We start from the raw sequence: 111,531 nt of genomic DNA, 5'->3' as shown, positions 1-111,531 counted from the left end.
TGGCTTCGTTGTTCACGAAGTCGAACAGGACTCTGGCGACCTGAAGGCCACCGACTTGAACGCGCTCAGTCATTGCTTGCCTCACTCTGCTCAATATCCGCTCGGACCGGGGGGCTCCCTTCTTGTAGTCCGAAGCGCGGCATACTACATGAAGCCGTCGTGAAAATCAGTGGGGCCGCGTCGCTATGCGACTAAAAGCTGGTTTACGGTCACAACGGCGGGCAGAATGTTCGCAGAAAACAGGCACATTGTTCCAGTTAAATCTGAAAAATGTACACGATTTATTTTTCAGGGAAACTGCGACAGGCCGTCGCACGCGATTCTGCACGGGTTTCCGGGGTCTTTCCTATACTCCAGCGAATTCGCCCAGGGAGTTGTCACATGCCTGTACACGCCGTCACATTCAGCGATCTCGATGAGCTGTCCCAGCTTTTCGCCGGCTACCTGGAGTTCTATCAGGTCCCCCGGCCCCTGGCGGAAATCCGTTCCTTCCTCCAGCAGCGCCTGGATCGCGGCGACTCGACCCTGTTCATCGCCCGTGACAGCGACGGCATGGCCTTGGGCTTCACCCAGCTCTATCCCTTTCTCTCGTCGCTGGCGCTGGCACCAGCCTGGTTGTTGAGCGATCTTTATGTAGTGCCTGCCGCCCGGCGCCAGGGCGTCGGCGAAGACCTGATGAACGCCGCCCGCGCCCACGCCGAACGCACCGGCGCATGCGGCATCCAGCTGGAAACCGCGAAGACCAACCTTGCCGGCCAGGCGTTGTACGAGCGACTGGGCTATGTGCGGGATGAGGTTTTCTTCACCTACTGGCTGAGCCTGGCCTGACGCCCGGCGCCGGTTGTCTACAGAGAAGGAGTCGAGCGTGGATCATCTGGTACTTACCGTCATCGCGGCGGACCAGCCCGGTCTGGTGGAACGCGTCGCACAGTGCATCGCCGCCCACGGCGGCAACTGGCTGGAAAGCCGCATGTCACGCATGGCCGGGCAGTTCGCCGGCATCCTGCGGGTCGCGGTCCCGGCCGAGGGCTATGACGAACTGGTCGAGGGGCTGCAGGGGCTCAGCGCCCACGGCATCCGCGTGATGCTGGCGCAGAGCGGGATCGAGCCGGCCTGCACCTGGAAGCCTATTCTGCTGGATCTGGTGGGTAACGATCGACCGGGCATCGTCCGGGACATCACGCGCCTGCTGGCGGAGCTCGGCGTGAATCTGGAAAGCCTGGTCACCGAGGTGATGCCGGCGCCCATGAGCAGCGAGCCGCTGTTCCATGCCGAAGCGGTGCTGGCAGTGCCGCTGACCCTGTCGCTGGATGTGTTGCAGGCCAGATTGGAAGGGTTGGCGGACGAGCTGATGGTGGAGCTGAACCTGCATCAGGAGAAGTGAGCCAACGCGCAGTTGCGCAGGTTGGTGCAGAGCGATGCCCAACGCGACGGCCTTGACCTTGGTACGTTGGGCTTCGAGAAGGCGTCAGGCATTGCGCCGCAGGGTGAGCCAGGCGTCGACGCTGTAGATGGCCAGGCCCGCCCAGATGGAGGCGAAGGCCAGCAGCTTGCTCGGGTCGAAATGCTCGTCGAAGAGGAAGATCGCCTGCAGCAGCACCAGGGTCGGCGCCAGATACTGCAGGAAGCCGAGGGTGGCGTAAGGCAGGTTGCGTGCGGCGGCGTTGAAGCACACCAGCGGCACGAGGGTGATCGGGCCGGCGGCCATCAGCCAGAGGGCTTCGGTGCTGCTCCAGAAACTGGCCTGCGCCGATGCGGCGCCTGGGTTCATCAGGAGCCAGCCGCTGGCCAGCGGCAGGAGCAACCAGGTTTCCACCACCAGGCCGGGCAGGACCGCCACTGGCGCCTGCTTGCGGATCAGCCCGTAGAACCCGAAAGTCAGCGCCAGGGCGAGGGACACCCAGGGCAGCGCGCCCACCTGCCAGATCTGCTGGGCCACGCCCACAGCCGCCAATAGCACCGCCAGCCACTGCAGCCGGCGCAGGCGTTCGCCGAGGATCAGCATCCCCAGCAGTACATTCACCAGCGGGTTGATGTAGTAGCCCAGGCTCGCTTCCAGCATCCGCCCGTTGTTCACCGCCCAGACATAGACCAGCCAGTTGCAGGCGATGAGCATGCCGCTGGCGGTCAGCACGCCGAAGCGCCTGGGATTCTCCCGCAGTTCACGGAACCAGCCGGGGTGTTTCCACACCAGCAGCAGGGCCGCACCGAACAGGGCGGACCAGATGGCCCGGTGAACGATGATTTCCAGCGCCGGAACGCTCTGGATGGCTTTGAAGTAGAGCGGAAAGAGTCCCCAGATGGTGTAGGCGGAGAGCCCCAGGATGTACCCGCGACGCGGGTCGGCGGTGGCCATGAAGATTCCTTGCTTAGGCAGCTAACGAGTGGTGCGCCATTCTAGTTGGCCGCATCAAGGCTTGTCTGGGCGCTCAGGTTTTTCCACGGGGCTTTGTGAGCGAAAAGCGTAAGGGGTTCTTTACGCCTGCTCGCGAGGCGTGCGCTCCGCGCTCTTGTGGGGGGGCGATTTCAATCGCTGGGCGGACAGCAGGTTCGCCATGCGAGGTTTTGGGGCTGCTGCGCAGCCTGGAGCGAATGAGTTTGCCCCCACAGCGGCCCCGACCATTCAGAACAGCTTCAAGGGTTCTTCATCCAGTGCCGCCAGCTGTTCGCGCAGGGTGAGGATCTGGTCGCCCCAGTAGCGTTCGCTGCCGAACCAGGAAAAGTGCATGGGGAAGGCGGGGTCGTCCCAGCGGCGGGCGATCCAGGCGCTGTGGTGCATGAGGCGCAGGGCGCGCAGGCCTTCGATCAGCGGCAACTCGCGCGGATCGAAGTCGTGGAATTCCTGGTAGCCGTCCACCAGTTCGGCGAGTTGCCCCAGGCGTTCATGGCGCTCGCCGGCAAGCATCATCCACAGATCCTGCACCGCCGGGCCCATGCGGCAGTCGTCAAGATCCACCACATGGAAGACTTCGTCCCGGCACAGCAGGTTGCCGGGGTGGCAGTCGCCGTGCAGGCGGATCGGCTGGCAGCGCACTTGTGCGAACAGGCTATCCAGGCGCTTGAGCAGGTCGCGGGCGACCGACTCATAGGCCGGCAGCAGGCTGCGGGGAATGAAGTCGCCTTCCAGCAGGGTGGCCAGGGACTGGTGGCCGAAGTTGTCCACCGCCAGGGTTTCCCGATGTTCGAAGGAGCGGGTCGCGCCCACCGAGTGGAGGCGGCCGAGGAGCTGGCCGAGGCGGAAAAGCTGGTCCAGGTTGCCCGGCTCGGGGGCGCGGCCGCCACGGCGGGGGAACAGGGCGAAGCGGAAGCCGGCGTGCTCGAACAGGCTTTCACCATCACGCAGCAGCGGCGCCACCACGGGCACTTCACATTCCGCCAGTTCGGCGCTGAAACTGTGTTCCTCACGGATCGCCGCGTCGCTCCAGCGTTGCGGGCGATAGAACTTGGCGATCAGCGGCTCGGCGTCTTCGATGCCCACCTGGTAGACGCGGTTCTCGTAGCTGTTCAGCGCGAGGATGCGTGCGTCGCTGAGAAAGCCGAGGCTTTCCACGGCATCCAGTACCAGGTCGGGGGTGAGGTCATCGAAGGGGTGGGACATGGGGGGGCTCCGGCAGTCAGGCGCCCAGTCTATCCCTGCTAGCGATTTGCTGCGCGTCGGAATAACTGCGTTGCAAACGGCTTCGGACTGCTCATTTACAACTCGTAAACTCCGCGTCCTCAGCCGTGACTCGCGTTGCTCGCCCTACGGGCCAGCCTTTGGCTGTTACTCCGCTTCGCTGCGTTGTGCGCCTTGTTCTTCTCTAGCTCGCGAAATCGCTCTATGAGCACTCAGAGTGCGGTGCCGAGCAGTACCTGGTCAGGGGCGAACTGCGCGCGGACCCCATCCCCCGGCTTGAGGCCGAGCTGGACCAGGCGCTCGGGTTCGACCAGGGCGCAGAGGGTCTGGCTGCTGGCCAGGGCGATGCGCACTTCGCTGGGGCCGTCGGCGGCATCGAGGATTTCCTCGATCCGGCCCTGCAACTGGTTCAGCGATTCGTCGGCCGGCTCGGAAAGCGCTTGCAGGCGCAGCCAGCCGGCCTTGATCAGGGCCACCACACCGCGGCCCGGTGCCAGTTCCAGCCGCTCGGTGCTGTCGCGGGTGATCTGCGCCAGCAGGCGGGCGCCCCCGGCCAGTTCCACCTTCACCAGGTCATTACGGCCCTTGGACTGGATATCGAGCACCCGGCCGCTCAGCTGGTTGCGGGCGCTGGTGCGCAGCATGAGGCGGCCCAGCAGCTCGAGGTCCTGTTCGCTTTCTGCGCTTTCCAGCAGGCGCGCCTGCAGGCTTTCCAGGCGCTTGTAGAGCGCCAGCAAGCGCTCGCCCTCGGCGGACAGCCGCGCGCCGCCACCGCCCTTGCCTCCCACCGAGCGTTCCACCAGGGGACGTTCGGCGAGGTTGTTCAGCTCGTCGATGGCGTCCCAGGCGGCCTTGTAGCTCAGCCCGGCGGCCTTGGCGGCACGGGTGATGGAACCTTGCACGGCGATCTGCTCCAGCAGCGCCAGACGCTGCGGGCGGCGGGTGAGTTGCTGGGTGAGGGCGCTGGTCAGGCTCATGGCAGGCGGATCGTCAGGGGGGCTGGCGCGCAGGCTGCGCCCGCGGACCCATCGCGTCAAGCCTTCAGCGCTCGCCAGGGCGGGGCGTGCGCGCCAGGCAGTAGACGTCCACCCGCGTCGCGCCCGAGCGCCTGAGCAAGCGAGCGAGGACATGCGCGGTGGTGCCTGTCGTCAGCACATCGTCCACCAGCGCCAGGTGCAGGCCCCTCACCCCGGTGCGCGGCGCCAGGGCGAAGGCGTGGCGCAGGTTTCGGCGCCGTGCGGCGGCATCCAGGCCCTGTTGCGAGGGGCCGTCCTCGACCCGCTGCAGCCAGTCATCGCGCAACGCGATGTCCAGTTCCTTGCCCAGCCAGCGCGCCAGCATCTGCGCCTGATTGAAGCCCCGCATGCGCAGCCGGGGAGGGGCCAGCGGAACCGGCAGAAGCGCGTCGGGGCGCGGCAATCCTTCGTTGTAGGCATGCTCCAGATGGCGCGCGAGCAGGTCCCCGAGGAGACGGCCGTGGGGCCAGTTGCCCTGGTGCTTGAAGCGGGTGATCAGGCTGTCCACCGGGAAGCCGTAGCGCCAGACGGCTTCCACCCGGGTGAAGGGCGGTGGCCGTTTCAGGCACTCGCCGCAGGGCAGGCCGTGGGTGGGCAGGGGCAGGGCGCACACCGAGCAATGACCGGCGAGCCAGGGGAGATCGGCCTCGCAACCGCTGCAGATGGGTAGGCTGCCGCCCGGCGCGCGGCAGAGCAGGCAGGTGGGCGTGTGACGAAGCCAGTCCGGCCGCAGCCGGGCGAGCAGAGCGAACATGGTCCCCTCCGTGGGACATGGGGTTCAGACGATCAGCCAGCTCATCACCACCAGGCCGAGGAAGGTGAGGACCAGGCCGCCGATGATGGATTTGCGAATGAAGGCGCGGATGCCGCTGTAGAGCAGGAGCAGGCCGATGACCAGGAGGAACAGGCTGAAGAAGGACACGTTCATGCCGATGGCCCGCGCCAGGCCGTTGAAAAAGTCGTCGATGGCCTGGCCGATGCCGCCCAGCACGCCAGAGAGCAGGTCGACGATGAAACGGATCACGGTGCCGATCATCCGGCCGAGCCACTCGAAAAATCCTTCGGTACGCATCGCGGTGTGGTGCTCCTTCAGCGGCGGGCTGCCCAGGATTGGAGCCGCGCCGGGAAATCTGGTTCAGTGAAGTGAATGATTAAAAAGTGATCAGATGTCGACCTGTGCCGTAATCCTGGTTGACAGCGTCACAGCTCAACTTATGATGCCCTAAGCCTGAATTCCCGGAATTATGTTCCGGGTATCCCCGATAAGAGACGTCCTACAGCGTCGAAGGAAACCTCCATGAGTGCAACCGCATCCATCGCTACCCGTCACGACTGGTCCCTCGCCGAGGTGAAGGCTCTGTTCGAGCAGCCGTTCAACGACCTGCTGTTCCAGGCCCAGACCGTCCACCGCGCGAACTTCGACCCGAACCGGGTACAGGTTTCCACCCTGCTGTCGATCAAGACCGGCGCCTGCCCGGAAGACTGCAAGTACTGCCCACAGTCCGGCCACTACAACACCGGCCTGGACAAGGAAAAGCTGATGGAAGTGCAGAAGGTCCTCGAAGCCGCTGCCGAAGCCAAGGCCATCGGCTCCACCCGCTTCTGCATGGGCGCAGCCTGGAAGCATCCGTCCGCCAAGGACATGCCCTACGTGCTGGAAATGGTCAAAGGCGTGAAGAAACTCGGCCTGGAAACCTGCATGACCCTCGGCAAGCTGACCCAGGAGCAGACTCAGGCGCTGGCCGAGGCCGGCCTGGACTACTACAACCACAACCTGGACACCTCGCCGGAGTTCTACGGCAACATCATCACCACCCGCACCTACAGCGAGCGCCTGCAGACCCTGGCGTACGTGCGCGAGGCGGGGATGAAGATCTGCTCCGGCGGCATCCTCGGCATGGGCGAGTCGGTGGACGACCGCGCCGGCCTGCTGATCCAGTTGGCCAACCTGCCGGAGCACCCGGAATCGGTGCCGATCAACATGCTGGTGAAGGTCAAGGGCACTCCGCTGGCCGAGGAGAAGGACGTCGATCCGTTCGACTTCATCCGCACCCTGGCGGTGGCCCGCATCATGATGCCGAAGTCCCATGTGCGCCTGTCCGCCGGCCGCGAACAGATGAACGAGCAGATGCAGGCCCTGGCCTTCATGGCCGGCGCCAACTCGATCTTCTACGGCGAGAAGCTGCTGACCACCAAGAACCCGCAGGCCGAGAAGGACATGCAGCTGTTCGCCCGTCTCGGCATCAAGCCGGAAGAGCGCGAAGAGCACGCCGACGAAGTGCACCAGGCCGCCATCGAGCAGGCCCTGGTGGAGCAGCGCGACTCGCAGCTGTTCTACAACGCCGCTTCCGCCTGATCCGCCCCATCGACCCCTGCAGGAGCGAGCTAGCTCGCAAGGGCGGCTCCTGCAGGTTTGCCAGCCAGCTGGCTCTTACGAAAAGCCGAACCGCCCATGCCTTTTGATCTCGCCTCGCGCCTTGCCGCCCGCCATGCGGAAAACCTCTATCGCCAGCGCCCGTTGCTGGAAAGCCCCCAGGGACCCGAGGTGGTGGTGGACGGCCGACCCATGCTGGCCTTCTGTTCCAACGACTACCTGGGCCTGGCCGACCACCCCGAAGTGAAGGCGGCCCTGCAGCGTGGCGTGGAGCGCTGGGGCGCCGGAGGTGGCGCTTCGCACCTGGTGATCGGCCACAGCGGCCCGCACCACGATCTGGAACTGGCCCTCGCCGAGTTCACCGGTCGGCCCCGCGCTCTGCTGTTCTCCACTGGCTACATGGCCAACCTGGGGGCAGTCACCGCGCTGCTGGGCAAGGGCGATAGCGTGCTGGAAGATCGCCTCAATCATGCGTCGCTGCTGGACGCCGGGCTGCTCTGTGGCGCGCGCTTCTCGCGCTACCTGCATAACGATGTCGACAGCCTCGCCGGCCGCCTGGAAAAGGCCGAAGGCAACACCCTGGTGGTCACCGACGGCGTGTTCAGCATGGATGGCGACCTCGCCGAGCTGCCCGCCATCTGCGCCGCCGCGAAGGCCCGTGGCGCCTGGGTGATGGTGGATGACGCCCACGGCTTCGGTCCGCTGGGCGCGAGCGGCGGCGGCATCGTCGAACACTTCGGTTTGGGCCTGGATGATGTGCCCGTGCTGGTGGGCACCCTGGGCAAGGCCTTCGGGACTGCCGGCGCCTTCGTCGCTGGTAGCGAAGAGCTGATCGAAACGCTGATCCAGTTCGCCCGTCCCTACATCTACACCACCAGCCAGCCCCCGGCCGTGGCCTGCGCCACCTTGAAGAGCCTGGAGCTGCTGCAGCGCGAAAGCTGGCGTCGCGAGCATCTGAACAAGCTGATCCGGCGCTTCCGCGAGGGAGCGGCCGAAATCGGCCTGACCCTGATGGACAGCCCGACGCCGATCCAGCCGATCCTGATCGGCGACAGTGCCCGCGCCCTGAAGCTATCCGCGCTCCTGCGCGATCGCGGCATCCTGGTCGGCGCGATCCGTCCGCCCACCGTGCCGGCCGGCAGTGCGCGGTTGCGCGTCACGTTCTCCGCCGCGCACAGCGAAGAGCAGCTTGAATCCTTGCTGAGTGCCCTGGCCGAGTGCTGGGAGACCCTGGCGAAGGAGGAAGTCATCGATGCGTGAGCGCTTGATAGTGCTGCCGGGCTGGGCCATTGGCCCGGCCGCCCTCGAACCCTTGCGCGAAGCCTTGCTGGAGCGCGCGCCGCATCTGGCGGTGGAGATCGAACCCTTGCCCGCCTTGGACCAGGCCGGTGCCTGGCTCGACGAACTGGACGCCCGCCTGCCCCAGGACAGCTGGCTGGCCGGCTGGTCCCTCGGCGGCATGCTCGCCGCGCAACTGGCCGCGCGCCGTGGCGATGCCTGCCGTGGCCTGATCGGCTTGTGCAGCAACATGAGTTTCCGCGAGCGCGACGACTGGCCCTGCGCCATGTCCCAGGAAATCTTCGCGGCCTTCCACGAGGCCTGCCGCCTCGACCCGGCACTGACCCTGAAGCGCTTCACCATGCTGGTGGCCCAAGGCGCGCGGGATGCCCGAACCCTGGCGCGGCAACTCCAGGTCACCCAGCTACCCACCGAGCCCAAGGTGCTGGATGCCGGCCTGCGCCTGCTCGACGTGCTGGACAGCCGCGCGGCGATCCAGGGCTTCGCTGGCCCGCAGCTGAACCTGTTCGCCGGTCGTGACGCGCTGGTGCCGGCCTCTGCCGCCGATGCACTGCTGGAATGGTTGCCGGATGTGGAAGTGCAGGTCTTCGCCGACGCCAGCCACGGCCTGCCACTGGAGCGGCCGGACGAGGTGGCCGCGGCCATCCTCGCTTTCATGCGCGAGGGTGACGATGTCTGATCCACGGATCGCCGCCGAGGCCGAGGGCCATCTGCCGGACAAGCGCCAGGTGGCGGCGTCCTTTTCCCGCGCGGCGAACAGCTACGACAGCGTCGCCGCCCTGCAGCGGGCGGTGGGTCATGAACTGCTGGGCCGGCTGCCGCAAGGCTTCCGGCCGCAGCACTGGCTCGACCTGGGGTGCGGCACCGGCTACTTCTCCCGTGCCCTGGCCGAGCGCTTTCCCGCCAGCGACGGCATCGCCCTGGACATCGCCGAAGGCATGCTGCGCCATGCGCGTCCGCTGGGCGGTGCGCGGCGCTTCATCGCCGGGGATGCCGAGCACCTGCCCCTGGCCAGCGGCACCCAGCAACTGATCTTCTCCAGCCTCGCCGTGCAGTGGTGCGCCGACTTCGCCGCCGTGCTCGCCGAGGCCCGCCGCGTCCTGCAGCCGGGTGGCGTGTTCGCCTTCAGCAGCCTCTGCGTCGGCACCCTGCAGGAGTTGCGCGACAGTTGGCAGGCGGTGGATGGCTTCGTCCACGTCAACCGCTTCCGCCGCCTGGAGGACTACCAGGACCTGTGCGCCGCCAGCGGCCTGCTGCCGCTGGACCTGGGCAGCGAACCCCAGGTACTGCACTACGCCAACCTGCGTACCCTGACCCACGAGCTCAAGGCCCTTGGCGCCCACAACCTCAACCCCGGCCGCCCCGGCGGGCTGACCGGGCGCGCGCGCATCCTGGCGCTGATGGAGGCCTACGAGCGCTTCCGCCAGCCACAGGGCCTGCCGGCCACCTATCAGGTGGTCTACGGCGTACTGAAGAAGGAAGACTGACATGGCGGCCGCCTACTTCGTGACCGGCACCGACACCGAGATCGGCAAGACCACCATCGCCGCCGGGCTGTTGCATGCCGCCCGGACGCAGGGGCTGTCTACCGCGGCGGCCAAGCCGGTGGCGTCCGGCTGCGAGGCGACCGTCGACGGCCTGCGCAACGGCGACGCCCTGGCGCTGCTGGGCGAGTGCACGCTGTCGCTGACCTATGAGGAGGTCAATCCGCTGGCCTTCGCCCCGGCCATCGCGCCGCACCTCGCCGCACGCGAGGCCGGCATCCGTCTGGATGTGGAGGCCCTTGCCGCTCCGGTCCGCCGGGTCCTGGCCATGGGCGCCGATTTCAGCCTGGTGGAAGGAGCGGGCGGCTGGCGCGTGCCCCTGGCCGGCTCCGCCACCCTGTCCGACCTGCCCATCGCCCTTGGCCTGCCGGTGATCCTGGTGGTCGGCGTGCGGCTGGGCTGCATCAACCATGCACTGCTGACCGCCGAGGCGATCCAGCGCGATGGACTGACCCTCGCCGGCTGGGTCGCCAATGTGGTCGACCCGCAGACTTCGCGCCTGGAGGACAACCTCACCACCCTGGCCGAGCGCCTGCCAGCGCCCTGCCTGGGACGAGTGCCACGCCTGGACGAGGCAAGCCCCGCGGCGGTGGCGCGCCATCTCGACCTGGCGCCGCTGGGCAGCTTCGCCCGGCGCTGACTCCTCGCCTTTACCTGATCCCTCCAGGGGCCGCTTCTCGCGGCCCTTTTCGCATCTGCCCTGCCGCCTCGTTCTGGCGCTGTCGCGCTGATTCTTGATCTTTACTGTCTTTAGGCAGGGCGTTTCGCTGCCTGCCAGGGACGTGACCGGTCGGTCGGGCAGGGCGCTTGACAGGCAATTGGCGTAAACGTATGTTTCAAACGCCTGTTTGATTGTTCCGGCAATCGCCAACCGGATGCCCAAGCGACCGACCCCGGTCAGCTGAACTAGGAACCCACCGCAGAGGTTTACCGCTATGCCTGATTACAAGGCCCCCTTGCGTGATATCCGCTTCGTTCGTGACGAGCTGCTCGGCTACGAAGCGCACTATCAGAGCCTGCCTGGCTGCCAGGACGCCACCCCGGACATGGTCAACGCCATCCTTGAGGAAGGCGCCAAGTTCTGCGAGCAGGTGATCGCTCCGCTGAACCGCGTGGGTGACACCGAGGGCTGCACCTGGAGCGAGTCCGGCGTCAAGACTCCGACCGGCTTCAAGGAAGCCTACAAGCAGTTCGTCGAAGGCGGCTGGCCGAGCCTGGCCCACGACGTCGAGCACGGCGGCCAGGGCCTGCCGGAATCCCTGGGTCTTGCCATCAGCGAGATGATCGGCGAGGCCAACTGGTCCTGGGGCATGTACCCCGGCCTGTCCCATGGCGCGATGAACACCCTGTCCGCCCATGGCACCGACGAGCAGAAGCACACCTACCTGACCAAGCTGGTCACCGGCGAGTGGACCGGCACCATGTGCCTGACCGAGCCGCATTGTGGTACCGACCTGGGCATGCTGCGCACCAAGGCCGAGCCCCAGGCCGATGGTTCCTACAAGGTTACCGGCACCAAGATCTTCATCTCCGCCGGTGAGCACGACATGGCCGACAACATCGTCCATATCGTCCTGGCCCGCCTGCCCGATGCCCCGGCTGGCACCAAGGGTATTTCCCTGTTCATCGTTCCGAAGTTCCTGCCGAACGCCGATGGTTCGGTCGGCGAGCGCAACGCGGTTTCCTGCGGTTCCATCGAGCACAAGATGGGCATCCACGGCAACGCCACCTGTGTGATGAACTTCGACGGCGCTACCGGCTTCCTGATCGGCCCGGCGAACAAGGGCCTGAACTGCATGTTCACCTTCATGAACACCGCTCGCCTGGGTACCGCGCTGCAAGGCCTGGCCCACGCCGAGATTGGCTTCCAGGGTGGCATCAAGTACGCCCGCGAACGCCTGCAGATGCGCTCCCTGACCGGCCCGAAAGCGCCGGACAAGCCGGCTGACCCGATCATCGTCCACCCGGACGTGCGCCGTATGCTGCTGACCATGAAGGCCTTCGCCGAAGGCAACCGCGCCATGGTCTACTTCACCGCCAAGCAGGTGGACATCGTCAAGTACAGCCAGGACGAAGAGCAGAAGAAAGCGGCCGACAGCCTGCTGGCCTTCCTGACCCCCATCGCCAAGGCCTTCATGACCGAAGTGGGCTTCGAGTCCGCGTCCCACGGCATGCAGATTTACGGTGGCCACGGCTTCATCAGCGAGTGGGGCATGGAGCAGAACCTGCGTGACTGCCGCATCTCCATGATGTACGAAGGCACCACCGGCGTTCAGGCCCTCGACCTGCTGGGCCGCAAGGTCCTGATGACCCAGGGCGAGGCGCTCAAGGGCTTCACCAAGATCGTGCACAAGTTCTGCCAGGCCAACGAAGCCAACGAAGCCGTCAAGGAATTCGTCGAGCCGCTGGCCAAGCTGAACAAGGAGTGGGGCGAGCTGACCATGAAGATCGGCATGGCCGCCATGAAGGACCGCGAGGAAGTGGGCGCCGCTTCGGTGGACTACCTGATGTACTCCGGTTACGCCTGCCTGGCCTACTTCTGGGCCGACATGGCTCGCCTGGCTGCCGAGAAACTGGCCGCCGGCGAAGGCGATGCCGCCTTCTACAAGGCCAAGCTGCAGACTGCGCGCTTCTACTACAAGCGCATCCTGCCGCGTACCCGTACCCACGTGGAAGCCATGCTGTCCGGTGCGAGCAACCTGATGGACCTGGCCGAAGAAGATTTCGCCCTGGGTTACTAAGGTTCAGCGCTGCACGAAGAGCCCGCCATCCGGCGGGCTTTTTCGTTTCCGTGGCAGCCGGACATCGGCTCGTGCGCACGTTCGCAACGCCGCCCTGTGCGTGTCCTTCGTGCCTGTGCAATCATATCGCCACCTCGTTTTCCATCCCTCGAATCCCAGGACCAGACCCCGTGCGGCCTCGTGCGCCCTATCGCGTCAGCCATTTCCTGTACCCATTGCTGCTGGTAGTCGGGGGCGGGGTGGTGGGCTCGCTGTCGTGGATGAACGAGTTCTTCACCTCGCTGTTCAACGTACTACCCACCTTGCTCCTGCTGCTGGGCGGCGCCTTCTGCTCGGCCTATGGGCGGGTGCGCCAGGTGGCGCTGCTGGTGGTGGTCTACCTGGCCTACTACCAGTTCGATACCCAGGTCGATTACTACCAGGCCGAGCGAGTGCTGCGAGAGGACTCCGGACTGGTCTTCCACCTCACCTGCCTGCTGCTGCCCATGCTCTATGGCCTGTACGGTTGCTGGGAGGAACGCACTCACCTGCTGCAGGATTTCGTCGCCCGTGGCGCGGTGCTGACGGCGGTGCTCGGCGTGACGGTGGCGCTGGGCAGCCAATACCCGGATGTGCTGCTGGGGGTTATCGGCCAGACCTACTGGCCTCTGTTCCACGGAAGCGGGATGTCCCTCGCGCAGCTGGTCTACCTGGCGTTCGGCGTTGCTCTGGTAGCGTTGCTGGCCACCTACCTGCGCCAGCCGCGGCCGCAGCATGCGGCTCAGTTGCTCGGACTGGCCGGTCTTCTCTGGATGCTCCCCAAGACCTTCATGCTGCCCCACGCGCTGCACGTGATGAGCAGCGTGGTGATGTTGATACTCACCGCGTCCGTGGCCCACGAGGCCTACCAGATGGCGTTCCGCGACGATCTTACCGGTCTCCCCGGCCGCCGCGCACTGAACGAGCGCCTGCAGCGCCTTGGGCGCAACTACGTGCTGGCGATGATCGACGTCGACCACTTCAAGAAATTCAACGACACCTACGGCCACGACGTGGGCGACCAGGTGCTGCGCCTGGTGGCCAGCCGCCTGCGCAAGGTGGGCGGCGGTGGCAAGGCCTATCGCTATGGTGGCGAGGAATTCACCATCCTCTTCCCCGGCAAGTCGGCGGAGGAGTGCATGCATCACCTGGAAGCCGTGCGCCAGGCCATCGAGCAGTACCAGATGCATCTGCGCGACCCGGACAATCGGCCGAACAGTGATGACGCCGGTCGGGCCAGACGCGGGGCCGCCGGAGGGCAGAGCGTGTCGGTGACCATCAGTATCGGGGTGGCCGAACGGGATGCCGAACAGCGCACCCCGGAAGAAGTCATCAAGGCTGCCGACCAGGCGCTCTACAGCGCCAAGAGCGCCGGGCGCAACCGGGTCTTCCGGCATGGCGAGAATCGTCGCGGTGCGGTGCGGGTGAAGAAGGCCGTCGGCAGCTGACGCGGGCAGCGATTGCCTGATGCAGTTGCCCGCGGGCAACTTCGTGCTCTTATCCGCCGATGGACGGTCGAAGGCCCGCCTGGAGCCGGCCTTTCCTTGTTCATCAGACGTCGTGACCGGCTGTGAATATGTGGTCACTAAATGACACTATGTCTCCAAAAAGTTGTTCATGTACACTCCGCGCCTATTCGTGAAACCGGCCCACCGGCCACCTGTGAGTGATTACGAGGTTTGCACATGGCTGACTACAAAGCGCCCCTGCGCGATATGCGCTTCGTCCTCAATGAAGTCTTCGAAGTCGCCAGGCTCTGGGCTGAACTGCCTGCCCTGGCCGAAGTGGTCGACGCCGACACCGCCTCCGCCATCCTGGAAGAAGCCGGTAAGGTTACCGGTGGCGTGATCGCCCCGCTGAACCGCAGTGGCGACGAAGAAGGCTGCCAGTGGAAGGACGGTGCCGTGAGCACACCGGCGGGCTTCCGCGAGGCCTACAAGACCTACGCTGAAGGTGGCTGGGTCGGCGTGGGTGGTGACCCCGTCTTCGGCGGCATGGGCATGCCCAAGGTGATCTCCGCCCAGGTGGAAGAAATGGTCAACGCGGCCAACCTGTCCTTCGGCCTGTACCCGATGCTGACCGCCGGCGCCTGCCTGTCGATCAACGCCCACGCCAGCGACGAGCTGAAGGAAAAGTACCTGCCGAACATGTATGCGGGTATCTGGTCCGGCTCCATGTGCCTGACCGAACCGCACGCCGGTACCGACCTCGGGATTATCCGCACCAAGGCCGAACCCCAGGCCGACGGCAGCTACAAGATCACTGGCACCAAGATCTTCATCACCGGCGGCGAGCACGACTTGACCGAGAACATCATTCACCTGGTGCTGGCCAAGCTGCCCGACGCCCCGGCTGGTCCCAAGGGCATTTCGCTGTTCCTGGTGCCCAAGGTCCTGGTCAACGACGACGGCTCCCTGGGCGAGCGGAACGCGGTGTCCTGCGGCTCCATCGAACACAAGATGGGCATCAAGGCTTCGGCCACCTGCGTGATGAACTTCGACGGCGCCACCGGCTACATCGTCGACGCCCCGAACAAGGGCCTGGCGGCTATGTTCACCATGATGAACTACGAGCGCCTTGGCGTCGGCATCCAGGGCCTGGCCTCCGGCGAGCGTTCCTACCAGAGCGCCGTGGAATACGCCCGCGAGCGTATCCAGAGCCGTGCACCGACCGGCCCGGTGGCCAAGGACAAGGCTGCCGACCCGATCATCGTGCACCCCGACGTGCGCCGCATGCTGCTGACCATGAAGGCAGCCAACGAAGGCGGCCGCGCCTTCTCCAGCTACGTGGCCATGCAGCTGGACACCGCCAAGTACAGCGAAGATCCCGTCGTGCGCAAGCGCGCCGAAGAACTGGTCGCCCTGCTGACCCCGGTGGCCAAGGCCTTCCTCACCGACCTCGGTCTGGAAACCACCGTCCACGGCCAGCAGATCTTCGGTGGCCACGGCTTCATCCGCGAGTGGGGCCAGGAGCAACTGGTGCGTGATGTGCGCATCACCCAGATCTACGAAGGCACCAACGGCATTCAGGCCCTCGACCTTGTGGGCCGCAAGGTGGTCGGCTGCGGCGGCGCGTTCTACAAGCACTTCTCCGACGAGATCAAGGCCTTCGTGGGCGGCGCTTCCGCCGAGCTGGCCGAGTTCGTCGAACCGCTGAAGGCTGCCATCGCCAACCTCGACGAGCTGACCGCCTGGATCCTGGACCGCGCGAAGAACAACCCCAACGAGATCGGTGCCGCCTCCGTGGAATACCTCCACGTGTTCGGCTACACCGCCTACGCCTACATGTGGGCGCTGATGGCCCGGGCTGCCCTGGGCAAGGAAGGTCAGGACGACTTCTACGCCAGCAAGCTCGGCACCGCGCGCTTCTTCTTCGCCCGCCTGCTGCCGCGCATCCACTCCCTCACAGCCGCGGTGAAGGCCGGCAGCGAGTCGCTTTACCTGCTGGACGCCGAGCAGTTCTAAGCGGCACCCCGCAATGACAAGGCCCCGCACTCGCGGGGCTTTGTTTTTTCCGGGGATGCCCTGGACGCCCCTGGGCTACGGAACTGTGGGGGCGAATTCATCCGCGAACGAGTTCGCTCACACAAGGGACCATCACGGCTGCAACGAATCTGCCAGCGAAGGATCGTCGATGTAGCGGTTGCGGTTGCCCTGGAGGGCCTCGATGCGGTTGTTGCGGGCGCGTTCCTCGTCATCTACGGGGTCTAGGCGGTTCCACTGCTGGAACATCTGCAACTGCCCGACGATGGGCAGGCCGTATTCCGTGTGCATGTAGAAGATCGCCCGTGCCACGTTGCCCTTGGCGGCGTCGCGGGGTTCTACCAGCTGGTACGCGGATTTGAAGTCGCAGTCGGCCAGCGGGCTCTGGCCACCATCGTCCACTTCGCCGAACAGGGCGTTGCGCCGCGCCAGTTCCACGCGGGACTGGTCCGGGTAGAGGTTGTGCAGGTCGGCGAGCATGTAGGGGTATTGCGGGTTGGCCACCTGGCACTGGCTGTCGGTGATGCAGCGCAGCGCGCTCTTGATCTGCCTGGTGCTGTACACCGGGCTGGCGCTCAGCGGGCCGCCGGGGCTGCTGAAGGCCTTGCCGCAATAGAGGGTGGTGCCGCCGTTGGCGTAGAGCTGTTGCCAGAAGGCCTGTTCGACGGCGGCCCTGGGATCGACCAGGCGATCCTGGCCACCGGCGGATGCGAAACCGGCGGCGACGGCCGCCAGGCAGGAGAGGGCAGTAACGACTGGGCGCATGGTCTTGTCCCCCGGGACCGCCTTGTCGGGGTCTGTTGTTCTTGTAGGACAAAATGAGTCTAACAAGGGCTCAGGACTCTAACCAGGAACAACCGGTCGCTTGCTTGGCTGCACCTTCGGTTGCTAAGCCCCCTGGATTAATCGCGAAATCGTGTAAGCATTGGCTTACAAGCTATGGTGGCTATAGCTCATTTCCTACGAATACGTCGGGGGTTAACCTTCACTTCATTGGACGTCGCGCAGGAAGCGCACTGCAGAACAGGGATACGCCGGATTTCCGCCAGGATGGCGGTCAGATCAGGGATGTCGGGACAAGTCTGCAAAACCTCGCTCAGGCGAGGTTTTTCTTTTTCTGCGTCGCGGAAACTCTCTAGATCAGCGGTTCCTTCGGCCCGATCACGCCTTCCAGCATCGAGCGCAGCAGTTCCAGGGTTGCCTGCTGGCGCTGCGCATCGCGAAACACCAAGCCCACCTTCAACGGCACCCGCGGCTCGCTCAGGGGCTTCCACAGCAGGCCCTGGTTGGCGTGCATCTGTCGTGCGCGGCCGGGCAGGACGGTGGCCAGCATGGTGTGCGGCAGACTGTCGAGGATGCCGGCCATATGGTTCAGCTCCGCCTGCACATGGGGGCGCCGGCCGAGCAGCGCGAGCTGTTCCTGCCAGATCTGCCGCACGCGGAATTCCTCCCCCAGCAGCAGCATCGGCAACTCGGCCGCCTGGCTCAGCGACACCTTCTTGAACTCCTTCAGCGGGTGTTCGTTGGGAATCACCAGCTGCAATTCGTCCTCGTACAGCATCAGGCTGTGCAGCCCCGGCTGGCGTGGCGGCAGGAAGCCGATGCCGATGTCCAGGTTGCCGGTCAGCAGGCGCCGCTCGATATCCAGGCCCGACAATTCGTAGATCTGCACCACCAGCTGCGGCTGCGCCTCGCGCAGGCGTTCCAGCAGCATCGGCACCAGCGATGCGTTGACCGTCTGCAACACGCCGATGGCCAGGCTGCGCGGCGACTGGCCACGGAAGCTGCGCAGGGCCTCGCGAGCGCGTTCCAGGCCGTCCAGCAGGGGCAGGGCGTGGCTGTACAGGGTGTGTGCGGCGAGCGTCGGCAGCAGACGCTTGCCGCTGCGCTGGAACAGGCTGACGTCCAGGCCCTGTTCCAGTTGGCGGATCTGCTGCGAAAGCGCCGGTTGCGACAGGCTCAGGCGCTCGGCGGCACGGCCCACATGGCCTTCCTCGTAGAGCGCTACGAAGTAGCGAAGCTGGCGAAAATCCATAAGTTTCTCTTATCGATAAAGCTGGAAAATCGAAATGGCTCCGGACTTCCCAAGACCATAGCCTATGCCGCGTAGAGACTGTTTCTCGCGCTGGAGAGGGCGAATGTCTACGTTAGTCGTCAATGGAGTTTTCATAGGTAAAGCCGAAGATATAGGTGGCGGTTTGTCCAGTGCAATCGACAAGCAGCCGATCGACCATCGCCTCTGGCTCTGGCCCCAGGGGCTGGGCAGCGATGAGCAGGGGGATCCGCGCTTCCATGGCGGCCCTGAACGCGCCCTGCATCATTACCCCGCCGAACACTACCGCTACTGGCGCAAGCATTACCGTCACCTCGAGTGGAAGGCCCCCAGCTTCGGCGAGAACCTGTCCACCTACGGCCTCACCGAAGACCAGGTGTGCATCGGCGATATCTTCCGCTGGGGCCAGGCATTCATCCAGGTCAGCCAGCCACGTTCGCCCTGCTATCGCCTGAGCCGCCGCTGGGGCATTCCCAGGCTGCCCGAGCAGGTGCAGGAAAGCGGCCGCTGCGGCTGGTTCTACCGCGTCCTGCGGCCGGGCTTCGTCAGCCGTGAAGACACCCCGGAACTGATCCAGCGCAGCTACCCCGGCCTGACCGTCGCCCTCGCCATCCGGAGCTTCTTCCATTACCCGCTGGAACACGCCGGCCTGCAGCAGCTGCAGCAGTGCGAGGCACTCTCCAGCCGTTGGCGCGACACCGCCGCGCGCCGCCTGAGCAGCGGCCTCGTCGAAGACTGGAGCGCCCGCCTGCTGGGGCTGCCGCTGGAGGGGATGCGCGCATGAGCGATTACCGCATCAGCCTGCAGCGCGAAGACGTGTTGCTGGCCGAACTCAGTGTCAGCCAAGCGCGCTACGTCGAGCTGACCCGCGAGCTGCGCAAGCGATTCCCCCGTGAAGACGGTTTCAGCCTGCGCATCGAACGACGTCGCGAAGTGCGCCGGATTCTCGAACAGGGCCCGGACGGCCTGCGCCTGCTGGGCGTCGAATACCGCCATGAAAAGGTCCCCGAACATGCGTGACCCACTCGCCAGCCTGCGTCTGATGAAGACCGTGGAACGTCCGGCGCAGCTCTTCGTGCGCGGCCAGGGCTCCTGGCTCTGGGACTCCGAAAGCCGCGCCTACCTGGACTTCACCCAGGGCTGGGCGGTCAACAGCCTGGGCCACAGCCCGAGCGTGGTGGTGGATGCACTCAAGCGCCAGGCGGAAAACGTGATCAACCCCGGCCCGGCCTACTACAACCGCGGCATGCTGAAGCTGGCCTCGCGCCTGTGCCAGGCCAGCGGCAGCGACCAGGTCTACTTCCTCAACAGCGGCGCCGAGGCCAACGAAGGCGCCATCAAGCTGGCGCGCAAATGGGGCCAGCTGCATCGCGGTGGTGCCTATCGCATCGTTACCGCCTGCAACAGCTTCCACGGCCGCACCCTGGCGACCATGTCGGCGTCCGGCAAGCCGGCCTTCGAGGCGCTGTTCGAGCCCAAGGTGCCCGGCTTCACCAAGGTTCCCTACAACGACCTCGAAGCCCTGGCCGAAGCGGTGGATGAGCAGACGGTCGCGGTGATGCTGGAGCCGGTGCAGGGCGAGGCCGGCGTGATACCGGCCACGCTGGACTACCTGCAGGGCGCCGAGCGCCTGTGCCGCGAGCGGGGTGTGTTGCTGATCCTCGACGAGGTGCAGACCGGCATCGGCCGCTGCGGCACCCTGCTGGCCGAGGAACTCTATGGCATCCGCGCCGACATCATCACCCTCGGCAAGGGCCTGGGTGGTGGCGTGCCCCTGGCGGCGCTGCTGGCTCGGGGCAACGCCTGCTGCTTCGAGGCGGGCGAACAGGGCGGCACCTACCACGGCAACGCCCTGATGACCGCCGCCGGCCTGGCGGTGCTGGACACCGTGCTGGAGCCGGGCTTCCTGGAACAGGTGCGCGACGTGGCCCAGCATATGCGCGAAGGGCTGGCGCGGGTGTCCCGTCTCCACGGTCATGGTCCCCTGCGTGGCCATGGGTTGATGGTCGGCCTGCCGCTGATCCATCAGTCCGCGCCGCTGGTGGCCCGCCATGCCCTCGATGAAGGGTTGCTGATCAACGCGCCGCAGCCCAGCTGTCTGCGCTTCACCCCGGCGCTCACCGTAAGCCGGGCCAATGTCGATGAAATGCTCAAACGCCTGAACCGCGCTTTCGCCCTGGCCAAGAACACCCCCCTGGAGATCGCCTGACATGCGCGTCGCCATCCTGCAGCATGCCCCTTTCGAAGGTCCCGGCCGCATCAATCAATGGCTCGACCTGCGCGCCGCCAGGGTGCGGGTGTTCAATCTCTATGCCGACGTGCGCCTGCCGAAGCCGGACGACTTCGACCTGCTGATCGTCCTCGGCGGTCCCATGAGCGTGCATGACGAGGGCGAATTGCCCTGGCTCAAGGCCGAGAAGCAACTGATCCGCAAGTCGCTGGATGCCGGCAAGCGGATACTCGGCATCTGCCTCGGCGGCCAGCTCCTGGCTCAGGCCATGGGGGCCGAGGTGCGCAGGAGCGAGACGGAGATCGGCTGGTGGCCCATGGAAAAACGCCCGGAAGCGGATCGCTCGCCGGTGGGCCGCATGCTGCCGCAGCGCCTGCTGGCGATGCATTGGCACGGCGAGAGCTTCGACCTGCCGGCGGAGGCGATCCCGCTCTATGGCTCGGCCACCTGCGCCAACCAGGGCTTCGTCTGGAAAGAGCGCGCCATCGGCCTGCAATGCCATCTGGAGAGCACCCCGGACAGCATCGAGGCGATGCTGCAGGCCTGCGCGGCGGACCTGGAACTGCCCGGCTCGGTAGAGGATGCGGTGGCCATCCGCGACGGCTTCCCCCACTGCAGCGCCCTGGCGCCGACCCTGTTCCGCCTGCTCGACTACCTCACCGGCCCGCATGCTTCACTGACCTGATCTTCGCGGGCCTGATTCGCTTTTCCTGTGGGGGCGAATGAATTCGCCCCCACAGGTTCAGCCCGGCTACAGCAAGGGGCGATACAACTCCGCCCGGCGATCCCTGAGGTAGGTGAGGCCGGCTCGCGAGGCTTCCAGCTTGTCCCGCTCAAGGTCAGCGAAGGCCAGGGTCTCCTCGCGGCCGCAGATGGCGGCCCTGCTGCCATCCGGGGCGGAAACGCTGGACAGGCCGCAGTAGCGGATTTCCCCTTCGGCGCCGCAGTAATTGGCGTAGGCCAGGTAGCACTGGCTCTCGAAGGCACGGGCACGCACCAGCACGTCGCAGACGAAATCGTACGGCTCCATGTTGGCGGTCGGCACCAGGATCGCGTCGGCGCCGGCCAGGGCCAGGCGCCGCACGTTTTCCGGGAACTCCACGTCGTAGCAGATCAGCATCCCCAGCTTCCAGCCGTTCAGTTCCAGCAGCGGATAGTCGTCGCCGCCGGCGCTGAACATGCTCCGGTCCAGCTCGCCGAAGAGATGGGTCTTGCGGTAATTGCCAAGGCGCTGGCCCTGCGCGTCGATCAGCTGCACCGAATTGAAGATGTTTCCCTCGGCGTCGCGCTCCGGGTAGCCGTAGAGCAGGGCGATGCCATGCTCGCGGGCGATTCCGGCCAGCTGCCCGGCCCAGTCGCCGTCGGCGGCCTGTGCCAGGCTGCCGACCGCTTCCAGGCCGATGTTGTAACCGCTGAGGTACATCTCCGGCGTCACCAGTAGTTCTGCGCCACCTCGCGCCGCCTCGGCCGCCCGCTGGCGCAGGCGGTCGAGGTTGGCCGCAGGCTCCAGCGGGAGGGGCGGGCACTGATAGAGGGCGATGCGCATGGACGTCTCCTGGCTCAGTCCGGCAGGGCGATGGGGCCGAGTTCGGCGAACAGGTCACCGGGGCCGGGGTTCTCCGCCGGGGTGCTGCCGCCGAAGTGCTTCATGATGCCCCAGACCGCGTTGAGCGAGGTCTGCACCGCGCCTTCCACCCAGGCCGGGGTCCAGGACACGTCGTCACCGGCGATGAAGATGCCGCGCTGCTCGGCGGGCATGTCGTCCTGCATGAAGTGCGCGTACATGCGCTGGTTGTAGCGGTAGTGACCCGGCAGCGCACCCTTGAAGGCACCGAGGAAGTGCGGGTCGGACTCCCAGGAAATGGTGATCGGGTCGCCGATGATGTGGCTGGCGATGTCCACGTCCGGGTAGATCTTCTTCAGCGCGTCCAGAGCCAGCTTCACGCGTTTCTCCACCGGGTGCGGGAGCATCTTCAGCGCGTCGCTCATCCAGGAATAGGACAGGCAGATCACACCGGGCTTGTCGTCGCCGTTGTCGAACAGGTAGGTGCCGCGGGTGAGACGGTCGGTGAGCGTCATGCTCAGGGTGTCGCGGCCGGTTTCCGGATTCTTGTCCTTCCAGAAGGGGCGGTCGACCATCACGAAGGTCTTGGACGACTGCATGTAGCGGGTGCGGTCCAGGGCCATCCACATCTTCTGCGAGAACAGCGATTCCTCGCACTCGATCTGGGTGGTCAGCAGCCAGCTCTGGCAGGTGGCGAGCACCGCCGCGTAGTGGCGGGTGTCACCCCAGTTGTCGGTCACGGCGATGCGGCCATCGGCGGCGCGGGCGATGCGTTTCACGCCGGGGCGGGCGGCGCCGTTGTGCAGGGACGCCAGGCTGGTGCCCGCCGGCCAGTGCGCGCATTTCTCGGGAGCGTGGCGCCAGATGCCCATGGGCACCTGCTGCACGCCGCCGACGATCAGGTGCTGGTTGTCGTCGCAGGCGGTCATCACCACGCGGAAGATTTCCAGCATCGAGTTGGGGAAGTCCGAGTCCCAGCCGCCGGTGCCGAAGCCCACCTGGCCGAACACTTCGCGGTGGTGGAAGGACAGCTTGGCGAAGGCCTTGGAGCTGGCCACGAAGTCGTAGAAGGTGCGGTCATCCCACAGCGGAACCAGGGTGTTCCACAGGTCTTTCAGGCGCTTCACGTCGCGGTCGCGGATGGCCTGCTGGATGTCGCCGAAGTGGGCACCGTCTTCCAGCGCATCGGCCCAGGCATCGGCCACTTCCTGGAACAGCGCCGGCAGGTCGGCCATCTTCTCGGCGTAGTAGGTCTTGCCTTCGATATCGATGACCGTGCTGCCCGAGGCCGGCGTCAGCGGGTTGGGGAAGGGGCGGGTCTCGAGGCCGAGCATGTCCACGTAGTGGTAGAAGGCGGTGGAGGAGGCCGGGAAGCGCATGCCGCCCAGCTCGGCGATGATGCCGTCGGTGCCTTCGAAGGTCTGCGAGCGCAGACGCCCGCCCATCTTGGAGGCTTCGTACACCACGGGTTTGAGGCCCAGCTTCATCAGCTCGTAGGCCGCTACCAGGCCGGCGATACCGGCCCCGACTATGGCCACCTCGGCGCCATGATGCTCGGCGGGAATGCTGCCCAGGCCGGCCGGATGCTGGATCCAGTCATCGAAGGCGAAGGGGAAGTCCGGGCCAAAAATGGTGATGGGTTTCTTGCCGTCGGCGGGGTGGCGATTGTTGTTGTTCATGCTGGACCTTGAAGGCTTGTGGGAGAGCGGCCGGTTGGCCGCGGTGGAGCCATTCTAGGGAGCGTCGTTTTCGTCCATAAGACCAATAGTGTCGTCGTTTGGCAGTCATATGCTGCTTAACGACGAGAATTGACATCATTTTGACGAACTCGACACAAGCCGATTCCTTCAAGGTTAGTCGTCGGAAGGATTTGCAGGAGCGAGCTCTGCTCGCGAAGGATTCGCAGCCTGGATGAAATCCGGGAGCGCCGGCGGCGTCAGGCGGAAGGCGGCGTCAACGGCTGGCCGCGGTCGATCTTGCAGCTGAGGATGATGGAGGTGGTAGTTTTCTCCACTCCGTCCACGCTGCCGATCAGGTCCAGCAGTTCGTCGAGGCGTTCGGGGGAGTCGGCGCGCAGCCAGGCGACGTAGTCGAACTCGCCACTCACCGCGCAAAGCACCTGCACTTCCGCCATGCCGGTCAGGCGCCGCAGCACCTCCCTGCCGCTGCGCGGTTTCACTGTGATCCCCACATAGGCCTGCAGGCCGCCATCGGCCACGCGCCGGCCCAGACGCACGCCGTAGCCGGTGATGACCTGCGTCTTTTCCAGACGTGCCAGGCGCGAGGTCACCGTGGTGCGTGCGATGCCCAGGTGTCGGGCCAGCGTCGCCACGCTCTCGCGGGCGTTGATCTGCAGGGCGGCGATCAGCTGGCGGTCGATTTCATCGAGTGGCAGGTCGGACATGGGTTGGCTCGGTGCGCTTGGCTGCGTAGAGGTTAGCGGGTGCGCAAGGCTACCTGAAGCCGACCGGCCGTGCCCATTGGTCGGAGCCGCCGTCACGCTGCCCGGAGCCGAACCAGACTGAACTCCACATGGCTAGAGACACGTTGGCCCCCTCCACTTCACTCGAGAGCCTCATTTACATGATCCCCTTCGCCCCCTGCCGCTGGACCCTGCTTGCCTCGCTCATCTGCCTGCCCGCCTTCGCCGAAACCGTGGTGCCGCTGCAGGGCCAGACCCAGCAACAGATCCAGCAGGACATCGCCAACTGCCAGGCCCAGGCCGGCAGCACCACCAGCTCCACCACTTCCACTCCGAGCGGCGGCCGCGTTCGCGGGGCTGCCACCGGCGCCGTGGCGGGTGCCGCCGTTGCCCAGGCGCGCAGCAACGACTACGACCGTGTCGGCAGCGACCTGCAGGAGGAATACCGGCAGGAACGCGCCAAGGACGCCGCGGTGGCCGGCATGGTGGTCGGCGGCTCGCGCCAGCGCCAGGAACGCCGGCAAGACCGCCGCAACAATGAACAGGCCAGCAGCAACGCCTCGTCGGCCTACATGAGTTGCCTGCAGCAGCGCGGTTACCAGGTGAACCCCTAGGCGGTTCCCGCAGCCTGCTGCTCCAGCTGCGACTGCAGCTCGGGGGCGAGCCTGAGCTGATAGGCCAGCTCATCCAGGTAGGTGCGTTCGGCGGCTTGCTGCTTGTCCACCAGCATCACGCTGGCCAGATACATCTCGGCGGCCATGGCCGGGTCCCGGGCGGATTTTGCGACCTCGGCGGCATCCAGCGGCCGGCGCACCTCCTGGTCCAGCCATTGCTGCAATTGCGGGTCGTCGGTGTGGCGGGAGATTTCTGCGTAGATGACCTGTTTTTCCTGTTCGTCGATACGTCCGTCTGCCTTGGCGGCAGCGATCAGCGCACGGAGGATGGCCAGGCTGTGGTCATCGGCCTCAGCCCCGGAGAGCTGGTCCACGGTGCGCAGCGCCTGTTGCGGCGCAGAGGCCTGCTGGCGCTGCCAGGCCTGGTACGCCTGGAAGGCCATCATGCCGAGGGAGGCCAGCGCCGCGTAGTTCATCCCGCCGGAGCGCCCGCCCCCCGTGGGGCTGCCTCCCAGAGGGTTGCCGCCACCGAGAATGCCGCCGAGCAGTCCGCCCAGCCCTGCATTGGGGCCACCGCCGCCCATCAGCCCGCCCAGCAGGCCGCCGAGCCCTCCCAGAGGGTCCTGCGACGCCATGTCGGCGCCACCGCGTTGCGCCGCTGAAGCCTGTCCGGCCCGCAGCAGTTGTTCGAGCAGATCACTGCTATTCATGGCTGCATCCTCGCCTGGTGGCAGTTCCCGGTCAGGCAACGATAGACCTGGCCAGGCAGCCTGGCATGACCGTCGGGCGGCGTGGATTGTTACGCGCAACGGAAAAGCGCTTTCAGCAAAGTCGTCTTTTTCAGGCGCCGTGAGTGGAGTGGAATTGTCACATGGGCCGAGAACGCATCGCCTGGCGATGCCGGGGCCCGCCAAGGCAAATCAGGAGTTCCATCATGAACCGCGCAACCTCCATCAGTACCAGTCTGCTGCTCGCCCTTCTGGCCAGCGGCAGCGCCTTCGCCGCCAAGTCCGCCGACGCCGTGCCCTACAGCTACGGCATGCCGCTGGACGTCGCCCGTGTAATCTCCATCGACGAACCGAACTCGCTGACCTGCGAAACTGTCCAGGCGACGATGACGTACGTCGACTCCCAGGGCAAAGAGAAGTCCGTGACCTACCTGAAAGAGTCCAGCGCCTGCGCCAACAGCTGACGCCGGTGCGGGGCTCAGGTCAGGCCCCTTGTGTTTCACCTCCCGACGCAGCGCGCCTGCGCTCACCCTCCAGGCATGCAGCGACTCGCACCACTTGATGCAGACATAGCCCATGAAATCGCCCCTTCTACAGGGAGGTGGTCAGGTATGCACTGCGCGTGAGCCGGGAGTCTACTGCTCAACCCCGGCAGAAATTTTTATCGGAAACCCAATCATTTACATTTGATTTACAAATGCAAATTGTTACCATTTGCTGCCTTTAACAATTCCAAGGAGCTCGTGGTGGCAAAGAAGTGTCTTGCCCAGGCATCGCTGCCGATGCTGGGTCTGCTGGCAATTCCCGCAGTTCAGGCTGAAACCGCTGAAGCACTGGCCATTCCGGCTACTTCGGTGACTGGTACCTATGAACAACAGAGCTACCAGGCCACCGAGAGCCGTAGCGCCTTGAAGATCGATGCGCCGCTGCGCGACATCCCCCAGACTGTCAACGTCGTGCCCGAAAGCGTGATCAAGGACAAGGGGGCCCAGTCCCTGGAAGACGTGCTGAAGAACGTCCCCGGCGTCGGCCTCTCCAACGGCGATGGCCAGCGCGACCAAGTCACCATTCGCGGCTTCAGCGCCATCGGCGACATGTTCATCGACGGCATGCGTGACGACGCCCTCTACTTCCGCGACCTCTCCAACATCGAGCGCGTCGAAGTGATCAAGGGCCCGGCCGCCGTGCTCTATGGCCGCGGCTCCTCCGGCGGCCTGATCAACAGCGTGAGCAAGAAGCCCGGCTTCGATCCCAGGCAGGAAGTCGGTGTCACCTTCGACAGCGAAGGCAAGCGCCGCACCCAGTTCGATGCCGGCTGGGCCGACCAGCAGCAACGCGACAAGGCCTTCCGTGTCACTGGCGCCTATGAAGACAGCGACACCTTTCGCGACGACGGCTATATCGACCGCAAGGCCATCGCGCCTTCGGCCTACTTCAGGCTGTCCGACGACCTGGAGCTGAACCTCGGCGCCACCTACCTCTACGACAAGCGCCTGATCGATTTCGGTATCCCCGCCCTCGGCAATCGACCGGTGGACGTCGACCGTGACAAGCGCTTCGGCTCCGGCGACCCGGACCAGGACTACGCTCGCAGCGAGGTGTTCTCCTTCACCGCCAGCGTGGACTACCGGATCAACGACGACCTGACCCTGACCAACGCCACGCGCTACTACCACTACGACCTGGACCGCAACAACACGCTTGCCGACAGCAGCGCGAACCGCTTCGTCACCGCGCCCAACGGCGAACTGCTGGTGAAGCTGAACCGTGGCAACGTCGCCCGCGACGAGTACGGTGTATTCAACCAGACCGACCTGAAGCAGCAACTCCAGCTGGCCGGCATGCAGCACAGCCTGCTCTATGGCGTGGAAGTGGGTTACCAGGACAAGTACCAGCGGAACTTCAGCCAGAACAACGTGGCCCAGGTGCCGGTGTTCCGCGATGCCCTGGTGCCGGTACCGGAGCACGCCAGCAACCTGGCTGCCAAGGGTACCAACTACCAGGAAACCGCCGGTTTCTACGTGCAGGACATGATCGAGCTGACTTCTCAGTGGAAGGCGCTGCTCGGCGTGCGCTACGACATCTTCGGCCAGGAGTTCGACGACAAGCGCGTGCAGAACGTCGACCTCGACCGCACCGACAAGACCTGGAGTCCGCGCGCCGGCCTGGTGTACCAGCCGGACCAGATCCAGTCCTACTACGTTTCCGTCAGCCGCAGCTACCAGCCCTCGGCCGAGGTGTTCCAGCTCAGTCCTGCGACCGAGAACCTGGAGCCGGAAAAGACCACCAACTATGAGCTGGGCGCCAAGTGGGACCTGCTGGACAATCGCCTCTCGGTGACCGCGGCGGTGTTCCGTCTGGAACGCACCAACATGAAGACCACCGACCCGGCGAACCCCGCCCTCACCATCCTCGCGGGCGAGCAGCGCACCGATGGTTTCGAAGCCACCTTCAGCGGCCAGATCACCGACAAGTGGAACATTTACGGCGGCTACGCCTACCTGGACGCGGAAATCACCAAGTCCAACAGTAAGACCAACGGCGTAGCCAACGAAGGGCAGACCCCCACCCTGACCCCGCGCAACAGCGCCAACCTCTGGGTGGTCCGTTCCCTGACTCCGGAGTGGCGGATCGGTGCAGGCGTCAACTATGTGGATGATCAGTACACCTCCCTCGATAACAACGTGGTGATGCCCAGCTACACCACCTACGATGCGGCGCTGTTCTACAACGTGCCGCAATGGGACATGGCCCTGCGTCTGAAGAACGTCTTCGACAAGGACTACTACGCCTCGGCCCACGGGTCGGTTGACCTGATCACCCCCGGTGCGCCGCGCACCCTGGAGCTCAGCGCCAACTACCGGTTCTGACCGACGTGCGAACGAAAACGCCCGACTCCTGCCGGGCGTTCTTGTTGGCGGGTTGCGAACCCCTTCGCGAATGAATTCGCACAGGACGGGCCCTTGCAGGGTGCGCCGCGCGCACCGGGTACGTCCTGCCGAATCTCCCATGCGCACGGCGCACTCGGCGAAAGCGATCCTGTCCGGAAGATCAGTTCATCTGCAGCGTCTTCAACGCCTCGCAACTCGGCGCGTACTGCTTGTCGCAGGCGCTCTGGAACAGCGCGCGGGCCTGGTAGGGGTCGCGTTTCAGGCCTTCGGCGCCCTGGGCGTACATCTTGCCGAGCACATGCTGGGCCATGGCGTTGCCGGCGGCGGCAGCCTGGTTGAGGTACTTGTGCATGGCGCGCTGGTCGGCTAGGGCCGGGTCGGCGCGGCCGGTGTAGAGAAAGGCGAGGCTGACGGCCGATTGGGAATGCCCCCGGTCGGCGGCCTGCTTCCACCAGTACTCGGCCTGCTTGAGGTCCTTCTGCGGCTTGCCGACGAAGTAGTGGTTGCCGAGCTGGTACTGGCTGTCGAGGTCGCCGCGCATGGCCTGCTGGCGAATGCGCTCGAATTCGGCGGCCTGCGGGTCTTGCGGCGCGCTGGCCGGGGCCGGCGTCTGGGGCTGGTCGGCGGGCGGTGTGGCGGGTTGTTGTTGCTGCGGTTGCTGGACGCAGGCCCCGAGCAGGGCCAGCGCGGCGATGCAGGCGAATCGCGGCAGGGCGCGTTGGGTGGACATGGGCTGATCTCTCCCTGGCAGAACAGGGAGGAGGGTAGTTGCATCCGCCGGCGCCGTCACTCGGTGCCTCCGCTGCGTACAAGGGTGGAGGCCGCTCTTTGCGCATGAGCCTCGCCACTCGACTCATGAGGAAAACCCGGCTATCAAGGGCAGGATATTTGCTCGGAAGTCACGAATGAAAACCACCCTGGACGAACTGCAAGCCTTCACCGCCGTGGTCGACACGGGTTCCATCACCGCCGCCGCCGAGCAGCTGGCGCAGACCGCCTCCGGCGTCAGCCGCGCCCTCAGCCGCCTGGAAGACAAGCTCGATGTCACCCTGCTGCGGCGCACCACCCGCCGTCTGGAACTGACCGAAGAGGGCGAGGCGTTCCTCGCCCAGGCGCGGCGCATCCTGGCGCAGGTGGAGGAGGCGGAAGAGCAGATGGCCTTGCGCCGCCAGAAACCGGCCGGGCGCCTGCGGGTCAACGCCGCCTCGCCCTTCATGCTGCATGTGCTGGTGCCGCTGGTGGCGGGGTTTCGCCAGCGTTACCCGGAGATCGAACTGGAACTGCACAGCAGCGACCAGATCATCGACCTGATCGAGCACCGCACCGACATCGCAATCCGTATCGGCACCCTGCGTGATTCCACCCTGCATGCCCGCCCCCTGGGCAGCAGTCGCATCCGCGTCCTGGCCAGCCCCGCGTACCTCGACGCCAACGGTACACCGGAAACGGTGGAGGCATTGCAGGGCCGCAATCTGCTCGGTTTCACCCAGCCGGAAAGCCTCAACCAGTGGCCGCTGCGCCATGCCCAGGGCGACAGCCTGCAGATCGAGCCGTCGATCAAGGTTTCCAGCGGCGAAACCCTGCGCCATCTCGCCCTGGCCGGGGCCGGCATCGTCTGCCTGTCGGACTTCATGACCCAGGTCGACCGGGCCAGCGGCAGCCTGGTACAGGTGCTGGCCGGCGACACCCTAGAAGTCCGTCAGCCGATCAATGCCGTGTACTACCGCAATACCGCCCTGGCTTCGCGCATCGCCTGCTTCCTCGATTACGTCGCCGCGAATCTCAAGCAGCAGGCCTGGGCGCAGCGCACGAGCTGATCCGTAGCACGGGACTTCACGGACTCCGCGCCAGTCGAAACCACCCTCTCCCCCGGCCCCTCTCCCTAAAGAGGAGAGGGGTGACTCTCGGCTCATCTTTGGCACAGCCCTGCAGGGGCTAATTCATTCGCCAAGCAGCCCGCAGGGCTGCCCATCTGTACGTAATTTCAATCACGCACTTGCGCTGACTACCTTGTGTTCTGCGGCTTTCGGCTGTTCTTCCTGCCTGTTTGTTCTGAATATCAAACATTCTGCTTGGCGTCGTGAATTATTTTGTGTAGATTTTCATGAAATCCTTACAACAAAATTTCACGAGGCTCCCATGTTCAAGCAGTCCGCCCAGCATGTCGGCACCTACTACGCCCGCACCTATCCCGGCAGCATTCCCCTGCGCCCGATCCAGGCCGGCAGCGAGGAGACCGATGTCCTGATCATCGGCGCCGGCTTCAGCGGGCTGCACACCGGCCTGCGCCTGGCCGAAGCCGGCAAGCGCGTGACCCTGCTGGAAGCCAGTCGCGTGGCCTGGGCTGCCTCCGGGCGCAATGGCGGGCAGGCGCTGCTGGGCTGGTCCTGCGATATGCCGCCGCTGGAAAAGGCGCTGGGCCTGGAGCGCGCCCGCCGGCTGTGGGACAGCATGCGCTGGGCCGCCGATGAAATGCGCGAGCTGCCCGGGCGCCACGGCTTCGATGTGGACTACCGCATCGGCAGCCTGTGGACCGCTGTGCTGGAGCGCCGGGTGAAGCTGCTTGAAGAAGCCCAGCACGACGCCATCCACAAATGGGGTTACGACGGGATGCGTCTGATCCGCCGCGACGAACTGTCCGAGTGGATCGACAGCCCGCGTTACCAGGCCGCGCTGTACGACCCGGAAGCCGCCCACCTCAACCCGCTCAAGCTGGCCCAGGGCCTGGCCGCCGCCATCGAAGCCCGTGGCGGCCGCATCTACGAACAGAGCCAGGTGCTGGAATACCGCGAAACGCCCTCCGGTTATGTGGCGCGCACCGCCCAGGGCGAAGTGCGCGGCGCCATCCTGGTGCTGGCCTGCAATGCCTATGTCGACCGCCTCGACCGGCAACTCTCCAGCCGCCTGCTGCCGGTAGGCTCCTACCAGGTGGCCACCGCGCAGCTGGACCCGGAGCTGGCGCGCTCGCTGCTGCCGAAGAACAGCTGTGTGATCGACAACCAGTTCGTGCCCGACTACTTCCGCCTCACCCCCGACCACCGCCTGCTGTTCGGCGGCGGCTGCACCTACCTGGGCGGCCTGCCCAAGGATGTGCCGGCGGCCACGCGCCCCTACCTGGAGCGCGTCTTCCCGCAGCTCAAGGGCGTGGAGATCGAATTCGGCTGGGGCGGGCATATCGACGTCAGCATGAAGCGCACCCCGGATATCGGCCGCGAAGGCTCGCGCTACTGGCTGCAGGGCTTCTCCGGCCACGGCGTGCTGCCCACCCTGGCCGGGGCCAGGGCAGTGAGCGATGCGATTCTCGGTAACCACGACCTGCTGGATCTCTACCAGGCCATCGGCAATCCGCGCTTCCCGGGCGGCTCGCTGCTGGCGGCGCCGCTGGAGGCTGCGGGCAAGGCCTATTACCGCTTGCGGGATGTGATTTAAGGTCGCGCCTTTCGAGTCTGGCAGCCGGAGTTCCCACATGGACAAGCACGACGAAATCGAAGGCCTCGCGATCCTCATCCGCGACCTGCGCAAGCACAAGAACGTGACCCTGGGCGAGCTTGCCACGCGCATCGACCGCTCGGTGGGCTTCCTCTCCCAGGTGGAGCGCGGGCTGTCCCGCCCGACCGTGGCCGACCTCACCGCCATCAGCGAAGCCCTCGGCGTGCCCACCACCTACTTCTACAGCCTGCAGAAGCCCCGCGAGCTGCGCTGGGTGACCCGCCCCGGCGAGCGCCGCACCCTCTACTACGCCGGCGGCATCACCGACGTGCTGGCCTCGCCGACCATGTCCGGCGGCTTCTCCATGCTGGAAAGTCACCTGGAGCCCGGCGCCACCAGCGGCGAAGGGCACCTGGACGACAGCTCGGAGCAGGGCGGCTTCGTCCTCGAAGGCGAGCTGACCGTCTGGTACGGCGACGATGCCCAGCCGGTCACGCTCTACCCCAACGACAGCTTCCAGCTGCCGGCCCACGCCCAGTTCCGCTACGCCAATCTTTCCGACAAACCAACGCGAGTCCTTTGGGTATTCACCTAGAGCCTGTCTGCGGTTTGCCGTGCGGCGGCGATGCTGCGTCAAAAGCGACGCCTCGCCCTCGACGCCAAACCGTGGGCAGGCTCTGAACCCAGAACTCGCAGGACAGCAGTGATGACAACAACAAACCTGTACCCCGACCTGCTCAGCGAAGTGCGCGCCTTCCGTGGCAAGTACCCGGAAATCCGCTATGTCGACCTGATCTGCCTGGATATTCCCGGCCATTTCTACGGCAAGCGTTATCCCATCGAGATGGTGGAAAAGGTGGCCGCCGGCAGCCCGCTTAAAGTGCCGCAGAACTGCGTGCTGCTGGGCACCCAGGGCGGGCTCTACCCCATAGGTGATTACTGCTTCGCCGACGGCGACCCGGATGCACCGCGCCGCCTGGTGCCCGGCACCCTGGTACCGGTGCGTTGGGAGAAGGAGCCCCTGGGGCAGATGCTCATCACCTCCGACGGGACCGCAGCCCCCATCGAATTCGAGCCCCGCGAGGTGCTGGCGCGGGTCATCCAGCGTCTGGAAAAGCGCGGCATCCGCCCGGTGGTGGCCTTCGAACTGGAGTTCTATCTGTTCGACCGCAAGCTCAAGGACGGCCTGCCGCAGTTCCCCCGCGACCCGCTCTGCGAGGACGAGGATGACCAGCCGAACATGCACATCGAGCGCTTGTCGCGCTTCTCCAGTGTGCTGCACGAGATGGTCGAGGCCGCCAACGAGCAGGGCGTGGCCGCCAACGTCATCACCGCTGAACTCGGCCCGGGCCAGTTCGAGATCAACTTCGGCCACTGCGACGATGGCCTCAAGGCCGCCGACTGGGCCGCCCTGTTCTGCCGCAGCACCCGTGGCGTGGCGATGAAGCACGGCCATCGCGCCAGCTTCATGAGCAAGCCTTACCTGAACGCACCGGGCAGCGGCATGCATGTGCACGTCAGCCTCTACGACCGTGACGGCAACAACCTGCTGGCCGCCGACGACCAGCGCCCGTTGCGCCATGCCGTGGCCGGCTGCCTGGACCTGCTGCCCCACTGCATGCCGATCTTCGCCGCCAACCACAACGCCTTCCGCCGCTACGGCGCCATGGTCAACGCCGCCAGCCGCGCGAGCTGGGGCTTCGAGGACCGCGATGCGTGCATCCGCATCCCCGAATCCGACGGCCGCAACCTGCGTATCGAGCACCGCCTGGCCGGCGCCGACGCCAACCCCTACCTGGTGCTGGCCGCCATCCTCACCGGCATGGAACACGGCCTGGACGCCGCCCGCGAACCCATCGCCCCGCTCAACGAAGACCGCGAAAGCGGCATCGACTTCCCCAAGGACATGCTCACCGCCGTCACCGCCATGCGTAGCCACCCCGTGGTGAACGCAGGCCTGGGCAGCGAGTTCGTGATGGTCTATTGCGAGAACAAGCGCCAGGAATTCCTCGACTTCATGAACGAAGTCAGCGCGCGGGAATATCGCTGGTACATGTAAAGGGCGGCAGGCGGCAGGCTGAATGCCAGAAGCCGGCCGTAGGGTGGAAATCGCTTTTCATTTCCACCGTTCGACGCTCCACCCTACGGAAGGGCGTCTGCAAACGCCCCAAGCAGATCCTCCACGAACGCCACCTGCGCCTCGCTCGGCTGCCGTCCGCGATGGCGGCTGAGGTGGAACTGCACGCGGTAGCCGGTTTCCTCCGGCAGCAGGGCGCGCAGTTGCCCGCTGGCTTCCCAGGGCGCGGCGATGTGTTCCGGCAGGTAGCCGATATGTGCCCCGGAGAGGATGAGCGCCAGGCTGCATTCCACCTGTTCCGTGCGGGCGCTGCTGGGGCCGCTCGGGAAAGGTTGCCGGGCCTCCTCGAAGCGGTAGGGGTGCTGCACCAGGTCACAGGCGGCGAGGTCGTCGAGGCTGACATCACGACGGCTGAACAGCGGGTGGCCGATCCCGCAGAACAGGCGCTGCTGCTCGCTGAACAGCGGCTGGAGATCCAGCGCCGCCTGGCTGCCGGAGAAATAGCCGATGGCCAGGTGCAGCTGGTCCTGAAGCAGGCGCCGCTCCAGCTCGGCGGGCATGGCGCTGATCAGCTCGAACTGCACGGCCTGCTTGCGCTGGCGGAAGCGCCCGATGGCCGCGCCCAGGCGCTGCAGCACCTGGTTGTCGAGGGATTCGGACAGGCCGATACGCAGCTCGCCCAGGAGCATGTCGGCCATGCCCTGCGCCTCGCCCTTGAAGGTCTCGATGGCGCCGAACAGCCTGCGGGTGGCGGCCAGCACCTGTTCGCCCTTGGGCGTCAGGCGGAACCCCGCCTTGCCGCGCTCGCACAGGCGAAAGCCCAGCCGTGTTTCCAGCTTGGCCATCTGCGTGCTGATGGTGGACTGGCCGATACCCAGCTCGCCCTGGGCCGCGCTGAAGCCGCCGCTCTCCACCACCGTGACGAAGATGCGCAGCAGTTGCAGGTCGAGGTCGTGGAGCTGGCTGAGCATGGCGGCACCAAACATTGATAGCTGTAGATGCCAAAGTAGAACACTTCATATTTATCCGAAGCAAAGCCCGGCGCAGCATGGCCCCACCTGCAATTTCCCAGGAGCCCATCATGCGTTGTCCCTTGTTGCTTGTTGCCCTGTTCGCCTGCGCCTTGCCGCTGCATGCCGAAGACAGGGCGCTGAACCTTTACAGCTGGTCGGCCTATATCCCGGAAAAGGCCCTGCAAGGCTTCAAGGAGGAAAGCGGCGTCGAGGTGAAGTACGACATCTTCGATAGCGCCGAAGCCCTCGACGCCAAGCTGCTTACCGGTGGCAGCGGCTACGACGTCGTCTTTCCCGCCAGCAGCGGCCTGGCTCGCGCTATCCAGGCCAAGGCGGTGCAGCCGTTGCAGCGCGAGCACCTGAAGAACTTCGCCAACCTCGACCCGGAGCTGCTGGCCAAGCTGGCCACCGTCGACCCCGGTAACCGCTTCGGCGTGCCCTATACCTGGGGCACCGTGGGCCTGGGGATCAACAGGCAGGCTGTTACCAAGCGCATTCCCGACACACCGCTGGACAGCCTCGATCTGCTGTTCAAACCCGAGTACGCCAGCCGCCTGAAGGATTGCGGCATCGCCGTGATCGACTCGCCGCAGGAAGTGATCAGCGTCGCCCTGCATTACTTGGGCAAGCCCCCCTACAGCACCGAACAGGCCGATCTGAAAGCCGTGCAGGCACTGTTCGCGCAGTTGCAGCCCAACGTGCGCTATGTCGGCGCCGGCAGGCACATCAACGATCTGGCCAAGGGCGAAATCTGCCTGGCCCTGACCTACAACGGCGATGCCGCCATCGCCGCCGACCAGGCCCGCCAGGCGAAGATGCCCTTCGAGGTGATCTACCGCATTCCCCGCGAGGGCACGCTGATCTGGTTCGACACCATGGTCATTCCCGCCGATGCGCCGCACCCCCAGGCCGCCCACGCCTTCATCGACTACATGCTGCGTCCCGAGGCCATTGCCGAGCTGACCAACAGCCAGTTCTTCGCCAACGCCAACAAGGCCGCCACGCCGCTGTTGGTGCCGGAGGTGGCGGGCGACCCGGATATCTACCCGAGCAAGGACGTGCGTGACCGCCTGTTCGGCGAGCAGATCCAGTCGCTCAAGGACCAGCGCGCCCGCACCCGCCTGTGGACCCGTTTCCGTACCCAGTACTGATTGCCCTCTCCCCTCGCCCCGAAGGGGAGCCAGACCGATGGAGCCCGATATGGACCACGCCTTCGACAACGACCAGGCCATCACCCGCGACAGCCTCTATGGCACCGCCGCCGAATCCACCTACGCCGGTATCACTAGCTTCATGCGCCGCCGCTACAGCCGCGACCTGCGCGGTGTGGACCTGGTGGTGAGCGGCGTGCCCTTCGACACCGCCACCACCAACCGCCCCGGCAGCCGTTTCGGGCCGCGCGCCATTCGCGCCGCCTCGGTGCAGATGGCTTGGGCCCGGCATTACCCCTGGGAATTCGACCCCTTCGACCACCTGGCGGTGATCGACTACGGCGACTGCGCCTTCGACCACGGAACCCCGCAGGCCACCCCGGAAGCCATCCAGGCCCATGCGGCGCGCATCCTCGAATCCGGCGCCGGCATGCTCACCCTGGGCGGTGACCACTTCATCAGCTACCCGCTGCTCAAGGCTCACGCGGCGAAACACGGCCCGCTGTCGCTGATCCACTTCGATGCCCACAGCGACACCTGGCCGGACGAAGAGGTGCAGCGCATCGACCACGGCACCATGTTCTATCACGCCGCCCGCGAAGGCCTGGTAGACCCGGCGCGCTCGGTGCAAGTGGGCCTGCGCACCACCAACGACGACGTGATGGGCTTCCAGATGCTGGACGCCCGCGAAGTGCACCGCCACACCCCGGAGCAGATCGCCGAACGCATCCGCGCGCGGGTGGGCGACAACCCGGTGTACCTGACCTTCGACATCGACTGCCTCGACCCGGCTTTCGCACCCGGCACCGGCACGCCGGTCTGCGGCGGGCTGTCCAGCCACCAGGCACTGGAAATCCTCCGTGGCCTGCGCGGCATCAACCTGGTGGGCATGGATGTGGTGGAGGTGGCACCGCCCTACGACAACGCCGAGGTCACCGCCCTGGCCGGCGCCACGCTGGCGATGGAGATGGTTTGCCTGTATGCGGCGCGGCATAAGTTGGGGATGAAGTAAGCGACCTGCGTAGGGTGGAAATCGCCTTTCATTTCCACCCTTGGGTGCTCGGCCGGCTCCGCGGCGGCGCGATCTGGATGAACGCCTGGTCTGTACTAAGGTCGGTATCCAGGCGAACGGCCTTTTTCACAAGGAGCAACAACATGGACCTTATCCGCATCCTCATCGCCATCCTCCTGCCGCCGCTGGGCGTGTTCCTGCAGGTGGGCTTCGCGGGCGCCTTCTGGCTGAACATCCTGCTGACCCTCCTGGGCTACATCCCCGGCATCGTCCACGCGGTGTACATCATCGCCAAGCGGTAGAGCCCATCGATCCCGCGCCTCAATCCACCATCTTGATCAGCAGGATGCCGGCGGTGACCACGCAGGCGGCGAGGATGCGGCGGATGCCGAAGGGCTCCTTGAACACCAGGCTGGCGATGATGGCGGCGATGATCACGCTGCTTTCGCGCAGGGCGGCGACCTTGGCCACGTTGTCCAGGGTCATGGCGAACAGCACCAGGCCATAGGCCACGCAATAGTTGAAACCGCCGAACAGGCCGATGCGCCAGTGGTCGCGGGCAAAGCGCAGGACCAGCGGGCCACGGCGCAGCCAGGCGACCACGGGAATGGTCATGCTCTGCATCAGCGTCAGGTACACCACGAACTGCAGCACGCTGTCGGCACGGCGCACCCCCTGGGCGTCGATCAGGGTGTAGAGCGCCACCCCGGCGCCGGCCAGGGCCGCGCAGCCCAGGGCCTTGAGTGCGCCGGATTCGAGGCGGGTGGAGAGCAGGCTGAGGATACCGACGGAAATCAGCACGATGCCCAGCAGTATCGCGCCCGACAGCTGCTCGCCGAACACCAGCCCCGCACAGAGCGCCACCAGCAGTGGCGGCAGGCCGCGCACCACCGGGTAGACCTGGCCGAAGTCGCCGTAGTGATAGGCACGGATCAGCAGCAACCGGTAGAGGGTGTTCACCACCACCGACAGGCCGATCAGCCCCCAGACCAACAGCGACGGCGGGCTCACCAGGGGGAGCAGGGCGATGCTGAAGCAGAAGGCCACGCCATCCACCAGCGCCATGGACGACAGCCGGTCGCTGCCGGCCTTGATCACCGCGTTCCAGCTCGCATGCATCAGCGCTGAAAGCAGCACCACCAGCGTGGCGAGATCGTGAGTGGCGAGCACGGAATAACTCCAGGGGCGAGATGAACGGGGGATGCGGCGTAGCGTGCGGGTTCATCGATCCATCATTCAAATCGTTTATCGTTATCCGTCGAATAAGTCTTGCTGATGGAGTGGCCATGAACCTGTTCCAGCTCCGCGCCTTCGATGCGGTGGTCCGCGAAGGCAGCTTCACCCGCGCCGCCGAGCGCCTGTGCATCAGCCAGCCGGCGGTGACCGGGCACGTGAAGGCACTGGAGGAGTACTACCAGGTGCAGCTCCTGCGCCGCACCGCGCGGCAGGTGGAACCCACCGAACTGGGCCGGCGCCTGGCCGCCATCAGCCATCAGTTGTTCACCCTGGCCGACCGTGCCGAAGACCTGCTGGACAGCAGCCAGGCGCTGACTTCGGGGCGCCTGGAACTGGCGGCCGACAGCCCGCACCTGGTCATGCCGCTGCTGGCGCGGATGCGCGAACGCTACCCCGGCGTGCGCATCAACCTGCGCCTGGGCAACACCCAGGAAACCCTGACGGCGCTGCATGGCGAGCGGGTGGACCTGGCCCTGGTCAGTGACATCGCCCCGCGCGCCGGCCTGCACCTGCTGCCGCTGGGGGAAGCGCGCCTGTGCCTGCTGCTGCCGGCGGCGCATCCCTGGGTCGGCAGCCGTGAGGAGGTGGCCCTGCACGAGCTGCGGGGTGAAGTGCTGCTGCAACGGGAACCTGGCTCCCTGACCCGCCGCACTTTCGAGCGGGCCTGCGCCAGCCAGGAGCTGGAGCTGCCGGCGGAACTGGAACTGAACAGCCGCGAGGCGGTGATCGAGGCGGTGGCGGCGGGAATCGGCGTGAGCATCATCTACGCCCAGGAGGCGCCGAAGGACCCGCGCGTGAAGGTGCTTCCGCTCAAGGGCCAAGGGCTGGTGAGCCGGCACTTCCTCGCCTGCCAGCAACGCCATGCGGAGCTGCGGGTGGTGAAGGCGTTCTTCGAGGTAGCCGGGGATGTGGGGTATCCGAGCCTGTAGGCTCGGCTTTTCGTTGTGGGGGCGAATTCATTCGCGAAAGGCCGCGCAGCGGCCCCGTAGGTTGGTCCGAGCCCGCGAGGCCTAACGTGGCCAGGCACAGGCGCCGCAGCGTTGGGCTTCGCTTCGCTCTGACCAACCTACAAAAGCCTCACTGAATCAGCTTGCTGACCTCGCCCTGGGGAAAGTAACTGTCGTAGATCTTCTGGTAGGCGCCGTCGCGGCCGATGTTGACCAGGGACTGGTTGAAGCGGTCGCGCAGGGCCTCGTTGCCTTTGCGCAAGGCAATGCCGGCGCCCTTGCCGAAATATTCCTCCTCGTCGTAGCTCGGGCCGTTGAAGGCGAAGCCCTTGCCGCCTTCGCTCTGCAGGAAGTTCTCCTTGAGGTTGATGGCGTCGGCCATCATCGCGTCGACGCGACCGGAGATCAGGTCCAGGTCGGCTTCCTGTTGCGAGCCGTACTGCACCATCTGCACGCCGCGCGGCACGAGTTTGTCCTGCACGTAGCGGGCGTGGACGCTGCCGCGCAGCACGGCCACGCGCAGGCCGTCCAGGCGGCCTTCGGCGGTGATCTCGGGGCGGTCCTTGCGGGTGACGAAGCGGGCCGGGGTCTTGTAGTAGCTCTGGCTGAAATCCACCACTTTCAGGCGGGCTTCGGTGACGGTCATCGACGACATGATGGCGTCGATCTTCTTCACCCGCAGCGCCGGGATCAGGCCGTCGAAGGGTTGCTCGACCCAGGTGCAGGTGACTTTCATCTCGGCGCAGAGCGCGTTGCCGACGTCGATCTCGAAGCCGGCCAGGCTGCCATCGGCCTTCTTGTAGGAGAAGGGCGGGTAGCTGGCTTCGACGCCGATGCGCAGGCTGTCCTGGGCCATGGCCTGGGTACCGGCGAACAGGGCGAGGACGCCGACTAGAAGGTGCTTTTTCATCTTGGATAATCTCGGGTGGGTAGGTTCAGTGGGCGAGGAAGTGACCGTTGCGGGCGACCAGTCGCCCCTTGCTGATCACGCTGCGGCGGTGGGGTCGGGACACCACGGCTTCGGCGACATTGCGCACCGGCAGCAGGACGCCGCTGGCGTGGCAGCCCGGTTCCAGTCCGTAGTGGGCAAGCCCCAGGGCGCGGGCGCCGTTGACCGTGGCCGCGCGCAGGCAGGCGGCGATTTCTTCGTCGCGACGCAGGTTGAAGCGGAAGGCCAGGAGCATGGCGCGTTCGAGCATGTCGCCGTTGCCCATGGGGGACCAGGCATCGCGAATGCCATCCGAGCCGAGGCAGAGGTTCACCCCGCGTGCGTCCAACTCCAGGTACGGCGGCACTTCGATATCCGCCGGCGCGGTGCTGACGATGGAGATGCGCTGCGCCGCCAGGCGTTCGGCAATGGCGTCCAGACGCGCCGGACGGGCCTGGCCCAGGCAGAAGGCGTGGCTGACGGCGACCCGGCCCTGCAACTGGTGGCGCTCGGTGAATTCGATGATGCGCTCGATCTGCCAGAGGCCCAGTTCACCTTCGTCGTGCAGGTGAATGTCGATGCCGCGCCGGTGCGCGCTGGCCAGTTCGAACACCCGGGTGAGGTGCGTGATGGGGTCGTTGTCGATGCCGCAGGGGTCGAGTCCGCCGACGTTTTCCGCGCCCATGAGCAGGGCCTGCTGCACAGCGTCCACGGTGCCCGGATCGCGCAACAGCCCGGTTTGCGGGAAGGCCACGAACTCCATGTCGATCAGGTCGCCGAAGTTTTCCCGTACCCGCTGCATGGCTTCCAGGTGACGGCTGCCGAGCTGGGCGTCGACGTCCACATGGCAGCGGAAATGCAGCGAGCCGTGGGCGATGCATTCGCGGATCAGCGCACTGGCGCGTTCCTCGATCGGCGTGTCGATGCTGCGCAACAGGCTGCGTTCATTGGCGATGCGCTGGCTCAGGCTGTCGCCGGCGGTGTGGCTGTGCCAGTTCTCGCCCCATAGGGTCTTGTCGAAGTGGGCATGGGCCTCCACCAGCGGCGGCAGCATGATCTGGCCGTTGCCTTCCAGCAGCACCGACTCCGGGGCGCGGGGCGCCGGTGGGCTGAGTTCGGCGATGCGGCCGTTTTCCACGGCGATATCCACCGCTGCGCCGCCCCAGGGGCGGACCTGGGTAATCCATTGGGTCATCTGAAGGTTCTCGGGCAAAAAGGGTCAGCGGGCGGGCGGCCACTGGCGCTCGCCGCCGTGGGGATCGTCGCGCCAGGCCTGCAGGGAGCGGGTCGGCAGGTCGAAATACTCCCGTGTCCGCGAGTAGCCGTGGCCGCCCATGCGGCCGATGGCGTCCAGGCCTAGCTGGTCGATGTAGAGGGTGGCGGGGTCGATCAGGTCGTCGCGCACGTGAACCATCAGCACTTCGCCGAGGATGATTTCCCGCGACTGGCCGATGGACAGGCCCATCATCCGCCGGCACTCCAGGGCGACCGGGGCTTCTGCAATGTAGGGGCAGCCGACGCGGCTGCCGGGCCGTGCGCTGAGCCCCGCCGCCACCAGTTCGTCGAAGCCCGGCTCGAAGGGCACGGCGCAGACGTTCATGGCTTCCACCAGGGCATCGTTGACGATGTTCACGGTGAATTCCTGGTTCATCTGGGCATTGCGCGTGGTGTCCTTGGGGCTGAGGTCGGCGTGGTTTTCCACCCCCAGGGCGAGGATCGGTGGGTCGGCGGAAAGGGCGTTGAAGAAGCTGAAGGGCGCGGCATTGGCGCGGCCTTCGGCGTCCACCGTGGTGACCAGGGCGATGGGCCGGGGCACCACGCTGCCGATGAGGATCTTGTATTTCTCGCGGGGGCTCAGTTGGGCGAAGTCGAAGCTCAGCATGGCGTCATCTCTTGTCGTCGTTCGGGCTGGCGAGGGTGCACAGCGGGCGTTCCGCGCTCCAGGCGTCGGCGTAAGGAATTGCCGGCTGGAACAGGGAGCGCCAGTCGGGTTGGCCGAATGCCCGGTTGGCATGGCTTTGCATCAGCCTGTGGAACTGGCGCTGGGCTTGCTGCTGGAGGCTGGCGTAGTCGACGCCCTTGACCTGGCCGTCCTGCATCACGCAGCGGCCGTCGATCCAGCTGGCGATGCAGTCGTCGCCGCGGCCGGCGAGGATCAGGTTCTTCAGCGGGTCGAACAGCGGACCCAGGTGCAGGCCGTCGAGGCTGAACACCGTGATGTCGGCCTTGGCGCCGGGTGCCAGGCGGCCGAGGTCGTCCCGCCCCAGGGCCTTGGCGCCACCGAGGGTGGCGGCGTTGTAGAGGTCGAGGGCGCTGGTCTGCGTGTTACCGCCTTCCTTCAGCCGCGCGATGTTCAGGCCCTGGCGCATGTTGTCCAGCAGGTCCGCCGGCCAGGTATCGGTGCCGAGGGCGAAGTTGACGCCGTGGGCGCGGTAGCGGCCGAAGGAGTCGAGGGCTTCGCCGTCGCGGGCGAACACCACTGGGCAGTGGACCAGGCTGGCGCCGCTGTTCGCCAGGCGCGCGAGGTCGTCGTCGCCTTCGATGTAGATGCCGTGGGGCAGCACGGCGCGTGGGCCGAGCAGGTCCAGTTCCTCCAGCCAGGCCAGCGGCGCTTTGCCGCGCAGCGCCTTGACCAGCGCCACTTCGCCGGGGCCCTGGCAGCAGTGCAGGCGCACCGGTGCGGACAGCTCGCGGCTGAGGGCGGCAGTGCGTTGCAGCAGCGCCGGGGTGCAGGTCTGGATGCGGTCGGGCAGCAGGGCGCCACGGATCAGCCCGCCCTGGCTGCCATCGAAATCGCGGAAGAAACGCTCGGCGGCGTCCAGCCCGGCCAGGCCGCGCGCTTCGTCCCAGTGTTCGGCGCGGCTGCCGTCTGCCTGCAGGTACTGCATGCCGCTCATGTAGCAGGGACCGAGGTAGGTACGCAGGCCCAGTTCGGCGGCGACGCCGGCCACGGCGGCGAATTCGTCGTAGGTTTCCGCCCACTCCCGGTAGTACATGGAGGTGATCGGCATGGCGGTGGTGATGCCGTTGCGGATCAGCTGGGTGAAGGCGTAGCGGTATTTGAAGACTTCCTCGTCGAAGTTGTAGCTCTCCTTCGGCCCGCGGGCGAGGTACTCCGCCGACCACATGCGGCCCATGGCGTTCTCGTCGCCGTTGTCCAGGCAGAGCACGGTGGAGTCGAGGTCGCCGAGGGCGTCAAGGTCGATGAAGCCGGGACCGAGCAGGGCGTTGCCGTAGTCGATCCACTGGTCCACCGGGCCGGGAAAGCCCCGGCCGACGAAGAGCACGCGCGAGCCTTCGATCACCACTTCGCCGTCGCGCCAGAGCAAATGGCGCGTACCGTCGAAGCCGACCACACAGCTGGCTTTCAGGCCGATGCGCGGTGCGTTCACAGACGGCTCTCCAGCAGGCGGCCCTGGGCGGCGATCAGCTTGCCGGCGCGATAGACCTGGCGTTGCGGGCGCGCCACCACCGCTTCGCCCAGGGTTTGCGCGTCCATCAGCAGAAAGTCTGCGCGGGCTCCGAGGGTAAGGCCGTGTTCCGCGAGGCCGAGGGCCTTGGCGCCGTGCTGGCTGGCGGCGTCGAAGGCGGTGGCCAGTTCTTCGTCCTTGGCGAGGTCGAAGCGGAAGGCCAGGAGCATGGCGCGTTCGAGCATGTCACCGTTGCCCATGGGGGACCAGGCGTCGCGGATGCCGTCGGAGCCCAGGCAGAGGTTCACGCCGGCCTCATGCAGGGCGAGGAAGGGCGGCACGGAGCAGTCGGCGGGCGCCGAACTCATCAGCGAGATGTTCAGCGCGGCGAGGCGCTCGGCCAGCGGTTTCACCTGGCTCCAGGGCGCCATGCCCAGGCAGTAGGCGTGGCTGATCATCACCCGGCCCTGGCGGTTGAAGCGCTCGGTGTAGTCGGCGATGCGGGCGATCTGCCAGAGGCCGAGTTCACCCTTGTCGTGCAGGTGGATGTCGACGCCCCGGTCGAACTCGGCGGCCAGGCCGAAGACGATGTCGAGCTGGGCGATGGGGTCGTTGTCGATGCCGCAGGGGTCGAGGCCGCCGACGTTCTCGACGCCAAGGCCCATGGCCTCGCGCATCAGCTCGGCGGTGCCGGGGCGGCTGACCAGCCCGGTCTGCGGGAACACCACCAGTTCCAGGTCGATCAGGTCGCGGTAGCGCTCGCGCAGGGCCTGCATGGCCTGCACATGGCGCAGGCCGAATTCGGGGTCGATGTCCACGTGGCAGCGCATGGTCAGCGAGCCACGGGCGATGCAGTTTTCCAGCAGCGCACCGGCGCGTTCGGCGATGGGCGCGGTGACTTCGCGCAGCACGCGGCGCTCGTTGGCGATGTAGTCCTTCAGCGTGGGGCCGGCGCTGTTGGGACGCCACGGCTGGCCCCAGAGTGTCTTGTCCAGGTGGATGTGGCTTTCTACCAGGGCGCAGGTCATCAGCTGGCCGGCGCCGTCGATATCGCCGGCAACCAACGGCGCTGCGCTGGCGGGGCGGCGTTCGGCGAAGCGGCCGTTATGGATGAGGAAGTCTTCAGCCGCGCCGCCGAAGGGGCGGACATTGCGCAGCCAATAGGTGTCGGTCATGGGGACCTCAAAGGCAGTTCGAAAGGTGGAATTCCCGTAGGAGCGAGCTTGCTCGCGAAGCGTCGGCTCTGTTCGCGAGCAAGCTCGCTCCTACAGGGGGGGGCAGGGACGATGTATTCGATATCAGCCCTTGAGCCTGGACCAGATGCGGTCCTGCAGCTCGCGGGCCTGGTTGCTGCATTCCTTCTCCGGGCGCAGGCGTTCGGCGAACTCGTCGGGCATGTTGATGGCGTCCATCACCTTCCACTTCTTGTCCAGCAGCGCATCGCTGTCGATGCCGTTGGCGTAGGCGATGGCGTTGGACACGGCGGCGGCGTTCTCGGGCTTCATCATCCAGTCGATGAACACCTTGGCGTTGCCCGGGTGCGGCGCACTCCTGGGCACGGCGAAGTTGTCCTGGAACATGGCCACGCCTTCACGCGGGTAGACGTACCTGATGGTGTTCTTCTGCAGGGTGGCGCGGGCGGTGGAGCCGTTCCAGTTCTGCATCAGGATCACTTCGCCCGAGGCCATGCGGTCCACGGTGTTGTCGGAGCTGTACATCTTCAGGAAGGGCTTCTGCTTTTGCAGCAGTTCGAGGATGCGCTTGGCGTCCTGCGGGTTTTCGCTGCACTCGTCCACGCCCAGGTAGTGACTGGCGGCGTTGATCACGCTGCTCGGGGTGTCCAGCGCGGCCACCTGGCCCTGCAGCTCCGGACGCGGTTCGAAGAACTCCTTCCAGGAGTCCTCCAGCTTGCCGCCCGGCACCCGCGCACTGTCGTAGGAGAAGCCGGTGGTGCCCCAGAGGTAGGGCGCCGAGTACTTGCGGCCGGGGTCGAAGTCCGGGTTGCGGAAGGCCGGCTTCACGTGGGCGAAGTTCGGCAGGCTGGGGGCGTCGATTTCCTGCAGCAGGTCCTGCTCGATCAGGGTGCGCATGATCGAGTGGGACGGCACGATGACGTCGTAGCTGGCGCCGCCGGCCTGCAGCTTGGCCAGCAGGGTTTCGTTGCTGTCGTAGCCATCCATGGTGACCTTGATGCCGGTTTCCTTCTCGAACTTGGCCAGCAGTTCCACCGGGTAGTAGTCGGTCCAGTTGTAGAAGAACAGCTCCTTGGGCTCGTCCGCCTGGGCGGCGGTGGCGGCGAAGCAGCTGAGGGCGAATCCGGCTACCCCATGACGCAATGCTTTCAACTTCATTGTTTTTCTCCGGGTTGAAGAACAGGTTGGGCAGAGGTGGAGCAAGCTTCAGGCATCTGGTTTGCCCCGCTGGCCGAGCCAGTACGAGAGCACCACCAGGACGATGGAGATCACCAGCATCAGGGTGGAGATAGCGTTGATCTCCGGGGTTACCCCGGCCTTGATGGCCGAGAAGATGTAGACCGGCAGCGTCGTCGAGCCGGGGCCGGCGACGAAGAAGGTCATGATGAAGTCGTCCAGGCTGACCACGAACGCCAGCACCGCGCCGGACAGCACCGCCGGGAACAGCAGCGGCAGGGTGACGCGGCGGAAGGTGTGGAAGGGGTTGGCGTAGAGGTCGTTGGCCGCTTCCAGCAGGCTCTTGTCGAGGTCGTTCAGGCGAGCGCGGATCGGCAGGTAGGCAAAGGGAATGCAGAAGCCGATGTGGGCGATGATCACCGTCAAGAGACCCAGCTTGATGCCGAGCGCCATGAACAGCAGAAGGGTGGCCACGGCGGTGACGATCTCCGGCAGGATCAGCGGCAGGTTGATCCCGCCTTCCACCATCTTCTGCCCGTAGAACGGCTTGTAGGTGGCCAGCGCCGCCAGCAGCGCGATGGCGGTGGCGCAGACGGTGGCAATGCCGGCGACTATCACCGAGTTCAGCGCGGCGGCCTGGATCGACGGGTTGGCGAGGATGCGCCCGTACCAGGCGAAGGAGAACTCGGTCCATACCGTGGCGGTGCGGTTGGCGTTGAAGCTGTAGGCGATCAGCACCAGGATCGGCAGGTACAGGTAGGCCAGTACCAGCAGGCTGGTTTCGCGGGTCAGCGGCAGTTTCTTCAGGTGCGAGGCGATCATCAGCGGGCTCCCTGGCGGACGGCCTTGGCGGCCTTTTTGGCGTAGAGGGCGTAGAGCACCAGGGCCAGCAGCATCAGCCCGAGCAGGAGGAAGGACAGTGAGCTGCCCAGCGGCCAGTTGCGCGCGGTGCCGAACTGCTGCTGGATCAGGTTGCCGATCATCAGGGTCTTGCCGCCGCCGAGGATGGCGGGGGTGATGAAGGCGCCGAGGCTGGGCACGAACACCAGCAGCGAACCAGCCACCACGCCCGGCATGGACAGCGGCAGGATCACCCGGCGCAGGGCTTTGGCGCGGTTGGCGCCGAGGTCATAGGCGGCTTCCACCAGGCGCCAGTCGAGCTTCTCCAGGGTGGAGTAGATCGGCAGGATCATGAACGGCAGGAAGCTGTAGACCAGCCCGACCACCACGGCGAAATCGTTGTACAGCAGGGTGATGCCGCCGGCCTGCGGGAACAGCGCGTTGAGGCCCTGGGCCAGCCAGCCGTGCTCGCGCAGGATGATCAGCCAGGCGTAGTTGCGGATCAGCAGGTTGGTCCAGAACGGGATGGTGATCAGCAGCACCATGATGTTGCGCGAGCGCTCGCTGAGGCTGCTCATCCACAGGGCCACCGGGAAGCCGAAGAGGAAGCACAGCAAGGTCGTGCCGCCGGCCTGCAGCACCGAGCGCAGCAGGGCCTGGGCGTAGACCCAGTTGAGCTCCAGATTGCCGTCGAAATCTTCCTGGAAGAACAACTGGATGTAGCTCTGCCATTGCCAGTCGGCGCTCCAGTCGACGCCGCCATAGAGGTTGCGCGGCAGCAGGCTGATGTAGCCCATGATGCCCAGCGGAATGGCGATCAGGCAGAGCAGGGTGAGCAGCACCGGCGACAGCAGCAACAGCCGGTTGAGGCTGGGGGAAGTGGCGCTGACGCTCATCTCAGGCCTCCATCAGCAGGCAGGCGTGGGGCGGCAGGTGCACCGCGACCGGCGACCCCACGGGACGGGCGCTGGTGGCGCCTTCATTGCTCTCGCGCAGCATCACCTTGAGGTCGTTGGCCAGGCGGCACTGGTAGAGCGTGGCGGTGCCGACGTAGAGCACGGCTTCCACCACGCCGCGCAGGTGGTGCGGCTCGGACGGTTCCACCAGCTTCGAGCGTTCCGGGCGGAAGGCCAGTTGGGCAACGCCGGGGCGGGCGTTGGCATCGTTGGAGCAGGGAATCTCCACCGGAATGCCGTCGGGGCGGAACAGGTGGCCGTTCTGCGGGCACTGGCGCAGTTGGCCGGGAAGGAAGTTGATGTCGCCGATGAAGTGGGCGACGAAGCGGTGCTGCGGGCGTTCGTAGATCTCGTTGGGGGTGCCGATCTGCAGGATCTTGCCGGTGGACATCACGGCGATGCGGTCGGAGAGGGTCAGCGCTTCTTCCTGGTCGTGGGTGACGAAGATGAAGGTGATGCCGGCTTCCTGCTGCACGCGCTTGAGCTCGACTTGCATCTCCTTGCGCAGCTTCAGGTCCAGCGCCGACAACGGTTCGTCCAGCAGCAGCACGTCCGGGCGCGGCGCCAGGGCGCGGGCCAGGGCCACCCGTTGCTGCTGGCCGCCGGAGAGTTCGGCGGGACGGCGGCGGGCCAGGTGTTCCATCTGCACCAGGGCCAGCATCTCCTTGACCCGGCCAGGGATGGCGTTGCGCTCCAGTCCCTGCATCTCCAGGCCGAAGGCGATATTCTCGGTCACGCTCATGTGCGGGAAGAGCGCATAGTTCTGGAACACGGTATTGACCCGGCGCTTGTAGGGCGGGAGCTGGTCCACGCGCTGGCCGCCGATCTGGATGGAGCCGGAGGTGACCTGCTCGAAGCCGGCGATGGAACGCAGCAGGGTGGTCTTGCCGCAGCCCGAAGGGCCAAGGAGGGTGAAGAACTCGTTGTGGCGGATGCTGACCGAGACATCGTCCAGCGCCGGAGCCACTTCGGGATCATCGGTATAGCGCTTGCTGACGCGTTGCACCTCGATGGAGGATGTGTGCTTCATGATGGTGCATTCCTCTTGTTTTTGTATGCAAAAATTGAATGCAATCTAGAAATACTCGGATTATGCTGACAACGCAACCGGGTTTTTCCGGCCATTTGTTTCCGGCGGAAAGCAGATTGCGAAGCGAATTTGGGAGTTACGAATGGCAGACAAGAAGCTGGAAACCACGGTCGATCGCGTCTACCAGGGGGTGTACCAGGCCATCAGCAACCGCTCGCTGCGGCCCGGCATGAAACTGGGGGAAGCCTCCCTGGCGGAGCTGTTCAGCGTCAGCCGCACATCGGTGCGGGCGGCGCTCAAGCAACTGGAGGCCGATGGCCTGGTGACCTCCGAACCGAACAAGGGCTGCTGGGTGTCGCTGCCCAGCGACGAGGAAATCCGCTCGTTGTTCGAGTCGCGGCGGCTGATCGAGATCGGTATCGTCACCGAGTTGTGCCGGCGTCGCGACAGCGCGGCCATGCTCGACCTGCGCGAGCACCTGCTGCTGGAAGAAGAAGCCCGGCGCAAACATGACCACGAGCGACTGATCCACTTGCTTGGCGAGTTCCACATCAAGCTGGCCGAGGCGCTGAACAATCCGGTGCTGCTGGACTGGTTCCGCAAGCTGATCTCACGCGCTTCGCTCTACGCCGCCGCCCTGGACGACGAACGCCACGACGCCTGCCGCGACGACGAGCACCTGCGCCTGATCGAGTTCATCGAGGCCGGCAACCAGAACGCCGCCATCGAACTGACCTGCTTCCACCTGGCGGCCATCGAAACCGCCATTGTCGAGTCGGCCGGCAAGCTCAAGGCCAACTACCACCCGCTGAAGCACCTGATCGAGACCTGACCTCGGCCATGAAAATCCAGCTGATCAACCCGAACACCAGCGCGGCGATGACCGCCGGCATCGCCGAAGCCGCCGGCCATCTGCTGCGTCCAGGCAACCAGTTGCTGGCCGTGACCAACGGCGCAGGTCCGGCCTCCATCGAGGGGCATTACGACGAAGCGCTGGCCGTGCCCGGGTTGCTCCAGGCTATCCGCGACGGCGAGCGGGACGGCGCCGAAGGGCACGTGATCGCCTGCTTCGGTGACCCCGGCCTGCTGGCGGCGCGGGAGATCGCACGGTATCCGGTTATCGGCATCGCCGAAGCGGCCATGCACCTGGCTACCTGGGTCGCCACCGGCTTCAGCATTGTCACCACACTGGGTCGCACCAAGGTCATCGCCCGTCACCTGGTGGAGCGCTATGGCTTTCACGCCCACTGCCGGGGCATCCACGCCGTGGACATTCCGGTGCTGGCGCTGGACAAGGACCCGGACGGCCTGCTCCGCATCATGCGTGCGGCCTGCCAGCAAGCCCTGGAACGCGACGAGTCCGGTGCCATCGTCCTCGGCTGCGCCGGCATGAGCCACCTGGCCGCTGCGCTGCAGGAAGAGATCGGCGTGCCGGTGATCGACGGCGTCAGCGCCGCATTGAAAATGGTCGAACTGCTGGGCGAACTGCGGCTCTCCACCAGCAAGCGCGGCGACCTGGACTTCCCGCTTCCCAAGCCTTATGCGGGGTTTCTGCGAGGCTTCGCAGTCGGCGTCTGATACACCTGGGGCGGACTTATCTCTGTGGGGGCGATTTCAATCGCTAAGCAGGTCGAAGACCTGCCCTGCGGAGCCTCAAGGGGCAGCGGCGCGGCCCTTAGCGAATGAATTCGCCCTCACAAGGTCAGGTTTCCGGCCTGAGAGCCTTCCCCTCGAACAACTCCACCACGTCCACCATCCGCTCCAACTGCGTCCCTGCCACTCCACCCGGCGCTGCCGGGGCAACCGGGGATGGGTACCGCGCGTAACGCGGGCACCACTTCACCGATGAACCACTGCCGCAGGCTGCAGGTTTCCGGGTGGTAGTAATTCGTCCTGAGCAATTCGCACACGGCGCTTTGCTGATCAGCAACGGCTGCTCGAAATCGCCCTTTGGCTGCTGCGGAGTTGCGATGCGCCACTGGTCGCGGTCGAGTTTCTCGGCGAGGTGTTCGTTGAAATGGCAGTTGGTCAGGGCGCCGAGATCGCGGGCCACGACCTACGCCTGATCATCGATCAGCAGGGCACGCAGTGGGCGGCGATGGCGAACCCGGGTAGGAAAGCTCGGAAGAAGGTTGGAGACGAATCTTCTACTTCAGGCTAGGTGCGCGAGATGCTCCACCGTCTCCGGGTACTGTTGCACCAGGCGAATCAAGGCCGGCGTCAGTCAGCTTCCAGTACCCACGTTTGGCGCTGCTGGACAGGCCGGCGCGTTTGAGACGGTCATGCGCCCAGCCTGCGCGGTTTTTGTAGGTGGCCTGGCCACTGGCAATCAGCTCCTGGCGCTTTGCTTCCGATAGGTTCAGCGCATCGGCAGCGGCTTCATGGGCGTCACGTGCTGTGGCGCCTTCGGGGGTCGCGGCCAAGTAGCGCAAGATCGGCTCAATGAACTGGTCGTAGGTTGGGACGGACATTGCAACTCCAGGCGCAGGGTTGATGGCGTGGTTGAGTGCTAAAGGCTCTGCATGGTTCGGCACTTGGGAAACGTCGAGCAACCCCAGAATTGTTGACCCGCTTTCGGGCCTGATTTCACGGTGCGGATAAGCAGGGCGCTGCCACATTTCGGGCATTGCCGCTCGGCTGTTGGGTTATTACGGCGCTTTAGGTTTTGCACGTGCTCGCGATGGGTGGCGAGGGTTGGTGCGCGGCGGCCGGTTTGCAGAGCGTGCATGAAGCTGTCGACTTCAGCCTCGCTGAATACCGGCTGCTGGAATGACTTGATATAGCGGATAAAACCGATGCCCTGAGTGACGTTGGCCGGCACCTCGGTCTTGAAGGTGCTGCCGCCGACGAAGGTGATGACCGAGTGCAGGTGCTCCGGGTTTACGCCAAGGGTGGCTTCCAGGGCCTTGAGGTGCTTGTAGTTCTGCCGCAGCGGGTTCTGGAATTTGAAGGTGCGTTTGTAGAGCTTCTGCGTCCACTGCGCCTGCTTCTCGCTGCCGAAGATCCAGCCGCTCATGTTCTTCGTTTCCAGCACGAAAATGCCGTAGGGCGAGAGAAAGACGTGGTCGATCTGTGTGGTGCCGTCAGGCGTGTTCAAGGTGACGTTGTGCAGGCGACGGTAGGTCTGCTTGTCCAGCTGCCAATGGGCAAACAGCCGCACCAGGAGTTCGCCAATATGACCCTTGGCCCAGGGCGATTTGAGCAGGCCGATCAGGAGCATCAGCGGGATAAACCAGCCCAGCGTGCCCCAGACCTGCACGATGATAGGGGTGAAGTCCATTTCCTGTCCCTGGGTAATCCTGAGTTAACCGGATAGTACCGAAACTTGGCGTAATGGCACGACAGAATCGCGGTGCTTCTGGTGCGCTGCTTTGTTGCTGCGGGGTCAGCCTTGAGCGTTTGCCGAGTGCTGTATCTGGTAGCGCGTGCTGCGCCCTCCGCCTGGTAGTCGGGCAAGGCAGCCCTTCTCGACAAGATCACTCAGATGGCGCGTGGCGGTGGCTTTCGAGACCTTGGCCACCGCCTGGTATTGAGCGGCGCTGATGCCGTTCTCGAAACCCCGTTCGCCGCCATCGAGCAGGCGGTTAAGCACTTTAATCTGCTCGGCAGATAAGGCTTGGCTGCGGTGCGCCTGCCAGAAGCGAGCCTTGACCAGCACGCGGTCGATACGAGCAAGGGCTTGCTCCAAGCTATTGAGCAGCGTTGCGAGGAACCATTGCAGCCAGGCGGTGATATCCAGCGTGCCTTTCTGGCTGGCTTCCAGGATGCGGTAATAGCCGGCGCGGTCGTCGAGGATGCTCGCCGACATGGCGTAGAAGCGGATGGCCTGCTGCTCGCCCTGGGCCAGTGCCAGATCGGTGATGGCGCGCGTAAGGCGCCCGTTGCCGTCATCGAAGGGGTGCAGGGTAACGAACCAGAAGTGCGCAATGCCGGCCCGCAGAAACGGGTCGAGGCTGGCATCGCTACGGCTGCTCTCGAACCAGGCGAGGAAATCGTCCAGTTGTGCTTCCAGCCCGGCGCGGGGGGGGGCCTCGAAATGCACAGTAGGGCGGTCGAGTCGGCCGGAAACTACTTGCATAGGCTCTTCGCCACGCAGCATGCCGATGCGTAGCGGGCGGGCCAGCAGGAGGTCATCGCTGGGGAACAACCAACCATGCCATGTGAACAACCGCTGCAGATCGAGCGGCTGCTGATAGGCGCGGGTGGCATCGAGCAGTAGTTCCGCGAGGCCTTCGGATCGAGAGGTGGTGCGACCTTCTTCGTTCAACCCCAGGCGTCGGGCCAATGATGAGCGCACAGAGCCGACATTCAGCTGCTCACCCTCGATGGCTGAAGAGGTGACGATGTTCTGCAGCATGGCATCCAGGCTGCTCTGCACTTCGGTGTCACTGCCCACCGCACCGAGCATTCCCAACAAACGTCCCTGAGTCTGGCTGCAAGCGCGCAGCAGCGGTGCAAGCGTTTCGGCTTGCCAACTGAAGTGCGGCCAGTCGGGCTGTTGCCAGATCCAGAGAAGTTGATTCATAAGAGGGTCATCTATGAGCCGATTAGCGAGCCTATTCGGCTCATTGAGTGAGCCGATAATGCCGACTATTCGGCTCACTGTCTAATTCTCAGGCCGGTATTGCTAGGTTGATGAGTGCGTCTGATCAGGGTTGTTGCTCGCACGCTTTTTTCAGCGTTTCAGAAGCATCGTTGAAAGAAGCGCTCTAGAGCTTTCTCCAGCGTCATGCGCTCGCTGGATGTACACGCCGCGCACCATCTCGTCTTCGGTGCGGCGTGCCCAGTCTTCGGCGTCGCGCTTGGTGCGGAAGGTTTTGGCATTGGTCGGCCAGCCCGTTTTCCGGACTACGGCCTTCCATGTGCCGGCAGGGGTTTTGACGATTGTGGCCATCTGAAAGGACTTCAAAGGCAGGCTGGCGTACCAGCACTGTACCGATTTTGTACCTTTGGACCATAGGACTGATCCAGATGCCACTACCGTTATGAGAACAAAGCCGCGCACTGCGCGGCTTTGAAGGTGGTGGGCCCACACGGACTCGAACCGTGGACCAAAGGATTATGAGTCCTCTGCTCTAACCGACTGAGCTATAGGCCCCAGAAGGCCGGCGGATTATACAGGCGCCCTTTGCTGGGTGCCAATCACGGGGAGCGGGCTCAGGAATTTGTGTTCGAAAGCCTCCGGCGACAGCGGCGCGCTGACGATGAAGCCCTGGATCTGCTGGCATCCTTCGGCGGCGAGGAAGTATTCCTGGGCCCTGGTTTCGACGCCTTCGGCGATCACGGTGAGTTGCATGCTGCGGCCGAGGGCGATGATGGCGCGGCTGATGGCGGCGTCGTTGGGATCGTCGGGCAGGCCGCTCACGAAGGACTTGTCGATCTTCAGCACATCCAGCGGCAGGCGCTTGAGGTAGCTAAGGGAGGAGTAGCCGGTGCCGAAGTCGTCGATGGCCAGCTGTACGCCGAGGCTCTTGAGGTTGTGCAGCACGCTGAGGGCTTCTTCGGCCTGGCTCATGATGAAGCCTTCGGTGATCTCCAGCTGCAGGCGCTGGGGTTCCAGGCCGAGGCTTTCGATGAGGCGTTGCAGGCGCTCCACCAGCAGCGGCTGGCGCAACTGGGCGCCAGCGAGGTTGACCGAAAGCGGGCCGAACGGCGCATGGGCTTGCTGCCAGAGCTGCATCTGCCGGCAGGATTGCTCCAGTACCCAGTCACCCAGCGGGAGGATGAGGCCGCTTTCTTCCGCGAGCGGGATGAAGCGCTCTGGAGGAATCTCGCCGAGCTTCGGGTGGTACCAGCGCACCAGGGCTTCGGCGCCCACCAGGGCGTGGTTCTGCAAGCTGCGCTTGGGCTGAAAGGAAAGGGACAGCTCGTTGCGCTCCAGAGCGCGGCGCAGTTCGGTTTCCAGCGCCATGCGTTCGGTGGCCTGGCTGGTGAGGTCGCGGGTGTAGAACTCGACGCGGTTGCGGCCCCGGGCCTTGGCCCGGTACATGGCGGCGTCGGCGTTCTTCACCAGGGTGGCGACGTCCAGCCCGTGCTCCGGGAACAGGCTGATACCGATGCTGGCGCTCATGAAGAACTCGTGCTGGCCGGCGGGGAACGGTGCTTCGAAGCAGCTCAGCAGTTTGTGGGCGACGCCCCGGGCGTCTTCGGCACTGTGCAGGCCGGGCAGCAGGATGATGAATTCGTCGCCGCCCAGGCGGGCCACGGTGTCGATGTCGCGCAGCTGCTCGCGCAGGCGATGGGCGATGCCCTTGAGCAGCAGGTCGCCCACTGGGTGGCCGAGACTGTCGTTGATGTGCTTGAAGCGGTCGAGGTCGATGAAAAGAACGGCGCCGTGGAGGTCGTCGTTGGCGGCTTCGACCAGCGCCAGTTGCAGGCGGCTCTCGAACAGCAGGCGGTTGGGCAGGCCGGTGAGCGGGTCGTGGTGGGCCTGGTAGTCGAGCCGCGCCTGGGCGTGCTTGAGCGGCGAGATGTCGGCGAACACACCGACGTAGTGGGTGACCTGCTGCTGGCGATCGCGCACGGCGCTGATGGTGAGCCATTCGGGGTAGGGCTCGCCGTTCTTGCGGCGGTTCCAGATCTCGCCTTGCCAGTGCCCTTCGCAATCCAGCTGGTGCCACATGGCGGCGTAGAAGGCGCTGTCGTGCTGACCGGAGGCGAGCATGCGGGGCGATTGGCCGAGGGCTTCTTCCTCGCTGTAGCCGGTGATCTCGCTGAAAGCGCGGTTGACCGCGGTGATGCGTTGTTCGGTGTCGGTGATCATCACGCCTTCGGCGGTGCTTTCGAAGACGGTGGCTGCCTGCCGCAGTTTTTCCTGCATCTGCTGGCGCTCGGTGATGTCGCGGGCGATGGTCAGCATGCAGGGCTCGCCGTTGATGGGAAGCTGCTGTGCGGAGAGTTCGCAGATGCGCACCTGGCCGCGCTTGGTGCGCACGGCGGCGGTGAAGTTGTACAGGCTGCCCTGGTCGTGGATTAGCTGGATCATGCGATCGCGGTCCGCCGGGTCGGCCCACAGGCCAAGGTCCAGGGTGGAGCGCTCGGCGATTTCCTGCGGGCTGTAGCCGGTGATGCGGCTGAAACCGTCGTTCACCTCTACCAGCAGGCCATCGCTGATGCGGGTGATGAGCAGGCCGTCGGGGGAGGCGTGGAAGGCGCTGGCGAACTTTTCCTCGGAAACCTGCAGCAGGTGCTGGGTTTCCTTGAGCGGGGTGATATCCCGTACCACGACCACCAGGGCCGGCGTATCGTCCAGGTCGATGGCCTGGGCGGAGATCAGGCCGATGAAGGTTTCGCCATTGGCGCGGCGGAAGGGCATTTCCAGGTTGTGCAGCGGGTTGCCCTGCTGCAGGCGCTGGAGGAGTTTCGGGCCGATGCCGGGGATGCCCCAGATGTCGAGTTCGCTGGCGGTGCGGCCGAGGGCTTCGCTGGCCTTGAGGCCGATCTGCTGCTCGAAGGTGTGGTTGATGGCCAGCAGGCTGCCGTCGGTACGACGGGCGATGACGATGATGTCGGGGCAGTTGTGGAACACCGATGCGAACTTCTGCTCGGACAGGCGCAGGGCCTGCTCGGTCTGCTTGGCCTCGGTGATGTCGATCATCAGACCGCGCATCATCCGGATTTCACCGTGAGGGATGAGGGTGACGATGTCGCGCACCCAGATTACCCGGCCGTCGGCGGTCATCATGCGGTAGTCGAGGCTGTGGTCTCGGCCCGTGGCGGTTTCACTTTTACAGAAGGCGCTGACCCGGGCGTCGTCGTCGGGGTGCAGGGCGCGGCGGCGGAAGCCGGGCTCCAGCCAGGCGCTCAGGGGGTAGCCCAGCAGGCGTTCGGCGTGAGGCGAGACGTAGGTGTAGCAGTCGTCTTCGACGCGCATTTCCCAGGCGATGGCGTTCAGGCTTTCCACCAGGCCGCGGTAGTGCTGCTCGCTGCTGCGCAGTTCGTCCTGCAGGGCGGCACGACTGGCCATTTCGTTGCTGAGTCGGCGGTTGACGCGCAGGACGACGGTCAGGACGCCGGCCACCAGCAATAGCGCAGGGATTCCATAGAGGCGGATGCGGCGCCAGTCGGTTGGCGGGTAGAGAGCGTCGCCCACCCAGCGCTCCTGGATGGCGGCGGTTTCTTCCGGGGTGATATCGGCGAAGACCTTGTCGAGGATATCGGCCAGCAACGGGTGCATCTTCGGCGTCGCCATGGCCAGTTGGTAACGATAAGGCGTTTCGCCACTGATGCTGATGCCCTTGAGCTTGAGCTGGCGCAGGCTCCAGACGCTGGAGGCGAGGTCACCGACAAAGACGTCCACCGCGCCGGTGGCCAGGGCCTGGAGTGCGGCTGCGACGCTGGGATAGCCCTGCAGGCTGAGGTCGGGATGCCGGTTGCGCAGCAGCTCGTGGGGGGCGTAGTCGGACACGATGCCGACGCGCAGGCCGTAGAGGTCCTGGATCTTCGAAGGCTGGGAGCCCCCGGTGCGGGAAAGGATGACGATGGGGAAGTCGAGGTAGGGGCGCGTGAAGTTCAGGTACTGCTGGCGCTCGGGGGTGGACATGATGCCGGGCAGGATATCCAGTTCGCCTGTGCGGGCGCGCTTGAGCACATCCGCCCAATTGTCGGACTCGATGGGGGTGACTTTCAGGTTCAGCCGCTGACGGATCATTTCGACATAGTCGGCGGCCAGGCCCTGGTGACGGCCCTGGGCATCGCGGAACTCGAAGGGGGGCCAGGAGGCGTCTATGCCCAGTCGCAGTTCGCCATGCTGGTCGAGCCAGGCCCGCTCTTCCGGGGTGAGCGTCAAGGCCCCGGCCGGAATGGTCCAGAGTGCCAGCCAAAGCGTCAGTAGGGCCCGCACTCGCGCCATTGTCGGCCTCATTCCGTGATGGGATGTAAGACGGAAGTGTAGACGTGGCTGCTTGGCATCTGGAAGGGGAGCGAACGTAGCTGCGATCCGGTTCGCGGACAAAAGAAAACCCCCGGACTGGCCGGGGGTTCTCGTATCGCTTTGCTCGTCTTACTCGTCGAGGAAGGAACGCAGGTGCTCGCTTCGCGACGGGTGACGCAGCTTGCGCAACGCCTTGGCTTCGATCTGGCGGATACGCTCGCGGGTTACATCGAACTGCTTGCCGACTTCCTCGAGGGTGTGGTCGGTATTCATGTCGATGCCGAAGCGCATGCGCAGGACCTTGGCTTCACGGGCAGTGAGGCCGGCCAGGACTTCGCGGGTGGCTTCCTTGAGGCTTTCCACGGTCGCCACGTCGATCGGGGACTGCATGGTGCTGTCCTCGATGAAGTCGCCCAGGTGCGAGTCTTCGTCGTCACCGATCGGGGTTTCCATGGAGATCGGCTCTTTGGCGATCTTCAGCACCTTGCGGATCTTGTCCTCGGGCATCTCCATGCGCTCGCCAAGCTCTTCCGGAGTGGGCTCGCGGCCCATTTCCTGCAGCATCTGGCGGGAGATGCGGTTGAGCTTGTTGATGGTCTCGATCATGTGCACCGGGATACGGATGGTGCGCGCCTGGTCAGCGATCGAGCGGGTGATCGCCTGGCGGATCCACCAGGTGGCGTAGGTCGAGAACTTGTAGCCGCGACGGTATTCGAACTTGTCCACCGCCTTCATCAGGCCGATGTTGCCTTCCTGGATCAGGTCGAGGAACTGCAGGCCGCGGTTGGTGTACTTCTTGGCGATGGAGATCACGAGACGCAGGTTGGCCTCGACCATCTCTTTCTTCGCCCGGCGAGCCTTGGCCTCACCGATGGACATACGGCGGTTGACGTCCTTGATCTCGTTGACGGTCAGTTCGACTTCTTTTTCGAGATCCACCAGCTTCTGCTGGTTGCGCTTGATGTCATCCACCAGCCTGCCGATGGCTTCGGCGTATTTGGCCTTGCCCTTGGCCAGGCCGTCGGCCCAGTCGAGGTCGACTTCGTTGCCCGGGAACAGGCGCAGGAAGTCGGCGCGCGGCATGCGGGCATCGCGCACGCAGAGCTGCATGATGGCGCGTTCCTGGGCGCGGACGCGGTCCAAGGCGCTGCGAACTTTTTCCACCAGGGCGTCGAACTGCTTGGGCACCAGCTTGATCGGCATGAAGAGCTCGGCCAGGGCCAGCAGCTCCTCGGTAGCCTGCTTGCTGTCGCGGCCGTGCTTCTTCAGGGCCTTCTTGGCCTTCTCGAGCTGCTCGGAAACCGCGGTGAAGCGGCGCAGGGCCTCTTCCGGATCCGGACCGCCGTCGCCTTCTTCCTCGGCGTCGTCGCCTTCTTCTTCGTCTTCGTCGTCGTCCTTGTCCTTGGCGGACGCGGAGTCGTCCTTCAGTTCGACGGGCTCGACTTCCTCGGCCGGCAGGGTGCCGTCATCCGGGTCGATGTAACCGCTGAGAACGTCGGACAGGCGGCCACCTTCACTGGTGACGCGCTGGTATTCGGCGAGGATGCCGTCGACGGCACCGGGGAAGTGGGCGATGGCGCTCATCACTTCGCGGATGCCTTCCTCGATACGCTTGGCGATTTCGATTTCGCCTTCGCGGGTCAGCAGCTCCACGGTGCCCATTTCACGCATGTACATGCGCACGGGGTCGGTGGTGCGGCCGATATCGGTTTCCACGGCAGCCAGGGCGGCAGCGGCTTCTTCAGCTGCTGCTTCGTCGGTGTCGGCTTCGGCCAGCAACAGGGCATCCGCATCCGGGGCACTCTCGAATACGTTGATCCCCATGTCGTTGATCATGCGGATGATGTCTTCCACCTGTTCCGGATCGGAAATATCCTCCGGCAGGTGGTCGTTGACCTCCGCGTAAGTCAGGTATCCCTGCTCACGGCCGCGGGCGATCAACTCTTTGAGGCGAGACTGCTGTTGCGCTTTTCCGGACATAGCACCCTATCCACTTAAGGTCTTGGCGGGCTGAAAACAAGCCGAGGATTATACCTGATCCGGGGCCTCACGCGCCAGTTGAGGTCGGAGTCAGTGGAGACGTGTTGCGGCTGAGAAGGTCGCGCAGCTGATCTTTTTCCTCTGCGCTGAGTTCGCTTTGCCGTGCTTTTTGCAGCAGATTTTCCAGGCGGCGTTCCCGCTGGCGAGCCGACAACCTAGTTATAGTGTCGAAAAACTGTTGTTCAAGGTTGTCGTCGGAAATCAGCCATTCCTTCTCCGCCAGCGCTCGTAGCAGACGGCCCTGATCGGTGCCGTGCCAGCGGGCGATCAACTGCAGCGAACGCAGTTTCGGGTTCTTCTGCACGGCTTCCACCAGCGACACCATGAGCTGGGCGTACGTGTCGTCTTCAGCGGCGAAGTGGCTGGCATCTTCCACCTTCTGCGCCAGTGATGGATGGTGGAGCAGGGTGCGCAGTGCGGTGAGCGTGGGGGACTCCACCTTCACTTCGGTGCGTGGCGGGCGCTTGAAATCATCGCGGCCCTGCTTGTTCCACTTCTTGCCGTCTTTCTTCCAGTCGTCCTTTTTCCAGCCGTCCTTGCGCTTCTCGTCCTTCTGCCAGTGGGGCTGCTGCATGGCTGGCTGTTCGAAGAAGTGCGAGTGGTCTGGTTCGTAATGCTGGTCTTCGTAGCCAGAGAAGGCTTCGTAGTAGGAATCTTCCGGGTAGCCCTGGTTGTCGTGGCTGACGCTGGGGGCGGCGGTGCGGGCGAACTGGCCGAGGGCTTCGCCGTTGAGGCCGGTGATTTCGGCCAGACGCTGGCGCATCAGCACCTTCAGGTTGGCGCCAGGGATGCGCTCGATCAGCGGCGCGGCCAGGGTGGCCAGGTGGGCCTTGCCTTCCAGGGAGGCCGGATCGGCTTCCTGGGTCAGTTGCTGGAAGAAGTAGTCGGCCAGCGGCTGGGCGTGTTGGGTGGTCCGCGCGCGGAAGGCGTCGGTACCTTCCTTGCGGACCAGGCTGTCCGGGTCTTCGCCTTCCGGCAGGAAGAGGAAGCGAGCGCGGCGGCCGTCTTCCAGGCTTGGAAGGGTCGCTTCCAGGGCGCGCCAGGCGGCCTTGCGTCCGGCCTGGTCGCCATCGAAGCAGAAGAGGATGTTCGGCACCAGGCGGAACAGGCGGCGGATGTGCTCTTCGCTGGTGGCGGTGCCGAGGGTGGCGACGGCATTGCGCAGGCCTTGCTGGGCCAGGGCGATGACGTCCATGTAGCCCTCGACCACCATGATTTCGTCGAGGTTGCGGTTGTGCTTGCGCGCCTCGTACAGCCCGTAGAGTTCCTGGCCCTTGTGGAAGACCGGGGTTTCCGGGGAGTTCAGGTACTTGGGCTTGTCGTCGCCCAGCACCCGGCCACCGAAGGCAATGATGCGCCCGCGGCTGTCGCGGATCGGGAACATCACCCGGTCACGGAAGCGGTCGTAGCGCTTGCCGGTGTCGGCGTTCTCGATCAGCAGGCCGGCGTCGATCATGTGCTTCTGCTGCAGGCTGTCGCCACCCATGTGCTTGAGCAGGTTGTCCCAGCCGGGGGGGGCGAAGCCCAGGGCGAAGTCGCGGGCGATCTCGCCGGTCAGGCCACGGCCCTTGAGGTAATCGACCGCCGCCTTGCGCGTCGGGTGTTGCTTCAGCGCATGGCGGTAGTAATCCGATGCGGCACTGAGCAGTGCGTAGAGCGGGGAATCGCTGGGCTGGCGCGGGCCTCTGCTGCGGCCGCTTTCCTCCCGGGGTACTTCCAGGCCGGCGCGTTTGGCCAGTTCCTCGACCGCCTGGGGAAAGTCCAGGTGGTCGTGGTCCATGATGAAGCCGAGGGCGTTGCCGCCGGCGCCGCAGCCGAAGCAGTAATAGAACTGCTTGTCCGGGCTGACGCTGAAGGAGGGCGTCTTTTCGTTATGGAAGGGGCAGCGTGCGGTGTAGTTCTTGCCGGCCTTTTTCAGCTGCACGCGCGCGCCGACCACTTCGACAATGTCGGTGCGATTCAGCAGGTCGTCGATGAAGCCTTGGGGGATCAGGCCAGCCATAGGGTGCTCGGGACGCGGGGAGGTTCAAAGCATACTCGCGCCCGGAGGCGGGAGTCTTGAGCTGGAAAGCAAAAGACTCCGCCATTCGCCAAGGCGAAGCGGAGTCTTCCGTGTGCCCATTATGCAAACGCCCGGCTGGAGCCGGGCGATGCCTGAGCGTGCGGCAGAGCCTGTTAACTCAGTACAGGCGCTCGCGGCGGCGCTGCTCGCGCTGCACTTTCTTGGCGTGACGCTTGACCGCAGCGGCGGCCTTGCGCTTGCGCTCGGCAGTGGGCTTCTCGTAGAACTCACGGCTGCGAACTTCGGCCAGTACGCCGGCTTTTTCGCAGGAGCGCTTGAAACGACGCAGGGCTACGTCGAAGGGTTCGTTCTCTTTTACTTTGACGGCTGGCATCCAGGTCGTACCTTCATCAATTACCGAATGGTCGACGCATTCCGGCAAAAGCTGGCTCGGTGGCGCGTCGGATTTCAAGGGCTGCGGATATTAACGCCTCAAGGCACGGAATGCAAAGCCTTCAGTCGAAAACCGCTAGTCGGCACAAGGGGCGGCGATTATGATTCGCGCCTTCTTCTTTTGCCAGGCCAGAAAGGCTCGTACCCATGCTAGTGCTGGGGTTGGAAACCTCCTGCGACGAAACCGGCGTCGCCCTTTACGACAGTGAGCGCGGCCTGCTGGCCGACGCGCTGTTCAGTCAGATCGACCTGCACCGGGTCTACGGCGGCGTCGTACCCGAGCTGGCCTCCCGTGACCACGTCAAGCGCCTGCTGCCGCTGCTGCGCGAGGTGCTGGAGGGGGCCGGTCGCAAACCCGAAGACATCGACGGCATCGCCTATACCGCCGGCCCCGGCCTGGTGGGCGCGCTGTTGGTGGGAGCCTCCTGCGCCCAGGCTCTGGCCTTCGCGTGGGGGGTGCCGGCGCTCGGCGTGCACCATATGGAAGGCCACTTGCTGGCCCCCATGCTGGAAGAGCAGCCGCCGCAGTTCCCGTTCGTCGCCTTGCTGGTGTCCGGCGGCCACACCCAGCTGGTGCGGGTGGATGGCATCGGCCGCTACCAGTTGCTTGGCGAATCGGTGGACGATGCCGCCGGTGAAGCCTTCGACAAGACCGCCAAACTGATCGGCCTCGGCTACCCCGGTGGCCCGGAGATCGCCCGCCTGGCCCAGAACGGTACGCCCGGTCGCTTCACCTTCCCGCGACCGATGACCGATCGGCCGGGGCTGGATTTCTCCTTCAGCGGCCTCAAGACCTTCGCCCTCAACACCTGGCAGCAGTGCCGCAATGCTGGGGACGACGGTGAGCAAACCCGTTGCGACATCGCGCTGGCCTTTGAACAGGCGGTCGTGGAGACTCTCACCATCAAATGCAAGCGCGCCCTCAAGCAGACCGGCCTGAAGCGTCTGGTGATCGCCGGTGGCGTCAGCGCCAACCAGTCGCTGCGTCAGTCGCTGGGCAGGATGCTTGGTGAGATGAAGGGCGAAGTGTTCTACGCACGGCCGCGTTTCTGCACCGATAACGGCGCGATGATCGCTTATGCCGGCTGTCAGCGCTTGCTGGCGGGGCAGCAGGATGGTCCGGCGATCGGTGTGCATGCACGCTGGCCGATGGAGCAGCTACCCGCTGTCTGACGGCTGGTTGAGCCGATTTCCTTCAGTTGATCAGAAATGCCGTTCGCGTCCGGCGAAAAGGTCGCGTAGATTTCCGCGATGGCGCCAGACAATGAGTCCGGTCAGCACTGTCATCGGCAGGAGTGCGCCGGGTTGCTGCCAGGCCAGCAGTGGCAGGGTCAGCGGCGTGGCGATCAGCGCTGCCAGCGAGCTGGTGCGGGTCAGGTGGAAGGTCAGCAGCCAGACACTGACGGCCAGCAGCGCGGCCGGGGGATAGAGCCCCAGCAGCATGCCGGCGGCGGTGGCGACGCCCTTGCCGCCGCGAAAGCGGAAGTACAGGGGATAAAGGTGTCCGAGCACCGCGGCCAGGCCGATCCAGGCCTGTTGCTGGATGTCGAAGCCGCAGTAGCGGGCGACCAGTACCGGCAGCAGGCCTTTCAGCAGGTCGCCGAGCAAGGTCAGGATCGCCAGTTTCTTTCCTGCCACCCGCAGCATGTTGGTGGCGCCAGGGTTACCGGAGCCCTGGGCACGCGGGTCGCCCGTGCCGAACAGACGGCTGAGCAGAATGGCGAAGGACAACGATCCGAGCAGGTAGGCGAGAGTCGCCAGCAGCCAAAACATGGTATCCATTCCGGGGCGAGGAAGTCCCGATTCTAGCGGGGCAGCATTAACGTGGACACGGTTTTCATCGAAGGTCTGGAAGTCGACACCGTAATCGGTGCCTATGACTGGGAGCGCAGCATTCGCCAGTGCCTGCGCCTGGACCTGCAACTGGGCTGGGACAACCGCCCGGCCGCCGCGGGCGATGACCTGGACAAGGCACTCGACTACGCGGCCGTGTCCCAGCGCATCCAGGCCTTCGCCGCCCAAGCGCAGTTTCTCCTGGTGGAAACCTTCGCCGAGCGCCTGGTGGCCCTGCTGATGGCCGAGTTCAACATTCCCTGGGTCCGCCTGAAGTTGCACAAGCCTGGCGCGGTAGCTGCGGCCAGCAGCGTTGGCGTGGAGATCGAGCGCGGATGTCGCTGACCACTATCTACCTCGGCCTCGGCAGCAACATCGAGCGCGAGCGCAATCTCACCGCCGGTCTCGAAGCCCTGGCCGGTTTCCTTCAGGACATACGCTGCTCGGCGGTGTTCGAGAGCCTGCCGGTTGGTATCAAGAGTGGGAATTTCTTCAATCTGGTGGTGGTTGCCCGCACCGACCTGTCGCTCCATGAGCTGGATCGCCGGCTCAAGGAGATCGAGGCCGACAACGGCCGCTACGCGCCGGGCCGCAAGGGCCTGCCACTGGATATCGACGTGCTGCTGTATGGCGATCGCGTGGGCAATTTCGATGGCCTGGTTCTGCCGCGCCCCGAGGTGCTGAAGAACGCCTTCGTGCTCTGGCCCCTGGCGCTGCTGGCACCCGAGGCGCTGCACCCTGGCGAGCGTCGCTCCTTTGCGGAGTTGTGGCAGGGCGCCTCCATCCAGCAGGTGCTCTGGCCGGTCGCCTTCTCGTGGCGGGGCGTCGAGTTGACGCCCGCCGAGCTGGTTCAGGACTTCCCGCAGCCTTCCTTGTAAGCCTTCAGGGCCTTGAGGCGCTCGCCCTTGAGCGCTTCACCCAGTTCGGCCCCCTTCAAGCCCTTTTCCAGCAGTGGCTGCGCCGTCACCGCGCGGGCGACGGCCGCCGCACCCAGCAGGTAGGCGGCCTGGGGGTAGTCGCGCTGCTCCAGGCCGGTGCGGCCGCGGGCATCCATCTCGCTGGCGGCGACGAACTCTTCGAAGCGCTGGGGGCGGCGGTAGACGTCGAAGCTTTGCAGCAACTCCAGCAATGTGCTCGGGCGCAGTTCCGGCGCGCGATGGGCATGGGTGTGGTACTCGCCCACCAGCAGCGCCAGTTCCTGGCAATCCCGGGGAACCTTGCAGCGCTCATTCACCGCCTTGATCAGTTTCAGGCCGCGCTTTTCGTGGGCGATATGCTGCGGCCATTCCTCTTCCGGGGTCAGGCCCTTGCCCAGGTCATGCAGCAGGCAGGCCCAGCGCACGGTGAGCGGCTGCTGGTGTTCCGCGCATTGGCGCAGCACCGCCAGCACATGGATGCCGGAGTCCACCTCGGGGTGGTGCTTCTTCGGCTGCGGCACGCCGAACAGACGGTCCACTTCGGGCAGCCAGGCAGCTAGGGCACCGCAGTCGCGCAGGACCTGGATGAACACGTCCGGGCGCGGTTCCATCAGGGCGCGGGAGACTTCCTTCCAGCTGCGTTCCGGTGTCAGGGCGCCCAGTTCGCCGGATTCGGCGATCCGTCGCATCAGCGCCAGGGTTTCCTCGGCGACGGTAAAGCCCAGTGGCGCATAGCGCGCAGCGAAGCGCGCGACACGCAATACCCGCAGGGGATCTTCGGCGAACGCGGGGGAGACATGGCGCAGCACGCGGGCGGCGAGGTCTTTCTGGCCGCCATAGGGGTCGATCAAGTTGCCGTGGTCGTCTTCGGCCATGGCGTTAACGGTGAGGTCGCGGCGGATCAGGTCCTGTTCCAGGGTCACATCCGGGGTGGCGTAGAAGGTAAAGCCGCCGTAGCCGCGCCCGCTCTTGCGTTCGGTGCGTGCGAGGGCGTATTCCTCGCCGCTCTGGGGGTGCAGGAACACCGGGAAGTCCGCACCCACCGGGCGGTAGCCCTGCTCCAGCATTTCTTCGGCCGTGGCGCCTACCACTACCCAGTCGTTCTCGATCACCTCGCGACCCAACAGGCGGTCGCGAACCGCTCCGCCCACTTTGTATATCTGCATGGCTTGCCTCCGTGGCTGCGGAGGATAGCAGCCTGGCGGGCGGCAGGGAGCTGGGCGACGAGCGCGTGCATGGCGCTTTCCAGCCGCTCGGCGCCATCGCGGGAGAGGCTGGGACCGGTGTTGGCGACTGGCAAGCGGGGGCGCTCAGGCGCATCTGAGGGCGGCTCCCATTGGGCGGAAGCGCATGCCCGGTGCGGGCCGGGCATGCGCTCAACCGGTCAAATGGGTGGAATGATCAGGTCCAGGCGCGGGTATTCCCCGTCCTCAGTGCGCTCCCCCTTTGGGGGGACATGATGACTCCCGGTGATCTGCTCGCCGTTGCGGGTTTCCAGGTGGATATCGAAGCCCCAGAGGCGATGCAGGTGCTTGAGCACTTCGTCCGTCGAGTCACCCAGCGGCTTGCGGTCGTGCTGCTGGTGGCGCAGGGTCAGCGAGCGGTCGCCGCGGCGGTCCACACTCCAGATCTGCACGTTGGGCTCCCGGTTGCCGAGGTTGTACTGGGCCGCGAGGATTTCGCGGATCAAGCGGTAGCCCTGCTCGTCATGGATAGCCGGGACGTACAGCTCGTCCTTCTGGTCGTCGTCGAGGATGCTGAACAGCTTGAAGTCGCGGATCACCTTGGGTGAAAGGAACTGCAGGATGAAGCTTTCGTCCTTGAAGCTGCTCATGGCGAATTTCAGGGTGGACAGCCAGTCGCTGCCGGCGATGTCCGGGAACCAGCGCCGGTCTTCCTCCGTGGGTTCCTCGCAGATGCGGCGGATGTCGCGGTACATGGCAAAACCCAGGGCGTAAGGGTTGATGCCGCTGTAATAGGGGCTGTCGAAGGGCGGCTGGTAGACCACGCTGGTGTGCGACTGCAGGAACTCCATCATGAAGCCGTCGGTGACCAGACCCTCGTCGTACAGATCGTTGAGGATGGTGTAGTGCCAGAAGGTGGCCCAGCCTTCGTTCATCACCTGGGTCTGGCGCTGCGGATAGAAGTACTGGGCGATCTTGCGCACGATGCGCACCACTTCCCGTTGCCAGGGTTCCAGCAGTGGCGCGTGCTTCTCGATGAAGTAAAGGATGTTTTCCTGCGGTTCGGCCGGGAAGCGCTGGTTGTCCTTCTCGCTGCCCTTGCCGCTGCCCTTGGGAATGGTGCGCCAGAGGTCGTTGATCTGCTTCTGCAGGTGCTCCTCGCGCTCCTTCTGTCGGCGCCGTTCTTCTTCGGCGGAAATGGGGTAGGGGCGCTTGTAGCGGTCCACCCCGTAGTTCATCAGGGCGTGGCAGGAGTCCAGCAGGTCTTCCACCGCGTCGATGCCGTGGCGCTCCTCACACTGGGCGATGTACTGCTTGGCGAACACCAGGTAGTCGATGATCGAGCTGGCGTCGGTCCAGGTGCGGAACAGGTAGTTGCCCTTGAAGAAGCTGTTGTGGCCGTAGCAGGCATGGGCGATCACCAGCGCCTGCATGGTGATGGTGTTTTCCTCCATCAAGTAGGCGATGCAGGGATCGGAGTTGATCACGATCTCGTAGGCCAGGCCCATCTGGCCCCGCGAATAGCCTTTTTCGGTGGCGAGGAAGTGCTTGCCGTAGGACCAGTGGTGATAGCCGATGGGCATGCCGACCGAGGCGTAGGCATCCATCATCTGCTCGGCGCTGATCACTTCGATCTGGTTCGGGTAGGTGTCCAGCGCGTAGCGCTCGGCGATCCGGCTGATCTCGCGGTCATAGGCGCGAATCAGGTCGAAGGTCCATTCCGACCCCGTGGAAATGGGTTTGCGTTCCTTCTTGCTGGCAGTCATTTCACGCCTCCCCTCAGGTCACGAGCCTGCGCTGGAACAGCTCGCGGAACACCGGGTAGATATCCGCCGCCGAGACGATCTGTTGCTGCGCGAAGGTATCGGCGAACGCTTCGCAGACCTGTTCGTATTCGTACCACAGTGCCTGGTGCTCGCGCGGGGTGATCTCGACGTAGGTGAAGTACTGCACGAACGGCATGATCTGCTTGATCAGGATATCCCTGCAGATGGGTGAATCGTCGTTCCAGTTGTCGCCGTCCGAGGCCTGGGCGGCGTAGATGTTCCATTCATTGATGGGGTAGCGCTCGGCCATGATCTCCTGCATCAGCTTCAGCGCGCTGGAAACGATGGTGCCCCCGGTTTCCCGGGAGTAGAAGAATTCCTCCTCGTCCACTTCGCGTGCGCTGGTGTGGTGGCGGATGAACACGACCTCGATCTTGTCGTAGTTCCGCTTGAGGAACAGGTACAGGAGAATGAAGAAGCGTTTGGCGATGTCCTTGGTGGCCTGGGTCATGGAGCCGGAGACGTCCATCAGGCAGAACATCACCGCCTTGGAGGACGGATTGGGCTGCTTGACCAGCAGGTTGTACTTGAGGTCGAAGGTGTCGAGGAAGGGAACACGCTCGATCCTGGCGCGAAGTCTCGCGATTTCCGCTTCAAGTTCCTGGATGTCACCGAAATTGTCCGGCTCCTCGCGCTTCAGGCGCTCCAGTTCTTCCTTGGCTGCCTTCAGCTTGCTGCGGCTGCTGCCCGAGAGGGCGATGCGCCGCGCGTGGGCCGAGCGCAGGGTGCGGACGATATTGATCCGCGATGGGTTGCCTTCGTTGCTGATACCGGCGCGCACCGTCTTGAAGGTGTCGGCGCCGGTGAGGTGGCGTTTGACCAGGTTGGGCAGTTCCAGGTCCTCGAACATGAAGTCGAGGAATTCCTCCTGGGTGATCTGGAAGACGAAGTCATCCATCCCCTCGCCCTGGTTGCTGGCCTTGCCACCGCCACGGCCTCCACCGCCGCCCTGGGGACGGGGAATGCGGTCACCGGTGGTGAATTCCTTGTTGCCGGGATGGACGATGGTCTGCCTGCCGCCACGGCCATGGTGCAGGATGGGTTCGTCGATATCGCGGCCGGGGATGCTGATCTGTTCGCCATGCTCCATGTCGGTGATGGAGCGGCGGCTGACGGCCTCCTCCACGGCCTTCTTGATGTGGTCGCGGTAACGGCGCAGGAACCGCTGGCGGTTCACCGTGCTCTTGTTCTTGCCGTTCAAACGCCTGTCGATGACGTAGCTCATAGACCCCTCCGGGGAGCTTCAGGCTGCAAGGCACGGAGGACGCCGCGTGTGACGGCGCCTCCGGCGTGCATGTTCCAGGCTTGCAGCTTGAGACTGTTTTACTGCGACTTGCGTACCCGCAGGTACCATTCGGACAGCAGGCGTACCTGTTTCTCCGTATAGCCGCGCTCGACCATGCGCTTGACGAAGTCGTTGTGTTTCTGTTGCTCCTCCTTGCTGCCCTTGGCATTGAAGCTGATGACCGGCAGAAGGTCCTCGGTGTTGGAGAACATCTTCTTCTCGATGACCACGCGCAGCTTCTCGTAGCTGAGCCAGCTCGGGTTCTTGCCGTTGTTGTTGGCCCGGGCGCGCAGCACGAAATTGACGATCTCGTTGCGGAAGTCCTTCGGGTTGCTGATGCCGGCCGGTTTCTCGATCTTCTCCAGTTCCTCGTTCAGGGCTACACGGTTGAGGATCTCGCCGGTTTCCGGGTCGCGGTATTCCTGGTCCTGGATCCAGAAGTCCGCGTAGAGCACGTAGCGGTCGAAGATGTTCTGGCCGTATTCGCTGTAGGACTCCAGGTAGGCGGTCTGGATTTCCTTGCCGATGAACTCGATGTAGCGCGGCGCCAGGTATTCCTTGATGTAGCGCAGGTAGCGTTCACGCAGTTCCGCCGGGAACTGTTCCTGCTCGATCTGCTGCTCCAGTACATAGAGCAGGTGCACCGGGTTGGCCGCCACTTCGTGGGGGTCGAAGTTGAACACCTTGGAAAGGATCTTGAAGGCAAAGCGGGTCGACAGGCCATTCATGCCCTCGTCCACGCCTGCCGCGTCGCGGTATTCCTGGATCGACTTGGCCTTGGGATCGGTGTCCTTGAGGTTTTCTCCGTCGTAGACGCGCATCTTCGAATAGATGTTGGAGTTCTCCGGCTCCTTCAGGCGCGACAACACGGAGAACTGCGCCAGCATGCGCAGGGTGTCCGGGGCGCAGTGGGCGTGGGCCAGGGAGCTGCTGACCAGCAGCTTGTCGTAGATCTTGATTTCGTCGGTGACGCGCAGGCAGTAGGGCACCTTGACGATGTAGATCCGGTCGATGAAGGCCTCGTTGTTCTTGTTGTTACGGAAGCTGTGCCATTCCGATTCGTTGGAGTGGGCCAGGATGATGCCGTTGAACGGCAGTCCGCCCAGTCCCTCGGTGCTGTTGTAGTTGCCTTCCTGGGTGGCGGTCAGCAACGGGTGCAGGACCTTGATCGGCGCCTTGAACATCTCGACGAATTCCATCAGGCCCTGGTTGGACCGGCACAGGGCGCCCGAGTAGCTGTAGGCATCGGCGTCGTTCTGCGGGAATTCCTCCAGCTTGCGGATATCCACCTTGCCCACCAGCGCGGAGATGTCCTGGTTGTTCTCGTCGCCCGGCTCGGTCTTGGCGATGGCGATCTGGTTGAGGATCGACGGATACAGTTTCACCACGCGGAATTTGCTGATGTCCCCGCCCAGTTCGTTCAGACGCTTGGTGGCCCAGGGCGACATCACGGTACGCAGGTAGCGACGCGGGATGCCGTACTCCTCCTCGAGGATGGCGCCGTCTTCATCGGCATTGAACAGCCCCAGGGGCGATTCGAACACCGGTGACCCCTTGATCGCATAGAAGGGCACGCGTTCCATCAACTGCTTCAGCTTCTCCGCCAGGGACGACTTGCCGCCACCGACCGGGCCCAGCAGGTAGAGGATCTGTTTCTTCTCTTCCAGGCCCTGGGCGGCATGGCGGAAGTAGGACACGATCTGGTCGATGCACTCTTCCATGCCGTGGAAGTCGGCGAAGGCCGGATAGCGGCGAATGACCTTGTTGGAGAAGATCCGCGACAGCCTCGGGTCGGTCGAAGTGTCGAGCAGCTCCGGGTCACCGATTGCCATGAGCATGCGTTCGGCGGCGGTGGCGTAGGCGCTGCGGTCCTGCTTGCACAGATCCAGGTATTCCTGAAGGGAATATTCCTCCTGGCGAGTCGCTTCGAAGCGTTGTTGGAAGTGGCTGAAAATGCTCATGACGTCACCTCGCTGGAATCAGGAAGCCGGCGCGGGGTCGGTTATGCGGGTGCGGGCAGTCAGCCGGAGACGGTCGGCTGATGAAAATCCCCCAGAACACCTGAATGGTCGCTGCCGATGGCCCGGAACCGGTGTACCGGCTCTCCCCTTTTTTGGATGGCCTGAGCTAAGAGTAGTTCGTTATCGGCAACGTCAAGCGTGGCGGAGCGATAACAGGGGATTACCGTCCGTCGGGGAAGTGGCGCCAGGCCAGAGATAGCGCGGCGTTGCGCCGCGCCGAAAAATTTTTACTCGACGTTGCCTTGGGCAACTTCCCCGGGATAGACGCTGCGCCACAGCTCGAAGCCGCCGTCGAGGCTATAGACCTCGGAGAAGCCCTGATGCGCGAGATAGGCGGCCGCGCCCTGGCTGGAGTTGCCGTGGTAGCAGGCGACGATCAGCGGCTTGTCGAAGTCGGCCTTGGCGATGAAGTCGGCCAAGGAGTAGTTGTCCAGGTGGTGCGCGCCGCTGATGTGGCCGAGGGCGAAACTCTGCGGGTCGCGGATGTCCACCACCACGGCGCCCTGTTCGCGAAGGGCCTGGGCCTGTTCGGGGGCGATGCGCTGGAATTCACTCATGGCGGTTCTCCTTGCAGCTGCAGCTGATGCGCTCGCCGCTGTCGATATTCAGTAGGGTCATGGCGCCGCCCCAGACGCAGCCGGTGTCGAGGGCGTACAGGCCGGGCTCGTTGCACTTGCCTTCCAGCGCCGCCCAGTGGCCGAAGATGATCTTCTGCCCGCGGGTCTTGCGCTCGGGGTAGCTGAACCAGGGGGCGAAACCGGGGGGCGCGGTATCCAGGCCTTCCTTGGACTTGAGGTCCAGGGTGCCATCGGCACGGCAGAAGCGCATGCGGGTGAAGTAGTTGGTGATGACCCGCAGGCGCGTGACACCGTGCAGGTCGCCGTCCCACCTGGCCGGCTCGTTGCCGTACATGCCATCGAGGAACAGCGGCAGGCGGGCGTCGTCCTGCAGGGCTTCCTCGACTTCCGCGGCGCGCTTGAGGGCCTTCTTCAGCGACCACTGGGGCGGAATCCCGGCGTGGACCATGGCGACGTCGCGCTGTTCGTCGTAATGCAGCAGCTTCTGCCGACGCAGCCAGTCCAGCAGATCGGCGCGGTCGGGCGCTTCGAGGATTTCGCGCAGGGTGTCGGCCTTGCGCAGCCGCTCGATGTTGTTAGCCACGGCCAGCAGGTGCAGGTCGTGGTTGCCGAGCACGCAGACCACCGAGTCGCGGATGGAATAAAGGAAGCGCAAGGTTTCCAGGGATTTGGGGCCCCGGTTGACCAGGTCGCCCACCAGCCAGAGTTCGTCCTTGGCCGGATCGAAGCGCACCTGTTCCAGCAGGCACTTCAGTTGATCGAGGCAACCCTGGACGTCGCCCACTGCATAAGCCGTCATGCCGGTGTCCTCAGTGCAGCGAGCCCGGAACGGCCAGGCGGAAGGGGGCGATGATGGCGTCGAAGCGTTTGCCGTCGTCAGCGACCATCTGGTAGCTGCCCTGCATGCTGCCAACCCGCGTGGCCATCACGGTACCGCTGGTGTAGGTGTGGCTGGCACCCGGTTCGATTCGCGGCTGCTGCCCAACCACGCCGGCACCGCGGACTTCCTGTACATGGCCGTCGCCATCGGTGATCACCCAGTGGCGGCTGAGCAACTGGGCCGGCAGCTCGCCGTTGTTCTGGATGGTCACGGTGTAGGCGAAGGCAAAGCGGTTCTCGTCCGGCTGCGATTGTTCCGGGAGGAAGCGGGTGACGACGCTGACGTCGACCTTGTAAGGGGAATCGGACACGCGAAAGTTCTCGAATTGCTGGAATTGGAGTCTAGGGGGTCGCGCTGGTGGCAGCCAGTTGATCAGCCAGGCGGACAAAGGAAGCCAGGTCGAGCTGTTCGGGGCGCAGCCCGCCGTCGACGCCTGCGGCTTCGATGGCGGAAGCGTCCAGCAGGCCCTTGAGGGTATTGCGCAGGGTCTTGCGACGCTGGTTGAACGCTTCGCGCACCACGCGTTCCAGCAGGGCGGGATCCTTGGCCGGGTGCGGCAGGACTTCGTGGGGGACCAGGCGCACGATGGCCGAATCCACCTTGGGCGGCGGATTGAAGGCGCCCGGGCCGACGTTGAACAGGTGCTCCACGCGGCAGTGGTACTGGACCATGATCGACAGCCGGCCCCAGTCGCCGCCGCCGGGCTCGGCGGCCAGGCGCTCCACCACTTCCTTCTGCAGCATGAAGTGCATGTCGCGGATCAGGTCCGCGTGGTCCAGCAGGTGGAAGATCAGCGGGGTGGAGATGTTGTACGGCAGGTTGCCCACCACCCGTAGGCTGTGGGGTTCGGCGTCGAGCTGGCGGAAGTCGAACTTCAGCGCATCGCCCTGGTTGAGGCGGAAGTTCGGCAGAAGGCCGAACTTGTGCTTCAGGATGGGGATCAGGTCCAGGTCCAGTTCGACGACGTCGAGTTGGGCGCCGCTGGCCAGCAGGCCTTCGGTGAGCGCGCCCTGGCCCGGCCCGATCTCCAGCAGGTGCTCGCCCGCGCGGGCGTGAATGCTGCGCAGGATGCGGTGGATGATGCCGGCGTCATGCAGGAAGTTCTGGCCGAAACGCTTGCGCGCGCGGTGTTGGTATTCGGACATGGGGGAGCTCCAAGCTTCAAGCTGCAAGCATCAAGCAAGAGCGTAAAGCGAAAATGCAAAGGCGCGAAGCTTATCAGCTGAGGCCCTGTACGGCACGCTGATTGGCTTGCAGCTTGCAGCTTGCAGCTTGCAGCTTGCAGCTTGCAGCTTGCAGCTTGCAGCCTCAGCGACTGCTGGCCGCCATCTGGTAGGCGGTTTCCAGGGCGACTTCCAGGCTGCCGCAGTCGATACGCCCGGTGCCGGCCAGATCCAGCGCGGTGCCGTGGTCCACCGAAGTGCGGATGATCGGCAGGCCCAGGGTGACGTTCACCGCCGCGCCAAAGCCCTTGTACTTGAGCACGGGCAGCCCCTGGTCGTGGTACATGGCGAGCACGGCGTCGCACTGCTCCAGATGCTTGGGGGTGAACAGGGTGTCGGCGGGCAGCGGGCCAACCAGGTTCAGACCCTCTTCGCGCAGCCCTTCGAGCGTCGGCTCGATGACCTCCAGTTCTTCCCGGCCCAGGTGGCCGCCTTCGCCGGCATGGGGGTTGAGGCCGCAGACCAGGATGCGCGGTTGGGCGATGCCGAACTTGTTCACCAGGTCCGCATGGAGAATACGGCTGACGCGCTGGAGCCGGTCGGGCGTAATGGCGGCGGCGACATCCTTGAGTGGCAGGTGGGTGGTCACCAGGGCCACGCGCAGGCCGCGAGTGGCCAGCATCATCACCACCTGCCGGGTTGCGGTCAGATCGGCGAGAAATTCGGTGTGGCCGGAGAAGGCAATGCCCGCTTCGTTGATCACGCCCTTGTGCACAGGGGCGGTGATCATTCCGGCGAACAGTCCGTCGAGGCAGCCCTGTCCCGCGCGGGTCAGGGTTTCCAGCACATAGCCGGCGTTCTCCGGTTCCAGCTGGCCCGGCCTGGCTGCGACTCGCAGGGGCGTGTCCCAGACGTAGAGGCTGCCGGCAGGAGCCGGAGCTTCCGGCAGGTGGGATGGATCGGTTTCGATCAGCTGAATCGACAAGCCCAGTTCGGCGGCACGCTGCTCGAGCAGGTCGCGACTGGCGATGGCGATCAGGGCGTGGGGCTGGGCGGAGCGGGAGAGTAGCAGGCAAAGGTCGGGGCCGATGCCGGCGGGTTCACCTGGGGTGAGGGCGAAGCGGAGAGGTTTCATTCCGGGTCCTTGCTTGGTGTCCAGCGCGTTGGCGGTGATTGTACCGCCAGCGCGCCGGACTGGACCTGGCGACTTACAGCTTGGTTTCGACGTAGGCTTCGTCGCGGATCTGGCGCAGCCAGGCCTGCAGTTCCTCGTCGTACTTGCGGTTGCGCAGGATGTTGATGGCCTGCTGCTCGCGGAATTTCTCGCTGCTGTCGGTGGCGCGGCGGCCCAGCACTTCCAGGACATGCCAGCCGTAGGGGCTCTTGAACGGCCTGGAAAGCTCGCCGGCAGGGGTTCTGGCCATGACTTCGCGGAACTCCGGAACCAGAGCGTTAGGGTCGATCCAGTTCAGATCGCCGCCATTGAGGGCAGAACCCGGGTCTTCGGAGAAGCTCTTGGCCAGCTCGCCGAAGTCTTCGCCGGCCTGGATGCGCTCGTACAGGCGCTCGGCCAGACGCTTGGTATCCGCTTCGCTGCGAATCTCGCTGGGCTTGAGCAGGATGTGGCGGACGTGCACTTCGTCGCGAACCAAGGTGTCGCCACCGCGCTTGTCCATCAGCTTGAGGATGATGAAGCCGCCCGGGGTACGGACCGGCTCGGTCACCTGGCCGACCTCAAGGGCGCTGATCATGCCATCGAAGGGCGGCGGCAGCTGGGCGGCCTTGCGCCAGCCGATCTCGCCGCCTTCCAGTGCGGTTTCGCCGGCGGAGCGGGAAATCGCCAGCTGGGCGAAGTCGGCGCCTTGCTGGAGCTGCTGATACAGCTCCACGGCCTGACGCTCGGCTGCCTGGATGGTGCTCGGCGAGGAACCTTCCGGTACCGGGATCAGGATGTTGGCCAGGCGAAATTCCTCGGACAGCTGGATCTTGCCCATGTCGGAAGCGAGGAAGTTCTGCACTTCCTGGTCGGTGACCTGGATACGCTCGGCCACGCGACGCTGGCGGACGCGGCTGATGACCATTTCGCGGCGAACCTGGTCGCGAGCGTCCTCATAGGACAGACCGTCACGGGCGAGGGCGCTGCGGAACTGGTCGACCGTCAGGCCATTGCGCTGGGCGATGGCTTCGATGGCCTGGTTCAGTTCTTCATCGGCGATACGGATGCCGGAGCGGTCGCCGATCTGCAGCTGGATATTCTCGATGATCAGGCGTTCCAGCACCTGCTGGCTCAGCACATTCTCGGGCGGCAGCGAGGCGCCGCGCTTGGCGATGGTCTGCTGCACTTCACGCAGGCGCTGGTCCAGCTGGCTCTGCATGATCACATCGTTATCGACAATGGCGACCACGCGGTCGATGGTGCGAACCTCGGCGTGCGCGAGGCCGCCGAGGAGAAGGGCGCCCAACAGCAGCGGGCGCAGACAATCAGAGAGCTTGGTCTTCACGTTCACGGTAACCTTGAATGCCTTTTTCCAGGAAGCCTTCGGCCTTGTTGCCAACGATGCCGCCGAGGCCCTTCAGGACGATTTGCAGGAAGATCCCGCGGTCGCCGCTTTCGTTGGTGGTGTCGGGGGTCTGGTCGAACTCGTCGTAGTCCACCCAGTAGCGGTTGATCAGGCGCAGCTTCCAGCAGCAGCTGTCGTACTCGAAGCCGCCGAAGGCTTCCAGGGTACGGTTGCGGTTGTAGTCGTACTGCCAGCGGGCCAGGGCGCTCCATTGCGGGACGATCGGCCAGATGACCGAGAAGTCGTGCTGGCTGATCTTGTAGTAGTCCTTGATGAAGTTCGGCGAGCCGGGGGTTCCGAAGTCGCCGCCGCCCACGACCCAGTTACCGGTGGACTGGTCGAAGCGGATGGTGTCGTTTCGGTAGCGATAACCGGCGTTGACCACCTTGTTCGGGTTGTCCTCGGGCTGGTAGTGGAACATCGCGCTGCCGGAGCGGGTGCGATGGGTATCCGGGTCCCAGTTGAAAGTCGAGTTGATGCGCCAGTCGCGGTTGAAGCGGTACAGGTATTCCAGCGCGTAGGGCGAAACAGAGGCCTGGGCGTCGGCACGATCGTGGAAGTCGATGCCGGGCAGTTGCACCTTGCGGTCCTGGAAGTAGAAGGCCTGGCCGATGCTGAAGCGCTGGCGCTCGAAGCCATTGGACTCGATCCAGCGGTTGGTCACGCCCAGGGAAACCTGGTTGGCATCGCCGATGCGGTCGCGGCCGGAGAAGCGGTTGTCACGCCACAGCGACGAGTAGCTGAAGGTGGGTTCGCCGGTATCGAACAGCGGGATGTCGGTCTGGTCCTCTTCCGGTACGTAGAGGTAGAACAGCCGAGGCTCCAGGGTCTGGGTGTAGTTCTTGCCGAAGAATTGGGTCTGGCGGTCGAAGAACAAGCCACTGTCCAGGCTGTAGATCGGTACCTGGCGATCCTGGCTGCCATGGAAGGTCTGCTCGGCCAGCAGCGTGTTCTTGCCTTGCTGGTCCAGGTCAAGGTCGTACTGGGTATAGGCGTACTTGACCTGCGGCTTGAGGTAGCCCCAGGTCCAGTTCATCGGCAGGCTGACGCCGGGCTCCAGGTGGGTACGATCACCATTGGCGCGAGCCAGGCCGCGCAGGTTGTTGTCGTTCCAGGGTGAAGTAACGCCATCGATATCGGTGAACAGGCCGTCGCGCAGGTTGCGGTCGAAACGCACGAACTCGGTCTTGTAGGCGAAGTTCAGGCCGCCGGGCTGGAAGGGCAATGCGCCGTCCATGGTGATCTGCGGCAGGCGGTCGTAGGGCGTGATGTCGGTGATGGTCGCCAACTCGTATGCCTGGGCATTCAGCTTCGCGGTGTAGGTATTGCCGCGATAGGTGAGGGTGCCGCGCTGGTTGACGTAGGTGGGGGTGTCCACGCCCAGGTCGGTGTCCAGGTCCTCGAAGTAGTACGGGTCGCTGATGTCGGTGTAGTCGACTTCGGCCAGCAGGCGGGAGTCCAGGCCGCCGGTGTGTTTCCAGCTGTACAGCCAGCGCTTCTTCTCGTACTCGGACATGAGCTTGCGCTCATCTTCCTTGTCGTCGAGGTAGGCGGCGCCAAGCTGGCCTTCGCTGCTGCGGGTCAGGTAGCGGAACTCGCCTTCCATCAGCAGGCCGCGCTTGGCCATGTAGCGCGGGTACAGGGTGGCGTCGTAGTTCGGCGCCAGGTTGAAGTAGTACGGCGTGACCAGCAGGAAGCCGGTGTCGCTGCTGCTGCCGATGGTCGGCGGCAGGAAGCCGGACTGGCGACGGTCGTCGATCGGGAAATAGATGTACGGGGTATAGAACACCGGAATGTCCTTGACCCGCAGGGTGACGTTGGTCGCGGTGCCGAAGCCGGTGGCCGGGTTCAGCTTGATGTTGTTGCCCTTCAGGTGCCAGGCATTGTCACCCGGTTCGCAACGGGTGTAGGTACCGTCCTTCAGGCGGATGATCGCGTCTTCCTGTCGCTTGGCGTACAGGGCGCTGCCGCGGGTGTGCGACTGGTGCAGGACGTACTCGGCGTTGTCGACCTTGGCTTCACCGTTGTCCAGTTGCAGTTCGGCGTGGTCGCCGACCACCAGGGCGCCCTTGTCGCGCAGCTTGACGTTGCCGACCAGCTCGCCACGGTTTTCCGCCTGGTGCAGGTTGGCTTCGTCGGCCTCCACCTGCATGCTGCCCTGGCGCAGGACGACATCACCTGCGAGGGTGGCGATCTGCTTTTCCTGCTCGTAGCGCGAGGCTTTGGCGGAGATGTAGGTCGGCGCATCTTCCAGCGGAGTGTCGTCGTCCATGCCCGGACGCGTCGGCTCGACATAGGCACCGGCACAATAGGGGCCGGCTTCGGCCAGTTGCGCGGGGGTGAGTTTGTCGCGCGGCACCCAGTCGAGGTGGCTGTAATCGGCGCTGCGGGAGACCAGGCCCTTGCCTTCGGCCTCGGTGACCAGGGTCGGCTTGCCGCCCTGGGCTTCACCGCCTTCGCCGGCCTGGGGCGCGACGCCAATGGTCGAGCTCACGGCGCTGTCGCTGTGCACCGGGCGCGGCGGCAGGCTCTCGGCGCTGGCCTTGGGCGCACAGGCCCAGCCGCCAGTGGCGGAAGCCTTGCAGTCGAACTGCTCTGCGGCGATGACGAACGAGGTGGCTACTGGCTGGAGGGCCAGCAGGCTGCCGGTCACCAGCAGGGGGAACTTTCTACGAAACGCGGGGGATCTTACTGCCATCTTATTAGTCCGGGCTTCCTGCGCGCCTTCGGCCCGCTGGGCCGCACGCCTCTCGATGGGCTGAAAAAGATGCTGGATAATAAAGCATGACCCGCACAACGGCTAGCGCCGCCGGAGACCACCCGATGCACCATGAAGACCTGCGCCTTCAGCAGCTGAGCCAATGGCTGGACCAGCAGTTGCCCACCCTGTTCGCTGATGAAGGCTGGGGCCCCGTGCCTGCCGCCACGCTGGTTCCGGCCAGCAGCGACGCGAGCTTTCGTCGTTACTTCCGCTGGGAGGCCGACGGCCGCACCCTGATCCTGATGGACGCGCCGCCGCCGCGCGAGGACTGCCGCCCCTTCGTCAAGGTGGCCGGCATGCTCGCCGAGGCGGGCGTGCACGTGCCACGCATCCTGGCTGCCGATGTCGAGCAGGGCTTCCTGGTCCTCGATGACCTGGGACGCCAGACCTACCTTGACGTCATCAATGCCGAAAACGCCGATGCACTGTTCGATGACGCCCTGCAGGCGCTGCTGACGTTCCAGCAACGCAGCCTCGACGTGCCCATGCCCAGCTATGACGATGCCCTGCTGCGTCGCGAACTGCAGCTGTTCCCCGAGTGGTACCTGCAGCGTCACCTGGGGATCGAGCTGCAAGGCGAGCGCCTGGCGGCCTGGCAGCGCATTTCCGACCTGCTGATCGGCAGCGCCCTGGCCCAGCCCCAGGTGCTGGTGCATCGCGACTACATGCCGCGCAACCTGATGCTGAGTACCCCGAACCCGGGCGTGCTGGATTTCCAGGACGCGGTCTACGGTCCGGTCACCTACGACGTCACCTGCCTGTTCAAGGACGCCTTCCTCAGCTGGCCTGAGGAACGCGTTGCCGGTTGGCTGGAACGCTACTGGGTCCAGGCCCGCGCGGCCGGGATTCCGGTCCAGGCCGATTTCGCCGAGTTCCGCCGCGCCAGCGACCTGATGGGCGTGCAGCGCCACCTCAAGGTCATCGGCATCTTCGCCCGCATCTGCCATCGCGACGGCAAGCCCAAGTACCTGGGCGATGTGCCGCGCTTCTTTGCCTATATAGATGCAGTGATCAAGCGCCGTCCGGAACTGGCCGAGCTGGGTGAGCTGCTCTCCAGCCTGCCCCGGGACGAGGCCATCGCCCAATGAAGGCCATGATTCTCGCGGCGGGCAAGGGCGAGCGCATGCGCCCCCTGACCCTGCATACCCCGAAGCCGCTGGTACGCGCCGCCGACACGCCGCTCATCGAGTTCCATCTGCGGGCGCTGGCGGAGGCCGGCATTCGCGAACTGGTGATCAATCATGCCTGGCTCGGCCAGCAGATCGAGGATCACCTGGGCGATGGCGCGCGCTTCGGCCTGTCCATCCGCTATTCCGCCGAGGGCGAACCCCTGGAAACCGGCGGCGGCATCTTTCGCGCGCTGCCGCTGCTGGGGGATGAACCCTTCCTGGTGGTGAATGGCGATGTCTGGACTGACTTCGACTTCCGCCGCCTGCGGCAACCGCTGCATGGCCTGGCCCACCTGGTGCTGGTGGACAATCCGGCCCACCATCCGCGCGGCGACTTCCGTCTCGAGGGCGAGCGTGTGAGTGATGCGCTGGAGGGGGAGCCCAGCCTCACCTACAGCGGCATTGCCGTACTTCATCCGCGCCTGTTCGCGGACTGCCAGCCCGGCGCCTTCAAGCTGGCGCCGCTGCTGCGCCAGGCCATGGCTGCCGGCCTGGTGAGCGGGGAGTACTTCGCCGGACGCTGGGTGGATGTCGGCACCCACGAGCGCCTGGCGGAAGTCGAACGCCTGCTGACGGCGGAGGCCTGAGTTGGTCTGGCCCGGCACTCTGATCGGCGTTGTTGCCGGCTTCGCCCTGGCGAGCATCCCGGGCGCCATGCTCGGTGCGCTGCTGGGCCAGGTGTTCGACCGGCGCCTGCAGCTGGAATCCTGGGGCGACCTGCGCGCGCGCCTGCGGGGCGATCCCGCCATCGAAGAGCAGGATCTGCTGTTCGTCCTGCTCGGCCGCCTGGCCAAGAGCGATGGACGGGTGCAGGAAGCCCATATCCAGCAGGCGCGCCTGGAAATGAAGCGAATCGGCCTGGATGACGTCGGGGCCCGTCGGGCCATTGCGGCCTTCAACCGTGGCAAGGCCGGCAGCGACAATCTGCAGCCCAGCCTGCGCGTGCTGAAGGGCGAGCGTCTGGCCGTGGAGCGCCTGCTGCGCAGTTGCTGGCAGATGGCCGCAGCCGATGGCCGGATCGGCCAGCGCGAGCGGGAACTCATCCTCCAGTGGGGGCATTGGCTCGGCCTTCCGGCATCCCGGGTCGAGGCGCTGGGGGCCGGTTACGACATTCCCCATGGCCTGCCCCCCAGGCGCGGCAACAGCTACAAGGAGGCCCTGATCCTGCTGGGGGTGACTGCCGACTGCGAGCCGGCGGTGATCAAGCGTGCCTACCGCCGCCTGCTCAGCCAGAACCATCCGGACAAGCTCGCCGGCTCGGGTGCCAGCCCGGCCCTGGTGCGTGCCGCCACCGACCGCACCCGCGAGCTGCACAGCGCCTACAACCTGATCCGCGAGCGTCACGGCTTCCGCTGAAGCGCCCCTCGGGGTGGCTCGCGCCGGGTTCCTGTCTAGATCGAGGGACCTGCGGCGGCCCTGGATGGCGCCTTGCTGGCGTCCGCTTCCAGATGCTGGCTCAGCCAGCCGCGAATGCGCCGGATGAGCTGCTCCTGTTCGATGCGTCGATCAGCCGGCAGGCCTTTCATGGCGACCTGGACATAGGCCGGGTGCTTCTGCCGCTTGCTCGCGTGCAGGCGGCGCAGGGCGGCGTCGCGGTCTGTGGGCTGGTCCTTGTAATAGAAGTCGCCAGTGGCCAGCTTCAGCGCGGGCAGCGAGTCCTCCAGCGCAGGCTCGTAGCCAACCGGCAATTGCGCTGCCACCAGCAGGAGGTTGCGCACGTCCTTCGGTTCGTTGGCCGCGAGGTACTGCGTCGCCCAGTAGGCGCCGGTGCCATGCCCCAGCAGCACGATTGACCCGGGTTTCTGCTGGCGGGCGAAGGCCAGCGCGGCGTCGATGCGGGCGAATATGCGCGTGGTCTGGGCCTTCTGGATGGCATCGCGGGACAGCGGCGGAGGCGCCGGATCGGTATCGGGTTCGGCGCTGCCGGCCTGTTCGGTATTGGCGGGGCCGTCCTCTTCAGCCTTCTCCGGACTTACTGCCGGTTCCGCCCGGGTCGGCTCCTCGGTTTTCAGGGGGCGGGGCGGCAGCGGGTCGCCGCTGGGGTCCGGCAGGGTCAGGGCGAGGGTGCTCCAGCCGGCGTCCGGCAGCTCGCGCCGCAGCGGCCCTACAGCCTCGGGCCAGTCGGCGCTCTCGCCTTCGCCGGGAAGGAGAATCACCAGTCCGCTGGGCTCATCGACATTCGCGGGCTGCCAAAGCACGAGGAAGCTTTCCTCGCCGGCCTTGAGTCGCTGGTGCTCGCGCGCGGGTAGCTGGCGCTCCAGGCCGCTTGCTGCCTCCCGGCTGCGTTCTTCCAGGGGCGCTCGCTCCGCTGCTGGCGCAATCTCCTTCGCTGCTACGTCTTCTTCGGCCAGCAGCACGGGGGAAGTGGGCAGCAGGGCGAGGCAAAGGGCTGCGAGGGCAGGGCGAACGGCGCGGGACATCGAGGGCTTCCTGGTCAAGCTGGGAAGCAGGAGCCTAATGGCTCGTTGTGCATTTGTCAGGCCAGGCCTTCGCATGGTGTGCCACCGCTGGAGTAAGGTATGTCGGCTGTTTCCTCCGGTTGCGGTTGGCCATCCATGATCCGTGTGCTCCTTTCCCTGTTGTTTGCGTGCAGCCTGGCGATGTCCGCTCTGGCCGCGCCGAGCCATCTGTCCCTGGACGAAAACCAGCGGCAATGGCTCGAGAATCATCCCCAGCTGCGTGTCGGCGCCGTGCTCCAGGCGCCCTATGTCCAGCTGGATCGCCGTCTGCAGCAACTATCGGGCGCCAACGTCGAGCTGATGAACTGGCTGGCCAGGGACATGGGCGTGGAGCTGATCTGGCGTACCTACGACAGCCAGGCCGAACTGGAACGGGCCCTGCGCGGCGGGCAGATCGACCTGGCGCCGGGCCTTGGCCAGACGCCTGCCGGCCTGCGTCTGTGGTTGTTCTCCGACCCCTACCTGCGGGTTTCCCAGCTGCTGGTGGGGGAGCGGGAGGGCAGCGCGGCGGTGGATCTGGAACAGCTCGATGCCACGTCGCCCGTAGCCCTGCGCCAGCCCAGCGCGGTGGCCGATTACCTGCGTGTCACCTATACCAATCTCGAGCTCAAACCCATGGCCAGTGAGCGGCAGGCGCTGCAGGCGCTGCTCGCCGAGCAGGTGCGCTACGCCGTGGTGGATGAGGCCCAGCTCAGCCGCTTGTCCCGCGAGCAGGAGTTCGCCGGGCTGGCGGTGGTGGGCGATATCGGATTCCCGCAGCTGCTGCGGGTCGCCTCGCGCAAGGACTGGCCGGAGCTGGCCGCGGTCATCGACATTGCCCTGCGCAGCCTGCCGGCCAAGGAACTCGAGCAGCTCCACGAGCGCTGGCTGCAGCCGAAGTATCCGCGCCTGGGTGAGTCCGCGGGTTTCTGGCAGAACCTCAGCCTGTTGCTGGGCGTGCTGCTGCTCGCTGCCGCAGCCATCATCACCTGGCTGCGCCGGCAGCGGCGTCGGCTGGAGCGGCAGTTGCTGGATGCGCGCCACGCCCTGCAGGTGCGCGAAGCGGCAGAAGAGGCCCTGCGTCTCACCCAGTTCTCCATCGACCACAGCACCCTGGGCATCCTCTGGGTGAACTGGGACAGTCACGTGCGCTACGCCAACCGTGCCGCCGAACAGATGCTCGGCTATGCGCCGGGCAGCCTCGCGGAGCGCCCCCTGGTCGACTTCCAGCCCGAACTGAACATGGACCGCTGGCTCGATCTCTGGCGCCGTGTGCGCAACAGCGACGAGGGGCCGCTGAGCTTCGAGACCCGCTGCCTGCGCCCTGACGGAAGCTGGCTGCCGGCGGATGTGTCGCTGAGTTTCCTGCGCTTCGGTTCTTCCGAATACCTGGTGGTGTTCCTCTCCGACGCCACCGAGCGCCGCCGCGCCCGCGAGGCACTCGAAGAGAGCGAGGCGCGCCTGAAGGGCATCGCATCCAACGTGCCCGGCCTGGTGTTCCGTCTCGAGCGGCCGAAGGCCGGCGCAGCGTCGGCCTTCGCCTTCATCGGCGAAGGCAGCGAGGGCCTGGTGGGCTACAGCGCCAGCGAGCTGCTGGACACGGGGCGTGGCATCCGCGGCCTGGTCCATCCCGACGACCGTGAGAACTATTGGGAAAGCCAGATGCAGGCGCTGGACGGCGATCGCGACTGGCACTGGCAGGGGCGCATCCTCACCCGCGACGGTGAGCTGCGCTGGGCCGACATCAAGGCCAGTGCCCGGGTCTTCGATGACGGCCGCGCGGTCTGGGACGGTGTGGTCTGGGACATCACCGGCAACAAGCAGATCGAACTGGAGCTGGGAGCTTCCCGCGCCCAGTTGCGCGAGCTGTCGGCGCACCTGGAAAGCGTGCGTGAGGAAGAGAAGGCGCGCATCGCCCGGGAGGTCCATGACGAACTCGGCCAGGTGCTCACGGTGCTCAAGCTGGAGACTTCCATGTGCGAACTGGCCTACGCCGAGCTCGACGCCGGACTCAAGGAGCGCCTGGACAGCATGAAGCGGCTGATTGCCCACCTGTTCCAGCTGGTGCGCGATGTGGCGACTGCATTGCGGCCGCCGATCCTCGACGCCGGCATCGCCTCGGCCATCGAATGGCAGGCGCGCCGCTTCGAGACTCGCACCCATATTCCCTGTCTGGTGGAGGTGCCCGAGCAGCTGCCAAAGCTGTCCGATGCCAAGGCGGTGGGCCTGTTCCGTGTTCTGCAGGAGGCGCTGACCAACGTCATGCGCCATGCCGAGGCGCATACTGTTGCGGTAAGCCTCAGTGTGGAGGACGGCATGATCTGCCTGCGCATCAGCGACGATGGCCGTGGTTTCGATACCAGCGCCAAGGGGGGTGGATCATTCGGCCTGGTGGGCATGCGCGAGCGCGTGCTGATGCTGGGCGGCAGTCTGCAGATCGAGAGCCAGCCGGGCGAGGGCACCACCCTCTGTGTGCGCGTGGCGTTGAATAAGGAGAAGGTGGCGTGATCCGAGTACTGGTGGCTGAAGACCACACTATCGTCCGTGAGGGCATCAAACAGCTCATCGGCCTGGCCAAGGACCTTTGCGTGGCGGGGGAGGCCGGCAATGGCGAGCAGTTGATGGAAGCGCTGCGCCAGACGCCCTGCGAAGTGGTGCTGCTGGACATCTCCATGCCCGGCGTGAACGGTCTGGAAGCCATTCCGCGCATCCGCGCCCTAAGCAATCCGCCGGCGGTGCTGGTGCTGTCCATGCACGACGAAGCGCAGATGGCGGCGCGGGCGCTGAAGATCGGCGCCGCCGGCTACGCCACCAAGGACAGCGACCCGTCCCTGCTGCTCACCGCGATCCGCAAGGTGGCCTCAGGCGGCCGTTACATCGATCCGGACCTGGCCGACCGCATGGTCTTCGAAGTGGGACTGACCGACGCCCGGCCGGCTCATACCCTGCTGTCGGAGCGTGAGTTCTCGGTGTTCGAGCGCCTGGTGCGCGGCGAGGGGGTGAACGAAATCGCCCAGCAACTGGCGGTCAGCAGCAAGACCGTGAGCACCCACAAGGCGCGCCTGATGCAGAAGCTCGGATTGCACTCGGTAGCCGATCTGGTGAAGTACGCCGTGGAGCATAAGCTGCTGTGAATGTCCGACAATGACACTAAGATTTGTAGGGCAATTCCTACAAAAAATCCTCTCCAAGCCTTATAGCAATCTCTCATAACGCCCGATTTGCGTGGTTTGCCGCCTTCTCTAGGCTTTGATCTACGGCAGACACAAAAATAAAGGTGCGTTATGGCCGAGACACAAGGCAACGACATCCTGGTCAGCTTTCGCGGCGTGCAGAAGAGCTACGACGGCGAGACCCTGATCGTCAAAGACCTCAACCTGGATATTCGCAAAGGCGAATTCCTCACCCTGCTCGGGCCGTCCGGCTCCGGCAAGACCACCAGCCTGATGATGCTCGCCGGGTTCGAAACCCCCACCAACGGCGAAATCCTCCTGGCCGGTCGCTCCATCAACAACGTGCCTCCGCACAAGCGCGACATCGGCATGGTGTTCCAGAACTATGCGCTGTTCCCGCACATGACGGTGGCCGAGAACCTGGCCTTCCCGCTCACGGTGCGTGGCATGAGCAAGACCGACGCCAGCGAGCGGGTCAAGCGCGCGTTGTCCATGGTCCAGCTGGACAGCTTCCGCAACCGCTACCCCGGCCAGCTTTCCGGCGGCCAGCAGCAGCGCGTCGCCCTGGCCCGCGCCCTGGTGTTCGAACCCCAGCTGGTGCTGATGGACGAACCCCTCGGTGCGCTGGACAAGCAGCTGCGTGAACACATGCAGATGGAGATCAAGCACATCCACCAGCGCCTCGGCGTGACCGTGGTCTACGTGACCCACGACCAGGGCGAAGCCCTGACCATGTCCGACCGCGTGGCCGTGTTTCATCAGGGCGAGATCCAGCAGATCGCCCCGCCGCGCGAGCTCTACGAGCTGCCGAAGAACACCTTCGTGGCCAACTTCATCGGCGAGAACAACCGCCTGAGCGGCCAGCTGGAAAGCCTTGACGGCGAGAAGTGCGTGGTTCGCCTGGCCCGCGGCGAGAAGGTCGAGGCGCTGGCGATCAACGTCGGCAAGCCGGGCGAGCCGGTGACCCTGTCGATCCGCCCAGAGCGCGTGCGCCTGAACGGCCACAGCGAGAGCTGCGTGAACCGCTTCTCCGGCCGCGTCGCCGAATTCATCTACCTGGGCGACCACGTGCGTATCCGCATGGAGGTCTGCGGCAAGCCCGATTTCTTCGTCAAGCAACCTATTGCTGAGCTCGACCCCGCACTGGCGGTAGGCGATGTGGTGCCGCTCGGCTGGCAAGTGGAGCACGTCCGCGCACTGGACCCGCTTCTGGCGGAATGACGCGGCAGCGCCAACGCATTAGCAACCCTGCACTGTGGAGAAAACAACAATGTCGAAATCCCTGAAACTCACCGCCATCGCCCTCGGGTTGGCCTGCGCCGCACAGGCCATGGCGGCCGACCTGACCGTGGTGTCCTTCGGTGGCGCCAACAAGAATGCGCAGGTCAAGGCGTTCTACGAGCCCTTCCAGAAGAGCACTGGCGACAAGATCATCGCCGGCGAATACAACGGTGAAATGGCCAAGGTGAAGGCCATGGTCGACACCAACAGCGTTTCCTGGAACCTGGTGGAAGTGGAGTCGCCCGAGCTGTCCCGTGGCTGCGATGAAGGCATGTTCGAAGAGCTGGACGCAGCCCAGTTCGGCAACGCCGAAGATTTCGTCCCCGGTGCCCTCCAGCCGTGCGGTGTGGGCTTCTTCGTATGGTCCACCGTGCTCGCCTACAACGCCGACAAGCTGAAGTCCGCCCCCACCGGCTGGGCCGATTTCTGGGATGTGAACAAATTCCCGGGCAAGCGCGGCCTGCGCAAGGGTGCCAAGTACACCCTGGAATTCGCCCTGATGGCCGACGGCGTTGCGCCGAAGGACGTCTACACCGTGCTCGCCACCAAGGAAGGCCAGGACCGCGCCTTCAAGAAGCTCGACGAGATCAAGCCGAGCATCCAGTGGTGGGAAGCCGGCGCCCAGCCGCCGCAATTCCTCGCTTCCGGCGACGTGGTCATGAGCTCCGCCTACAACGGCCGTATCGCTGCCGTGCAGCAGGAAAGCAACCTGAAAGTGGTGTGGACCGGCGGCATCTATGACTTCGACTCCTGGGCTATCCCGAAGGGTGCCAAGGATCTCGACAAGGCCAAGGAATTCATCGCCTTCACGGTCAAGCCCGAGCAGCAGAAGGCCTACTCCGAGAGCATCGCCTACGGCCCGGCCAACACCCAGGCGGTTTCGCTGCTGGACAAGAGCCTGCTCAAAGACATGCCGACCACTCCGGAGAACATCAAGGACCAGGTCGCCATGGACGTCACCTTCTGGGCTGACTACGGCGAGCAGCTGGAACAGCGCTTCAACTCCTGGGCGGCCAAGTAAGGTCGTCGCAATTCCCCTCTCCCACCGGGAGAGGGGCTGGGGGTGAGGGGCGTTTTCCTCACCCCGGCCCGAGGTTTTGTACGAGAAGTCGTCGAGCGAAGGTCAGGCGAGGCAAAAATTGGTGAGGAAGCGGACTGGGCTCGCACCCGAGTTAACGACTGTTAATGAGCATTCCGAACCGATTTTTAACGAAGCATCACCGAGCGCAGGCAGTTTTCGTACATAACCCAAGGGCTGAAAGTCCAACCCTGTTCCAACGGAGTTCGCCATGGCCACTGCAGTGCCCCTGAACGAGGTCGCCGGCCCCAGCCTCAAGCAGCGCCTCGCCCGAGCCGAGCGGATGAACCGCCTGAAATCCCAGGCGCTGATCCTGCCGCTGCTGATCTTCCTCTTGCTGACTTTCCTGGTGCCCATCGGCGCGCTGCTTTACAAGAGCGTGAACAACCCGGAAGTGGTCGGCTCCATGCCGCGCACGGTCGACGCCATTTCCAGCTGGGATGGCAAGGCGCTGCCCGCCGAGCCGGTGTACAAGGCGCTGGCCGAAGACCTGGCCGCAGCGCGCAAGAACCAGACCATCGGCGACCTTTCCAAGCGCCTGAACATGGAACTGGCCGGCTATCGCAGCCTGATGGCCAAGACCGCACGCGCACTGCCGTTCAAGACCGAGCCGGCTTCCTACAAGGAGGCCCTGGAGAGCCTGGACGAGCGCTGGGGCGACCCGGCCTACTGGCAGGCGATCCGCCGCAATTCCAGCCACCTGACCCCCTATTATCTGCTGGCCTCCCTCGACCATCGCATCGATGATCTGGGCGAGATTGCCCCGGCCACGCCGGATCAGGCCATCTACCTGGACATCTTCGCCCGTACCTTCTGGATGGGCGCGGTGATCACCGTCATTTGCCTGCTGCTCGCCTACCCGCTGGCCTATCTGCTGGCCAATCTGCCGACGCGCCAGAGCAACCTGCTGATGATCCTGGTGCTGCTGCCGTTCTGGACCTCGATCCTGGTGCGCGTCGCTGCCTGGATCGTGCTGCTGCAGTCCGGTGGCCTGATCAACGGGGCGCTGATCAAGCTCGGCCTGATCGACCAGCCGTTGCAGCTGGTGTTCAACCGCACCGGCGTCTACATCTCCATGGTGCACATCATGCTGCCGTTCATGATCCTGCCGATCTACAGTGTGATGAAGGGCATTTCCCCCAGCTACATGCGTGCGGCGATTTCCCTCGGCTGCCACCCGTTCGCCAGCTTCTGGCGGGTGTACTTCCCGCAGACCGTGGCGGGCGTAGGCGCCGGTTGCCTGCTGGTGTTCATCCTGTCCATCGGCTACTACATCACCCCGGCGCTGCTGGGCAGCCCGAACGACCAGATGGTCAGCTACTTCGTCGCCTTCTTCACCAACACCACCATCAACTGGGGCATGGCCACGGCCCTGGGCGGCATGCTGCTGTTCGCCACCCTGGTGCTGTACGTGGTCTACACCTGGCTGGTCGGCGCCGGCCGTCTGCGTCTGGGTTGAGAACGCCTCCAAAGGAGGCCATCCGATCCCCCTCTCCCGCGTGCGGGAGAGGGTGGCCCTAAGGGCCGGGAGAGGGTGGGGTAATAAAAAGATTCTGAGGAGAGAGCTTCATGCTGAGTCCCTACATGTCCCCGGTCGAGCGCGTGTGGTTCTACACCCTGCGCAGCCTCTGCGGCCTGGTGCTGCTGTTCCTGATCCTGCCGGTGCTGGTGATCGTGCCGCTGTCGTTCAACTCCGGCACCTTCCTGGTCTATCCGCTGCAGGGCTTCTCCCTGCGCTGGTACGCCGACTTCTTCAACTCGGCGGAGTGGATGCGCTCGCTGACCAACAGCATGATCGTCGCCCCGGCGGCCACCTTTCTGGCAATGGTCTTCGGCACCCTGGCGTCCATCGGCCTGACCCGTGGCGAATTCCGCGGCAAGGCGCTGGTGATGAGCCTGCTGATTTCGCCGATGGTGGTGCCGGTGGTGATCATCGGCGTGGCCAGCTACCTGTTCTTCGCTCCGCTGGGCCTGGGCAACAGCTACCTGTCGCTGATCCTGGTACACGCGGTACTGGGCGTGCCCTTCGTGATCATCACGGTGTCGGCCACCCTGCAGGGCTTCAACTACAACCTGGTGCGCGCCGCCGCCAGCCTGGGCGCGCCGCCGCTGACCACCTTCTTCAAGGTGACCCTGCCGCTGATCGCGCCGGGGGTGATCTCCGGGGCGCTGTTCGCCTTCGCCACCTCCTTCGACGAAGTGGTGGTGACGCTGTTCCTCGCCGGTCCGGAGCAGGCCACCCTGCCACGGCAGATGTTCAGCGGCATCCGCGAGAACCTCAGCCCGACCATCGCCGCCGCCGCGACCCTGCTGATCGGCTTCTCCATCGTCCTGCTGCTGGTGCTGGAGTGGCTGCGCGGCCGCAGCGAGCGCCTGCGCACGTCCATGCCGGAGTAAGCCTGTCCAATCTTTTCTTTGCCTGCCCGTGTCCCCGTAGCGGGCAGGCTTTTTTCCCTCCCGCCTCGGTCATCGGTCGAATCCCCGCGCGCCATTCATCCCGGCTACAATTCGCGCCACCGTGATTCCCCCTGAGGTCAGCCATGCAGCCCTTCGCCATCGCTCCGTCGATCCTTTCCGCCGATTTCGCCCGCCTGGGCGAGGAAGTGGAGAACGTTCTCGCCGCCGGCGCCGACATCGTTCACTTCGACGTGATGGACAACCACTACGTACCCAACCTGACCATCGGCCCGATGGTCTGCGCGGCGCTGCGCAAGTACGGCATCACCGCGCCGATCGATGCGCACCTGATGGTCAAGCCGGTGGACCGCATCATCGGTGACTTCATCGAGGCGGGCGCCACCTACATCACCTTCCACCCGGAAGCCTCCGAGCACATTGACCGTTCCCTGCAGCTGATCCGCGACGGCGGCTGCAAGGCGGGCCTGGTGTTCAACCCGGCCACCCCGCTGGATGTGCTCAAGTACGTGATGGACAAGGTTGACATGATCCTGCTGATGAGCGTGAACCCCGGCTTCGGCGGGCAGAAGTTCATCCCCGGCACCCTCGGCAAGCTGCGCGAGGCCCGCGCCCTGATCGACGCCTCCGGCCGCGACATTCGCCTGGAGATCGACGGCGGCGTCAACGTGAAGAACATCCGTGAGATCGCCGCGGCGGGCGCCGACACCTTCGTCGCCGGTTCGGCCATCTTCAATGCCCCGGACTACGCCGAAGTCATCGCCGCCATGCGCGCCGAACTGGCCCAGGCCTGATATGGGCACGTTGCAGCGGTTGTTTGACGGGCGCCTGCCGCGCCTGGTGATGTTCGATCTGGATGGCACCCTGGTGGATTCGGTGCCGGACCTGGCCGCAGCCGTGGACAAGATGCTGATCGCCCTGGGGCGGCCGGCCGCTGGTGTCGAGCGGGTGCGCGAGTGGGTGGGCAACGGTGCCCGGGTGCTGGTGCGCCGCGCCCTGGCCGGCGGCCTCGACCATTCCGCCGTGCACGACAGCGACGCTGAACGCGGCCTGGAGCTGTTCATGGAGGCTTACGCCGAAAGCCATGCGCTGACCACGGTCTATCCGGGGGTGGCGGAAACCCTCAAATGGCTGAAGAAGAAAGGCGTTGAACTGGCGCTGGTCACCAACAAGCCCGAACGCTTCGTTGCCCCCTTGCTGGACGAAATGAAGCTGGGGCGCTACTTCCCGCTGATCATCGGCGGCGACACCCTGCCGCAGCAGAAGCCGGACCCGGCCGCGTTGCTCCACGTGATGCACATCACCGGGGTCAGCCGCAGCGAAGCGCTGTTCGTCGGTGACTCGCGCAACGACGTGCTCGCCGCCAAGGCCGCCGGGGTGAAATGCGTGGCGCTGAGCTATGGCTACAACCACGGTCGACCCATCGCCGAAGAAGAGCCGGCCCTTGTGGTGGATGACCTGCGTGAGCTGCTTCCGGGTGGTTGCGCCGCCCACGGCGCTGCGCTAATGTCGCCGAACTCCTCCTACAATCCGCCTCAACGAGACAGAAACGTGGTGGTTTCCAGCAAGCATCGGCTCACACGAGCCGGAATGAGCATCATCAAGGCTATCGCCCGTTGGCGCTGGCGCGCCTGAATTCATTCTGGCCGGATGCTCCGGCGCGCTTGCTTGCACATCGACGTTTTCATCTCCAGGAGCCCCACGGGGCTCCCCGCCCACGAGGCTGATCATGACCCGCGAAGAATTCCTGCGTTTGGCCGCCGAAGGCTATAACCGCATTCCGCTTGCGTTCGAAACACTGGCGGATTTCGACACCCCCCTGTCCCTCTACCTGAAGCTCGCCGATACCCCGTATTCCTACCTGCTGGAGTCCGTGCAGGGCGGCGAGAAGTGGGGCCGTTACTCGATCATCGGACTGCAGAGCCGCACTGTGCTGCGTGCCCACGGCCTGAAGGTCAGCGTCAGTGTCGACGACGTCGAAGTGGAGTCCCACGACTGCGAGGATCCGCTGGCATTCGTCGAAGCATTCAAGGAGCGCTACCAGGTGGCGCCCATCGCCGGCCTGCCGCGCTTCAACGGCGGCCTGGTGGGTTACTTCGGCTATGACTGCGTGCGTTACGTCGAGAAGCGCCTGGCCAACTGCCCGAACCCCGATCCGCTGGGTACCCCGGACATCCTGCTGATGGTCTCGGACGCGGTGGTCGTCTTCGACAACCTGGCGGGCAAGCTGCACGCCATCGTCCTGGTCGACCCGACCCAGCCCGACGCCTATGAACAGGGCCAGGCGCGCCTGCTGGAGCTGCGCCAGAAGCTGCGCCAGCCGGTGGTGCCGCGCCTGGGCGTGGACCCGAGTCTGCCGGCCGCTGGCGAGCCGGAGTTCCGCTCCAGCTTCACCCGCGAGGACTACGAGCAGGCTGTGCGGGAGATCAAGGAATACATCCTGGCCGGCGACTGCATGCAGGTGGTGATTTCCCAGCGCATGTCGATCCCCTTCAAGGCCGCGCCCATCGATCTCTACCGCGCCTTGCGCTGCTTCAACCCAACCCCCTACATGTACTTCTTCAACTTTGGTGACTTCCACGTCGTGGGCAGCTCGCCGGAGGTGCTGGTGCGGGTCGAGGATGGCCTGGTCACCGTGCGCCCGATCGCCGGCACCCGCCCGCGCGGCGCGACCGAGGAAGCCGACCGCGCGCTGGAAGAAGACCTGCTCTCCGACGCCAAGGAGCTCGCCGAGCACCTGATGCTGATCGACCTCGGCCGCAATGACGTCGGCCGCGTTTCCAGCACCGGTTCGGTGAAGGTCACCGAGAAGATGGTGATCGAGCGTTACTCCAACGTGATGCACATCGTTTCCAACGTCACCGGCCAGCTCAAGGAAGGCGTCTCCGCCATGGCGGCACTGCGCGCCATCCTGCCGGCCGGGACCCTTTCCGGCGCACCGAAGATCCGCGCCATGGAAATCATCGACGACCTCGAACCGGTCAAGCGTGGCGTCTACGGCGGCGCCGTGGGCTACCTGGCCTGGAACGGCAACATGGATACGGCCATCGCGATCCGCACGGCGGTCATCAAGGACGGCGAACTGCACGTACAGGCCGGCGCCGGCATCGTCGCCGACTCGGTTCCGGCACTGGAATGGGAAGAGACGCTGAACAAGCGCCGTGCCATGTTCCGTGCCGTGGCCCTCGCCGAACAGACCGCCAAGACCGACGCCTGAGGATTGCACCATGCTGCTGATGATCGACAACTACGATTCCTTTACCTACAACGTGGTGCAGTACCTGGGCGAGCTGGGCGCGGACGTGCAGGTGATTCGCAACGATGAACTCTCCATCGCCGAAATCGAGGCGCTGAACCCGGAGCGCATCGTGGTCTCCCCCGGTCCCTGCACGCCCAACGAGGCTGGCGTGTCGCTGGAAGTGATCCGTCACTTCGCCGGCAAGCTGCCGATCCTCGGCGTGTGCCTGGGCCACCAGAGTATCGGCCAGGCTTTCGGCGGCGACGTGGTGCGGGCACGCCAGGCCATGCACGGCAAGACCAGCCCGGTGTTCCACAAGGACCAGGGCGTGTTCGAAGGCCTGAACCACCCGTTGACCGTTACCCGCTACCACTCCCTGGTGGTGAAGCTGGAAACCCTGCCCGAAGTGCTCGAAGTCACCGCCTGGACCCAGCACGCCGACGGCTCGGTGGACGAGATCATGGGGTTGCGTCACAAGACGCTGAACATCGAGGGTGTGCAATTCCATCCGGAGTCCATCCTTACCGAACAAGGCCATGAACTGCTGGCCAACTTCCTCAAGCAGACCGGTGGAGTGCGCTGATGGATATCAAGGAAGCCTTGAACCGTGTGGTCAATCAACTGGACCTGACCACCGAAGAAATGCAGGACGTGATGCGCCTGATCATGACCGGCCAGTGCACTGACGCCCAGATCGGCGCTTTCCTCATGGGCATGCGCATGAAGAGCGAAACCATCGAAGAGATCGTCGGTGCGGTGTCGGTCATGCGTGAGCTGGCCACCCGCGTCGAACTCTCCACCCTAGATCACGTGGTCGACGTGGTGGGCACCGGCGGCGATGGCGCGAATATCTTCAACGTCTCCTCGGCAGCCACCTTCGTGGTCGCTGCGGCGGGGGGCAAGGTGGCCAAGCACGGCAACCGCGCGGTGTCCGGCAAGACCGGCAGCGCCGACGTGCTGGAAGCCGCCGGCATCTACCTGGACCTCAAGCCGGAGCAGGTGGCGCGCTGCATCGAGTGCATCGGCGTGGGCTTCATGTTCGCCCAGGTTCACCACAAGGCCATGAAGTTCGCCGCCGGTCCGCGCCGCGAACTCGGGCTGCGCACCCTGTTCAACATGCTTGGCCCGCTGACGAACCCGGCCGGGGTTAAGCGCCAAGTGGTCGGCGTGTTCAGCCAGGCACTGTGCCGCCCGCTGGCCGAGGTGCTCAAGCGCCTGGGCAGCGAGCACATCCTGGTGGTTCATTCCCGTGACGGCCTCGACGAGGTGAGCCTCGCCGCGCCGACCCACGTCGCCGAACTGAAGGACGGCGAAGTCACCGAGTATCAGATCCAGCCCGAGGACTTCGGCATCAGGAGCCAGAGCCTGATCGGCCTGACTGTCGGCAGCCCGCAGGAGTCGCTTGAACTGATCCGCGACGCCCTGGGCAAGCGCCAGACCGAGAATGGCCAGAAGGCCGCCGACATGATCGTGCTGAACGCCGGCGCGGCGCTCTACGCCGCCGATCTGGCGTCCAGCCTGAAAGAAGGTGTGCGCTTGGCGCAGGACGCCCTGGACACTGGCCTGGCCCGCGAGAAACTGGACGAACTGGCCTCCTTTACCGCGGTGTTCCGAGTGGAGAATGAAGCGTGAGCATCCCAACCGTTCTCGAGAAGATCCTGGCGCGCAAGGCCGAGGAAGTGGCTGTCTGCCGTGCCCGCGTTTCCCAGTCTGAAATCGAGGCGCTGGCGCGTGCCGCCGACGCGCCCCGTGGTTTCGCCCGTGCCCTGCTGGAGCGCGCCGAGCGCCACGAGCCGGCGGTGATCGCCGAGGTGAAAAAGGCCTCCCCGAGCAAGGGCGTGCTGCGTGAGCACTTCGACCCGGCGCAGATCGCCAAGAGCTACGAGGCTGGCGGTGCCGCCTGCCTCTCGGTGCTGACCGACGTGGACTTCTTCCAGGGTGCCGACGCCTACCTGCAGCAAGCTCGCGCAGCCTGCTCGCTGCCGGTCATCCGCAAGGACTTCATGATCGACCCCTACCAGGTGGTCGAGGCCCGTGCCATCGGCGCCGACTGCATCCTGCTGATCGTCTCCGCCCTGGAAGATAGCCGCATGAAGGAGCTGGCCGCGACTGCCAAGGAGGTTGGGCTCGACGTGCTGGTGGAAGTGCATGACGCCGCAGAACTGGACCGCGCACTGAACTGCCTGGATACCCCGCTGGTGGGCATCAACAACCGCAACCTGCACACCTTCGAGGTGAGCCTGGAAACCACCCTCGACCTGCTGCCGCGCATCCCGCGCGACCGCCTGGTGGTGACCGAGAGCGGCATCCTCAACCGTGCCGACGTGGAGCTGATGGAAGTCAGCGGCGTGTACGCCTTCCTGGTGGGCGAGGCCTTCATGCGCGCCGAGGAGCCGGGTGCCGAATTGGGCCGGCTGTTCTTCCCCGAGCGCAACCCTGTGGTAGCAGGCATCGATCCGGACTGATCCGGTGCCGATCTCCAGAGATGAAAAAGCCGGCTTGCGCCGGCTTTTTCGTTTGTGGTCCCGACACCCTCAGCGAGTACCGAAGACCACCATGGTTTTACCCTTCACATGCACCAGCCCCTGTTCTTCCAGACTCTTGAGCACGCGACCGACCATCTCGCGGGAGCAGCCGACGATGCGGCCGATTTCCTGGCGGGTGATCTTGATCTGCATGCCATCGGGGTGGGTCATGGCGTCGGGCTGCTTGCACAGGTCGAGCAGGGTGCGCGCCACGCGGCCGGTCACGTCGAGGAAGGCCAGGTCACCCACCTTGCGCGTGGTGTTGCGCAGGCGGTCGGCCATCTGGCTGCCCAGGGCATAGAGGATTTCCGGGTCCTGCTGGGTGAGTTCGCGGAACTTGGCGTAGCTCAGCTCCGCCACTTCGCATTCCGTCTTGGCCCGGACCCAGGCGCTGCGTTCCTTTTCCGTGCCTTCCTTGTCGAACAGGCCCATCTCGCCGAAGAAGTCCCCGGCATTGAGGTATGCAATGATCATTTCGCGGCCATCGTCATCCTCGATCAGGATGGTGACGGAGCCCTTGATGATGAAGAAGAGAGTTTCGCAGCGATCGCCCGCATAGATGATGGTGCTTTTGGCCGTATAACGGCGGCGGTGACAATGCGCCAGTAGTTTGTCCAGGCTTTTTATTTTTGGTGTGAGGGTAATTGCGACCATGCCCGAGTCCCGAAAAAGAGAAGGTAAGCCTTTGTCCAACAGGCAATTTTTTAATTGTTGTGGTGCCAAGTGTGCCAGTAAACCGGCGCCAGCTTAACAGACGTCCCTGTTTCGACAATGTGATTTTGCGACGCACCTAACACCTGCCCGGGAACTATTTGAGAACCGGAATGGAAAATGCGCTGTGATAAGCTACCGCACCTTTTTTCAAGCGGAGTTTCAGGCGATGAAAGCACGCATCCAATGGGCTGGCGAAGCCATGTTCCTTGGCGAATCCGGTAGCGGCCATGCCGTGGTGATGGATGGCCCGCCGGAGGCCGGTGGCCGTAACCTGGGCGTGCGTCCCATGGAAATGCTCCTGCTTGGCCTCGGCGGCTGCACCAACTTCGACGTGGTTTCCATCCTGAAGAAATCCCGCCAACCGGTGGAGAGCTGCGAAGCCTTCCTCGAAGCCGAGCGCGCCAGCGAAGACCCCAAGGTCTTCACCAGGATCCACGTGCATTTCGTGGTGAAGGGCCGTGGCCTGAAGGAAGCCCAGGTCAAGCGCGCAGTGGAACTCTCCGCCGAGAAATACTGCTCCGCCTCGATCATGCTCGGCCGCGCCGGCGTCGAGATCACCCATGATTACGAAATCGTCGAACTGGGCGCCTGATAGCAGCTTCCGACGAATGGCCGGATAACGACATCCGGCCATCATATTTGCGCGGCAAACTCTGGCAGACGGCGCCCGTCGACTGCATAATTCGCCCCCTTCCGGATTCCGGGGCTCCGGGCCCCGAAAATACGACCACAATCGCCAACGCGAAGAGGTGTAAACCGTCCTACGCAGAAGTGTCGTGCGCTTCTGACGGGCATGCTCAACCACGCGGCAGAGCCGCATATGCAAAGAGAGCTCTCAACGGTGAATAGCAAACTCAAGCTCCACGGGTTCAACAACCTGACGAAGACCTTGAGCTTCAACATTTATGACATCTGCTACGCGGAGACCCCCGAGGACCAGCAGGCCTACGTCCAGTACATCGACGAAGAGTACGACGCCGAGCGCCTGACCCAGATCCTCACCGACGTGGTGGACATCATCGGTGCCAACATCCTCAACATCGCCCGCCAGGATTACGATCCCCAGGGCGCGAGCGTGACCATTCTCATCTCCGAGCAACCGGTTACGCCCACCGAAAGCCAGATCGAGGAATCTCCGGGCCCGCTGCCGGAAACCATCCTGGCGCACCTGGACAAGAGCCACATCACCGTTCACACCTATCCGGAAATCCATCCGGTTTCGGGTATCGCCACCTTCCGCGTGGACATCGATGTTTCCACCTGCGGCGTGATTTCCCCGCTGAAGGCGCTCAACTATCTGATCCACCAGTTCGATTCGGACATCGTCACTGTCGACTACCGCGTGCGCGGCTTCACCCGTGACGTGGAAGGCAAGAAGCACTTCATCGACCACGAGATCAACTCGATCCAGAACTACCTCTCCGAGGACACCCGGGACGCCTATCAGATGACGGACGTCAACGTGTACCAGGAGAACATGTTCCACACCAAGATGCTGCTGAAGAACTTCGAGCTGGATAACTACCTGTTCGGCGACGCCACCCGCAACCTGACTGCGGAGCAGCGCAAGGAAGTCGAGGCGCGCGTCCGCCACGAGATGTTGGAAATCTTCTACGCGCGCAACATGCCCAACTGAGGCGGTTCGACGCGGGAAAGAAAAAAAGGCGCCGGATGGCGCCTTTTTTCGTTTGCGGGGATCAGACCCGGTAGGTGCTCTTGGTCATGACCCTGGAGAGCAGGGTCATGCCGAACTTGACCGGTGCCGGGAAGCGCAGGCCGCCGGCCTCCAGGGCGCTGGTGGCGTGCTGTTCTTCGTCGATGCGCATCTGTTCGAGGATGGCGCGGGAGCGGGCATCGTCCGCCGGCAGCTGTTCGAGGTGTTCGTCGAGGTGTTTGCACACCTGGTCCTCGGTGGCGGCGACGAAGCCCAGGCTGACGCGATCGCTGATCAGGCCGGCCATGGCACCGACGCCGAAGGACAGGCCGTAGAAGACCGGATTGAGGATGCTCGGACGGCTGCCCAGTTCGCGGATACGCTGTTCGCACCAGGCCAGATGGTCGATCTCTTCCTCGGCGGCGTGCTCCATGGCTTCGCGCACCTCAGGCAGCCTGGCGGTCAGTGCCTGGCCCTGGTAAAGCGCCTGGGCGCAGACCTCGCCGGTATGGTTGATGCGCATCAGGCCGGCGATATGGCGGGCATCCTCGGGCTTGAGTTCGGCGTCGGGCTGGCCTTCGGCCGGGGACGGGCGAAATGGCTGGCCCGTGAACGGCAGCAGGGTGCGCAGTGCGGCATCGGCCTGCAACAGCAGGCGGTCGGCGGGGGAGTAGGAACGTTCGCTGGCCATGCGGCACCTCCGTGGGACGTCGGCGGGCATTCTACCGCAAGGCCATGGCCAAGGCTTGACTGGCGTCAGGCCGGGGCTGACGGGCGGGAGGCTTCCCGCCCCGATGACGCTGGCCGATCAGCCCGGAGGCCAATGCATCTGGCGCTGGCCAAGCACATGCATGTGGATGTGGTAGACGGTCTGGCCGCCTTGCTCATTGCAGTTCATCACCAGGCGAAAGCCTTCGCCGCAACCCTGTTCGGCCGCCAGACGCTGGGCGGTATAGGCGATATGGCCAACCAGGGCCTTGTCGTCTTCGGTGAGGTCGGTGAGGGTGGGAATGTGCTTCTTCGGGATTACCAGGAAGTGCACGGGGGCTTGCGGCGCGATGTCGTGGAAGGCGACGACGTGATCGTCTTCATAGAGCTTGCGCGCGGGAATTTGCCCGGCGGCGATTTTGCAGAACAGACAGTCCACGGGAATTCTCCGGCCTGTTATAAGAGGTCCCGAGTTTAACGGTGAGCGAAAGCCCCGGCCAGCGCCGGCCGAACCTCTCAAGGAGCCCCTGTGAAGAACGACATCCACGACCTCGGCCTGGTGCTGGATTCGCGCGTGAAGCTGATCCTTATCGAGTCCTGGGACGAGCGCCGGGTGCTGGAAACCCTCACCAGCCTGGCGGTCAAACGCGGGCTCGGGCTCTTCACCTGGGCGGTCAGCGAGGGACTCCAGCGGCTGGGGTTCGGTGGCGACAGCCTGGGCGAAGGGGACAGCCGCGAGCCGGAAACCGCACTCAGGCTGATCAAGGCCGACCCGCAACCCAACCTGTACGTGATGTGCGACCTGCATCCCTTCCTCGCCGACAACCCCAGGGTGGTGCGGTTGCTCAAGGAAGTAGCGATGGCCGAGGGCAATCACAAGCCAACGCTGGTGCTGGTGTCCCACGCCCTGAAGCTGCCGCCGGAGGTGCAGCGCTATGCCGCGCGCTTCGACCTGGCGCTGCCCAGTGAGGATGAATTGTTGAGCATCGTCCGCGAGGAAGCAGCGCGCTGGAGCGAGCGCAATCGCGGCGCGCGGGTCCGTACGGACAATCGCACCCTGCAGCAGGTGGTGAAGAACCTGCGTGGCTTGAGCCACGGAGAAGCCCGCGCCTTGGCGCGCAATGTGATCTGCGATGACGGCGCCATTACCCAGGAAGACCTGCCGGAACTGAACAAGGCGAAGTTCCAGTTGCTGGACCTGGACGGCGTACTCAGCTTCGAATACGAAACGGCGCGCTTCGCCGAAGTGGGCGGTCTGACCAACCTCAAACGCTGGCTGGCCGAGCGCCAGGCTGCGGTGCTGGAGGAAAAGCCGCTGGACCGGCCCAAGGGCGTGTTGCTGGTCGGTGTGCAGGGCGGCGGCAAGAGTCTCGCGGCCAAGGCAGTCGCTGGTCTCTGGGGATTGCCGTTGCTGCGCCTGGACTTCGCCTGCCTGTACAACAAGTTCTTCGGCGAGACCGAGCGCAACCTGCGCGAGGCCCTGAAGCTCGCCGAGCAGATGGCGCCTTGCGTGCTGTGGATGGACGAAGTGGAGAAGGGGCTGGCCAGCGGCGACCACGATGGCGGCGTGAGCCAGCGGGTATTGGGCACGCTGCTGACCTGGATGGCCGAGCGCAAGGCACCGGTATTCGTGGTGGCCACCGCCAACGCCATCGACCGGCTGCCGCCGGAGCTGCTGCGCAAGGGCCGATTCGACGAGCTGTTTTTCGTCGACCTGCCGCAGCCTGAAGTCCGTGCGGAGATTTTCCGAATCCACCTGGGGCGCCGTGAACTCGACCCGGCACAGTTCGACCTGCATCAACTGGTGGCCGCCAGCGATGGTTTCTCCGGCGCGGAGATCGAGCAGGCGGTGGTGGGGATGCTCTATGCGGCGCAGGCCCAGCAATGCCCGGCCGACCAGGCGCTGCTGCTGCGTGAGATCAAGGGCACCGCGCCGCTATCGGTGTTGATGGCTGAGCATCTTGCGAGCCTGCGGGCCTGGGCGAACGGCCGTTGCGTGAAAGCCGACTGACGCCGCTCAGGGCTGGGCGAAGCGGCGTATGACCTGACCCAGTACGCGGCGCACCAGCCAGCGCGGCGCGAGACGGGGGAGGAGGGCGGCCAGCCGGTTGCGCCAGCCGGGAATGATGATGGCGCGGTTCTTCTCCAGTGCGCGTACGGTGATCAGCGCCACTTCCTCCGGGCTCATCATCAGCTTGCTGCCTTCCAGGCTGCCGACCTGCATGTGGGCACCGCGGAAGAAGGCAGTGCGAGTCGGGCCCGGGCACAGCACCGAGACTTTCACGCCACGCGGACGCAGTTCCTCGCGCAGTCCTTCGGTGAAGTTCAGCACGTAGGCCTTGCTGGCGTAGTAGTTGCTCATCCAGGCGCCGGGCTGGAAGCCGGCCACCGAGGCGATATTGAGGATCTGGCCGCCGCCCTGGCGCGCCATCAGGCCACCAATGCCGTGGCAAAGGCGGGCAAGGGCGAGGATGTTCACTTCGATCAGCTCCTGCTCGCGTCCCCAGTCCTGGTCGACGAAGGCTCCGGAAGTGCCGATGCCGGCATTGTTCACCAGCAGGTCGATCTCCCGCTCCCCTTGTTCCAGGTCCATCAACAACCCGGACACCTGCAGGGGCTCGGCCAGGTCGCAGTAGCGGAACAGCACCTCCACACCGAAACGCTGGGTCAGCTCGCAAGCAACGCTCTCCAGCACATCCCGCTGCCGGGCCACCAGCAGCAGGTGCCGACCCCGGCGTGCCAGCGCCTCGGCCATGGCCAGGCCAATACCGCTGGAGGCGCCGGTGATCAGGGCATAACGGGGCATCTGGAGGTTCTCCGTAACGGGGCCGGGTTGGACAGCGCCGGCCCCGGGAGGTTGCTTACTCGGCGGACTCGCGTTCCAGGGCGGGGGCTTCGATGGGCTGCTCGAAGCTGGCGGCATCGCCCATCTGGGCGCGCATCAGGTAGCCCTGGTAGGCCGGTATCGAAATGGCGGCGACTATACCGATAACCGGCACAAGAAGAACCAGCCAGGCCAGCACTTTCACCGCGCGACTGTTGGGCGGCGGGGGCGGGCCATAGCGGTTGGGGCCATCGGTACCCGGCATGAACAGCATCAGCAGGGCGAACACGCTGCCGACGACAGGGACGAAGTTCAACAGCCAGAGCCAACCCGACCAGCCCATGTCGTGCAGGCGCTGTACACCGAGGCAGACGCTCACGACCACCAGCGCAAGGCAGGCGGCAATCGTCAGCAGGCCGGCGAGGGCATCGGAAAGCGCGAAACTGCCGAGGATCACGCCGCCGATGGGCAGGAAGGCCAGCATCATCGCCATGCTCCAGCCGAGGTAACGAACCCGGCCAATCCGGCCGCTGGTGCCGAAGACCTTCAGTTCGCCATATTCCGGTAGCTGCTCACCCACCTGGGCCTGGGGCGGTGCGTAGGGGGAAGTGGCTACGCTGCCGTCGTTGGAGGTGCTTTCCCGGGGCGCTTCCTGGGCCAGCTGCGCCTGGCGGGCCAGGTACTTGTCGACGATGATGCCGCAGGCCCGGCATTCAGCGGCTTTCGGCTGCTCATGGCCACATTTCGGGCAGCTCATGCTTTCGTTGGCAGCGGCTGTAGATTCAGCTGCAACGGTCGCCGGTTCCGGGTGGTCCGCCGAGGTCGCCAGGCTCAGCCCTGCGGAGGCCTCCTGCTCCTTGCGCACCTTGGCGCCCGCCCGCTGCAATGCGGCCAGGTACTTGTTCGCCTCGGCTTCCACCAGGTCGCGTTTCAGGGCGACGCTGCGGCCGCGAAACAGGCTTTCGATCTTGTCGGCGTCGCTCTTGAACAGGCGGGCGAGGTTTTCCTTGACGGTTTCCAATGCCACGCCGGGCATTGGCTGACCATCGAAGACGATCTTGTAACGGGCTTCGGTCATGCGGGCATCCTTGTCGACGACAGAAAATGATGATGGCACAGCGTAATTGCGCTACGGCCCACGGCACAAGCGGCCTGGCGCACAAATCCCATAGGGCTCGGGACGCGCCAGGGGGCCGACCAGGCGCTCCCGGGCGGCACTGCGGATGTAGAGGTTGTCTTGGGCAAAAACGGTTCGGTCCACCCGTTGCCACCGCAGCGGTAATGGGGGGCCGCCTTATCGGGCCCAGCGCTGCTCCAGTTGCCCGGCCTTGTCGCGTGCGGCGCGATATTCCTGGTCGAGGCGGGCGATCAGTTCGTCCACCGTCGGCAGGTCGCGGATATTGCCGACCCCCTGGCCGGCGGACCACACGGTCTTCCACGCCTTGGCCTCGTCACTCACCGGCTTGAGCTTCTCGCCATAGTTGATGTCGCCTTTGTCGGCGAGGCGCTTCATGTCGTAGCCAGCAGCTTCCAGGCTCTGGCGCATGAAGCTGGCAGGGACGCCGGAGACTGCCGGGGTGTGGATGATGTCGGCCGCGCGGGCGTCGAGGATCATCTGCTTGTAGCGGGTTTCGGCGTCGCTTTGCTGGGTGGCGATGAAGCGGGTGCCGAGATAGGCCAGGTCGGCGCCGAGCATCTGCGCGGCGAAGATCTCGTGGCCGTGGTTGAGGCAGCCGGCGAGCAGCAGGGTCTTGTCGAAGAACTGGCGGATCTCGGCGATCAGGGCGAAGGGACTCCAGGTCCCGGCGTGGCCACCGGCGCCGGCGGCAACTGCGATCAGGCCATCGACGCCGGCTTCCGCAGCTTTCTCGGCATGACGGCGGGTGGTCACGTCGTGGAACACCAGGCCGCCGTAGCTGTGCACGGCGTCCACCACTTCCTTCACCGCGCCCAGGCTGGTGATGACGATCGGGACGCGCTTCTCCACGCAGATGGCCAGGTCGGCCTGCAGGCGCGGGTTGCTGTGGTGGACGATGAGGTTGACCGCGAAGGGCGCGGCGTCCTCCCCCAGGCCTGCTTCAATTTCCTCCAGCCAGGCGCGGAAGCCACTGCTCTCCCGCTGGTTCAGGGCCGGGAAGCTGCCGACGATGCCGTTGTTGCAGCACGCCAGGACCAGCTTGGGGTTGGACACCAGGAACATCGGCGCAGCCACGACCGGCAAGCGCAGACGTTGATCGAGCAGGGCGGGCAGAGACATCTGGCAATCCTCTTGTCAGGTCAGAAGGGTTTGACCACCACCAGGACGACGATGGCGATCAGGAAGAGCACCGGGACTTCGTTGAACCAGCGGTAGAACACGTGGCCACGACGGTTTTCGTCCTGGGCGAAGCGCTTTTGCAGCGAACCGCAGGCATGGTGATAGCCGATCAGCAGCACCACCAGTGTGAGCTTGGCATGGAGCCAGCCCTGGCTCAGCCAGGCGGAGTTGAGGTAGAGCATCCAGATGCCGAAGACCAGGGTGGCGATCATCGAGGGGCCCATGATGCCGCGGTAGAGCTTGCGCTCCATCACTTTGAAGCGTTCGCGGCTGGGCTGGTCCTCTGCCATGGCGTGGTACACGAACAGGCGCGGCAGGTAGAAGAGGCCGGCGAACCAGCAGATGACGGCGATGATGTGCAGTGCCTTGAGCCACAGGTAGAGCATGGGTTGGTTTCCATCGGGCAGATTGCCCGGATAGTAGAGGCTGGATGGGCCGCACGTCACCTCGGCGGTTGGCCCCTGACCGATGCGGCCTTATCATCGGCAGCTTTCCAATCGGTTCTTTGAGGGGCAAGTGATGGTCAAGGTCGGAATCGTCGGCGGCACGGGCTACACCGGTGTCGAACTGCTGCGTCTGCTGGCTCAGCATCCGCAGGTAGAGGTCGCGGTGATCACCTCGCGATCCGAGGCTGGGGTGAAGGTCGCCGACATGTATCCGAACCTGCGCGGTCACTATGACAACCTCGCGTTCAGCGTGCCCGACGTGGCCACCCTGGGCGCCTGCGATGTGGTCTTCTTCGCCACGCCCCATGGCGTCGCCCATGCCCTGGCCGGCGAATTGCTGGATGCCGGCACTCGCGTCATCGACCTGTCCGCGGACTTCCGCCTGCAGGATGCCGAAGAATGGGCCAACTGGTACGGCCAGCCCCACGGTGCCCCGGCGCTGCTGCCGGAGGCTGTCTACGGCCTGCCGGAAGTGAACCGCGAAGCCATCAAGGGCGCCCGCCTGATCGCGGTTCCCGGCTGCTACCCCACCGCCACCCAGCTTGGTTTCATCCCGCTGCTGGAAGCCGGCCTGGCCGATACCAGCCGACTGATCGCCGACTGCAAGTCCGGCGTCAGCGGCGCCGGCCGTGGCGCCAAGGTGGGCTCGCTGTTCTGCGAAGCCGGCGAGAGCATGATGGCCTACTCGGTGAAAGGTCACCGCCACCTGCCAGAAATCAGCCAGGGCCTGCGCCGCGCAGCCGGTGGCCAGGTCGGCCTGACCTTCGTGCCGCACCTGACGCCGATGATCCGTGGCATCCATGCGACCCTCTACGCGAACGTCGTGGACAAGGGCGTGGACCTGCAGGCGCTGTACGAGAAGCGCTACGCCAATGAACCCTTCGTCGACGTGATGCCCGCCGGCAGCCACCCGGAAACCCGCAGCGTGCGCGGCGCCAACGTCTGCCGTATCGCCGTGCATCGTCCCCAGGGCGGCGATCTGGTGGTGGTGCTGTCGGTGATCGACAACCTAGTCAAGGGCGCATCGGGCCAGGCGGTTCAGAACCTCAACATCATGTTCGGCCTCGACGAGCGCCTGGGCCTGTCCCACGCAGCATTGCTGCCCTGATGTCCATCGGCGCCGGCGACTTGCTCGCCGGCGTCGCACTTCGGCCTGTTGGCCGTGTCGAATCGCTTAATAGTTGACCAGTTTTCTAGGGTAAGCGGATAATGCCTCGCCTTAGCGCAGTATGGCGGCGTCAAGCCGGGAGAGTTGCAGCATGAGCGTCGAAACCTTCACCCCTTCAGCCCTGATGTTCACCGAAGGTGCGGCCAACAAGGTGAAGAACCTGATCGATGAAGAGGGCAATCCGCGCCTTAAACTCCGTGTCTTCGTGACCGGTGGCGGTTGTTCGGGCTTCCAGTACGGTTTCACTTTCGATGAAGACGTGTCGGACGATGACACCATTGTCGAGCGCGACGGTGTGAGCCTGGTCGTCGATCCGATGAGCTTCCAGTACCTTGCGGGCGCCGAAGTGGATTACCAGGAAGGCCTCGAGGGTTCCCGTTTCGTCATCAAGAACCCGAATGCCACCACCACCTGCGGTTGCGGTTCGTCCTTCTCGATCTGACCTTCCGGCCGAACACAGAAACACCGTGCCCCTGGGCGCGGCGTTTTCATTTGTGGCTCAGGCCGGGTAGATAGCGCCGAGAACGCGCAGCCCCCTGGCGCCGGTGACGCTGGGGCGATTGGTGGGAATGCCTTCGAGGCAGCAGTGAGCGAGCCAGGCGAAGGCCATTGCCTCGACCCAGTCCGGATCCACGCCAAAATCTGCAGTGCTGCTGACACGGGTTCCCGGCAACAGGGCAGCCAAACGCAGCATCAGTTGCCGATTGTGGGCACCGCCGCCACAGACCAGCAGGTCATCAGTCCTGGGCTGTGCCGCCCGGAGGGACTCGATGATGCTGCGCGCAGTGAGCTCCAGCAGCGTGGCCTGTACGTCCTCGGGCTTGAAGCGGGGCAGGCGCGCCAGGTGGGACTGCAGCCAGCCGAGGTTGAACAGCTCGCGGCCGGTGCTCTTGGGGCCCCGTGTCGAGAAGAAACTATCACCGTACAGGGTGTCCAGCAGCTTCTGCTGCAGGGTGCCGCTGGCCGCCCAGTCGCCATTGCGGTCGTAGCTCTCGCCGCGCTGGAGATGAATCCAGGCATCCAGCAGGACGTTGCCTGGACCGCAATCGAATCCATGCACTGCCTTGTCAGGCTCGATGAGGCTCAGGTTGCTGAAGCCGCCGACATTGAGCACGGCGCGGTTGCAGTTCGCGTTGCTGAACAGGAATTCGTGGAATGCCGGAACCAGCGGCGCACCCTGGCCGCCCGCTGCGACGTCACGTCGGCGGAAGTCGCCAACCACGGTGATGCCGGTGAGCTCGGCGAGCAGGGCCGGGTTGCCGATCTGGATGGTGAACCCGCGTGCTGGCTCATGGCGCACGGTCTGGCCGTGACTGCCGATGGCGCGAATGTCCCGGGCCCCCAGGTTGTTGCGGACCAGCAGGGCGTTGATCCCCGCGGCGGCCAGTTCGACCCAGCCGTTCTCCGCCAGGGCTGCCCGGGCCAGCTCGTCAGGGCCGGACGCGCAAAGCGCCAAAAGCTCACGGCGCAGCGCGCCCGGCATGGGAATGTAGTGGGTATCGAGGAGGGTGATGCGGTCGGTCTGTTCGACCAGAGCGATGTCCAGGCCATCAAGGCTGGTCCCGGACATCACTCCAAGGTAGCGCGGCATAGGGTCAGCGCTTGTTCAGGGCCAGCATGGTGGCTCTTTCGCGGTCCATGCGCGCCATCAGTGGCTTGCTCATCTGCAGGAAGCGCTTCTTCTCGCTGGCCATCAGCGGATCCGCCATCGGCAGTTTCACGCCCAGCGGATCGACGTGTACACCATTCACCTGGAACTCGTAGTGAAGGTGCGGGCCGGTGGAAAGACCCGTCGTGCCCACGTAGCCGATGATCTGGCCCTGCTTCACGCTGCCGCCGGTACGGATACCCTTGGCAAAGCCCTGCATGTGGCCGTAGAGCGTCTTGTACTTGCTGCCGTGCTGAATGATCACCGCATTGCCGTAACCACCGCGGCGGCCTGCCAGGACGATCTTGCCGTCGCCGGTAGCCTTGATCGGCGTGCCCCGGGGAGCGGCGTAGTCCACACCCTTGTGCGCACGGATCTTGTTCAGGATCGGATGGCGGCGGCCGTTGGAGAAGCGCGAGCTGATGCGGGCGAAGTCCACCGGGGTGCGAATGAAGGCTTTGCGCATGGCCGTGGCATCACCGCGCAGGTAGCTGGCCGTGCCCTGCTTGTCGACGTAGCGGACAGCTGTGAAGGTCTTGCCACGGTTGGTGAAGCGCGCGGCGAGAATTTCCCCGCTGCCCACCTTCTTGCCATCGACCACTTTCTCTTCGTAGATCATCTCGAACTCGTCGCCTTCACGGATGTCGAGGGCGAAGTCGATGTCGTAGCCAAAGATGTTGGCCAGATCCATGGCCAGGTCATGGGACAGACCGGCGCGTTTGGCCGACAGGAACAGGGAGCTGTCGATCACGCCACGGGCATAAGCCGAGCGCAGCTCCGGCTTGATCAGGTCACGCTTGAAGGCGTAACCCTTGGAAGTCTTTTCCAGGTGAACGCTCTCGAGGCTGCTCAGCTTGGTGCTGATCTTCTCGAGCTCTCCGCTGGGAGTCAGCTTGAATTCGAAGCGCTGGCCAACCTTGAGGCGGCTGAGCTGCTTGGCGTTCTTGCTGCTGTTGAGGACGTCGTGCAGAACGTTTGCGGACAGGCCGACCTTGGCGAACACGGTGGACAAAGTGTCACCATTGCCCACGGTCACAGTCTTTAGGCTGGGATCGGTAGGCGTCTGCTTGGTAGCGAGGTCGGTGGTCTCTTCTTTCTTCTTGTCCGCGTCTTTTCCGGCGCTGTTCTGGTTTTCAGCTGGGTTCTCGATCCTGGTGAATGGCGAGATACCCTCATCCCCAGTGACGGATCCTGGTCGGAGATCGTCTTTCTCCTGGATCACCATCTCCGAGCCGTTCTCCAGCTCCAGATTGATGAAGGTCTTCTTCGCCTCGACCTCGCGAGACGGGAACACCAGCAGGGCCAGGCTGAGCAGCGCAGCCACACCGCTTGCAGCCAGCAAATGGCTCTTCGGATACGGCGGCGCTTTGGGTACTGAATGCGTCATGGCGTGTGGTGTTTTTTGGAATGTGAACTAACTGCCTAAAATATAATCAAAATCCGCCATAGGCAACCTTGGGATGCTGTCTTCCGCTGACTGGCATGGTGCTGGGTGCAAAACTTGTAATTAGTTCGCGATCTTGTATGGTTGGTTCCCCTTTTGTCCATCCAACGGTCTACGAGTCCTGTCATGAAGTCGGTTGAAGAGCAGCTGGCGCTGATCAAGCGCGGTGCGGAAGAGGTCCTGGTCGAGTCCGAGCTGGTAGAAAAGCTCAAGCGTGGCCAGCCGCTGCGCATCAAGGCGGGCTTCGACCCGACGGCTCCCGATCTTCACCTTGGTCACACCGTCCTTATTAATAAGCTGCGCCAGTTCCAGGAGCTGGGCCATCAGGTGATCTTCCTGATTGGTGATTTCACCGGGATGATTGGCGACCCTAGTGGCAAGAGTGCCACTCGCCCGCCGCTGACCCGCGAGCAGGTTCTGGAGAATGCCGAAACCTACAAGGCGCAGGTGTTCAAGATCCTCGATCCGGCCAAGACCGAAGTGGCATTCAACTCCACCTGGATGGACAAGCTGAGCCCAGCGGACTTCATTCGCCTGGCGTCCCAGTACACGGTTGCCCGTATGCTCGAACGCGACGACTTCAACAAGCGCTACAACACCAGCCAGCCCATCGCCATCCACGAGTTCCTCTATCCGCTGGTGCAGGGGTATGACTCCGTTGCGCTGCGTGCGGATGTCGAGCTGGGTGGTACTGACCAGAAGTTCAACCTGCTGATGGGGCGTGAACTTCAGCGCGCTTATGGGCAGGAGTCCCAGTGCATCCTGACCATGCCGTTGCTGGAAGGCCTGGATGGCGTGAAGAAGATGTCCAAGTCCCTGGGCAACTACGTAGGCATCCAGGAAGCGCCAGGCGTTATGTACAACAAGCTGGTCTCCATCCCTGACCAGCTCATGTGGCGTTACTTCGAGCTACTGAGCTTTCGCTCCATGGATGAGATCGAGCAGTTCAAGCGCGATGTCGAGGCTGGTGCCAACCCTCGTGACATCAAGATCAAGCTGGCTGAAGAGATCGTTGCTCGCTTTCATGGTGTAGAGGCTGCGGCGACAGCGCACCGTTCCGCGGGCAATCGCATGAAGGAAGGTGAGCTGCCGCTCGATCTCCCGGAGGTTCAGCTGGCCTCTTCCGATGACATGCCCATTGCCTCCGTCCTTAATAAGGCAGGTCTGGTGAAGAACGCTGCTGTTGCTCGCGACCTGCTCGGTTCCGGCGGCGTGCGCGTGGACGGCCAGGTTGTGGATCGCAGCTTCATCTTCAGGCTGGGGGCGGTCCATGTGCTGCAGGCGGGCAAGAAGTCTTTCGCGCGCGTCTCTCTGGCTACCGAATAAGATAGTTTCAAAAAAGTGTTGACGGCAGATTCTGCATCCCTATAATGCGCCCCACTTCCGGCGCAACCGCCACGCAAAACTCCTTGTAGATCAATGAGTTAAGTTCTTGGCGAGGTGTTGGAAGGGTTCGCTTCGAGAAGTTCGCCGCTGGCGAATGAAGCTGAACCGGAGGTGTTGACAGCGAGTTTGAACGCTGTAGAATGCGCCTCCCGCTGACGAGAAGAGCGAATCGGATCGGAAGCGCAAGCGCTTGAGTAGAAACGAAAATTTCGAAAAAGAGCTTGACAGTAAGAACGGCTAGCGTAGAATGCGCGGCCTCGGTTGAGACGAAAGGCTTGATCGAAATGCTCTTTAACAACTGAATCAAGCAATTCGTGTGGGTGCTTGTGAGGTAAGACTGATAGTCGACTGATTATCAGCAACACAAGTAACACTCGTGAATTCGAGAGTTTATTTGCGATTGCTGAGCCAAGTTTAGGGTTTTCTCAAAACCCAAGCAGTATTGAACTGAAGAGTTTGATCATGGCTCAGATTGAACGCTGGCGGCAGGCCTAACACATGCAAGTCGAGCGGCAGCGGGTCCTTCGGGATGCCGGCGA

Annotated in this window: 105 protein-coding genes, 1 tRNA gene, 1 rRNA gene and 1 pseudogene (1 of these 108 only partly in view); 52 read left to right on the top strand and 56 right to left on the bottom strand. The window is 64.8% G+C overall.

The features are described from left to right. Positions 1-73, bottom strand: partial view of a malate synthase G gene (locus ACFW0B_RS07580; protein WP_449147321.1) — the 5' portion only. 2,105 nt of this gene lie to the left of the window's left edge; 73 of the gene's 2,178 nt are visible here — the first part of the coding sequence; the start codon lies at positions 71-73; its stop codon lies beyond the left edge, outside the window. 308 nt (positions 74-381) lie between these two features. On the opposite strand from ACFW0B_RS07580, the gene ACFW0B_RS07575 reads away from it, so the two are divergent. Then, positions 382-828: a GNAT family N-acetyltransferase gene (locus ACFW0B_RS07575; RefSeq protein ID WP_449147320.1), complete on the top strand. Its 447-nt coding sequence runs from the start codon at positions 382-384 to the stop codon at positions 826-828. A 37-nt stretch (positions 829-865) separates the two neighbouring features. Next, a complete protein-coding gene (locus ACFW0B_RS07570) occupies positions 866-1,384 on the top strand; it encodes a glycine cleavage system transcriptional repressor (RefSeq protein WP_449147319.1) in 519 nt (172 codons plus the stop codon). Positions 1,385-1,468: 84 nt separating this feature from the next. On the opposite strand, the gene rarD is transcribed toward ACFW0B_RS07570, so the two are convergent. The 5 genes from rarD to ACFW0B_RS07545 all read right to left on the bottom strand — a co-directional run bounded on the left by rarD (position 1,469) and on the right by ACFW0B_RS07545 (position 5,704). Beyond that, positions 1,469-2,356, bottom strand: a complete 888-nt coding sequence (rarD, locus tag ACFW0B_RS07565; RefSeq protein WP_449147318.1) for an EamA family transporter RarD — start codon at positions 2,354-2,356, stop codon at positions 1,469-1,471. Between the two features lie 267 nt (positions 2,357-2,623). Beyond that, on the bottom strand, positions 2,624-3,598 hold the full coding sequence (locus tag ACFW0B_RS07560; protein ID WP_449147317.1) for a serine/threonine protein kinase: 975 nt from the start codon (positions 3,596-3,598) through the stop codon (positions 2,624-2,626). A gap of 230 nt (positions 3,599-3,828) precedes the next feature. Further along, positions 3,829-4,593, bottom strand: coding sequence for a TOBE domain-containing protein (locus tag ACFW0B_RS07555; protein ID WP_449147316.1), 765 nt, complete (start codon positions 4,591-4,593; stop codon positions 3,829-3,831). A 64-nt stretch (positions 4,594-4,657) separates the two neighbouring features. Beyond that, positions 4,658-5,386, bottom strand: a complete 729-nt coding sequence (locus tag ACFW0B_RS07550; protein ID WP_449147315.1) for a ComF family protein — start codon at positions 5,384-5,386, stop codon at positions 4,658-4,660. A gap of 24 nt (positions 5,387-5,410) precedes the next feature. Further along, entirely contained in the window at positions 5,411-5,704 is a 294-nt protein-coding gene (locus ACFW0B_RS07545) for a hypothetical protein (RefSeq protein ID WP_449147314.1), read from the bottom strand. A gap of 225 nt (positions 5,705-5,929) precedes the next feature. Between ACFW0B_RS07545 and bioB the strand changes: the two genes are divergently transcribed. From bioB to ACFW0B_RS07505, 8 genes are all read left to right on the top strand, one after another. Continuing rightward, positions 5,930-6,988: a biotin synthase BioB gene (gene bioB / locus ACFW0B_RS07540; RefSeq protein ID WP_449147313.1), complete on the top strand. Its 1,059-nt coding sequence runs from the start codon at positions 5,930-5,932 to the stop codon at positions 6,986-6,988. A gap of 96 nt (positions 6,989-7,084) precedes the next feature. Next, positions 7,085-8,266: an 8-amino-7-oxononanoate synthase gene (bioF, locus tag ACFW0B_RS07535; RefSeq protein WP_449147312.1), complete on the top strand. Its 1,182-nt coding sequence runs from the start codon at positions 7,085-7,087 to the stop codon at positions 8,264-8,266. Then, positions 8,259-8,984: an alpha/beta fold hydrolase gene (locus tag ACFW0B_RS07530; RefSeq protein WP_449147311.1), complete on the top strand. Its 726-nt coding sequence runs from the start codon at positions 8,259-8,261 to the stop codon at positions 8,982-8,984. Before bioF ends, ACFW0B_RS07530 begins: the two co-directional genes overlap by 8 nt. After that, on the top strand, positions 8,977-9,792 hold the full coding sequence (gene bioC / locus ACFW0B_RS07525) for a malonyl-ACP O-methyltransferase BioC (protein WP_449147310.1): 816 nt from the start codon (positions 8,977-8,979) through the stop codon (positions 9,790-9,792). The genes ACFW0B_RS07530 and bioC overlap by 8 nt, the downstream gene beginning before the upstream one ends. A 1-nt stretch (position 9,793) precedes the next feature. Next, the gene (bioD, locus tag ACFW0B_RS07520; RefSeq protein WP_449147309.1) at positions 9,794-10,489 is read left to right on the top strand and encodes a dethiobiotin synthase; all 696 of its coding nucleotides are present in this window, start codon (positions 9,794-9,796) and stop codon (positions 10,487-10,489) included. 295 nt (positions 10,490-10,784) lie between these two features. Next, a complete protein-coding gene (locus tag ACFW0B_RS07515) occupies positions 10,785-12,590 on the top strand; it encodes a phenylacyl-CoA dehydrogenase (RefSeq protein WP_449147308.1) in 1,806 nt (601 codons plus the stop codon). 170 nt (positions 12,591-12,760) lie between these two features. Further along, the gene (locus tag ACFW0B_RS07510; protein WP_449147307.1) at positions 12,761-14,056 is read left to right on the top strand and encodes a GGDEF domain-containing protein; all 1,296 of its coding nucleotides are present in this window, start codon (positions 12,761-12,763) and stop codon (positions 14,054-14,056) included. Between the two features lie 237 nt (positions 14,057-14,293). Further along, positions 14,294-16,072 carry an acyl-CoA dehydrogenase C-terminal domain-containing protein gene (locus ACFW0B_RS07505; protein ID WP_449147306.1) on the top strand — a complete coding sequence of 593 codons (1,779 nt, stop codon included), beginning with the start codon at positions 14,294-14,296 and terminating at the stop codon, positions 16,070-16,072. A 132-nt stretch (positions 16,073-16,204) separates the two neighbouring features. Here ACFW0B_RS07505 and ACFW0B_RS07500 read toward each other — a convergent pair whose 3' ends face one another. Together ACFW0B_RS07500 and ACFW0B_RS07495 are read right to left on the bottom strand one after the other, a co-directional pair. Next, positions 16,205-16,855, bottom strand: coding sequence for an endonuclease I family protein (locus ACFW0B_RS07500; protein ID WP_449147305.1), 651 nt, complete (start codon positions 16,853-16,855; stop codon positions 16,205-16,207). Positions 16,856-17,225: 370 nt separating this feature from the next. Then, complete coding sequence (locus ACFW0B_RS07495) at positions 17,226-18,125, bottom strand: LysR family transcriptional regulator (RefSeq protein WP_449147304.1); 900 nt, start codon at positions 18,123-18,125, stop codon at positions 17,226-17,228. Positions 18,126-18,228: 103 nt separating this feature from the next. On the opposite strand from ACFW0B_RS07495, the gene ACFW0B_RS07490 reads away from it, so the two are divergent. From ACFW0B_RS07490 to ACFW0B_RS07475, 4 genes are read left to right on the top strand one after another with little or no spacing between them, the layout of a single operon-like run. Beyond that, positions 18,229-18,927 carry an MOSC domain-containing protein gene (locus tag ACFW0B_RS07490; RefSeq protein WP_449147303.1) on the top strand — a complete coding sequence of 233 codons (699 nt, stop codon included), beginning with the start codon at positions 18,229-18,231 and terminating at the stop codon, positions 18,925-18,927. Beyond that, positions 18,924-19,163, top strand: a complete 240-nt coding sequence (locus ACFW0B_RS07485; RefSeq protein WP_449147302.1) for a hypothetical protein — start codon at positions 18,924-18,926, stop codon at positions 19,161-19,163. The genes ACFW0B_RS07490 and ACFW0B_RS07485 overlap by 4 nt, the downstream gene beginning before the upstream one ends. Further along, complete coding sequence (locus ACFW0B_RS07480; protein WP_449147301.1) at positions 19,156-20,352, top strand: aminotransferase class III-fold pyridoxal phosphate-dependent enzyme; 1,197 nt, start codon at positions 19,156-19,158, stop codon at positions 20,350-20,352. Before ACFW0B_RS07485 ends, ACFW0B_RS07480 begins: the two co-directional genes overlap by 8 nt. A gap of 1 nt (position 20,353) precedes the next feature. After that, on the top strand, positions 20,354-21,058 hold the full coding sequence (locus tag ACFW0B_RS07475) for a type 1 glutamine amidotransferase (RefSeq protein ID WP_449147300.1): 705 nt from the start codon (positions 20,354-20,356) through the stop codon (positions 21,056-21,058). Positions 21,059-21,124: 66 nt separating this feature from the next. Here the strand turns inward: ACFW0B_RS07475 and ACFW0B_RS07470 are convergent, their stop codons facing one another. The 3 genes from ACFW0B_RS07470 to ACFW0B_RS07460 all read right to left on the bottom strand — a co-directional run bounded on the left by ACFW0B_RS07470 (position 21,125) and on the right by ACFW0B_RS07460 (position 24,341). Continuing rightward, a complete protein-coding gene (locus ACFW0B_RS07470) occupies positions 21,125-21,919 on the bottom strand; it encodes a carbon-nitrogen hydrolase family protein (protein WP_449147299.1) in 795 nt (264 codons plus the stop codon). 14 nt (positions 21,920-21,933) lie between these two features. Further along, a complete protein-coding gene (locus ACFW0B_RS07465) occupies positions 21,934-23,616 on the bottom strand; it encodes a flavin monoamine oxidase family protein (protein WP_449147298.1) in 1,683 nt (560 codons plus the stop codon). Positions 23,617-23,873: 257 nt separating this feature from the next. After that, a complete protein-coding gene (locus ACFW0B_RS07460; protein WP_449147297.1) occupies positions 23,874-24,341 on the bottom strand; it encodes an Lrp/AsnC family transcriptional regulator in 468 nt (155 codons plus the stop codon). 179 nt (positions 24,342-24,520) lie between these two features. On the opposite strand from ACFW0B_RS07460, the gene ACFW0B_RS07455 reads away from it, so the two are divergent. Further along, positions 24,521-24,973: a hypothetical protein gene (locus tag ACFW0B_RS07455; protein WP_449147296.1), complete on the top strand. Its 453-nt coding sequence runs from the start codon at positions 24,521-24,523 to the stop codon at positions 24,971-24,973. On the opposite strand, the gene ACFW0B_RS07450 is transcribed toward ACFW0B_RS07455, so the two are convergent. After that, complete coding sequence (locus ACFW0B_RS07450; protein ID WP_449147295.1) at positions 24,970-25,683, bottom strand: tellurite resistance TerB family protein; 714 nt, start codon at positions 25,681-25,683, stop codon at positions 24,970-24,972. The genes ACFW0B_RS07455 and ACFW0B_RS07450 overlap by 4 nt on opposite strands. 224 nt (positions 25,684-25,907) lie before the next feature. Here ACFW0B_RS07450 and ACFW0B_RS07445 point away from each other — a divergent pair, with 224 nt between their 5' ends. Both ACFW0B_RS07445 and ACFW0B_RS07440 read left to right on the top strand, forming a co-directional pair. Next, positions 25,908-26,165 (top strand): DUF2790 domain-containing protein, encoded by a 258-nt coding sequence (locus tag ACFW0B_RS07445; protein WP_449147294.1) that lies wholly within the window; start codon positions 25,908-25,910, stop codon positions 26,163-26,165. A 318-nt stretch (positions 26,166-26,483) separates the two neighbouring features. Then, the gene (locus ACFW0B_RS07440; protein ID WP_449147396.1) at positions 26,484-28,571 is read left to right on the top strand and encodes a TonB-dependent receptor; all 2,088 of its coding nucleotides are present in this window, start codon (positions 26,484-26,486) and stop codon (positions 28,569-28,571) included. Positions 28,572-28,752: 181 nt separating this feature from the next. Here ACFW0B_RS07440 and ACFW0B_RS07435 read toward each other — a convergent pair whose 3' ends face one another. Then, positions 28,753-29,322, bottom strand: a complete 570-nt coding sequence (locus ACFW0B_RS07435) for a tetratricopeptide repeat protein (protein WP_449147293.1) — start codon at positions 29,320-29,322, stop codon at positions 28,753-28,755. A 175-nt stretch (positions 29,323-29,497) separates the two neighbouring features. Between ACFW0B_RS07435 and ACFW0B_RS07430 the strand changes: the two genes are divergently transcribed. From ACFW0B_RS07430 to ACFW0B_RS07415, 4 genes are all read left to right on the top strand, one after another. Further along, a complete protein-coding gene (locus ACFW0B_RS07430) occupies positions 29,498-30,409 on the top strand; it encodes a LysR substrate-binding domain-containing protein (RefSeq protein WP_449147292.1) in 912 nt (303 codons plus the stop codon). A 322-nt stretch (positions 30,410-30,731) separates the two neighbouring features. Beyond that, a complete protein-coding gene (locus ACFW0B_RS07425; RefSeq protein WP_449147291.1) occupies positions 30,732-32,021 on the top strand; it encodes an NAD(P)/FAD-dependent oxidoreductase in 1,290 nt (429 codons plus the stop codon). Positions 32,022-32,058: 37 nt separating this feature from the next. Beyond that, positions 32,059-32,616 carry a helix-turn-helix domain-containing protein gene (locus ACFW0B_RS07420; protein ID WP_449147290.1) on the top strand — a complete coding sequence of 186 codons (558 nt, stop codon included), beginning with the start codon at positions 32,059-32,061 and terminating at the stop codon, positions 32,614-32,616. Positions 32,617-32,727: 111 nt separating this feature from the next. Beyond that, positions 32,728-34,080 carry a glutamine synthetase family protein gene (locus ACFW0B_RS07415; RefSeq protein ID WP_449147289.1) on the top strand — a complete coding sequence of 451 codons (1,353 nt, stop codon included), beginning with the start codon at positions 32,728-32,730 and terminating at the stop codon, positions 34,078-34,080. Between the two features lie 83 nt (positions 34,081-34,163). On the opposite strand, the gene ACFW0B_RS07410 is transcribed toward ACFW0B_RS07415, so the two are convergent. After that, the gene (locus ACFW0B_RS07410; protein WP_449147288.1) at positions 34,164-35,069 is read right to left on the bottom strand and encodes a LysR family transcriptional regulator; all 906 of its coding nucleotides are present in this window, start codon (positions 35,067-35,069) and stop codon (positions 34,164-34,166) included. Between the two features lie 110 nt (positions 35,070-35,179). Here ACFW0B_RS07410 and ACFW0B_RS07405 point away from each other — a divergent pair, with 110 nt between their 5' ends. The 3 genes from ACFW0B_RS07405 (at position 35,180) to ACFW0B_RS07395 (ending at position 37,576) form a co-directional block, all read left to right on the top strand. Continuing rightward, the gene (locus tag ACFW0B_RS07405) at positions 35,180-36,262 is read left to right on the top strand and encodes a polyamine ABC transporter substrate-binding protein (RefSeq protein WP_449147287.1); all 1,083 of its coding nucleotides are present in this window, start codon (positions 35,180-35,182) and stop codon (positions 36,260-36,262) included. Between the two features lie 49 nt (positions 36,263-36,311). Then, a complete protein-coding gene (speB, locus tag ACFW0B_RS07400; RefSeq protein WP_449147286.1) occupies positions 36,312-37,274 on the top strand; it encodes an agmatinase in 963 nt (320 codons plus the stop codon). 143 nt (positions 37,275-37,417) lie between these two features. Next, complete coding sequence (locus tag ACFW0B_RS07395; protein ID WP_003450258.1) at positions 37,418-37,576, top strand: YqaE/Pmp3 family membrane protein; 159 nt, start codon at positions 37,418-37,420, stop codon at positions 37,574-37,576. 19 nt (positions 37,577-37,595) lie between these two features. Here the strand turns inward: ACFW0B_RS07395 and ACFW0B_RS07390 are convergent, their stop codons facing one another. Continuing rightward, positions 37,596-38,444: an EamA family transporter gene (locus tag ACFW0B_RS07390; protein ID WP_449147285.1), complete on the bottom strand. Its 849-nt coding sequence runs from the start codon at positions 38,442-38,444 to the stop codon at positions 37,596-37,598. A 116-nt stretch (positions 38,445-38,560) separates the two neighbouring features. Between ACFW0B_RS07390 and ACFW0B_RS07385 the strand changes: the two genes are divergently transcribed. Beyond that, positions 38,561-39,439, top strand: coding sequence for a LysR substrate-binding domain-containing protein (locus tag ACFW0B_RS07385; RefSeq protein WP_449147284.1), 879 nt, complete (start codon positions 38,561-38,563; stop codon positions 39,437-39,439). A 148-nt stretch (positions 39,440-39,587) separates the two neighbouring features. Here ACFW0B_RS07385 and ACFW0B_RS07380 read toward each other — a convergent pair whose 3' ends face one another. The 9 genes from ACFW0B_RS07380 to ACFW0B_RS07340 form a co-directional block, all read right to left on the bottom strand. After that, positions 39,588-40,367, bottom strand: a complete 780-nt coding sequence (locus ACFW0B_RS07380; RefSeq protein WP_449147283.1) for a lysine/arginine/ornithine ABC transporter substrate-binding protein — start codon at positions 40,365-40,367, stop codon at positions 39,588-39,590. A gap of 25 nt (positions 40,368-40,392) precedes the next feature. Next, positions 40,393-41,580, bottom strand: coding sequence for an amidohydrolase family protein (locus tag ACFW0B_RS07375; protein WP_449147282.1), 1,188 nt, complete (start codon positions 41,578-41,580; stop codon positions 40,393-40,395). Between the two features lie 24 nt (positions 41,581-41,604). Further along, positions 41,605-42,267, bottom strand: coding sequence for a flavin reductase family protein (locus tag ACFW0B_RS07370; protein ID WP_449147281.1), 663 nt, complete (start codon positions 42,265-42,267; stop codon positions 41,605-41,607). Positions 42,268-42,271: 4 nt separating this feature from the next. Next, positions 42,272-43,777 (bottom strand): amidohydrolase family protein, encoded by a 1,506-nt coding sequence (locus ACFW0B_RS07365; RefSeq protein WP_449147280.1) that lies wholly within the window; start codon positions 43,775-43,777, stop codon positions 42,272-42,274. Next, a complete protein-coding gene (locus ACFW0B_RS07360; protein WP_449147279.1) occupies positions 43,774-44,970 on the bottom strand; it encodes an amidohydrolase family protein in 1,197 nt (398 codons plus the stop codon). The genes ACFW0B_RS07365 and ACFW0B_RS07360 overlap by 4 nt, the downstream gene beginning before the upstream one ends. Before the next feature lie 123 nt (positions 44,971-45,093). Further along, positions 45,094-46,146 (bottom strand): extracellular solute-binding protein, encoded by a 1,053-nt coding sequence (locus tag ACFW0B_RS07355; RefSeq protein WP_449147278.1) that lies wholly within the window; start codon positions 46,144-46,146, stop codon positions 45,094-45,096. Between the two features lie 48 nt (positions 46,147-46,194). Continuing rightward, positions 46,195-46,986: an ABC transporter permease gene (locus ACFW0B_RS07350; protein WP_449147277.1), complete on the bottom strand. Its 792-nt coding sequence runs from the start codon at positions 46,984-46,986 to the stop codon at positions 46,195-46,197. Continuing rightward, positions 46,986-47,900: an ABC transporter permease gene (locus ACFW0B_RS07345; protein WP_449147276.1), complete on the bottom strand. Its 915-nt coding sequence runs from the start codon at positions 47,898-47,900 to the stop codon at positions 46,986-46,988. Before ACFW0B_RS07345 ends, ACFW0B_RS07350 begins: the two co-directional genes overlap by 1 nt. A gap of 1 nt (position 47,901) precedes the next feature. Beyond that, positions 47,902-48,990, bottom strand: coding sequence for an ABC transporter ATP-binding protein (locus ACFW0B_RS07340; RefSeq protein ID WP_449147275.1), 1,089 nt, complete (start codon positions 48,988-48,990; stop codon positions 47,902-47,904). 142 nt (positions 48,991-49,132) lie between these two features. Here ACFW0B_RS07340 and ACFW0B_RS07335 point away from each other — a divergent pair, with 142 nt between their 5' ends. Further along, positions 49,133-49,822: a GntR family transcriptional regulator gene (locus ACFW0B_RS07335; protein WP_449147274.1), complete on the top strand. Its 690-nt coding sequence runs from the start codon at positions 49,133-49,135 to the stop codon at positions 49,820-49,822. Positions 49,823-49,830: 8 nt separating this feature from the next. Continuing rightward, on the top strand, positions 49,831-50,568 hold the full coding sequence (locus ACFW0B_RS07330; protein WP_449147273.1) for an aspartate/glutamate racemase family protein: 738 nt from the start codon (positions 49,831-49,833) through the stop codon (positions 50,566-50,568). Positions 50,569-50,692: 124 nt separating this feature from the next. On the opposite strand, the gene ACFW0B_RS07325 is transcribed toward ACFW0B_RS07330, so the two are convergent. From ACFW0B_RS07325 to rpsU, 10 genes and pseudogenes are all read right to left on the bottom strand, one after another. Then, positions 50,693-51,043 (bottom strand): hypothetical protein, encoded by a 351-nt coding sequence (locus tag ACFW0B_RS07325; protein ID WP_449147272.1) that lies wholly within the window; start codon positions 51,041-51,043, stop codon positions 50,693-50,695. Between the two features lie 157 nt (positions 51,044-51,200). Continuing rightward, positions 51,201-51,461 (bottom strand): annotated as a pseudogene (locus ACFW0B_RS07320) (winged helix-turn-helix domain-containing protein); the annotation flags it as partial. 38 nt (positions 51,462-51,499) lie between these two features. Continuing rightward, positions 51,500-52,270, bottom strand: coding sequence for a nuclease-related domain-containing protein (locus tag ACFW0B_RS07315; protein ID WP_449147271.1), 771 nt, complete (start codon positions 52,268-52,270; stop codon positions 51,500-51,502). A gap of 105 nt (positions 52,271-52,375) precedes the next feature. After that, positions 52,376-53,515 (bottom strand): Fic family protein, encoded by a 1,140-nt coding sequence (locus tag ACFW0B_RS07310; protein ID WP_449147270.1) that lies wholly within the window; start codon positions 53,513-53,515, stop codon positions 52,376-52,378. A 150-nt stretch (positions 53,516-53,665) separates the two neighbouring features. Further along, the gene (locus tag ACFW0B_RS07305) at positions 53,666-53,884 is read right to left on the bottom strand and encodes a hypothetical protein (RefSeq protein ID WP_449147269.1); all 219 of its coding nucleotides are present in this window, start codon (positions 53,882-53,884) and stop codon (positions 53,666-53,668) included. Between the two features lie 127 nt (positions 53,885-54,011). Next, positions 54,012-54,088 (bottom strand) — tRNA-Ile (locus ACFW0B_RS07300). A 15-nt stretch (positions 54,089-54,103) separates the two neighbouring features. Further along, positions 54,104-57,841, bottom strand: a complete 3,738-nt coding sequence (locus ACFW0B_RS07295; protein WP_449147268.1) for a bifunctional diguanylate cyclase/phosphodiesterase — start codon at positions 57,839-57,841, stop codon at positions 54,104-54,106. A 150-nt stretch (positions 57,842-57,991) separates the two neighbouring features. Beyond that, positions 57,992-59,842 (bottom strand): RNA polymerase sigma factor RpoD, encoded by a 1,851-nt coding sequence (gene rpoD, locus ACFW0B_RS07290; RefSeq protein ID WP_449147267.1) that lies wholly within the window; start codon positions 59,840-59,842, stop codon positions 57,992-57,994. 67 nt (positions 59,843-59,909) lie between these two features. Next, entirely contained in the window at positions 59,910-61,904 is a 1,995-nt protein-coding gene (gene dnaG, locus ACFW0B_RS07285) for a DNA primase (RefSeq protein ID WP_449147266.1), read from the bottom strand. Between the two features lie 178 nt (positions 61,905-62,082). Next, positions 62,083-62,298: a 30S ribosomal protein S21 gene (rpsU, locus tag ACFW0B_RS07280; protein WP_003085057.1), complete on the bottom strand. Its 216-nt coding sequence runs from the start codon at positions 62,296-62,298 to the stop codon at positions 62,083-62,085. Between the two features lie 206 nt (positions 62,299-62,504). On the opposite strand from rpsU, the gene tsaD reads away from it, so the two are divergent. Continuing rightward, positions 62,505-63,530 (top strand): tRNA (adenosine(37)-N6)-threonylcarbamoyltransferase complex transferase subunit TsaD, encoded by a 1,026-nt coding sequence (tsaD, locus tag ACFW0B_RS07275; protein ID WP_449147265.1) that lies wholly within the window; start codon positions 62,505-62,507, stop codon positions 63,528-63,530. Positions 63,531-63,560: 30 nt separating this feature from the next. Here tsaD and plsY read toward each other — a convergent pair whose 3' ends face one another. Next, the gene (gene plsY, locus ACFW0B_RS07270) at positions 63,561-64,130 is read right to left on the bottom strand and encodes a glycerol-3-phosphate 1-O-acyltransferase PlsY (RefSeq protein WP_449147264.1); all 570 of its coding nucleotides are present in this window, start codon (positions 64,128-64,130) and stop codon (positions 63,561-63,563) included. 51 nt (positions 64,131-64,181) lie between these two features. Between plsY and folB the strand changes: the two genes are divergently transcribed. Next, positions 64,182-64,535, top strand: coding sequence for a dihydroneopterin aldolase (gene folB / locus ACFW0B_RS07265; RefSeq protein ID WP_449147263.1), 354 nt, complete (start codon positions 64,182-64,184; stop codon positions 64,533-64,535). Next, positions 64,526-65,068: a 2-amino-4-hydroxy-6-hydroxymethyldihydropteridine diphosphokinase gene (gene folK / locus ACFW0B_RS07260; protein ID WP_449147262.1), complete on the top strand. Its 543-nt coding sequence runs from the start codon at positions 64,526-64,528 to the stop codon at positions 65,066-65,068. The genes folB and folK overlap by 10 nt, the downstream gene beginning before the upstream one ends. Here the strand turns inward: folK and ACFW0B_RS07255 are convergent. From ACFW0B_RS07255 to ACFW0B_RS07205, 11 genes are all read right to left on the bottom strand, one after another. Next, positions 65,041-66,273, bottom strand: coding sequence for a multifunctional CCA addition/repair protein (locus ACFW0B_RS07255; protein ID WP_449147261.1), 1,233 nt, complete (start codon positions 66,271-66,273; stop codon positions 65,041-65,043). The two genes, folK and ACFW0B_RS07255, sit on opposite strands and share 28 nt — an antisense overlap. A gap of 218 nt (positions 66,274-66,491) precedes the next feature. After that, positions 66,492-68,057, bottom strand: coding sequence for a SpoVR family protein (locus ACFW0B_RS07250; RefSeq protein WP_449147260.1), 1,566 nt, complete (start codon positions 68,055-68,057; stop codon positions 66,492-66,494). Positions 68,058-68,070: 13 nt separating this feature from the next. Beyond that, the gene (locus tag ACFW0B_RS07245; RefSeq protein ID WP_449147259.1) at positions 68,071-69,342 is read right to left on the bottom strand and encodes a YeaH/YhbH family protein; all 1,272 of its coding nucleotides are present in this window, start codon (positions 69,340-69,342) and stop codon (positions 68,071-68,073) included. A gap of 98 nt (positions 69,343-69,440) precedes the next feature. Then, positions 69,441-71,363, bottom strand: coding sequence for a PrkA family serine protein kinase (locus tag ACFW0B_RS07240; protein WP_449147258.1), 1,923 nt, complete (start codon positions 71,361-71,363; stop codon positions 69,441-69,443). Positions 71,364-71,650: 287 nt separating this feature from the next. After that, positions 71,651-71,980, bottom strand: coding sequence for a thiosulfate sulfurtransferase GlpE (glpE, locus tag ACFW0B_RS07235; protein ID WP_449147257.1), 330 nt, complete (start codon positions 71,978-71,980; stop codon positions 71,651-71,653). Continuing rightward, positions 71,973-72,800 (bottom strand): symmetrical bis(5'-nucleosyl)-tetraphosphatase, encoded by an 828-nt coding sequence (locus ACFW0B_RS07230; RefSeq protein WP_449147256.1) that lies wholly within the window; start codon positions 72,798-72,800, stop codon positions 71,973-71,975. The genes glpE and ACFW0B_RS07230 overlap by 8 nt, the downstream gene beginning before the upstream one ends. A gap of 10 nt (positions 72,801-72,810) precedes the next feature. After that, positions 72,811-73,191 (bottom strand): Co2+/Mg2+ efflux protein ApaG, encoded by a 381-nt coding sequence (gene apaG, locus ACFW0B_RS07225; RefSeq protein WP_449147255.1) that lies wholly within the window; start codon positions 73,189-73,191, stop codon positions 72,811-72,813. Positions 73,192-73,222: 31 nt separating this feature from the next. Beyond that, on the bottom strand, positions 73,223-74,026 hold the full coding sequence (rsmA, locus tag ACFW0B_RS07220; RefSeq protein ID WP_449147254.1) for a 16S rRNA (adenine(1518)-N(6)/adenine(1519)-N(6))-dimethyltransferase RsmA: 804 nt from the start codon (positions 74,024-74,026) through the stop codon (positions 73,223-73,225). Positions 74,027-74,189: 163 nt separating this feature from the next. Beyond that, the gene (gene pdxA / locus ACFW0B_RS07215; protein WP_449147253.1) at positions 74,190-75,179 is read right to left on the bottom strand and encodes a 4-hydroxythreonine-4-phosphate dehydrogenase PdxA; all 990 of its coding nucleotides are present in this window, start codon (positions 75,177-75,179) and stop codon (positions 74,190-74,192) included. A gap of 73 nt (positions 75,180-75,252) precedes the next feature. Then, positions 75,253-76,545 carry a peptidylprolyl isomerase gene (locus ACFW0B_RS07210; RefSeq protein WP_449147252.1) on the bottom strand — a complete coding sequence of 431 codons (1,293 nt, stop codon included), beginning with the start codon at positions 76,543-76,545 and terminating at the stop codon, positions 75,253-75,255. Then, positions 76,526-79,303: an LPS-assembly protein LptD gene (locus tag ACFW0B_RS07205; RefSeq protein WP_449147251.1), complete on the bottom strand. Its 2,778-nt coding sequence runs from the start codon at positions 79,301-79,303 to the stop codon at positions 76,526-76,528. The genes ACFW0B_RS07210 and ACFW0B_RS07205 overlap by 20 nt, the downstream gene beginning before the upstream one ends. 125 nt (positions 79,304-79,428) lie before the next feature. Between ACFW0B_RS07205 and ACFW0B_RS07200 the strand changes: the two genes are divergently transcribed. The 3 genes from ACFW0B_RS07200 to ACFW0B_RS07190 are packed head-to-tail and all read left to right on the top strand — an operon-like array spanning position 79,429 to position 81,891. Beyond that, complete coding sequence (locus tag ACFW0B_RS07200) at positions 79,429-80,454, top strand: aminoglycoside phosphotransferase family protein (protein WP_449147395.1); 1,026 nt, start codon at positions 79,429-79,431, stop codon at positions 80,452-80,454. Then, the gene (gene murU / locus ACFW0B_RS07195) at positions 80,451-81,122 is read left to right on the top strand and encodes an N-acetylmuramate alpha-1-phosphate uridylyltransferase MurU (RefSeq protein WP_449147250.1); all 672 of its coding nucleotides are present in this window, start codon (positions 80,451-80,453) and stop codon (positions 81,120-81,122) included. Before ACFW0B_RS07200 ends, murU begins: the two co-directional genes overlap by 4 nt. Before the next feature lies 1 nt (position 81,123). Next, positions 81,124-81,891, top strand: coding sequence for a TerB family tellurite resistance protein (locus ACFW0B_RS07190; protein ID WP_449147249.1), 768 nt, complete (start codon positions 81,124-81,126; stop codon positions 81,889-81,891). Between the two features lie 35 nt (positions 81,892-81,926). On the opposite strand, the gene ACFW0B_RS07185 is transcribed toward ACFW0B_RS07190, so the two are convergent. Beyond that, positions 81,927-82,955, bottom strand: coding sequence for an alpha/beta hydrolase family protein (locus ACFW0B_RS07185; protein ID WP_449147248.1), 1,029 nt, complete (start codon positions 82,953-82,955; stop codon positions 81,927-81,929). Between the two features lie 180 nt (positions 82,956-83,135). On the opposite strand from ACFW0B_RS07185, the gene ACFW0B_RS07180 reads away from it, so the two are divergent. The 12 genes from ACFW0B_RS07180 to trpC all read left to right on the top strand — a co-directional run bounded on the left by ACFW0B_RS07180 (position 83,136) and on the right by trpC (position 96,623). Continuing rightward, positions 83,136-85,481, top strand: a complete 2,346-nt coding sequence (locus tag ACFW0B_RS07180) for a PAS domain-containing sensor histidine kinase (protein WP_449147394.1) — start codon at positions 83,136-83,138, stop codon at positions 85,479-85,481. Beyond that, on the top strand, positions 85,478-86,107 hold the full coding sequence (locus ACFW0B_RS07175) for a response regulator (RefSeq protein ID WP_449147247.1): 630 nt from the start codon (positions 85,478-85,480) through the stop codon (positions 86,105-86,107). The genes ACFW0B_RS07180 and ACFW0B_RS07175 overlap by 4 nt, the downstream gene beginning before the upstream one ends. 150 nt (positions 86,108-86,257) lie before the next feature. Continuing rightward, positions 86,258-87,367, top strand: a complete 1,110-nt coding sequence (locus ACFW0B_RS07170) for an ABC transporter ATP-binding protein (RefSeq protein ID WP_449147246.1) — start codon at positions 86,258-86,260, stop codon at positions 87,365-87,367. 49 nt (positions 87,368-87,416) lie between these two features. Beyond that, on the top strand, positions 87,417-88,448 hold the full coding sequence (locus ACFW0B_RS07165) for an ABC transporter substrate-binding protein (RefSeq protein WP_449147245.1): 1,032 nt from the start codon (positions 87,417-87,419) through the stop codon (positions 88,446-88,448). Between the two features lie 268 nt (positions 88,449-88,716). Next, positions 88,717-89,964: an ABC transporter permease gene (locus ACFW0B_RS07160; RefSeq protein ID WP_449147244.1), complete on the top strand. Its 1,248-nt coding sequence runs from the start codon at positions 88,717-88,719 to the stop codon at positions 89,962-89,964. A gap of 110 nt (positions 89,965-90,074) precedes the next feature. Beyond that, positions 90,075-90,902, top strand: coding sequence for an ABC transporter permease (locus ACFW0B_RS07155; RefSeq protein ID WP_449147243.1), 828 nt, complete (start codon positions 90,075-90,077; stop codon positions 90,900-90,902). Positions 90,903-91,045: 143 nt separating this feature from the next. Next, entirely contained in the window at positions 91,046-91,714 is a 669-nt protein-coding gene (gene rpe / locus ACFW0B_RS07150) for a ribulose-phosphate 3-epimerase (RefSeq protein ID WP_449147242.1), read from the top strand. A gap of 1 nt (position 91,715) precedes the next feature. Next, a complete protein-coding gene (locus ACFW0B_RS07145; RefSeq protein WP_449147241.1) occupies positions 91,716-92,555 on the top strand; it encodes a phosphoglycolate phosphatase in 840 nt (279 codons plus the stop codon). Positions 92,556-92,649: 94 nt separating this feature from the next. Further along, positions 92,650-94,137, top strand: a complete 1,488-nt coding sequence (gene trpE, locus ACFW0B_RS07140) for an anthranilate synthase component I (RefSeq protein WP_449147240.1) — start codon at positions 92,650-92,652, stop codon at positions 94,135-94,137. A 10-nt stretch (positions 94,138-94,147) separates the two neighbouring features. Further along, the gene (locus tag ACFW0B_RS07135) at positions 94,148-94,741 is read left to right on the top strand and encodes an aminodeoxychorismate/anthranilate synthase component II (RefSeq protein WP_449147239.1); all 594 of its coding nucleotides are present in this window, start codon (positions 94,148-94,150) and stop codon (positions 94,739-94,741) included. After that, positions 94,741-95,790, top strand: a complete 1,050-nt coding sequence (gene trpD / locus ACFW0B_RS07130) for an anthranilate phosphoribosyltransferase (RefSeq protein ID WP_449147238.1) — start codon at positions 94,741-94,743, stop codon at positions 95,788-95,790. Before ACFW0B_RS07135 ends, trpD begins: the two co-directional genes overlap by 1 nt. After that, a complete protein-coding gene (gene trpC, locus ACFW0B_RS07125; RefSeq protein WP_449147237.1) occupies positions 95,787-96,623 on the top strand; it encodes an indole-3-glycerol phosphate synthase TrpC in 837 nt (278 codons plus the stop codon). The genes trpD and trpC overlap by 4 nt, the downstream gene beginning before the upstream one ends. Before the next feature lie 69 nt (positions 96,624-96,692). Here the strand turns inward: trpC and crp are convergent, their stop codons facing one another. After that, a complete protein-coding gene (crp, locus tag ACFW0B_RS07120) occupies positions 96,693-97,337 on the bottom strand; it encodes a cAMP-activated global transcriptional regulator CRP (RefSeq protein ID WP_377696703.1) in 645 nt (214 codons plus the stop codon). 226 nt (positions 97,338-97,563) lie between these two features. Between crp and ACFW0B_RS07115 the strand changes: the two genes are divergently transcribed. Both ACFW0B_RS07115 and speD read left to right on the top strand, forming a co-directional pair. Next, the gene (locus ACFW0B_RS07115) at positions 97,564-97,989 is read left to right on the top strand and encodes an OsmC family protein (protein ID WP_449147236.1); all 426 of its coding nucleotides are present in this window, start codon (positions 97,564-97,566) and stop codon (positions 97,987-97,989) included. 249 nt (positions 97,990-98,238) lie between these two features. Next, positions 98,239-99,033: an adenosylmethionine decarboxylase gene (gene speD, locus ACFW0B_RS07110; RefSeq protein WP_449147235.1), complete on the top strand. Its 795-nt coding sequence runs from the start codon at positions 98,239-98,241 to the stop codon at positions 99,031-99,033. Positions 99,034-99,094: 61 nt separating this feature from the next. On the opposite strand, the gene coq7 is transcribed toward speD, so the two are convergent. Continuing rightward, positions 99,095-99,742, bottom strand: a complete 648-nt coding sequence (gene coq7, locus ACFW0B_RS07105; protein ID WP_449147234.1) for a 2-polyprenyl-3-methyl-6-methoxy-1,4-benzoquinone monooxygenase — start codon at positions 99,740-99,742, stop codon at positions 99,095-99,097. Positions 99,743-99,859: 117 nt separating this feature from the next. Continuing rightward, positions 99,860-100,198, bottom strand: coding sequence for a histidine triad nucleotide-binding protein (locus tag ACFW0B_RS07100; RefSeq protein ID WP_449147233.1), 339 nt, complete (start codon positions 100,196-100,198; stop codon positions 99,860-99,862). Positions 100,199-100,288: 90 nt separating this feature from the next. On the opposite strand from ACFW0B_RS07100, the gene ACFW0B_RS07095 reads away from it, so the two are divergent. Next, positions 100,289-101,770, top strand: a complete 1,482-nt coding sequence (locus tag ACFW0B_RS07095) for an AAA family ATPase (RefSeq protein ID WP_449147232.1) — start codon at positions 100,289-100,291, stop codon at positions 101,768-101,770. Between the two features lie 6 nt (positions 101,771-101,776). On the opposite strand, the gene ACFW0B_RS07090 is transcribed toward ACFW0B_RS07095, so the two are convergent. From ACFW0B_RS07090 to hemJ, 4 genes are all read right to left on the bottom strand, one after another. After that, on the bottom strand, positions 101,777-102,565 hold the full coding sequence (locus tag ACFW0B_RS07090) for an SDR family NAD(P)-dependent oxidoreductase (protein ID WP_449147231.1): 789 nt from the start codon (positions 102,563-102,565) through the stop codon (positions 101,777-101,779). 55 nt (positions 102,566-102,620) lie between these two features. After that, complete coding sequence (locus ACFW0B_RS07085; protein ID WP_449147230.1) at positions 102,621-103,661, bottom strand: DUF805 domain-containing protein; 1,041 nt, start codon at positions 103,659-103,661, stop codon at positions 102,621-102,623. Positions 103,662-103,877: 216 nt separating this feature from the next. Beyond that, positions 103,878-104,840, bottom strand: a complete 963-nt coding sequence (locus ACFW0B_RS07080; protein ID WP_449147229.1) for an NAD(P)H-dependent flavin oxidoreductase — start codon at positions 104,838-104,840, stop codon at positions 103,878-103,880. Positions 104,841-104,860: 20 nt separating this feature from the next. Continuing rightward, positions 104,861-105,286: a protoporphyrinogen oxidase HemJ gene (gene hemJ, locus ACFW0B_RS07075; protein ID WP_449147228.1), complete on the bottom strand. Its 426-nt coding sequence runs from the start codon at positions 105,284-105,286 to the stop codon at positions 104,861-104,863. Between the two features lie 133 nt (positions 105,287-105,419). Here hemJ and argC point away from each other — a divergent pair, with 133 nt between their 5' ends. Beyond that, entirely contained in the window at positions 105,420-106,454 is a 1,035-nt protein-coding gene (argC, locus tag ACFW0B_RS07070) for an N-acetyl-gamma-glutamyl-phosphate reductase (RefSeq protein WP_449147227.1), read from the top strand. A gap of 151 nt (positions 106,455-106,605) precedes the next feature. Continuing rightward, complete coding sequence (gene erpA / locus ACFW0B_RS07065; protein ID WP_151131559.1) at positions 106,606-106,956, top strand: iron-sulfur cluster insertion protein ErpA; 351 nt, start codon at positions 106,606-106,608, stop codon at positions 106,954-106,956. 57 nt (positions 106,957-107,013) lie between these two features. Here the strand turns inward: erpA and ACFW0B_RS07060 are convergent, their stop codons facing one another. Next, a complete protein-coding gene (locus ACFW0B_RS07060) occupies positions 107,014-108,105 on the bottom strand; it encodes an anhydro-N-acetylmuramic acid kinase (protein ID WP_449147226.1) in 1,092 nt (363 codons plus the stop codon). 4 nt (positions 108,106-108,109) lie between these two features. Continuing rightward, entirely contained in the window at positions 108,110-109,549 is a 1,440-nt protein-coding gene (locus ACFW0B_RS07055; protein WP_449147225.1) for a peptidoglycan DD-metalloendopeptidase family protein, read from the bottom strand. 183 nt (positions 109,550-109,732) lie between these two features. On the opposite strand from ACFW0B_RS07055, the gene tyrS reads away from it, so the two are divergent. Both tyrS and ACFW0B_RS07045 read left to right on the top strand, forming a co-directional pair. Next, positions 109,733-110,932: a tyrosine--tRNA ligase gene (gene tyrS / locus ACFW0B_RS07050; protein ID WP_449147224.1), complete on the top strand. Its 1,200-nt coding sequence runs from the start codon at positions 109,733-109,735 to the stop codon at positions 110,930-110,932. A 504-nt stretch (positions 110,933-111,436) separates the two neighbouring features. Further along, positions 111,437-111,531, top strand: a 16S ribosomal RNA gene (locus ACFW0B_RS07045); the annotation flags it as partial.

Origin of the sequence: Metapseudomonas phytobenefica (assembly GCF_043392685.1) — a bacterium.
Classification (GTDB): domain Bacteria; phylum Pseudomonadota; class Gammaproteobacteria; order Pseudomonadales; family Pseudomonadaceae; genus Metapseudomonas.
The sequence above is the reverse complement of the archived record's forward strand: the minus strand, read 5'-3'. Positions and strand labels throughout refer to the sequence as shown.

Bases quoted from the DNA above. Each gene is read 5' to 3' on its own strand.
- ACFW0B_RS07355 (WP_449147278.1), bottom strand. From the start codon at position 46,146: ATGAAGTTGAAAGCATTGCGTCATGGGGTAGCCGGATTCGCCCTCAGC.
- ACFW0B_RS07330 (WP_449147273.1), top strand. From the start codon at position 49,831: ATGAAAATCCAGCTGATCAACCCGAACACCAGCGCGGCGATGACCGCC.
- ACFW0B_RS07380 (WP_449147283.1), bottom strand. From the start codon at position 40,367: ATGAAAAAGCACCTTCTAGTCGGCGTCCTCGCCCTGTTCGCCGGTACC.
- ACFW0B_RS07450 (WP_449147295.1), bottom strand. From the start codon at position 25,683: ATGAATAGCAGTGATCTGCTCGAACAACTGCTGCGGGCCGGACAGGCT.
- ACFW0B_RS07470 (WP_449147299.1), bottom strand. From the start codon at position 21,919: ATGCGCATCGCCCTCTATCAGTGCCCGCCCCTCCCGCTGGAGCCTGCG.
- coq7 (WP_449147234.1), bottom strand. From the start codon at position 99,742: ATGGCCAGCGAACGTTCCTACTCCCCCGCCGACCGCCTGCTGTTGCAG.
- ACFW0B_RS07460 (WP_449147297.1), bottom strand. From the start codon at position 24,341: ATGTCCGACCTGCCACTCGATGAAATCGACCGCCAGCTGATCGCCGCC.
- ACFW0B_RS07465 (WP_449147298.1), bottom strand. From the start codon at position 23,616: ATGAACAACAACAATCGCCACCCCGCCGACGGCAAGAAACCCATCACC.
- ACFW0B_RS07505 (WP_449147306.1), top strand. From the start codon at position 14,294: ATGGCTGACTACAAAGCGCCCCTGCGCGATATGCGCTTCGTCCTCAAT.
- ACFW0B_RS07515 (WP_449147308.1), top strand. From the start codon at position 10,785: ATGCCTGATTACAAGGCCCCCTTGCGTGATATCCGCTTCGTTCGTGAC.
- ACFW0B_RS07410 (WP_449147288.1), bottom strand. From the start codon at position 35,069: ATGCTCAGCCAGCTCCACGACCTCGACCTGCAACTGCTGCGCATCTTC.
- speB (WP_449147286.1), top strand. From the start codon at position 36,312: ATGGACCACGCCTTCGACAACGACCAGGCCATCACCCGCGACAGCCTC.
- ACFW0B_RS07315 (WP_449147271.1), bottom strand. From the start codon at position 52,270: ATGGACTTCACCCCTATCATCGTGCAGGTCTGGGGCACGCTGGGCTGG.
- argC (WP_449147227.1), top strand. From the start codon at position 105,420: ATGGTCAAGGTCGGAATCGTCGGCGGCACGGGCTACACCGGTGTCGAA.
- ACFW0B_RS07360 (WP_449147279.1), bottom strand. From the start codon at position 44,970: ATGACCGACACCTATTGGCTGCGCAATGTCCGCCCCTTCGGCGGCGCG.
- ACFW0B_RS07240 (WP_449147258.1), bottom strand. From the start codon at position 71,363: ATGAGCATTTTCAGCCACTTCCAACAACGCTTCGAAGCGACTCGCCAG.
- ACFW0B_RS07345 (WP_449147276.1), bottom strand. From the start codon at position 47,900: ATGAGCGTCAGCGCCACTTCCCCCAGCCTCAACCGGCTGTTGCTGCTG.
- ACFW0B_RS07425 (WP_449147291.1), top strand. From the start codon at position 30,732: ATGTTCAAGCAGTCCGCCCAGCATGTCGGCACCTACTACGCCCGCACC.
- ACFW0B_RS07545 (WP_449147314.1), bottom strand. From the start codon at position 5,704: ATGCGTACCGAAGGATTTTTCGAGTGGCTCGGCCGGATGATCGGCACC.
- erpA (WP_151131559.1), top strand. From the start codon at position 106,606: ATGAGCGTCGAAACCTTCACCCCTTCAGCCCTGATGTTCACCGAAGGT.
- ACFW0B_RS07445 (WP_449147294.1), top strand. From the start codon at position 25,908: ATGAACCGCGCAACCTCCATCAGTACCAGTCTGCTGCTCGCCCTTCTG.
- bioF (WP_449147312.1), top strand. From the start codon at position 7,085: ATGCCTTTTGATCTCGCCTCGCGCCTTGCCGCCCGCCATGCGGAAAAC.
- ACFW0B_RS07255 (WP_449147261.1), bottom strand. From the start codon at position 66,273: ATGCAGATATACAAAGTGGGCGGAGCGGTTCGCGACCGCCTGTTGGGT.
- ACFW0B_RS07305 (WP_449147269.1), bottom strand. From the start codon at position 53,884: ATGGCCACAATCGTCAAAACCCCTGCCGGCACATGGAAGGCCGTAGTC.
- ACFW0B_RS07440 (WP_449147396.1), top strand. From the start codon at position 26,484: ATGCTGGGTCTGCTGGCAATTCCCGCAGTTCAGGCTGAAACCGCTGAA.
- ACFW0B_RS07455 (WP_449147296.1), top strand. From the start codon at position 24,521: ATGATCCCCTTCGCCCCCTGCCGCTGGACCCTGCTTGCCTCGCTCATC.
- ACFW0B_RS07575 (WP_449147320.1), top strand. From the start codon at position 382: ATGCCTGTACACGCCGTCACATTCAGCGATCTCGATGAGCTGTCCCAG.
- ACFW0B_RS07490 (WP_449147303.1), top strand. From the start codon at position 18,229: ATGTCTACGTTAGTCGTCAATGGAGTTTTCATAGGTAAAGCCGAAGAT.
- rpsU (WP_003085057.1), bottom strand. From the start codon at position 62,298: ATGCCAGCCGTCAAAGTAAAAGAGAACGAACCCTTCGACGTAGCCCTG.
- ACFW0B_RS07350 (WP_449147277.1), bottom strand. From the start codon at position 46,986: ATGATCGCCTCGCACCTGAAGAAACTGCCGCTGACCCGCGAAACCAGC.
- plsY (WP_449147264.1), bottom strand. From the start codon at position 64,130: ATGTTTTGGCTGCTGGCGACTCTCGCCTACCTGCTCGGATCGTTGTCC.
- ACFW0B_RS07420 (WP_449147290.1), top strand. From the start codon at position 32,059: ATGGACAAGCACGACGAAATCGAAGGCCTCGCGATCCTCATCCGCGAC.
- rarD (WP_449147318.1), bottom strand. From the start codon at position 2,356: ATGGCCACCGCCGACCCGCGTCGCGGGTACATCCTGGGGCTCTCCGCC.
- bioD (WP_449147309.1), top strand. From the start codon at position 9,794: ATGGCGGCCGCCTACTTCGTGACCGGCACCGACACCGAGATCGGCAAG.
- ACFW0B_RS07480 (WP_449147301.1), top strand. From the start codon at position 19,156: ATGCGTGACCCACTCGCCAGCCTGCGTCTGATGAAGACCGTGGAACGT.
- ACFW0B_RS07485 (WP_449147302.1), top strand. From the start codon at position 18,924: ATGAGCGATTACCGCATCAGCCTGCAGCGCGAAGACGTGTTGCTGGCC.
- rpoD (WP_449147267.1), bottom strand. From the start codon at position 59,842: ATGTCCGGAAAAGCGCAACAGCAGTCTCGCCTCAAAGAGTTGATCGCC.
- ACFW0B_RS07055 (WP_449147225.1), bottom strand. From the start codon at position 109,549: ATGACGCATTCAGTACCCAAAGCGCCGCCGTATCCGAAGAGCCATTTG.
- ACFW0B_RS07185 (WP_449147248.1), bottom strand. From the start codon at position 82,955: ATGTCCCGCGCCGTTCGCCCTGCCCTCGCAGCCCTTTGCCTCGCCCTG.
- ACFW0B_RS07250 (WP_449147260.1), bottom strand. From the start codon at position 68,057: ATGACTGCCAGCAAGAAGGAACGCAAACCCATTTCCACGGGGTCGGAA.
- ACFW0B_RS07115 (WP_449147236.1), top strand. From the start codon at position 97,564: ATGAAAGCACGCATCCAATGGGCTGGCGAAGCCATGTTCCTTGGCGAA.
- crp (WP_377696703.1), bottom strand. From the start codon at position 97,337: ATGGTCGCAATTACCCTCACACCAAAAATAAAAAGCCTGGACAAACTA.
- ACFW0B_RS07200 (WP_449147395.1), top strand. From the start codon at position 79,429: ATGCACCATGAAGACCTGCGCCTTCAGCAGCTGAGCCAATGGCTGGAC.
- ACFW0B_RS07085 (WP_449147230.1), bottom strand. From the start codon at position 103,661: ATGACCGAAGCCCGTTACAAGATCGTCTTCGATGGTCAGCCAATGCCC.
- bioB (WP_449147313.1), top strand. From the start codon at position 5,930: ATGAGTGCAACCGCATCCATCGCTACCCGTCACGACTGGTCCCTCGCC.
- glpE (WP_449147257.1), bottom strand. From the start codon at position 71,980: ATGAGTGAATTCCAGCGCATCGCCCCCGAACAGGCCCAGGCCCTTCGC.
- ACFW0B_RS07500 (WP_449147305.1), bottom strand. From the start codon at position 16,855: ATGCGCCCAGTCGTTACTGCCCTCTCCTGCCTGGCGGCCGTCGCCGCC.
- ACFW0B_RS07475 (WP_449147300.1), top strand. From the start codon at position 20,354: ATGCGCGTCGCCATCCTGCAGCATGCCCCTTTCGAAGGTCCCGGCCGC.
- ACFW0B_RS07530 (WP_449147311.1), top strand. From the start codon at position 8,259: ATGCGTGAGCGCTTGATAGTGCTGCCGGGCTGGGCCATTGGCCCGGCC.
- ACFW0B_RS07375 (WP_449147282.1), bottom strand. From the start codon at position 41,580: ATGACCCAATGGATTACCCAGGTCCGCCCCTGGGGCGGCGCAGCGGTG.
- ACFW0B_RS07435 (WP_449147293.1), bottom strand. From the start codon at position 29,322: ATGTCCACCCAACGCGCCCTGCCGCGATTCGCCTGCATCGCCGCGCTG.
- ACFW0B_RS07495 (WP_449147304.1), bottom strand. From the start codon at position 18,125: ATGGATTTTCGCCAGCTTCGCTACTTCGTAGCGCTCTACGAGGAAGGC.
- ACFW0B_RS07160 (WP_449147244.1), top strand. From the start codon at position 88,717: ATGGCCACTGCAGTGCCCCTGAACGAGGTCGCCGGCCCCAGCCTCAAG.
- ACFW0B_RS07170 (WP_449147246.1), top strand. From the start codon at position 86,258: ATGGCCGAGACACAAGGCAACGACATCCTGGTCAGCTTTCGCGGCGTG.
- ACFW0B_RS07060 (WP_449147226.1), bottom strand. From the start codon at position 108,105: ATGCCGCGCTACCTTGGAGTGATGTCCGGGACCAGCCTTGATGGCCTG.
- tsaD (WP_449147265.1), top strand. From the start codon at position 62,505: ATGCTAGTGCTGGGGTTGGAAACCTCCTGCGACGAAACCGGCGTCGCC.
- ACFW0B_RS07295 (WP_449147268.1), bottom strand. From the start codon at position 57,841: ATGGCGCGAGTGCGGGCCCTACTGACGCTTTGGCTGGCACTCTGGACC.
- ACFW0B_RS07550 (WP_449147315.1), bottom strand. From the start codon at position 5,386: ATGTTCGCTCTGCTCGCCCGGCTGCGGCCGGACTGGCTTCGTCACACG.
- ACFW0B_RS07230 (WP_449147256.1), bottom strand. From the start codon at position 72,800: ATGACGGCTTATGCAGTGGGCGACGTCCAGGGTTGCCTCGATCAACTG.
- trpE (WP_449147240.1), top strand. From the start codon at position 92,650: ATGACCCGCGAAGAATTCCTGCGTTTGGCCGCCGAAGGCTATAACCGC.
- bioC (WP_449147310.1), top strand. From the start codon at position 8,977: ATGTCTGATCCACGGATCGCCGCCGAGGCCGAGGGCCATCTGCCGGAC.
- tyrS (WP_449147224.1), top strand. From the start codon at position 109,733: ATGAAGTCGGTTGAAGAGCAGCTGGCGCTGATCAAGCGCGGTGCGGAA.
- hemJ (WP_449147228.1), bottom strand. From the start codon at position 105,286: ATGCTCTACCTGTGGCTCAAGGCACTGCACATCATCGCCGTCATCTGC.
- folK (WP_449147262.1), top strand. From the start codon at position 64,526: ATGTCGCTGACCACTATCTACCTCGGCCTCGGCAGCAACATCGAGCGC.
- ACFW0B_RS07155 (WP_449147243.1), top strand. From the start codon at position 90,075: ATGCTGAGTCCCTACATGTCCCCGGTCGAGCGCGTGTGGTTCTACACC.
- ACFW0B_RS07560 (WP_449147317.1), bottom strand. From the start codon at position 3,598: ATGTCCCACCCCTTCGATGACCTCACCCCCGACCTGGTACTGGATGCC.
- ACFW0B_RS07205 (WP_449147251.1), bottom strand. From the start codon at position 79,303: ATGGCAGTAAGATCCCCCGCGTTTCGTAGAAAGTTCCCCCTGCTGGTG.
- ACFW0B_RS07385 (WP_449147284.1), top strand. From the start codon at position 38,561: ATGAACCTGTTCCAGCTCCGCGCCTTCGATGCGGTGGTCCGCGAAGGC.
- ACFW0B_RS07555 (WP_449147316.1), bottom strand. From the start codon at position 4,593: ATGAGCCTGACCAGCGCCCTCACCCAGCAACTCACCCGCCGCCCGCAG.
- ACFW0B_RS07335 (WP_449147274.1), top strand. From the start codon at position 49,133: ATGGCAGACAAGAAGCTGGAAACCACGGTCGATCGCGTCTACCAGGGG.
- ACFW0B_RS07405 (WP_449147287.1), top strand. From the start codon at position 35,180: ATGCGTTGTCCCTTGTTGCTTGTTGCCCTGTTCGCCTGCGCCTTGCCG.
- ACFW0B_RS07145 (WP_449147241.1), top strand. From the start codon at position 91,716: ATGGGCACGTTGCAGCGGTTGTTTGACGGGCGCCTGCCGCGCCTGGTG.
- rsmA (WP_449147254.1), bottom strand. From the start codon at position 74,026: ATGTCCGAATACCAACACCGCGCGCGCAAGCGTTTCGGCCAGAACTTC.
- ACFW0B_RS07080 (WP_449147229.1), bottom strand. From the start codon at position 104,840: ATGTCTCTGCCCGCCCTGCTCGATCAACGTCTGCGCTTGCCGGTCGTG.
- ACFW0B_RS07245 (WP_449147259.1), bottom strand. From the start codon at position 69,342: ATGAGCTACGTCATCGACAGGCGTTTGAACGGCAAGAACAAGAGCACG.
- ACFW0B_RS07415 (WP_449147289.1), top strand. From the start codon at position 32,728: ATGACAACAACAAACCTGTACCCCGACCTGCTCAGCGAAGTGCGCGCC.
- ACFW0B_RS07165 (WP_449147245.1), top strand. From the start codon at position 87,417: ATGTCGAAATCCCTGAAACTCACCGCCATCGCCCTCGGGTTGGCCTGC.
- pdxA (WP_449147253.1), bottom strand. From the start codon at position 75,179: ATGAAACCTCTCCGCTTCGCCCTCACCCCAGGTGAACCCGCCGGCATC.
- ACFW0B_RS07180 (WP_449147394.1), top strand. From the start codon at position 83,136: ATGTCCGCTCTGGCCGCGCCGAGCCATCTGTCCCTGGACGAAAACCAG.
- dnaG (WP_449147266.1), bottom strand. From the start codon at position 61,904: ATGGCTGGCCTGATCCCCCAAGGCTTCATCGACGACCTGCTGAATCGC.
- ACFW0B_RS07310 (WP_449147270.1), bottom strand. From the start codon at position 53,515: ATGAATCAACTTCTCTGGATCTGGCAACAGCCCGACTGGCCGCACTTC.
- ACFW0B_RS07340 (WP_449147275.1), bottom strand. From the start codon at position 48,990: ATGAAGCACACATCCTCCATCGAGGTGCAACGCGTCAGCAAGCGCTAT.
- trpD (WP_449147238.1), top strand. From the start codon at position 94,741: ATGGATATCAAGGAAGCCTTGAACCGTGTGGTCAATCAACTGGACCTG.
- ACFW0B_RS07135 (WP_449147239.1), top strand. From the start codon at position 94,148: ATGCTGCTGATGATCGACAACTACGATTCCTTTACCTACAACGTGGTG.
- ACFW0B_RS07430 (WP_449147292.1), top strand. From the start codon at position 29,498: ATGAAAACCACCCTGGACGAACTGCAAGCCTTCACCGCCGTGGTCGAC.
- rpe (WP_449147242.1), top strand. From the start codon at position 91,046: ATGCAGCCCTTCGCCATCGCTCCGTCGATCCTTTCCGCCGATTTCGCC.
- ACFW0B_RS07090 (WP_449147231.1), bottom strand. From the start codon at position 102,565: ATGCCCCGTTATGCCCTGATCACCGGCGCCTCCAGCGGTATTGGCCTG.
- murU (WP_449147250.1), top strand. From the start codon at position 80,451: ATGAAGGCCATGATTCTCGCGGCGGGCAAGGGCGAGCGCATGCGCCCC.
- ACFW0B_RS07395 (WP_003450258.1), top strand. From the start codon at position 37,418: ATGGACCTTATCCGCATCCTCATCGCCATCCTCCTGCCGCCGCTGGGC.
- ACFW0B_RS07370 (WP_449147281.1), bottom strand. From the start codon at position 42,267: ATGCTGAGCTTCGACTTCGCCCAACTGAGCCCCCGCGAGAAATACAAG.